General features: G+C 65.5%; 120 protein-coding genes and 2 pseudogenes (2 of these 122 only partly in view). 75 read left to right on the forward strand and 47 right to left on the reverse strand.

The features are described from left to right. Both IM738_RS07515 and IM738_RS07520 read left to right on the forward strand, forming a co-directional pair. A protein-coding gene (locus IM738_RS07515) for an ABC transporter ATP-binding protein (RefSeq protein WP_236965254.1) crosses the window boundary here: on the forward strand, positions 1-25 show its final stretch. It extends 677 nt beyond the left edge of the window; the window shows 25 of its 702 coding nt (coding positions 678-702); the start codon falls outside the window, past its left edge; the stop codon is at positions 23-25. Positions 26-321: 296 nt separating this feature from the next. Continuing rightward, positions 322-873: a hypothetical protein gene (locus tag IM738_RS07520; protein ID WP_236965255.1), complete on the forward strand. Its 552-nt coding sequence runs from the start codon at positions 322-324 to the stop codon at positions 871-873. Between the two features lie 167 nt (positions 874-1,040). On the opposite strand, the gene IM738_RS07525 is transcribed toward IM738_RS07520, so the two are convergent. Together IM738_RS07525 and IM738_RS07530 are read right to left on the reverse strand one after the other, a co-directional pair. Further along, the gene (locus tag IM738_RS07525; RefSeq protein WP_236965256.1) at positions 1,041-1,232 is read right to left on the reverse strand and encodes a hypothetical protein; all 192 of its coding nucleotides are present in this window, start codon (positions 1,230-1,232) and stop codon (positions 1,041-1,043) included. A 6-nt stretch (positions 1,233-1,238) separates the two neighbouring features. Beyond that, complete coding sequence (locus tag IM738_RS07530) at positions 1,239-1,982, reverse strand: sulfite exporter TauE/SafE family protein (RefSeq protein ID WP_236965257.1); 744 nt, start codon at positions 1,980-1,982, stop codon at positions 1,239-1,241. An 83-nt stretch (positions 1,983-2,065) separates the two neighbouring features. Between IM738_RS07530 and IM738_RS07535 the strand changes: the two genes are divergently transcribed. The 22 genes from IM738_RS07535 to modC all read left to right on the forward strand — a co-directional run bounded on the left by IM738_RS07535 (position 2,066) and on the right by modC (position 18,535). Beyond that, positions 2,066-3,001, forward strand: a complete 936-nt coding sequence (locus IM738_RS07535; RefSeq protein ID WP_236965258.1) for a LysR family transcriptional regulator — start codon at positions 2,066-2,068, stop codon at positions 2,999-3,001. Positions 3,002-3,602: 601 nt separating this feature from the next. Continuing rightward, complete coding sequence (nifB, locus tag IM738_RS07540; RefSeq protein ID WP_442908515.1) at positions 3,603-5,174, forward strand: nitrogenase cofactor biosynthesis protein NifB; 1,572 nt, start codon at positions 3,603-3,605, stop codon at positions 5,172-5,174. 40 nt (positions 5,175-5,214) lie between these two features. After that, the gene (locus tag IM738_RS07545) at positions 5,215-5,409 is read left to right on the forward strand and encodes a 4Fe-4S binding protein (protein WP_177138544.1); all 195 of its coding nucleotides are present in this window, start codon (positions 5,215-5,217) and stop codon (positions 5,407-5,409) included. 181 nt (positions 5,410-5,590) lie between these two features. Beyond that, the gene (locus IM738_RS07550) at positions 5,591-6,001 is read left to right on the forward strand and encodes a HesB/IscA family protein (RefSeq protein ID WP_236965260.1); all 411 of its coding nucleotides are present in this window, start codon (positions 5,591-5,593) and stop codon (positions 5,999-6,001) included. Positions 6,002-6,010: 9 nt separating this feature from the next. Further along, positions 6,011-6,595: a hypothetical protein gene (locus IM738_RS07555; protein ID WP_236965261.1), complete on the forward strand. Its 585-nt coding sequence runs from the start codon at positions 6,011-6,013 to the stop codon at positions 6,593-6,595. Further along, complete coding sequence (locus tag IM738_RS07560; protein WP_236965262.1) at positions 6,592-7,428, forward strand: 4Fe4S-binding leucine-rich repeat protein; 837 nt, start codon at positions 6,592-6,594, stop codon at positions 7,426-7,428. The genes IM738_RS07555 and IM738_RS07560 overlap by 4 nt, the downstream gene beginning before the upstream one ends. Beyond that, positions 7,421-7,783, forward strand: coding sequence for a nitrogen fixation protein NifZ (locus IM738_RS07565; protein WP_236965263.1), 363 nt, complete (start codon positions 7,421-7,423; stop codon positions 7,781-7,783). Before IM738_RS07560 ends, IM738_RS07565 begins: the two co-directional genes overlap by 8 nt. Continuing rightward, the gene (locus IM738_RS07570; protein ID WP_236965264.1) at positions 7,780-8,061 is read left to right on the forward strand and encodes a nitrogen fixation protein NifZ; all 282 of its coding nucleotides are present in this window, start codon (positions 7,780-7,782) and stop codon (positions 8,059-8,061) included. Before IM738_RS07565 ends, IM738_RS07570 begins: the two co-directional genes overlap by 4 nt. Next, positions 8,058-8,402, forward strand: coding sequence for a DUF3024 domain-containing protein (locus IM738_RS07575; protein WP_236965265.1), 345 nt, complete (start codon positions 8,058-8,060; stop codon positions 8,400-8,402). Before IM738_RS07570 ends, IM738_RS07575 begins: the two co-directional genes overlap by 4 nt. A 106-nt stretch (positions 8,403-8,508) precedes the next feature. After that, the gene (locus IM738_RS07580; protein WP_236965266.1) at positions 8,509-9,660 is read left to right on the forward strand and encodes a cysteine desulfurase family protein; all 1,152 of its coding nucleotides are present in this window, start codon (positions 8,509-8,511) and stop codon (positions 9,658-9,660) included. A gap of 29 nt (positions 9,661-9,689) precedes the next feature. Beyond that, positions 9,690-9,914, forward strand: a complete 225-nt coding sequence (gene nifT, locus IM738_RS07585) for a putative nitrogen fixation protein NifT (protein WP_236965267.1) — start codon at positions 9,690-9,692, stop codon at positions 9,912-9,914. Between the two features lie 5 nt (positions 9,915-9,919). Beyond that, positions 9,920-10,180 (forward strand): hypothetical protein, encoded by a 261-nt coding sequence (locus IM738_RS07590; RefSeq protein WP_236965268.1) that lies wholly within the window; start codon positions 9,920-9,922, stop codon positions 10,178-10,180. Positions 10,181-10,183: 3 nt separating this feature from the next. Further along, on the forward strand, positions 10,184-11,347 hold the full coding sequence (locus IM738_RS07595; protein ID WP_236965269.1) for a DegT/DnrJ/EryC1/StrS family aminotransferase: 1,164 nt from the start codon (positions 10,184-10,186) through the stop codon (positions 11,345-11,347). Between the two features lie 9 nt (positions 11,348-11,356). Beyond that, positions 11,357-12,193 carry an SIR2 family NAD-dependent protein deacylase gene (locus tag IM738_RS07600; RefSeq protein WP_236965270.1) on the forward strand — a complete coding sequence of 279 codons (837 nt, stop codon included), beginning with the start codon at positions 11,357-11,359 and terminating at the stop codon, positions 12,191-12,193. Between the two features lie 43 nt (positions 12,194-12,236). After that, positions 12,237-12,533 carry a 2Fe-2S iron-sulfur cluster-binding protein gene (locus IM738_RS07605; RefSeq protein ID WP_236965271.1) on the forward strand — a complete coding sequence of 99 codons (297 nt, stop codon included), beginning with the start codon at positions 12,237-12,239 and terminating at the stop codon, positions 12,531-12,533. A gap of 19 nt (positions 12,534-12,552) precedes the next feature. After that, positions 12,553-14,157 carry a flavin monoamine oxidase family protein gene (locus IM738_RS07610; protein WP_236965272.1) on the forward strand — a complete coding sequence of 535 codons (1,605 nt, stop codon included), beginning with the start codon at positions 12,553-12,555 and terminating at the stop codon, positions 14,155-14,157. A 7-nt stretch (positions 14,158-14,164) separates the two neighbouring features. Next, positions 14,165-14,539 (forward strand): hypothetical protein, encoded by a 375-nt coding sequence (locus IM738_RS07615; protein WP_236965273.1) that lies wholly within the window; start codon positions 14,165-14,167, stop codon positions 14,537-14,539. Positions 14,540-15,336: 797 nt separating this feature from the next. Then, positions 15,337-15,621, forward strand: a complete 285-nt coding sequence (locus tag IM738_RS07620; protein WP_236965274.1) for a TOBE domain-containing protein — start codon at positions 15,337-15,339, stop codon at positions 15,619-15,621. A gap of 19 nt (positions 15,622-15,640) precedes the next feature. After that, positions 15,641-15,976 carry a NifB/NifX family molybdenum-iron cluster-binding protein gene (locus tag IM738_RS07625; protein ID WP_236965275.1) on the forward strand — a complete coding sequence of 112 codons (336 nt, stop codon included), beginning with the start codon at positions 15,641-15,643 and terminating at the stop codon, positions 15,974-15,976. Between the two features lie 25 nt (positions 15,977-16,001). Next, positions 16,002-16,760 carry a molybdate ABC transporter substrate-binding protein gene (gene modA / locus IM738_RS07630; protein ID WP_236965276.1) on the forward strand — a complete coding sequence of 253 codons (759 nt, stop codon included), beginning with the start codon at positions 16,002-16,004 and terminating at the stop codon, positions 16,758-16,760. Between the two features lie 33 nt (positions 16,761-16,793). Continuing rightward, on the forward strand, positions 16,794-17,465 hold the full coding sequence (gene modB / locus IM738_RS07635; protein ID WP_236965277.1) for a molybdate ABC transporter permease subunit: 672 nt from the start codon (positions 16,794-16,796) through the stop codon (positions 17,463-17,465). Continuing rightward, a complete protein-coding gene (modC, locus tag IM738_RS07640) occupies positions 17,462-18,535 on the forward strand; it encodes a molybdenum ABC transporter ATP-binding protein (protein WP_236965278.1) in 1,074 nt (357 codons plus the stop codon). The genes modB and modC overlap by 4 nt, the downstream gene beginning before the upstream one ends. Before the next feature lie 30 nt (positions 18,536-18,565). On the opposite strand, the gene IM738_RS07645 is transcribed toward modC, so the two are convergent. The 8 genes from IM738_RS07645 to IM738_RS07680 form a co-directional block, all read right to left on the reverse strand. After that, entirely contained in the window at positions 18,566-19,141 is a 576-nt protein-coding gene (locus tag IM738_RS07645) for a hypothetical protein (RefSeq protein ID WP_236965279.1), read from the reverse strand. A gap of 85 nt (positions 19,142-19,226) precedes the next feature. Beyond that, the gene (locus tag IM738_RS07650; RefSeq protein ID WP_236965280.1) at positions 19,227-20,036 is read right to left on the reverse strand and encodes a hypothetical protein; all 810 of its coding nucleotides are present in this window, start codon (positions 20,034-20,036) and stop codon (positions 19,227-19,229) included. 197 nt (positions 20,037-20,233) lie between these two features. Next, positions 20,234-20,764 (reverse strand): Abi-alpha family protein, encoded by a 531-nt coding sequence (locus IM738_RS07655; protein WP_236965281.1) that lies wholly within the window; start codon positions 20,762-20,764, stop codon positions 20,234-20,236. A 255-nt stretch (positions 20,765-21,019) separates the two neighbouring features. Next, on the reverse strand, positions 21,020-22,009 hold the full coding sequence (locus IM738_RS07660) for an IS5 family transposase (protein WP_236961435.1): 990 nt from the start codon (positions 22,007-22,009) through the stop codon (positions 21,020-21,022). 354 nt (positions 22,010-22,363) lie between these two features. Then, positions 22,364-22,675 carry a hypothetical protein gene (locus IM738_RS07665; RefSeq protein WP_236965282.1) on the reverse strand — a complete coding sequence of 104 codons (312 nt, stop codon included), beginning with the start codon at positions 22,673-22,675 and terminating at the stop codon, positions 22,364-22,366. 496 nt (positions 22,676-23,171) lie between these two features. After that, entirely contained in the window at positions 23,172-23,612 is a 441-nt protein-coding gene (locus IM738_RS07670; protein WP_236965283.1) for a hypothetical protein, read from the reverse strand. 34 nt (positions 23,613-23,646) lie between these two features. Continuing rightward, positions 23,647-23,844: a glutathione S-transferase C-terminal domain-containing protein gene (locus IM738_RS07675; protein ID WP_236965284.1), complete on the reverse strand. Its 198-nt coding sequence runs from the start codon at positions 23,842-23,844 to the stop codon at positions 23,647-23,649. After that, positions 23,841-24,374: a glutathione S-transferase N-terminal domain-containing protein gene (locus IM738_RS07680; protein WP_236965285.1), complete on the reverse strand. Its 534-nt coding sequence runs from the start codon at positions 24,372-24,374 to the stop codon at positions 23,841-23,843. Before IM738_RS07680 ends, IM738_RS07675 begins: the two co-directional genes overlap by 4 nt. 160 nt (positions 24,375-24,534) lie before the next feature. On the opposite strand from IM738_RS07680, the gene IM738_RS07685 reads away from it, so the two are divergent. The 4 genes from IM738_RS07685 (at position 24,535) to IM738_RS07700 (ending at position 27,639) form a co-directional block, all read left to right on the forward strand. Continuing rightward, entirely contained in the window at positions 24,535-26,073 is a 1,539-nt protein-coding gene (locus tag IM738_RS07685) for a DUF2779 domain-containing protein (protein ID WP_236965286.1), read from the forward strand. After that, positions 26,070-26,774, forward strand: coding sequence for a YecA/YgfB family protein (locus IM738_RS07690; protein WP_236965287.1), 705 nt, complete (start codon positions 26,070-26,072; stop codon positions 26,772-26,774). Before IM738_RS07685 ends, IM738_RS07690 begins: the two co-directional genes overlap by 4 nt. Before the next feature lie 145 nt (positions 26,775-26,919). Continuing rightward, entirely contained in the window at positions 26,920-27,282 is a 363-nt protein-coding gene (locus IM738_RS07695; protein ID WP_236965288.1) for a hypothetical protein, read from the forward strand. Between the two features lie 57 nt (positions 27,283-27,339). After that, the gene (locus tag IM738_RS07700; protein WP_236965289.1) at positions 27,340-27,639 is read left to right on the forward strand and encodes an HAD family hydrolase; all 300 of its coding nucleotides are present in this window, start codon (positions 27,340-27,342) and stop codon (positions 27,637-27,639) included. A 175-nt stretch (positions 27,640-27,814) separates the two neighbouring features. Here the strand turns inward: IM738_RS07700 and IM738_RS07705 are convergent, their stop codons facing one another. Continuing rightward, positions 27,815-28,753 (reverse strand): class I SAM-dependent methyltransferase, encoded by a 939-nt coding sequence (locus IM738_RS07705; protein WP_236965290.1) that lies wholly within the window; start codon positions 28,751-28,753, stop codon positions 27,815-27,817. A gap of 87 nt (positions 28,754-28,840) precedes the next feature. Between IM738_RS07705 and IM738_RS07710 the strand changes: the two genes are divergently transcribed. Next, positions 28,841-29,791, forward strand: a complete 951-nt coding sequence (locus IM738_RS07710) for a LysR family transcriptional regulator (RefSeq protein WP_442908494.1) — start codon at positions 28,841-28,843, stop codon at positions 29,789-29,791. An 86-nt stretch (positions 29,792-29,877) separates the two neighbouring features. On the opposite strand, the gene IM738_RS07715 is transcribed toward IM738_RS07710, so the two are convergent. The 3 genes from IM738_RS07715 to IM738_RS07725 are packed head-to-tail and all read right to left on the reverse strand — an operon-like array spanning position 29,878 to position 31,940. Continuing rightward, on the reverse strand, positions 29,878-30,909 hold the full coding sequence (locus tag IM738_RS07715) for an isocitrate/isopropylmalate dehydrogenase family protein (RefSeq protein ID WP_236965292.1): 1,032 nt from the start codon (positions 30,907-30,909) through the stop codon (positions 29,878-29,880). A 47-nt stretch (positions 30,910-30,956) separates the two neighbouring features. Continuing rightward, on the reverse strand, positions 30,957-31,070 hold the full coding sequence (locus IM738_RS07720) for a PhnA domain-containing protein (protein WP_442908495.1): 114 nt from the start codon (positions 31,068-31,070) through the stop codon (positions 30,957-30,959). Positions 31,071-31,085: 15 nt separating this feature from the next. After that, complete coding sequence (locus tag IM738_RS07725; protein WP_236965293.1) at positions 31,086-31,940, reverse strand: fused MFS/spermidine synthase; 855 nt, start codon at positions 31,938-31,940, stop codon at positions 31,086-31,088. Positions 31,941-32,084: 144 nt separating this feature from the next. On the opposite strand from IM738_RS07725, the gene IM738_RS07730 reads away from it, so the two are divergent. Both IM738_RS07730 and IM738_RS07735 read left to right on the forward strand, forming a co-directional pair. Then, positions 32,085-32,435 carry a hypothetical protein gene (locus IM738_RS07730; RefSeq protein WP_236965294.1) on the forward strand — a complete coding sequence of 117 codons (351 nt, stop codon included), beginning with the start codon at positions 32,085-32,087 and terminating at the stop codon, positions 32,433-32,435. A 47-nt stretch (positions 32,436-32,482) separates the two neighbouring features. Next, positions 32,483-32,689 (forward strand): CopG family transcriptional regulator, encoded by a 207-nt coding sequence (locus IM738_RS07735; RefSeq protein WP_236965295.1) that lies wholly within the window; start codon positions 32,483-32,485, stop codon positions 32,687-32,689. Positions 32,690-32,709: 20 nt separating this feature from the next. Here the strand turns inward: IM738_RS07735 and IM738_RS07740 are convergent, their stop codons facing one another. Next, positions 32,710-33,576, reverse strand: a complete 867-nt coding sequence (locus IM738_RS07740) for a LysR family transcriptional regulator (RefSeq protein WP_236965296.1) — start codon at positions 33,574-33,576, stop codon at positions 32,710-32,712. A gap of 97 nt (positions 33,577-33,673) precedes the next feature. Between IM738_RS07740 and IM738_RS07745 the strand changes: the two genes are divergently transcribed. From IM738_RS07745 to IM738_RS07760, 4 genes and pseudogenes are all read left to right on the forward strand, one after another. After that, positions 33,674-34,597: a DMT family transporter gene (locus tag IM738_RS07745; RefSeq protein WP_236965297.1), complete on the forward strand. Its 924-nt coding sequence runs from the start codon at positions 33,674-33,676 to the stop codon at positions 34,595-34,597. Positions 34,598-34,694: 97 nt separating this feature from the next. Further along, positions 34,695-34,865, forward strand: a pseudogene (locus tag IM738_RS07750) (SEC-C metal-binding domain-containing protein); the annotation flags it as partial. A 159-nt stretch (positions 34,866-35,024) separates the two neighbouring features. Continuing rightward, positions 35,025-35,930 carry a restriction endonuclease gene (locus IM738_RS07755; protein ID WP_236965298.1) on the forward strand — a complete coding sequence of 302 codons (906 nt, stop codon included), beginning with the start codon at positions 35,025-35,027 and terminating at the stop codon, positions 35,928-35,930. 136 nt (positions 35,931-36,066) lie between these two features. Continuing rightward, the gene (locus tag IM738_RS07760) at positions 36,067-36,954 is read left to right on the forward strand and encodes a hypothetical protein (RefSeq protein ID WP_236965299.1); all 888 of its coding nucleotides are present in this window, start codon (positions 36,067-36,069) and stop codon (positions 36,952-36,954) included. Positions 36,955-37,080: 126 nt separating this feature from the next. On the opposite strand, the gene IM738_RS07765 is transcribed toward IM738_RS07760, so the two are convergent. The 9 genes from IM738_RS07765 to IM738_RS07805 are packed head-to-tail and all read right to left on the reverse strand — an operon-like array spanning position 37,081 to position 42,677. Continuing rightward, positions 37,081-37,815, reverse strand: a complete 735-nt coding sequence (locus IM738_RS07765) for a YkgJ family cysteine cluster protein (protein WP_236965300.1) — start codon at positions 37,813-37,815, stop codon at positions 37,081-37,083. A 20-nt stretch (positions 37,816-37,835) separates the two neighbouring features. Further along, positions 37,836-38,273, reverse strand: a complete 438-nt coding sequence (locus IM738_RS07770) for an Ohr family peroxiredoxin (RefSeq protein WP_236965301.1) — start codon at positions 38,271-38,273, stop codon at positions 37,836-37,838. 1 nt (position 38,274) lies between these two features. Continuing rightward, positions 38,275-38,523, reverse strand: coding sequence for an FmdB family zinc ribbon protein (locus tag IM738_RS07775; protein WP_236965302.1), 249 nt, complete (start codon positions 38,521-38,523; stop codon positions 38,275-38,277). Further along, complete coding sequence (locus tag IM738_RS07780; RefSeq protein ID WP_236965303.1) at positions 38,510-38,959, reverse strand: ArsC/Spx/MgsR family protein; 450 nt, start codon at positions 38,957-38,959, stop codon at positions 38,510-38,512. The genes IM738_RS07775 and IM738_RS07780 overlap by 14 nt, the downstream gene beginning before the upstream one ends. Continuing rightward, positions 38,956-39,783 (reverse strand): ankyrin repeat domain-containing protein, encoded by an 828-nt coding sequence (locus IM738_RS07785; protein ID WP_236965304.1) that lies wholly within the window; start codon positions 39,781-39,783, stop codon positions 38,956-38,958. Before IM738_RS07785 ends, IM738_RS07780 begins: the two co-directional genes overlap by 4 nt. Next, complete coding sequence (gene draG, locus IM738_RS07790; protein WP_236965305.1) at positions 39,780-40,739, reverse strand: ADP-ribosyl-[dinitrogen reductase] hydrolase; 960 nt, start codon at positions 40,737-40,739, stop codon at positions 39,780-39,782. Before draG ends, IM738_RS07785 begins: the two co-directional genes overlap by 4 nt. Further along, a complete protein-coding gene (locus tag IM738_RS07795) occupies positions 40,732-41,580 on the reverse strand; it encodes an NAD(+)--dinitrogen-reductase ADP-D-ribosyltransferase (RefSeq protein WP_236965306.1) in 849 nt (282 codons plus the stop codon). Before IM738_RS07795 ends, draG begins: the two co-directional genes overlap by 8 nt. 21 nt (positions 41,581-41,601) lie before the next feature. Next, complete coding sequence (locus IM738_RS07800; protein WP_236965307.1) at positions 41,602-42,210, reverse strand: hypothetical protein; 609 nt, start codon at positions 42,208-42,210, stop codon at positions 41,602-41,604. Further along, positions 42,207-42,677 carry a group II truncated hemoglobin gene (locus tag IM738_RS07805; RefSeq protein ID WP_236965308.1) on the reverse strand — a complete coding sequence of 157 codons (471 nt, stop codon included), beginning with the start codon at positions 42,675-42,677 and terminating at the stop codon, positions 42,207-42,209. Before IM738_RS07805 ends, IM738_RS07800 begins: the two co-directional genes overlap by 4 nt. A gap of 379 nt (positions 42,678-43,056) precedes the next feature. Here IM738_RS07805 and nifH point away from each other — a divergent pair, with 379 nt between their 5' ends. The 11 genes from nifH to nifX all read left to right on the forward strand — a co-directional run bounded on the left by nifH (position 43,057) and on the right by nifX (position 53,112). Continuing rightward, the gene (nifH, locus tag IM738_RS07810; protein WP_236965309.1) at positions 43,057-43,953 is read left to right on the forward strand and encodes a nitrogenase iron protein; all 897 of its coding nucleotides are present in this window, start codon (positions 43,057-43,059) and stop codon (positions 43,951-43,953) included. Between the two features lie 85 nt (positions 43,954-44,038). Then, positions 44,039-45,502 carry a nitrogenase molybdenum-iron protein alpha chain gene (gene nifD / locus IM738_RS07815; protein ID WP_177138453.1) on the forward strand — a complete coding sequence of 488 codons (1,464 nt, stop codon included), beginning with the start codon at positions 44,039-44,041 and terminating at the stop codon, positions 45,500-45,502. A 69-nt stretch (positions 45,503-45,571) separates the two neighbouring features. Further along, a complete protein-coding gene (nifK, locus tag IM738_RS07820) occupies positions 45,572-47,131 on the forward strand; it encodes a nitrogenase molybdenum-iron protein subunit beta (protein ID WP_236965310.1) in 1,560 nt (519 codons plus the stop codon). Between the two features lie 149 nt (positions 47,132-47,280). After that, entirely contained in the window at positions 47,281-47,628 is a 348-nt protein-coding gene (locus tag IM738_RS07825; RefSeq protein WP_236965311.1) for a 2Fe-2S iron-sulfur cluster-binding protein, read from the forward strand. Positions 47,629-47,630: 2 nt separating this feature from the next. Then, positions 47,631-48,005 carry a hypothetical protein gene (locus IM738_RS07830; RefSeq protein WP_236965312.1) on the forward strand — a complete coding sequence of 125 codons (375 nt, stop codon included), beginning with the start codon at positions 47,631-47,633 and terminating at the stop codon, positions 48,003-48,005. 198 nt (positions 48,006-48,203) lie between these two features. Continuing rightward, positions 48,204-48,689, forward strand: coding sequence for a hypothetical protein (locus tag IM738_RS07835; RefSeq protein ID WP_236965313.1), 486 nt, complete (start codon positions 48,204-48,206; stop codon positions 48,687-48,689). A gap of 98 nt (positions 48,690-48,787) precedes the next feature. Continuing rightward, complete coding sequence (locus IM738_RS07840) at positions 48,788-49,132, forward strand: hypothetical protein (protein WP_236965314.1); 345 nt, start codon at positions 48,788-48,790, stop codon at positions 49,130-49,132. A 15-nt stretch (positions 49,133-49,147) separates the two neighbouring features. Continuing rightward, positions 49,148-49,627: a ferritin-like domain-containing protein gene (locus IM738_RS07845; protein WP_236965315.1), complete on the forward strand. Its 480-nt coding sequence runs from the start codon at positions 49,148-49,150 to the stop codon at positions 49,625-49,627. A 144-nt stretch (positions 49,628-49,771) separates the two neighbouring features. Next, on the forward strand, positions 49,772-51,265 hold the full coding sequence (nifE, locus tag IM738_RS07850) for a nitrogenase iron-molybdenum cofactor biosynthesis protein NifE (protein WP_236965316.1): 1,494 nt from the start codon (positions 49,772-49,774) through the stop codon (positions 51,263-51,265). A 21-nt stretch (positions 51,266-51,286) separates the two neighbouring features. Then, positions 51,287-52,687, forward strand: coding sequence for a nitrogenase iron-molybdenum cofactor biosynthesis protein NifN (gene nifN, locus IM738_RS07855; RefSeq protein ID WP_236965317.1), 1,401 nt, complete (start codon positions 51,287-51,289; stop codon positions 52,685-52,687). A 14-nt stretch (positions 52,688-52,701) separates the two neighbouring features. Then, positions 52,702-53,112: a nitrogen fixation protein NifX gene (gene nifX, locus IM738_RS07860; RefSeq protein ID WP_236965318.1), complete on the forward strand. Its 411-nt coding sequence runs from the start codon at positions 52,702-52,704 to the stop codon at positions 53,110-53,112. An 11-nt stretch (positions 53,113-53,123) separates the two neighbouring features. Here nifX and IM738_RS07865 read toward each other — a convergent pair whose 3' ends face one another. Then, positions 53,124-54,335, reverse strand: coding sequence for an IS110 family transposase (locus IM738_RS07865; RefSeq protein WP_236961226.1), 1,212 nt, complete (start codon positions 54,333-54,335; stop codon positions 53,124-53,126). A 419-nt stretch (positions 54,336-54,754) separates the two neighbouring features. On the opposite strand from IM738_RS07865, the gene IM738_RS07870 reads away from it, so the two are divergent. The 4 genes from IM738_RS07870 to IM738_RS07885 are packed head-to-tail and all read left to right on the forward strand — an operon-like array spanning position 54,755 to position 56,193. Continuing rightward, positions 54,755-55,243 carry a NifX-associated nitrogen fixation protein gene (locus tag IM738_RS07870; RefSeq protein ID WP_236965319.1) on the forward strand — a complete coding sequence of 163 codons (489 nt, stop codon included), beginning with the start codon at positions 54,755-54,757 and terminating at the stop codon, positions 55,241-55,243. A gap of 2 nt (positions 55,244-55,245) precedes the next feature. Then, positions 55,246-55,449, forward strand: coding sequence for a CCE_0567 family metalloprotein (locus IM738_RS07875; protein ID WP_236965320.1), 204 nt, complete (start codon positions 55,246-55,248; stop codon positions 55,447-55,449). An 11-nt stretch (positions 55,450-55,460) separates the two neighbouring features. Then, positions 55,461-55,772: a ferredoxin III, nif-specific gene (gene fdxB, locus IM738_RS07880; RefSeq protein WP_236965321.1), complete on the forward strand. Its 312-nt coding sequence runs from the start codon at positions 55,461-55,463 to the stop codon at positions 55,770-55,772. Positions 55,773-55,782: 10 nt separating this feature from the next. Then, positions 55,783-56,193 (forward strand): nitrogen fixation protein NifQ, encoded by a 411-nt coding sequence (locus IM738_RS07885; protein ID WP_236965322.1) that lies wholly within the window; start codon positions 55,783-55,785, stop codon positions 56,191-56,193. 354 nt (positions 56,194-56,547) lie between these two features. On the opposite strand, the gene IM738_RS07890 is transcribed toward IM738_RS07885, so the two are convergent. The 6 genes and pseudogenes from IM738_RS07890 to IM738_RS07915 form a co-directional block, all read right to left on the reverse strand. Then, positions 56,548-56,775: a hypothetical protein gene (locus IM738_RS07890; RefSeq protein ID WP_236965323.1), complete on the reverse strand. Its 228-nt coding sequence runs from the start codon at positions 56,773-56,775 to the stop codon at positions 56,548-56,550. A 21-nt stretch (positions 56,776-56,796) separates the two neighbouring features. After that, positions 56,797-57,678, reverse strand: a pseudogene (gene tnpC, locus IM738_RS07895) (IS66 family transposase); the annotation flags it as partial. A gap of 59 nt (positions 57,679-57,737) precedes the next feature. Beyond that, complete coding sequence (tnpA, locus tag IM738_RS07900) at positions 57,738-58,076, reverse strand: IS66-like element accessory protein TnpA (RefSeq protein WP_236965324.1); 339 nt, start codon at positions 58,074-58,076, stop codon at positions 57,738-57,740. 89 nt (positions 58,077-58,165) lie between these two features. Beyond that, complete coding sequence (locus IM738_RS07905) at positions 58,166-58,864, reverse strand: DUF6988 family protein (RefSeq protein ID WP_236965325.1); 699 nt, start codon at positions 58,862-58,864, stop codon at positions 58,166-58,168. A gap of 87 nt (positions 58,865-58,951) precedes the next feature. Continuing rightward, a complete protein-coding gene (locus IM738_RS07910; RefSeq protein WP_236965326.1) occupies positions 58,952-64,027 on the reverse strand; it encodes a hypothetical protein in 5,076 nt (1,691 codons plus the stop codon). A gap of 566 nt (positions 64,028-64,593) precedes the next feature. Further along, the gene (locus IM738_RS07915) at positions 64,594-65,328 is read right to left on the reverse strand and encodes an IclR family transcriptional regulator (RefSeq protein WP_236965327.1); all 735 of its coding nucleotides are present in this window, start codon (positions 65,326-65,328) and stop codon (positions 64,594-64,596) included. A 284-nt stretch (positions 65,329-65,612) separates the two neighbouring features. Between IM738_RS07915 and IM738_RS07920 the strand changes: the two genes are divergently transcribed. From IM738_RS07920 to IM738_RS07980, 13 genes are all read left to right on the forward strand, one after another. Next, complete coding sequence (locus tag IM738_RS07920) at positions 65,613-67,184, forward strand: acetolactate synthase large subunit (RefSeq protein WP_236965328.1); 1,572 nt, start codon at positions 65,613-65,615, stop codon at positions 67,182-67,184. 70 nt (positions 67,185-67,254) lie between these two features. Continuing rightward, complete coding sequence (locus IM738_RS07925; RefSeq protein WP_236965329.1) at positions 67,255-68,049, forward strand: SDR family NAD(P)-dependent oxidoreductase; 795 nt, start codon at positions 67,255-67,257, stop codon at positions 68,047-68,049. Between the two features lie 23 nt (positions 68,050-68,072). Beyond that, complete coding sequence (locus IM738_RS07930; RefSeq protein ID WP_236965330.1) at positions 68,073-69,110, forward strand: WD40/YVTN/BNR-like repeat-containing protein; 1,038 nt, start codon at positions 68,073-68,075, stop codon at positions 69,108-69,110. An 11-nt stretch (positions 69,111-69,121) separates the two neighbouring features. Further along, a complete protein-coding gene (locus IM738_RS07935) occupies positions 69,122-69,604 on the forward strand; it encodes a VOC family protein (RefSeq protein WP_236965331.1) in 483 nt (160 codons plus the stop codon). Positions 69,605-69,631: 27 nt separating this feature from the next. After that, positions 69,632-70,234, forward strand: a complete 603-nt coding sequence (locus IM738_RS07940) for an amino acid synthesis family protein (protein ID WP_236965332.1) — start codon at positions 69,632-69,634, stop codon at positions 70,232-70,234. 8 nt (positions 70,235-70,242) lie between these two features. Continuing rightward, a complete protein-coding gene (locus IM738_RS07945) occupies positions 70,243-71,112 on the forward strand; it encodes an alpha/beta fold hydrolase (protein WP_236965333.1) in 870 nt (289 codons plus the stop codon). Between the two features lie 4 nt (positions 71,113-71,116). Further along, a complete protein-coding gene (locus IM738_RS07950; protein WP_236965334.1) occupies positions 71,117-71,413 on the forward strand; it encodes an NIPSNAP family protein in 297 nt (98 codons plus the stop codon). 158 nt (positions 71,414-71,571) lie between these two features. Then, on the forward strand, positions 71,572-73,248 hold the full coding sequence (locus tag IM738_RS07955) for a bifunctional 3-(3-hydroxy-phenyl)propionate/3-hydroxycinnamic acid hydroxylase (RefSeq protein WP_236965335.1): 1,677 nt from the start codon (positions 71,572-71,574) through the stop codon (positions 73,246-73,248). A gap of 40 nt (positions 73,249-73,288) precedes the next feature. Continuing rightward, entirely contained in the window at positions 73,289-74,263 is a 975-nt protein-coding gene (locus IM738_RS07960) for a Bug family tripartite tricarboxylate transporter substrate binding protein (RefSeq protein WP_236965336.1), read from the forward strand. 26 nt (positions 74,264-74,289) lie between these two features. Further along, positions 74,290-75,717 (forward strand): NAD-dependent succinate-semialdehyde dehydrogenase, encoded by a 1,428-nt coding sequence (locus tag IM738_RS07965; protein ID WP_236965337.1) that lies wholly within the window; start codon positions 74,290-74,292, stop codon positions 75,715-75,717. Between the two features lie 28 nt (positions 75,718-75,745). Continuing rightward, a complete protein-coding gene (locus tag IM738_RS07970; protein ID WP_236965338.1) occupies positions 75,746-77,194 on the forward strand; it encodes an NAD-dependent succinate-semialdehyde dehydrogenase in 1,449 nt (482 codons plus the stop codon). A gap of 70 nt (positions 77,195-77,264) precedes the next feature. Then, positions 77,265-78,725 (forward strand): aldehyde dehydrogenase family protein, encoded by a 1,461-nt coding sequence (locus IM738_RS07975; protein WP_236965339.1) that lies wholly within the window; start codon positions 77,265-77,267, stop codon positions 78,723-78,725. A gap of 134 nt (positions 78,726-78,859) precedes the next feature. Next, complete coding sequence (locus IM738_RS07980) at positions 78,860-79,858, forward strand: helix-turn-helix domain-containing protein (RefSeq protein WP_236965340.1); 999 nt, start codon at positions 78,860-78,862, stop codon at positions 79,856-79,858. Here the strand turns inward: IM738_RS07980 and IM738_RS07985 are convergent. Beyond that, the gene (locus tag IM738_RS07985) at positions 79,845-80,519 is read right to left on the reverse strand and encodes a TorF family putative porin (protein ID WP_236965341.1); all 675 of its coding nucleotides are present in this window, start codon (positions 80,517-80,519) and stop codon (positions 79,845-79,847) included. The genes IM738_RS07980 and IM738_RS07985 overlap by 14 nt on opposite strands. Positions 80,520-80,797: 278 nt before the next feature. On the opposite strand from IM738_RS07985, the gene IM738_RS07990 reads away from it, so the two are divergent. After that, complete coding sequence (locus IM738_RS07990) at positions 80,798-82,459, forward strand: methyl-accepting chemotaxis protein (RefSeq protein WP_236965342.1); 1,662 nt, start codon at positions 80,798-80,800, stop codon at positions 82,457-82,459. A 37-nt stretch (positions 82,460-82,496) separates the two neighbouring features. Here IM738_RS07990 and IM738_RS07995 read toward each other — a convergent pair whose 3' ends face one another. Next, positions 82,497-83,618 (reverse strand): ABC transporter substrate-binding protein, encoded by a 1,122-nt coding sequence (locus IM738_RS07995; protein ID WP_236965343.1) that lies wholly within the window; start codon positions 83,616-83,618, stop codon positions 82,497-82,499. A gap of 376 nt (positions 83,619-83,994) precedes the next feature. On the opposite strand from IM738_RS07995, the gene IM738_RS08000 reads away from it, so the two are divergent. The 7 genes from IM738_RS08000 (at position 83,995) to IM738_RS08030 (ending at position 91,395) form a co-directional block, all read left to right on the forward strand. After that, a complete protein-coding gene (locus tag IM738_RS08000; protein WP_236965344.1) occupies positions 83,995-85,467 on the forward strand; it encodes an APC family permease in 1,473 nt (490 codons plus the stop codon). Positions 85,468-85,689: 222 nt separating this feature from the next. Continuing rightward, positions 85,690-87,021: a glutamine synthetase family protein gene (locus tag IM738_RS08005; RefSeq protein ID WP_236965345.1), complete on the forward strand. Its 1,332-nt coding sequence runs from the start codon at positions 85,690-85,692 to the stop codon at positions 87,019-87,021. A 7-nt stretch (positions 87,022-87,028) separates the two neighbouring features. After that, complete coding sequence (locus IM738_RS08010; protein ID WP_236965346.1) at positions 87,029-87,775, forward strand: type 1 glutamine amidotransferase; 747 nt, start codon at positions 87,029-87,031, stop codon at positions 87,773-87,775. A gap of 11 nt (positions 87,776-87,786) precedes the next feature. Next, a complete protein-coding gene (locus IM738_RS08015) occupies positions 87,787-89,052 on the forward strand; it encodes a cytochrome P450 (RefSeq protein WP_236965347.1) in 1,266 nt (421 codons plus the stop codon). 7 nt (positions 89,053-89,059) lie between these two features. After that, positions 89,060-90,310, forward strand: a complete 1,251-nt coding sequence (locus IM738_RS08020; protein WP_236965348.1) for an NAD(P)/FAD-dependent oxidoreductase — start codon at positions 89,060-89,062, stop codon at positions 90,308-90,310. Beyond that, positions 90,307-90,627, forward strand: coding sequence for a 2Fe-2S iron-sulfur cluster-binding protein (locus tag IM738_RS08025; protein ID WP_236965349.1), 321 nt, complete (start codon positions 90,307-90,309; stop codon positions 90,625-90,627). Before IM738_RS08020 ends, IM738_RS08025 begins: the two co-directional genes overlap by 4 nt. A gap of 63 nt (positions 90,628-90,690) precedes the next feature. Then, positions 90,691-91,395 (forward strand): helix-turn-helix transcriptional regulator, encoded by a 705-nt coding sequence (locus IM738_RS08030; protein WP_236965350.1) that lies wholly within the window; start codon positions 90,691-90,693, stop codon positions 91,393-91,395. A 24-nt stretch (positions 91,396-91,419) separates the two neighbouring features. Here the strand turns inward: IM738_RS08030 and IM738_RS08035 are convergent, their stop codons facing one another. The 3 genes from IM738_RS08035 to IM738_RS08045 form a co-directional block, all read right to left on the reverse strand. Continuing rightward, positions 91,420-92,055, reverse strand: coding sequence for a nitroreductase family protein (locus IM738_RS08035; RefSeq protein ID WP_236965351.1), 636 nt, complete (start codon positions 92,053-92,055; stop codon positions 91,420-91,422). A gap of 7 nt (positions 92,056-92,062) precedes the next feature. Further along, positions 92,063-92,608, reverse strand: coding sequence for a cytochrome b (locus IM738_RS08040; protein WP_236965352.1), 546 nt, complete (start codon positions 92,606-92,608; stop codon positions 92,063-92,065). A 62-nt stretch (positions 92,609-92,670) separates the two neighbouring features. After that, positions 92,671-94,122 carry an aldehyde dehydrogenase family protein gene (locus IM738_RS08045; RefSeq protein WP_236965353.1) on the reverse strand — a complete coding sequence of 484 codons (1,452 nt, stop codon included), beginning with the start codon at positions 94,120-94,122 and terminating at the stop codon, positions 92,671-92,673. Between the two features lie 257 nt (positions 94,123-94,379). Here IM738_RS08045 and IM738_RS08050 point away from each other — a divergent pair, with 257 nt between their 5' ends. Both IM738_RS08050 and IM738_RS08055 read left to right on the forward strand, forming a co-directional pair. After that, positions 94,380-95,357 carry a helix-turn-helix domain-containing protein gene (locus tag IM738_RS08050; protein WP_236965354.1) on the forward strand — a complete coding sequence of 326 codons (978 nt, stop codon included), beginning with the start codon at positions 94,380-94,382 and terminating at the stop codon, positions 95,355-95,357. Positions 95,358-95,622: 265 nt separating this feature from the next. Beyond that, a complete protein-coding gene (locus tag IM738_RS08055; protein WP_236965355.1) occupies positions 95,623-96,993 on the forward strand; it encodes an aspartate aminotransferase family protein in 1,371 nt (456 codons plus the stop codon). 42 nt (positions 96,994-97,035) lie between these two features. Here IM738_RS08055 and IM738_RS08060 read toward each other — a convergent pair whose 3' ends face one another. Genes IM738_RS08060 through IM738_RS08095 form a run of 8 tightly spaced genes read right to left on the reverse strand, consistent with a single transcriptional unit; the run spans position 97,036 to position 105,449 of the window. Beyond that, a complete protein-coding gene (locus IM738_RS08060; protein WP_236965356.1) occupies positions 97,036-98,184 on the reverse strand; it encodes an ABC transporter substrate-binding protein in 1,149 nt (382 codons plus the stop codon). Continuing rightward, on the reverse strand, positions 98,181-99,134 hold the full coding sequence (locus IM738_RS08065; protein WP_236965357.1) for a branched-chain amino acid ABC transporter permease: 954 nt from the start codon (positions 99,132-99,134) through the stop codon (positions 98,181-98,183). The genes IM738_RS08060 and IM738_RS08065 overlap by 4 nt, the downstream gene beginning before the upstream one ends. Then, positions 99,131-99,997 (reverse strand): branched-chain amino acid ABC transporter permease, encoded by an 867-nt coding sequence (locus IM738_RS08070; RefSeq protein WP_236965358.1) that lies wholly within the window; start codon positions 99,995-99,997, stop codon positions 99,131-99,133. Before IM738_RS08070 ends, IM738_RS08065 begins: the two co-directional genes overlap by 4 nt. 1 nt (position 99,998) lies before the next feature. Next, positions 99,999-100,697: an ABC transporter ATP-binding protein gene (locus IM738_RS08075; protein WP_236965359.1), complete on the reverse strand. Its 699-nt coding sequence runs from the start codon at positions 100,695-100,697 to the stop codon at positions 99,999-100,001. Continuing rightward, positions 100,684-101,409: an ABC transporter ATP-binding protein gene (locus IM738_RS08080; RefSeq protein WP_236965360.1), complete on the reverse strand. Its 726-nt coding sequence runs from the start codon at positions 101,407-101,409 to the stop codon at positions 100,684-100,686. Before IM738_RS08080 ends, IM738_RS08075 begins: the two co-directional genes overlap by 14 nt. A gap of 10 nt (positions 101,410-101,419) precedes the next feature. Further along, positions 101,420-102,706: an ABC transporter substrate-binding protein gene (locus IM738_RS08085; protein WP_236965361.1), complete on the reverse strand. Its 1,287-nt coding sequence runs from the start codon at positions 102,704-102,706 to the stop codon at positions 101,420-101,422. Between the two features lie 38 nt (positions 102,707-102,744). Continuing rightward, entirely contained in the window at positions 102,745-103,809 is a 1,065-nt protein-coding gene (locus IM738_RS08090; RefSeq protein ID WP_236965362.1) for a CobW family GTP-binding protein, read from the reverse strand. Next, complete coding sequence (locus tag IM738_RS08095; RefSeq protein ID WP_236965363.1) at positions 103,806-105,449, reverse strand: amidohydrolase; 1,644 nt, start codon at positions 105,447-105,449, stop codon at positions 103,806-103,808. Before IM738_RS08095 ends, IM738_RS08090 begins: the two co-directional genes overlap by 4 nt. Before the next feature lie 95 nt (positions 105,450-105,544). Here IM738_RS08095 and IM738_RS08100 point away from each other — a divergent pair, with 95 nt between their 5' ends. After that, the gene (locus IM738_RS08100) at positions 105,545-106,678 is read left to right on the forward strand and encodes a helix-turn-helix transcriptional regulator (protein WP_236965364.1); all 1,134 of its coding nucleotides are present in this window, start codon (positions 105,545-105,547) and stop codon (positions 106,676-106,678) included. 2 nt (positions 106,679-106,680) lie between these two features. On the opposite strand, the gene IM738_RS08105 is transcribed toward IM738_RS08100, so the two are convergent. The 3 genes from IM738_RS08105 to IM738_RS08115 form a co-directional block, all read right to left on the reverse strand. Next, the gene (locus IM738_RS08105) at positions 106,681-107,622 is read right to left on the reverse strand and encodes a SphA family protein (RefSeq protein ID WP_236965365.1); all 942 of its coding nucleotides are present in this window, start codon (positions 107,620-107,622) and stop codon (positions 106,681-106,683) included. 401 nt (positions 107,623-108,023) lie between these two features. Continuing rightward, a complete protein-coding gene (locus tag IM738_RS08110) occupies positions 108,024-108,962 on the reverse strand; it encodes an NAD(P)H-dependent flavin oxidoreductase (RefSeq protein WP_236965366.1) in 939 nt (312 codons plus the stop codon). Between the two features lie 8 nt (positions 108,963-108,970). Continuing rightward, positions 108,971-109,504 carry an NAD(P)H-dependent flavin oxidoreductase gene (locus IM738_RS08115; protein WP_236965367.1) on the reverse strand — a complete coding sequence of 178 codons (534 nt, stop codon included), beginning with the start codon at positions 109,502-109,504 and terminating at the stop codon, positions 108,971-108,973. Here IM738_RS08115 and IM738_RS08120 point away from each other — a divergent pair. Continuing rightward, on the forward strand, positions 109,487-109,863 hold the 5' portion of the coding sequence (locus IM738_RS08120) for an IS5 family transposase (RefSeq protein ID WP_236965368.1). 577 nt of this gene lie beyond the right edge of the window; the window shows 377 of its 954 coding nt (coding positions 1-377); it begins with the start codon at positions 109,487-109,489; its stop codon lies off the right edge, out of view. The two genes, IM738_RS08115 and IM738_RS08120, sit on opposite strands and share 18 nt — an antisense overlap.

The following is a 109,863-nucleotide window of genomic DNA, read 5'->3' on the forward strand; positions in this document are numbered from 1 at the left end:
GATACTGGAAGCAGCGTACTTCTAGCGGAAGGGGGCGACGTCGTTTGCGTCGCTGTGTGCTGAGCGCGCCGGCTGGCGCCGCTCAGTCACCAACGCCACGCGCCGGGCGTTGGCGCCGCGCCCCAGCAGCGGCGGGCCGAAGCGCAGGCTCAGCGCTCTGGCTGTTGTGTTCGGTGTCGCACGGAAATCTCTGCTCATCAGGCAGACACTCTGCCCGTTGCTTCGAGGGCCGCAGCCCCGACCCGGATTCGATTGCCCAGCGCAACACGCTGAATCCGCGTCACTCCAATGGCCCTTGGTTTTACTTGCAGAGAGATTTTCATGAACAAGCTCACCACCCTCAAGGCCGCTCTCCTGGCCGCCAGCCTGCTGTCGCTTCCGGCGGCCTACGCTGCCAACCTGAGCAAGGCCGACTACCAGGCCGGCAAGACCCGCATCAGCGCGGACTACAAGGCAGACAAGGCGGCGTGTGACACGAAGACGTCCAACGCCAAAGACATCTGCATGGAAGAGGCCAAGGCCAAAGAGAAGGTCGCGCTCGCCGAGCTGGAGCACAGCTACACCGGCAAGGCCGCCGACCGCACCAAGATGCTGGAAGCCAAGGCCGAATCGACCTACGCCGTGGCCAAGGAGCGCTGCGACGACCTGGCCGGCAACGCCAAAGACGTGTGTGTGAAAGAGGCCAAGGCCGCTGAGGTCAAAGCCATGGCCGACGCCAAGATGGGCAAAGAAATCGCCGAGGCCAGGAAAGACGCGTCCACCGACAAGATGGCCGCCGACTACAAGGTGGCCGCTGAGAAGTGCGACGCCATGGCGGGCGACGCCAAGAGCGCTTGCATCGCTGCGGCCAAAACGAAGTTTGGCCAAAACTGAGTTGAGTTGAGTTGATGTGAGGAAGAACCGGCCGGCCGCACCAGCGCCGCGCCGGTCTCTTCGTTCGGCTTCAATGCCATCACGACCAGCTGGCGGTTCTTCGCGGTGTAGAGCACCTGGCGGAAGTGCTCGTTGCGAATGGCGATGGCTTCGATGATGGGCGCGGCTCAGGTCAGCCTGGGCAAGTCACTTGCCGCAAGCAGCGCAACACGAGCCTCGTCGAGTACCTCGACAAGCTCGTTTGCAACGAACTGCCGACACTCGATTTCGAGCAAGCCTTCGCTTTGAAGCACATGCGCCAGTCTGTAAGCCCGCTCCAACAAAGCAGCGGCAGCCAACAAGTCCTTTGGGTTCTTCATGACACGTCAAAGCGCCTGGATCAGGTTGGCCGCGCCCAAGGCGACAAAGATCACAAAAAGCGCCTTCTGGAAGGCGGGGCCCGCAAGGCGGCCTCGCAGCACCTCACCGAGCTTGAGCCCGCCAAAGGCGCCGATCAATGCCCCGCCCAATGCAATGGCAAGGTCGGCCGACCCCGACTCGAAAGGGGCCGACATTTGCACCCTCACCGCCAGAGACAGTGTGGCGACGGTGAATGACAGGCCCAGCGCTTGCACCATCTCATCCTTGCTCAGCCGCAGCGTCTGCAAATAGGGAACCCAGGGCAACACGAAGACGGCCGTGAGCGCCGTGACCAACCCGGTGGCCGTGCCTGCCAGCACGCTGAGCCATTGGCTGGAGCGCGACAGATCGGGCAGATGAGGGCGCCACAGACCCCAGAGGCCATAGGCCATGAGAATTCCGCCCAACCAGGCCTTGGCCCATGGCAATTGGACGGCTCCCCCCAGGCCTGGCGCGCTGACCGTCACGATGGCCATCGCCAACCAGCCAGGCCACATCCGGGATGCCAGCGAGCGCAGGTGAGGGCCACAGCATTGCGCCACGTTGGTCGCCAGCGAAGGGATGACCAGCAGCGCGGCCGCTTGCACCGGCTGCATCCACAGCCCCAGCAAGCTCATGGCCACCGTGGGCAGGCCCATGCCGGTGACGCCCTTCACGCCGCCCGCGAGAACGAAGACAACGACCACCATCGAGAGCTGCAATGTGTCCATGCCCCATGGTGTCTGCGCAGCGCAGGTGCTGTCCATCGGATTGCTGCGAACGTGTCCTTCGCAGATTCCGTAGGATGAAGCCCATGAGCACCACCCCCAAGCGCCGCACCTCCGACTACCGCATCGATCCGTTCGATCTGCACCTCTTCGCCGCCGTGATGGCGCATGGAACCATCACTGCCGCGGCTTCAGCGGTGAACCTCTCGCTCGCCGCGGCCAGTGCACGCCTCAAGCATCTTGAAGACGCGACCGGTTCGCGCCTGCTGGAGCGCTCCAAGTCGGGCGCGGTGCCCACCGACGCGGGGCGCGCGCTGATGCGCCACGCCAACCGTGTGCTTGCTGAACTCGAATCGCTGCATGTCGAGATGGCGAGCTTTGGCCATGGATTGCGCGGTACGGTTCGACTGCTTTGCAACACGGCCGCCATGTCCGAGACCCTTCCGCGCACGATCGGACAATTCTTGGTGAAGACCCCTGACCTTGATGTGGACGTGCAAGAGCTGCCGAGCGAGGCGGTCATTGACGCATTGCGCCGTGGCACCGCTGACCTGGGCATCGTCGCGGACTACGTCGACACCTCCGGGCTGCTGGTGCAGCCTTGGGTTGATGACCGATTGGTGGCGCTGTTGCCTGCGCGCTGGCCCCTGGGCCGCCGCCGCTCAATGGCCTATGGCGAGTTGCTGGAGCACCCCTTTGTTGGCTTGGCTCGGGACAGCGGACTCAGCCGCTTTCTGGCGGCCCAGGCCAGCCGCAGCGGCCGCGTCCCGCGCCATCGGGTGCGCCTGGGCGGCTTTGACGCTGTCGCAGAGCTTGTGGTTGCGGGCGTGGGGGCGGCGGTCATGCCCGAGAGCGCTGCCGTGCGCTTTGGCAAGGCAGGCGCCCGCATCGTCGCACTTTCAGATGCCTGGTCTCGCAGAAAGCTGCTCGTTTGCATGACAACAGCGGGCAGCGAGCTGCCAAGCGTTTGCGCGCTCGCCGATGCGCTGCTGGGCGCGCGATCGAAGGTGTTCAGTCAATGAACTGGGGACGCTTTGTCAGAGACGGGAGAACGCCAGCGTCCGGAGGCGTTTGCAGTCAGCGACCAGACTTGAGCCGATGAACGGATCGCTGCAGAGCAGCCCTCCTGCATGGCTGCTTGAGGCTGGCAGCAGCCAGCCAGGTCTCGCAGACCAATGACAGCGGCCGCCGGAACCTGCCATTGGTCATCCTGCGGGGCGACCTACCGCTGCACCCCATACAGCCAGCATTCGAGACTTCGCGTGCGACCAGGCCCAAACGACTGCTTGATGCCGGGCAGCAAGAGTACTCCCGCAGCCAGCGACCGGCTCCAAACGCTGCATTCCGGCCATCCACGCTGCCGATACCCTCAGCCGCGCTGAGTAGACCCCCATCCTCCCACCCATTTCCCGCTTTGTCGCAACCCCGACGGCCCCCGACAAAACCACCCCCGTTGTCCCATTCCCGACAACCGACAGAACCACCAAGCCATTGATCTGAAACGTTTTTTTTCGATGGCACGAAATTCGCTGAAGACCTGCCCAAGCGGCCGTTGTTGGTTGCACGAAAGGGGTCTTCATGTCGACAGCATTGAGCAGTGGTGGCAGTGCAGCGGCGGGCGCCATGCCCGCCAGGACGTATGTGTCCATCGGACAGATCAAACCCTTGGGCGCCGCGCCCGAGCTGCCTTCCACCGGTGGTGGCTGTGGCACCTCCGGCGGTGAGGGCAAGGCCAGTTGCGGCACGTCCGATGGCCCGGACGACATGCCCCAGGAAGTCTGGGACAAGGTCAAGAACCACCCCTGCTATTCCGAAGAAGCCCACCACCACTACGCGCGCATGCACGTGGCCGTGGCGCCGGCCTGCAACATCCAGTGCAACTACTGCAACCGCAAATACGACTGCAGCAACGAGTCGCGCCCCGGTGTGGTGTCGCAAAAGCTCACGCCCGAACAGGCGGTGAAGAAGGTGGTGGCCGTGGCCAGCGAGATCCCGCAGATGACGGTGCTCGGTGTCGCCGGCCCGGGCGATGCGCTGGCCAACCCGGCCAAGACCTTCGACACCTTCCGCATGCTGCAGGAGCAGGCGCCCGACATCAAGCTCTGCCTGTCCACCAACGGCCTGGCGCTGCCGGACCAGGTGGACGAGATCTGCAAATACAACGTCGACCACGTGACCATCACCATCAACATGGTGGACCCGGCCGTGGGCGAAAAGATCTACCCCTGGATCTTCTGGAACCACAAGCGCGTGACCGGCTACGAGGCCGCCAAGATCCTGCACGAGCGCCAGATGCTCGGCCTGGAGATGCTCACCGCGCGCGGCGTGCTCACCAAGATCAACTCGGTGCTGATCCCCGGCATCAACGACGAGCACCTGATCGAGGTGAACCGCGAGGTGAAGAAGCGCGGCGCCTTCCTGCACAACATCATGCCGCTGATCTCCGAAGCCGAACACGGCACGGTGTTCGGCCTCACCGGCCAGCGCGGCCCGACCGCTTCGGAGTTGAAGGCTGTGCAGGACGCCTGCATGGGCGGCGCCAACCTCATGCGCCACTGCCGCCAGTGCCGTGCCGACGCGGTGGGCCTGCTTGGCGAAGACCGCTCGGAAGAGTTCACGCTCGACAAGCTGGAGCAGATGGAAGTGGTCTACGACCTGGACAAGCGCAAGAGCTACCAGGACAAGGTCGAGGTCGAGCGCCAGGCGCAACAGGCCGCCAAACACGAAGCCCTGGCCGCAGCCAGCGCCATCGATGTGGATCAAGACCTGAAGGTGCTGGTCGCGGTCGCCACCAAAGGCGGCGGCCGGGTCAACGAGCACTTCGGCCACGTCACCGAATTCCAGGTGTTTGAAGTCTCGGCCGCGCAGGCCCTGTTCGTCGGACACCGCCGCGTCGACCTGTATTGCCAGGGCGGCCACGGCGACGACGAGCAGCTGCCTTCGGTGGTCAACGCCATCAACGACTGCCACGCCGTGCTGGTCGCCAAGATCGGCGCCTGCCCGCGCGACGAGCTGCTGGCCGCCGGTGTCGAGCCGGTCGACCAGTACGTCGGCGAGTTCATCGAAAAGGCCGCGCTCGAGTGGTTCAACGGCTACCGCGGCCGCATTGCCAGCGGCGCCATCACGCACCAGCCGCGCGGTGACGCGCAGATCCGCCAGGGTGCCTTCACCGGCGGCCTCGCCGAAGCCGCCTGACCCTCATTTCCCCACGACGTTCCATAGAAGGAGAGCCACCATGCCCATGAAGATCATCGCTTCCACCTGCACCGCCTGCTCGGCCTGCGAACCCGAATGCCCGAACGTCGCGATCCGCGAAAAAGGCGGCACCTACGTCATCGACCCCAAGAAGTGCACCGACTGCGAAGGCCACTACGACGAGCCGCAGTGCGTCGCCGTGTGCCCGGTTGACGGCTGCATCGTAAAAATCTGAAGCACCCCCGCGCCGCGCCCAAGGGCGCGTCACCCCCTCAAGGGGGCAACACCAGCGGCCCGGCAAAGCCGGTTCCGCGGTGTTCTGAAGGGGGCTTTGCTGCGCTCGCCCTAGGGCGTGCGGTCTGTGCTTGAGACCTCCCGAGTTATTTGCATTCATCCCGTACATCGAGACCACCACCATGCTGCCCAACATCGTCCTCAAGCCCGCCGCCGTCAAGTTCATCTCGCGTATCGTGCGCTTCTCTGGCTTGCCGGCCGGTGCGGGTTTTCGTCTGGCGGTGTCGCCCGGCGGTTGCTCGGGCTACAGCTCGGAATTCAGCGCCGAGGCCACGCCCGGCCCGGGTGAGCAGGTGCTGGAGATCGAAGGCCTGCGCCTGTTCCTCGGCGCCGAGAGCCGCCTGATGCTCGAAGGCGTGATTGTCGATTTCGCCGACACGCCGACCCAGTCGGGCCTTACGTTCACCAACCCCAACCAGGCCGCTTGCGGCTGCAGCAGCGCATCGAGTGAGAGCCCGGCGCCGATGGTGGGGGTGACCAAGATCGAGATCGGCGCCATCGGGCGCGGCCGCCCGGCCACGCTGGCCTCCTGAGCGCAGGCCATGAACGCCGCCGTCGTCAACCTGGGGCTGGACGACGCGCTCGACGCGTTCGGCGCCGGTGCGATCGGCGGCGCGGTCAGCCCTGAGGTCGATGCACTGATCAAGGAAGCGGGCCTCAAGCGCGACCAGCCTGAGGAGGCCCTGGCACTGCTGGAAAAGGCGAGGGCGCTGGCGCCCAGCCACCCCGGGCCGCTGATCGCGCTCTACCGGTTTCATTTCTATGGCCATGCGCTGGACAAGGCCCGCGCGGTCGGTGAAGACGCGCTGGCGATTGCGCGCAGCGCGCTCGGCCCCAGCTTCGGCGACGCGCCGCCCGACGACGATGCCCTGCGCCACGACCCGGCTGTGCGCTTCTACCTGTTCACGCTCAAGGGCCTGGCCTACCTGAGCCTGCGCCTGGGCGACTTCGACGAAGCGCGTCTGATGCTGGCCGCGCTGCGCCAGCTCGACCCGAAAGACCACCTCGGTGGAGCCTTGCTCTTGCATGTGCTCGCACGCCGAGAAGCCGCCAACACCCCCGACGCGGTGGACCCGCTGAGCGCCTACCCGGTGCGCGGCTGGAGCGGAAACGGGGCCAAGTTATGAGCGCCCAAGACACCTCGCTCGCCGAGTTCAGGGGCACCCGCGCGCCCGCTGGCGACATCGAGGCCTCGCACTGGCAGGGCGGCCCGGTGGACTGCAGCGCCTGCGAATACCAGGCCCTGCGCGATCTGCCAGCCGAACAAGGCTGCGAACCGGGCCACGCCTGCATGCAGGACGTGTACGCGCGCCGCATCGACCGTTTTTTCCGCTGGCACCCGGAACAGGGCGACCGCCAGCTCGGCCATGCGTACTTCGAGGTGCGCGCCATCGCCGCGCGCCACGCCAACGTGTTCCGCCTGGCCTCGCTGATGGACGACCCGGACGAAACCGTGCGCCTGCAGATCGCGCTGCGCCTGCCGCAGCAGCTGCTCGGCCGCATGGCGCACGACCCGCACCGCGAGGTCCGCATCCGCGTCGCCCAGCGCCTGGAAACCGCCGAACTCGCCGCCATGCGCAACGACACCGACTACGGCGTGCGCGAGTGGGTGGCGCGGCGCCTGCCGCTGGCGCTGTTGCCCACCATGGCGCGCGACCCCGACCGCGCCGTGCGCCTGATCGTGGCGCAGCGCCTGGAGATGCCGGCGCTGCTGATCCTGCTCAGCGACAAGTCGCCCGAGGTGCGCCGCACCGTCGCCGAGCGACTGCCCGCGCCGCTGCTGCCGCGCCTGATGGCCGACACCGACTGGCGGGTGCGCTGGGAAGTGGCGCAGCGCGCCGACCCGGACCTGCTCGGCCCGCTGCGCGAGGACGACGACCCATTGGTGCGCCAGAGCGTGCTCGAACGCCAGGACCCGCGCCAGGCCCTTTCACTCGTACCGGGAGCGCCCCATGGCTGACATCAACCGCGACGACGCCGAGATCGAACTCGCCTTTCCACCGCGCTTCCAGTACGGCGAACGCGTGATCGCGCGCTCCGTGGTGCGCAACGACGGCACCTACAACGGCAAGGACATCGGCGAGGTGCTGGTGAACAAGGGCGAGATCGGCTACGTCATCAACATCAACACCTTCCTGCAGCAGTTCTACATCTACGCGGTCGACTTCGTCGACTCCGGCCACCGCGTCGGCATGCGCGCCAAAGAACTCTGCACCCTGGACAACCTGCCCGACGAGGTGCTGGCGCAACTCGGCGACAAAGCCTCCAGCATCACGACGCTCGGTCAACCCCAACCTGAAAAGGAAGCCCCATGAACGGCATTGAACCCCGCGAACCCGTCTACGCCTGGGGCCAGCGCGTGATCGCGCTGGACGACCTGGTCAACGACGGCAGCCACCCCGAACGCGGACCCGACGCCTTGCTGGCCGCGCGCGGCACGGTGGGCGAGATCGTCAACATCGGCCACGCTCAGGAACTCAACGAGCCGGTCTACCTGGTGCAGTTCCCCGGCTGCGTGGTCGGCTGCATGGAAATCGAACTCGTGCCCGCACCCGCCGGCCTCTTGCCTGAGACCGAAGACGAGGTTGCATGAACGCTGTCCCCGAAGCGCGCAACCTGCCGCGTGACCTGACGCTGCACCGCCTGGAGCGGGCACTGAAGGAACGCGTGCGCTACCGCTTCGTGCAACCCACCGTGTGGATCGACGAGCAGGGCTACCGGGTCGAGAGCCCGTGCTGCTCGCGCAACGTGGACCCGAGCGGCGGCACCATCGCCATCGCCTTGCTGAAGCCGCCCATGGGCGAGCACCCCTGCTGGACGCTGTGCGCCCGCGACCACACACAGCAGGCCTGGGTGGTGAAGGAGCGGGCCGACCAGATCGAACCCTTACTGGACTTGCTGTGTTTGGACAGCGAGAGGCAGTTCTGGCCATGAAGAACCTGACACCCCCCGCAGCGCTTCGCGCTACCCCCCAGGGGGCGGCACTGGCCGTCCGGCAAAGTCGGCCCGGCGGTGCCCTGGGTTGGAGGAGAAGCTCGCCATGATCTACCTGGACCACAACGCGACCACCCCACCCGCGCCGGAGGTGCTGGATGCCATGGGGCCGGTGTTTGTCACCGCCTGGGCCAACGCTTCGTCGCAGCACGGTCCGGGGCAGGACGCCAAGCGCGTGCTCGGCGCGGCGCGGGCCACGGCGGCCAAGGCGCTGGGCTGCAAGACCAGCGAACTCATCTTCACCAGCGGCGCCACCGAGGCCAACCACATGGCCTTGACCGGCCTGCTGGCGACGGCCCGGGCGCAGGGCCGCCAGCGCCTGCTGATCGGCGCGGTCGAACACTCGGCCCTTCTGCGCCTGGCGCGCTCGCTGGCCGAGCAGGGCGTGCCCGTGGACGTCATGCCAGTGTCGCCCGACGGCCGCATCGACCTCACCGCCGCTGCGGCCCTGATGGGCCCGGATCTGGCCCTGGTCTCGCTGATGGCGGCCAACAACGAAACCGGTGCGTTGATGCCGGTGACGGAAGTCGCCGCGATGGCCCACGCGGCCGGCGCCGCCATGCACGTGGACGCGACGCAGTGGATCGGCAAGCTGCCGTTTGCTTTTTCCGAATACCCGGCCGACGCGGTTTCGCTCTCGGCCCACAAATTCCACGGTCCCAAGGGTGCGGGCGCCTTGTTGCTGCGCCAGGGCCGGGCCCTCGTGCCGCCAGTGCCGGGCAGCCAGGAGCGCGGCCGCCGCGGCGGCACTGAGAACCTGCCGGCCATCGTTGGTTTGGCCGCGGCGCTGGAGCGTCTGGGCGATCTGGCGGTGCAGTCAGAACGGGCCGAACAGGTGGCCAGCCTGCGCGACGCGCTCGAGCGCGGCCTGGCCGAACTGCCCGGCCTGCACGTGTGGTGCCAGGGCGTGCCGCGCCTGCCGGGCACCAGCTACCTGCGCTTTGGCATGGTCGACGCTGACGTGGTGCTGCAGCGCCTCTCGCGCCTGAACGTGGCGGCGTCCAGCGGCGCGGCCTGCTCGTCGGGCGGCAGCGAACCCTCGCACGTGTTGACCGCCATGGGCGTTCCGCGCGACGAGGCGCTGTGCGCCATCCGCTTTTCACTCGGCGATGAAACCCAAAGCGAAGACATCGCCCTGTTGCTCAACAGCCTGCCCGCCTTGCTGGAACCCTTGCTCAGCGTTGCCGCCGAGTCCTGAATTTTTGTGTTTGCCCACTGGAGCCGATGATGAAAGTGATGATCCGCCGCGATGCCAAAGGTGTGCTGAGCGCCTATGTGCCGAAGAAAGACCTGGAGGAGCCCATCGTCGACATGGTGAATCCCGGCATGTGGGGTGGTCTGGTCACGCTGGCCAACGGTTGGCAACTGGACCTGCCGGTCATGCCCGAAGGCACGAGCCTGCCCATCACCGTCGAAGCGCGCCGCCTGGCGTCTTCGGTTTCCGAGGACTGAACACCATGTCCATCAGCACCGAACACCTGCGCGCCGCCGGCGAACTCGTGGGCGCTGCCGCCACCCTGCGCGACGCGGCCTCGATCTGGCGTTCCCAGCACCCCGAGATGAAGGTGGTGCTGGTCGATGCGATGGACATGCGCGACGAAAAACCCGCGCTGCTGCTGGGCGCACGCAAGGTCTACCTCGCCACCTCCAACGGCCACTGCTGGAGCGTGACCGATGCGCCCGAAGAAGCCGATGCGCTCATCCTCACTCAGGAATAAAAAATGGAAATCGATGCCATCTCCCTCTACGAGCCCGAGTGCGGCGAGCGCGAGATCCAGCTCGTCACCGCGGTGCTGGAATCGGCCCGCTGGGGCGATGGCCCCATGCTGGAATCGTTCGAGCGCGCTTTCGCGGGCTGGGCCGGGCGGCGCCATGCGGTCGCGGTGGGCAGCGGCACCCTGGGCACCTGGATCGCCCTGCGCGCCTACGGCATCGGGCCGGGTGACGAGGTGGTCTGCAGCAGCCACTCGTGGCACCAGGTGGCGCAGGCCATCACGCTCGCGGGCGCCACGCCGGTGTTCGCCGACATCAACTACTGGACCGGCTGCCTGAGCCCCGAGGAGGCCGCGCTCAAGATCACGCCGCAGACCCGCGCCATCCTGGCCGGCAACACCAACGGCCACCCGGCCGACTGGGACCCACTGCGTGCGCTCACGAAAGCGCACGGCATCCACCTGATCGAAGACAGCACCGAAGCCCTGGGCTCGCGCTACAAGGGCCAGACCGTGGGCAGCTTCGGCGACGTGTCGGTGTTCGACTTTTCGCAGCCCTCGGCCCTGTGCACCGGCGAGGGCGGCATGCTGGTCACCGACGACGACGTGCTGGTGCACGAACTGCGCTATCTGCGCCAGCGCCGCGTGAGCGACCGGCATTCGGTCTCGGTCGGTTCGCGTGTGCCACTGCAGGCCGGCATGAGCGAGATGACCGCCGCGCTCGGCCTGGCCCAGCTCGCCAGCCTGGACGACCGGCTGATGGAGCGCAAGCAGGTCGAGCTCTGGTACCACGAGCAGATGCAGAGCTTCGAGGGCGTGAAGCCGCCTTACCTGGCCGAGAACGTCGACGAGGTGCACTGGATGCTGTACGTGGTGCACCTGGGCAAACGCTTCACCGCCAGCGCCCGCGCGCAGATGGTGGACGACATGGCCTCCAGCGGCATCGAGACCGCCGCCTACAGCCACCCGCTGCACCAGCAGTTCCATTACATGAACGCGGCCGAGTCCATCGGCCAGCAGCGCGGCCTGCTGCGCGACACCGACCGCATCGGCGACCGCGCCCTGGCCCTGCCGCTGCACACCCAGATGGACGCGGTGCAGGTGCAGTACATCGTCACGACGCTCAAGGACACCGCCACCAATGTCGGCGCCGGCGCTGCCATTTACCTCTAAGGAAACACCATGACCGACCTGATCCAAGACATCGCCAGCCGCCTCGACGCCGGCAGCGTCATCCCTTACCTGGGCCCGGACATGTTGTCGCTGTGTGAACCCGGCAAGGTGCCGGCCACGCCGCTGGACCTGGCGACCTTCATGACGGCCAAGGTCAGCGTGCCGCACAAGGTGCGCAGCCGCCTCACGCAGGCAGCACAGTTCATCGAGAACTTCAAGCACCGCAAGTCCGTCGTGCACCTGATGAACGAGGCCTTTGCCAGCTCGCCCGAGCCTTCGGCGCTGCAGCTGGCCCTGGCGGGCAGCAACGCCGGCCTCTGGGTCGACACCTGGTACGACGACACCATGCTGAACGCGCTGACCCGCGTGCGCGGCGACAGCGGCTGGAACCAGGTGCAAGGCCTGTCGCAGTCCGAACATTTCGGCCACTGGACCGGCGCCTACGACGCCCAGGGCCAGGCGCTCGAAGCCCTGCCCGTGGCGCCAACGCACTACAAGCCCTGGGGCGGTCACAGCCCGGCCGGCAACTACCTCGTGTCCGACAGCGACTACGTCGAGGTGCTGACCGAGATCGACATCCAGACCCCCATCCCCGCGGCCGTGCAGGCCTGGCGCAGCGGCCGCCATTTCCTGTTCCTCGGCTGCCGCTTCGACGACCAGCTCACGCGCTGTTTTGCCCGCCAGATCATGAAGCGCTCCAGCGACCAACACTGGGCCGTGCTGCCCAACGAGCCGACCCGCATGGAAGCGCGTTTTCTGGAAGAGCAGGGCATCACCCGCATCAACATGCCGCTGGCCGATTTTTCGGCGGCCTTCATTGATGCACTCCAACCCGCGCTCGCCTGACCTTTTTGCTTCCCTTTTCCCAACCAGCCATGAGGCCACAACCATGACCACGATCACCGTCCTTCCTTCCGGCAAGTCCTACGAAGTCGCCGCCGGCACCACCCTGCTCAAAGCCTTGCTCGGCGTGGGCGAGCCGGTCATGAGCAAATGCGGCGGCAACGCCAAGTGCGAGGCTTGCCACGTCTTCGTCACCAGCGGCCGCAAGAGCCTGTCGCGCATCCAGCCGCTCGAAAACGAAAAACTCGACGGCATGGTCGGCATCGGATCGGCCTCGCGCCTGGCTTGCCAGGCCGTGCTCGGCGAAGACCCGATCACCGTCGAACTCCTGATGACAAGCTGAGCCCCGGGGCGCATCCGCCATGGCCGCCTTGCTCCATCTGCCGACCCACCAAGTGGCCGACGTCGTGGTGGTTGGCGCGGGCCTGTGTGGCCTGGCGCTCACCCGCAGCCTGGTCGCACGCGGCCTGAGCGTGACCCTGCTCGAAGCGCGGGATCGCATCGGCGGCCGGGTGCTGACCTGCGCCGATGCGCAGACCGGCCAGGCGCTTGACCTGGGCGCCACCTGGACCTGGCCCGAGACCGAGCCGCGCATCAGCGCGCTGCTCGGCGAGCTGGGCCTGGCCACGCTGGCACAACACGACCCGGGCGACGCGCTCTGGCTCACCGACCCGAACCGCCAGCCCGAACGGCGGCAGGAAGAGGGCGGCGTGCACGCGGGTGCCAGGCGCATCCAGGGCGGCGCGGCCCGGCTCGTGGACGCGCTGGCCGCCGGTCTGCCTGAAGGCTGTCTGCGGCTGGGCCAACCGGTGCGCGTGCTGCGCGACCGTGGCTCGTACATCGAGCTTATGCTGGAAGCTGGCGCGCCGCTGCGCGCGCGCCAGGTGGTGCTCGCCCTGCCGCCGCGCCTGGTGCATGACCGCGTTCTGTTCGATCCACCCCTGCCGGCGACGGTCTGGGATGCGATGGAAAGCACCGCCACCTGGATGGCCACCCACGCCAAAGCCTTGATCGCTTTTGACCACGCTTTCTGGCGCGAAGCCGGGCACTCGGGCAACGCCTTCGTGCGCCACGCGCAGGCCGTGCTCGGCGAGGTGTTCGACGCCTGCGACGAAACCAACGGCGCGGCGCTGGGCGGCTTCGTGGCGCTGAACCCGGCGCAGCGCGAACACTTCCAGCGCGGCCTGCCACTGCTCATCGACAGCCAGCTCGCCCAGCTCTACGGCCAGGCCGCGCAGAGCGGCCGGCTGCAACTGCAGGACTGGGCCCTGGAGCCCTGGACCTGCAGCGACACCGACCGCGCCACCCCGCCCGAACCGCCGTTGGCCAGCCCGCTGCTGCGCCAACCGCTGTGGAGCGGCCGGGTGCTTCTGGGTGGCAGCGAAACGGCGGCCCATGGCGCCGGGCACATGGAAGGCGCGCTCGAAGCGGCCGACCGCATCGCCCACGCGCTGCTGCGCCAGAAAGCGCCCACCGCCACCACCCAAGAGACTGTGGCGCTGGACCGCGAATCGGCGCTGCAAGCCTTTGCCGAGGGCGTGGCCGCCCGCGCCGCCGCCGCACCCGACCAGTACCGCCGCCACCTCACGCGCCTGCTCTCCAGCCAGCAACACGATCTGCTCACGCAGCGCGCCTTGCTCGCGACGGTGGACCGCGTCTACAGCGAAAGCCTGGCGCAGATCGACGCGCTGTTGCCGGCGCTCGACGCCGCCGAGGCTGCGGTCGCGCAAGGGCAGCACGCGCTCACGCCCCAGCTGCTGGCACCGTTCGCGGGCTGGAACAAGGGCTTGCTGCAGGCCGCGCTGGCCTTCAACGCCAGCTCGTGCGCCTTGTCGAACTTTGCGCAGGACCAGGTGCCCGACGCCGAGACACAACGCGCCATCACGCTCGACCTGGCCGCCGCCTGGCGCGAGTTCGCCATCGAGCTCAACGCCCGGTTGCTGCAGGCCCAACCGGTGACCGCTTGAAAGACCCATGAACCAACACCCCATGCTGCTCAGCGCCTTGTTGGGCCTGATCCAGAACGCCTGCGAATCGGTGCTGATCCTGGTCGAACAGCTGCCGCGAGAAGAGTTGATGCGTTCGCGCCTCACGCGCGCCGAGGTGCAGCGCCAGCTCGCCACCCTGGCCGCCAGCGTGGCGCAGATCGAGCCGGAGCAACGCGCCACCATGCACGAGCTCGACTGGTCGGGCTGGGCACTGATGCGGGTGCAACTCGCTGGCCCGCCCGGCGAGACCCTGGACGAAGCCCTGTGGTTCGCCAGTCAGTCGCTGGTGCCCGCGACGCTGCTGTGGTTAAGGGTGTACCGGCAGAGTCAACCCGATCTGTTTCGCATGAGTCTGGCTTGAGGGCGCTGGCGCTTTTCAGCTCTCTCCGGGTGAGCAGTCGGTCTCTCTCGTGGCACCTCGGGTGCCAAGGCGTGTGCGCTCAGGCCGCAGCGCTTGAGTGAAGCGGCCGGCGCTGCGCACCGACTGCCCTGCGATGCTCGCGGCCGTGGCCCGTCGCCAAACTCGCTGCGTTCGCTGGCGCTCTCTCCGCTCAGACATGGCGACGATTCAGATGACGAAGCGCGCTGCGCGCGCGGCCACAACCCCTGCGCTTCTCGGCGCCTCACATGGCGCGCTGCGGCCTGAGCGCACACGCCTCGGCAGGACCGGCGTGGGTTCTCTATCAGTTGAGAGTCAAGTCATTTCATGCTGCGGCAGGCGCTGTCCGGTGGGGGCGACTTTCCGGGGTGGCTGTGTCCGCCCGTCTGGGGCCGGGCGCGCCAGTGCGCGCTTCGCTGACTGACTTGCGGCCACTGTCTGAGCAGAGAGAGCGCAGCGAACGGCGCGAGTTTGGCCGCACCGGCCCCAGATGGGTGGGCGCAGCGAAGTCGGCGCAGCCGACCACCCGGATGAGCCCCCGCCGGGCAGCGCCTGCCGCAGCACGCGAGGTGCCACGAGCGAGATCTGCGCCCACCCAAAAAGAGCACAGAAAAAGAGACCAGCGTTCCCTTCCGCAAGCTGGCCCACGTATTGCAAACCAGGTCAACAAGCCACGTAAGCGTGGACGTTGTGTAGCAAAGCACACAACGCTGTCCTTGGACCCGTCCGTTGTGTCGTGACCAATACAGAGCCGGTCCCCTTGTTCACAGGAACTCCTCATGTCCCCGTCCGAGTTGAACGCCACCAGCCAGCCCCTGATGGGCAAGCTGCTGATCGACACCGCCATGGGCAGCTTCCTCGGCGACAAGCGCATCCGCCTGCTCGAAGCCATCGCCCAGCACGGCACCGTCAATGCCGAGGTCACGCTGGACCTGCCGGGCGGCCACCACGTGCTGACCGCCGTGGTCACCGACCAGAGCGTCGAGCGCCTCGGTCTCGCCGTGGGCCAGCCGGTGACCGCGATCTTCAAGGCCTCCAGCGTCTTCCTCGTTTCCACCGACTGAACAACACCAAGGACCTTTCATGAAAGTCGCCATCGCCACCCACAAGGACTGGAGCCAGGTCAGCGGCCACGCCGGCCAGGCCCGCGAGTGGCTGCTGTTCAAAGAGCAGCTGCCGCACCACTTCGAGGATCACGGCCCGCACCCGCTGCACGGTGTGGACCTGCTGATCTCGGGCAGCGCGGGCGACGGCTTTCTGCGCCACATGGCGGGCTGGGGCGCGCAGGTGCTGCTGACCGGCGAGACCGATCCGCGCGCTGCGCTGCAGAAGGTGCTGGCCGGCGAGGCGCTGCCCGACACGCGCTTCGACGTCACCACCGCGCTGTGCAAGGTGCGCGACCTGTTTTCCCGGCATTGAATTTTTCATCCTCTGGAGCGCTTCCATGATCCTCAAGCCCCTTGTCTCTTCGCTGCTCGCCGGCCTGTTGCTCGTTGTCTCAACGGCCCGCGCCGACGAGATCTCGGTCGCCGTGGCCGCCAACTTCACCGCGCCCTTCAACAAGATCGCCGCCGAGTTCGAAAAGGAAACCGGCCACAAGGTGGTGTCGTCGTTCGGCTCCACCGGCAAGTTCTACGCACAGATCAAGAACGGCGCGCCGTTTGAAATATTGCTCGCGGCCGACGACGAAACACCGGCGAAGCTGATCAAGGAAGGCGCCGGGGTGGCCGGCAGCCAGGTCGGCTACGCCATCGGCAAGCTGGTGCTCTGGTCGGCCCAACCCGCGGTGGTGGACGCCCAGGGCGAGGTGCTGAAGCGCGGCGGCTTCGACCACATCGCGCTCACCAACCCCAAGCTCGCGCCCTACGGCGCGGCCGCCGTGGAGACGATGAAGAAGCTGGGCGTGCACGACAAGTTGTCGCCCAAGTTCGTGACCGCCGAAACCACCGTCCAGGCTTACCAGTTCATCAGCAGCGGCAACAGCCTGCTGGGTTTCGTGGCGCTGTCGCAGGTGCTCAAGGACGGCCAGATCCAGGGCTCGGCCTGGGTGGTTCCGGCGAACCTCTACACCCCCATCCGGCAAGACGCGGTGCTGCTGAACCCGGGCAACGGCAAGGTCAGTGCGTCCGCGCTGCTCAAGTACCTGCAAGGCGCCAAGGCGCAGGCGGTGATCCGGAGCTTCGGCTACGAGATGCCGCTGTGAGGCGGGGCGGCTGACGCTCACCGGCTGGATCACATGCTGTCGAATCACGACCTCGCCGCCGTGTGGCTCACGGTCCAGCTCGCGGGCCTCACCACCGTGCTGCTGCTCGCGCTGGGCACGCCGGTGGCCTGGTGGCTGGCGCGCACGCCCTCGCGGCTGAAGGGCCTGGTGGGTTCGGTGGTCACGCTGCCGCTGGTGTTGCCGCCTGCTGTGCTCGGCTTCTACCTGCTGGTGCTCATGGGCCCCGAGGGGCCGGTGGGCCGGCTCACTCAATCGCTGGGCTTGGGCCTGCTGCCGTTCACCTTTGCCGGGCTGGTGGTGGCCTCGTGTCTGTATTCCATGCCCTTCGTGATCCAGCCCCTGCAGCAGGCCTTCGTCGCCATCGGCCGCGCGCCCATGGAGGCGGCGGCCACGTTGCGCGCCTCGCCACTGGACGCGTTTTTCACCGTGGCGCTGCCGCTCGCGCGGCCGGGGTTCATCACCGCCGCTGTGCTCGGCTTCGCTCACACGGTCGGCGAGTTCGGTGTGGTGCTGATGATCGGCGGCAACATCCCGGGCAAGACACAGGTGCTGTCGATGGCGATCTACAACCACGTGGAGGCGATGGAGTATCACAACGCGCACTGGTTGGCCGGCGGCATGCTGGCTTTTTCTCTCGCCGTGCTGCTGTTGCTCAACAGCCGTGGCTGGAACCGTTCGCCATGAGCCTTGATATCCGTTTCCGGCAGGACTTCCCCGGCTTCACGCTCCACGTGGACCTGCAACTGCCCGGCCGCGGGGTGACCGCGCTGTTCGGCCCCTCGGGCTGCGGCAAGTCCACGCTGCTGCGCTGCATCGCCGGACTCAACGCCGCGCCCGGCGGCCGTTGCGTGGTGAATGGCGAGGTCTGGCAGGACGGCCTACACAGCCTGCCCACGCACCGGCGCCCGCTGGGCTACGTGTTCCAGGAGCCGCAGCTGTTTGCGCACCTGAGCGTGAGCGCGAACCTGATGTACGGCCGCCAGCGCACCGCGGGCACAACCCAGCAAGTGGAATGGAGCAGGGTCATCGAACTGCTGGGCATCGGCCACCTGCTGGAGCGCCGCACCGCCGGGCTATCGGGCGGCGAACGCCAGCGCATCGCCATCGCGCGCGCCCTGCTCACCAGCCCACGCCTGCTGCTGATGGACGAGCCGCTGGCCGCGCTGGACCTGGCGCGCAAGAACGAGTTCATGCCCTACCTGGAGCGCCTGCACCGCGAGCTGGACGTGCCGGTGATCTACGTGAGCCACGCGCCCGACGAGGTGGCGCGGCTGGCCGACCACATCGTGGCCATGGAAGCGGGCAGGGCGCTGGCCTCGGGCCCGCTGGCCGAGGTGTTGTCGCGCGTCGATCTGCCGATCCGCCTGGGCGAAGACGCGGGCGTGGTGCTGGAGGGCGTGGTGGTCGAGCGAGATGCGGCCTGGAGCCTGGCCCGGGTGGCGTTCCCGGGCGGCTGCCTCTGGGTGCGCGACGGCGGGCAAGCGAAGGGTGCCACGGTGCGCATCCGCATCCTGGCGCGCGACGTGAGCCTGGCGCTCTCGCCCGCGACCGACACGAGCCTGCTCAACAGCCTGCCGGTGGTGGTCGACCAACTGGCCGACGACAGCCACCCCGCGCTGGCCCTGTGCCGTTTGCAGGTGGGGACATCGTCCTCGCTGCTCGCGCGGTTAACGCGGCGCTCGGCTGCCGCGTTGGGGCTGGCGCAGGGTCAGCAGGTGTGGGCGCAAATCAAGGCCGTCGCTTTGATCGGGTAGAACTGAGCGCCGCGAAGGTGGGGTTCGGCGTCACTTCGGTCGCTTGGAAGAGCGACTGCGATCACTGATGACTGTTTCAACTTCAGCGGCGCTCCGCAAAATGTCTGCAATGTTGTCTGTCACTTCTCCGTTGAAACGATTCTTGCCCCACTCAAGTAGCTCATTCACGGTAGCCACAGCGGCGTTGCGCCACACGCTGTTCCCGAGTGTCTCGTCGTACCCCTTCCTTCCGGATTTCGGTGGACTTCCGATTGGAAAGAAGTACTCGTGTACGTCAACGGAGTAGCGCAGGCTGACGCTGAATGAACCGAAGTACTCGCAAGCGCGGCCATGCACATCAGAAGGAAAAGCCAAATCAGCTGCTGTGGCGAGCTCCTTGATGTTGTGTTGGAAGCCCTTCACCTCGCTATAGGCCTCAGCTAGGGAAAGATGCTCTCTCGCCACGATGCACTGTGCTTTCAGCATGCACTCGCAAGCCATGAGCAGATCAACAAAGCTCTTCACGCGAGATGACTTGCGTGGCTGGTCTTCCCAGTGAGCTTGGAATCTGTGGCAGAGGTCCAGCGCGTCTAAGAAATAGTGTTGCGCCAGTGTGTTGTGACTCATCGAGAGAGAGGGACTACGGATTTTGGTGACGGTAACAGCAATCAGCAGCGAAGCACGCCTTAGGCGACTGGACTGGACTGTATCGCTATGTGAATCTTATCAATGCTCTGCTTAATTCTCTAAGCTGCAGCTCTAAAAGTTGTAGTTCTTTGAGTCTCTGATCGCCTGGCAAATATCCGTACTTGTATTTCTTTAAATGTGCACACTTTCCTCTTGCATCTACAAGGCCATCTACTAAGGTCTCGAATGCAGCATCATTTTTAGAGCTGCTTGTAGCTATTGAATAAAATACTTGTTTTAGAGTGTTGGAGCCTTTAAGCTGATTTTTGGCGGGCACTCTTGAATTGTTTTCGATAAACTCCGCTTCTAGAATCTTGAACCTTGTCAAGAACTTGTCAATTAAATCTGTTTTTTGCTCCGCTTCATTGAATAGCTTTAACAAAACCGGATTGTATCTTTGCAGTTCGAAATCATTCAGTATGCTAGGGTTAAATGTCTGTTTTTCAAGAACTGTTTGTAAAGAGATCTGCAAAATTTGATGAGTTAATTCCCCGATTTCTTCTTTTTCCTGCTCGGTCTCGGGAATTCTTTCGCAATACAGCAGTGCCCAGCTAATCTGAAAATCTCCGAACTCAAAAGCCATTGTTTGGCTAAATTCATACGCGATTTTATGAGCCATTGTCGTACCTTCTTTTATATCAAATGGTATCGATACTGCAACAGTTCCTGATGTCGATATGGTCTTTTCGAGTTTATTGTTTGGTCTTATCTCGATGAATCCCTGAATCTTCTTTGAGGAATCTGAGTTTCCTTTTTGTAAATCAATACTGTACCTCACCACTTTATCAAACTGTAGTAATTTGGTTGTGAAGCTATATTGCCATTCATATCTCATGTGTTTTATTGTGCATAAGGTTTAGGTGGTGCGACCCCAGCGAAGTACAGCGACGTATTGGGGTCGGGTATTGCCTTTTGCTCAACAGAATAAAATGGATCACGAAAAGGCAAGCCGTGACCTCCAATCTTATGCTCTTCCCAATGGGGTTCAAATCATCTGGCTCTTGCCGTTGATGGAAGCCCATGTACAACCTGTTAGGCTCTAAATGGGCGACAAGCTTCTACGAATGCTTTTCCGGCAACCGTTGGATTAACTCGACCATAGCTTTCGCCTCCGCCCCAAGTCATGCCAGGACGCAAACAACCTAGACGGACAAGATTGCTAAGCGAAATTACAACATCTTCGGTTGGAAGACGCAGTTCTTGTTCCTTCTCCATCTTGATACGGGCGTGTAGGGGTAAATCTGCGGTGATTATGCCGTGGTGTTGGCTATCTTCAAATGGCAAGGAATACAGCACATCAAGAATACGCGCGTCTAATGGATTTAGTTGTTCGAGAATCGCTACGTATGCGCGACGAACTTCGCTGCCGAAATTGGCATTGGCAGCATTAACGAGTAAGGCAGCCCATCGATCTTGAAGATCGTCATCTTCTTCCAAGCTGGCGCCCTGCATAATGGGAATGAGGAGTTTCAGCGGAACTGGTCGCGTTGGAACTGGTAGCCCCACAAGTTTAAGAAAATCTTGTGATCGCTGCATCATCCGGATTTGGCGCTCCCAGCGCATGTATCTTAGGCGATCCTCAAAGATGCCTATTCCTTGCTCCAGAGGACCAGATACAAATTTTGCAATAAACCCTCCTGCCTCACGTGCTGCATCTATAGCCTTCCCTGTTGACTTCGCTAGGGAAGGTCTGCACAACACCCGCTACGGCGCGAGGTGATGCATGCAATTTCAAATGATGGCGATTTCAGGCTCACGAGGGCGCTTTGTTGGCCGATTTCGCCCTGATTCGTGGCCGTTGGCCGCATTCGGACGCACTCATCCTCGGGTCTCCTTCAAAAGCGTTCGGCGCACCATCCAGATGTTGGACAACGCAAACAGGGTGTGCAGCTGCGCCGTGTTCTTGGCCAATCCCCGGTAGCGCACCTTCACATATCCGAACTGGCGCTTGATCACCCGGAACGGGTGTTCGACCTTGGCTCGGATGCGCGCCTTGGTTTTCTCCAGCGCTTCCATGATCGAGCCCATGGGCGTTTCCTTGTCCAGCGCCTTGCGATGGCTGGGCATCATGGCCACGTACCAGTGGACCTCGGGATGGTCCTTGATCACCTCATCGCGCTTGTGAACGCCCCGGTAGCCAGAGTCGGCAAAGACATCGGTTTCGTCGCCGTGCAGCAGTTCGCTGGCCTGGGTGATGTCGTGCGCGTTGGCCGCTGTGGCCTTGACGGTGTGCACCAGGCCCGATTCGGCATCGACCCCAATATGCGCTTTCATCCCGAAGTGCCACTGGTTGCCCTTCTTGGTCTGATGCATCTCGGGGTCGCGTTCGCCGCTGTTGTTCTTGGTCGAGCTGGGGGCGGCAATGAGCGTGGCGTCGACGACCGTACCGCTCTTGAGCAGCAGGCCTTTGTCGGCCAGGGTGGCGTTGACCGTGGCAAGCAATTGCAGGCTCAAGTTGTGTTGTTCGAGCAGATGGCGAAAGCGCAGGATGGTGCTCTCGTCAGGCAAGTTCTCCTCACCCTGGTCCAGCCCCGCAAACTCTCGAAACATGGGCGTGTCGTACAGCGCCTCCTCCATCGCCGGGTCGGACAGGTTGAACCACTGCTGCAGGAAGTGAATGCGAAGCATGGTTCGCACGGCAAACGGCGGACGACCACCCTTGGCGCCAGGCGTTGGTGCATGCTGTGCAATCAGCGACACCAGCTCGGTCCACGGCACTACCAGGTTCATCTCGTCGAGGAACTCGCGCTTGCGCGTTCTCTTGGTCTTGCGCTCGAATCCGCTCTCGCCCAGGCTCATTTGCTTCATGACGTCACTGTCTCACATCGGCCCACGGCGCCGCGGTTTTGCAGACCTTCCCTAGTTCCTGGACAGCCTTGGCTTCTTCTTCCATAGATAACTTTCATTCGTAACGGAGTCAGCGTGGGGATAGCAATCCTTGTAGTTTGCACTCTTCTTTGAAAAATCAATCACGTGTAAGGTCGATCTGCTCTTGGATGCGTAATCTTTCTCGGGCCTGTTCTAACAGAACCTTCAGGTCGAAATCTTTCTCCTTCATCTTTACTTGCTGTTCCAAACTATGGACCTCATCTCTGCACTCTCCAAGAATCCGCTCATGTCGTTCATTTTGATTTTGACTTCCCATTTTTAGCTCCGTTTTTATTAACGCTCAATGGCCTTGCCGATATCTACGAGCTTCTTCCCATTTTTCTTGGCTAGGTTGTATATTTCAGTAATGAGTGTGTCGACCTCATTGAGAAATTTATCCCTCTCTTTTTTCGAGGTGGCGCTACGAGCAGAATTGATTCGGTTAGTAATTATTCTCTTCTTTCCGAGTAAGCTGTAATCACTGACGCTCCAATAGATTTCCCAATACCCATATTTTCCAGAATACTTGCTCCAGATGTCTGAGATGTTCGTACCATTTTCGAGTAGACGATTCATTTCCTTGAGCTCATGCTGTGGAATAGCCATTTTTTACTCCCTTTCCGATGTTGAGTGAGTGGATAAACTTGTTGCGGCCTATTATCAATAACGGCACAGGAGCATGGGTGCGATTTGCAGGATGCGGCTTCTTTTGATAATAATTCATGTCTTTTCAACATCGTGCTGTGCGATGCTGCATACATAGCCCGCATTGACAAGACCAAGAAAAACCTCGGCCAGCCGCTCGGAATGTACCCCGCCTTTTGGACTATGTGTGCAAATGTATTCGCGATGAAATCCATGGCGTACCCACGAGAATGTCCAAGTAAAGGCGAGCTGGCCAACCTCAGCACACCACTGTGTCGAAGCCGGCCACCGTGGCGGCGCGGTGTTTCAGGTGCCCTGGCCATGCGCCGCGTCCACCGCGCAGGCCATCAACTCCAGCGTGCGCGCAGCCACCTGCAAGTCATCGCAGTGGCATTGATCGGGTGAGTGATTGCGGCGCGGGACTCGCAGGTGGCCGAGGCCCAGCCCACTGCTGTGATCAACCGCCCGCCACCAAACCAAACGCCTCACGCAGCAACAGCAATTCCGCCATGTTGCCGCCGCGCAGTTCGCTCAGGGCCTTGAAGTTGCCGCCCATGGCGGCGATGGCGGGCTTGGGGGCGTCCGGGGTGGTGAAGCGCAGCAGGTGCACGCGCACGTGGCCCTCGGGGGTTTGGAACCAGGGCTGGAAGGCGGTCACTTCTTCGATGTCTTCGGGGTTCAGGTCGCTGCCTTGCAGCACGGCGGCGATCAGGGCCGCGCTGGAGATGGTTGCGGGCTGTGGCTCGGGCGGGCTGCTCAGGGCTTGTGCGCCTTCGGGCAGGGCTTGAGGCCAGAGCATGCCGTGCGCCCAGCGCGGGAACACCAGAGCGTGGCTGTAGTCGTCAAAGTGGCAGAGGATGACGCGGTGGTGGCGTTGGATGTCGGCGAGGGTGGTCATGGTGGGGTGGGGTGTGTGACAGCAAAAAGCAACTTCAGCGGTAGCCTTCTTCGCGCAGCACCTGGTGCACCACCGGGCGTGCGCGCAAGCGTTCGAACAGGGCCTGGCAGCGCGGCGGCCGGGGGATGTCGGTCTTGCTGGCCCAGAAGAACACGTAGAACAGCGCCGCGTCGGCGATCGTGAAGTCGGCGCCCATGGCGTAACCGGTCTCGGGCAGACGGATCTCGATCACGTCGAAAGCCTCCCGCACGATGGCCCGGCCGCGCTCGGTGATCGCGCTGGTCCACCGGGCCTTGTCGGTCGGGTCCAGCGGATCCGGCGCCGGGCCGCCCCAAGCCGGATCAGCCCCCTTGGGGGCAGCGACCCGCGCGGCGGTGAAGCGTGGGGGCCGAGACTTTCTGGCAAGTACACGTCGGTGGTGAAGATGCGCGTGAAACCCTGGCCGTGCACCGTGTTCACCGCATAGTCCAGCAGGTCCAGCGTGCGCGCGGCCAGAAACGGGTCGTCGCTCAGCAGGCGCTTGCGCGGGTGGCGCCGCGCCAGCCAGTAGGCGATGGACTGGAAGCTGGTGAGGGCGCTCCCGTCGTCGAGCACCAGGGTCGGGATCGTGCCCTTGGGGTTGATCGCGAGGTAGGCGGGTTTTTGGTGGTCGCCCGCCGGCAGGTTGACGATGTTCACCTCGAAGGGCAGCTCCAGTTCTTCGAGCAGGATGTGGATGCCGGTCGTGCAGGAGCCGGGGGTCATGTGGAACTTGAGCGTCATGACCCAGACAGTCTGCAAGACCCGCGCCATGCGTCCTGCCTTGCACGCCCCTTGCTAATTGACAGGCATCCACCGTTGCGAAGGCCTGCCGCGCGCTCGTGCCTGTGGCCTTTGTGCCGGTTCCCGTCCGGTCCTGTGTCGGCTTTGTCTGATAGCGCCCATGGTTTTTGCTCCGCCCCTCAACACCGACGACCTGCGCCGCTGGCGCAGTTGCGAGCGCCGCTTCTGGCTGGCGCGCCGCCAGCTGGAGCGCGGCCTGGCGGCGCCCGCGCCAGCGCCCACCCCAGAGGCCGCGGAGCTGGCGCCCGCCACGGGCCTGGACGTGGCCCTGCACGCCTCGTTCCCGCACGCCGACACGGTGGCCGCGCCGCAAAGCCCGGCGCAGTGGCTGCAGGCCGTGCGCCACACCCTGAACTGCCTCGACAGTGACGCCGAGCCGCCCGAGGGCTGGGCCATCCTCGGCGCCTGCCTGACCAGCGAAGACCGCGCCCAGGTGCGCATCGACGTGTTGACCGCGGGTGAACATGGCCTGCGCCTGTTCAAGCTGCGCTACGCCACCGTGGGCGACGACACCGACGTGGACGATGTCGCGCTCTGGACCCACGTGGCCGCGCGCTGCGGCTTCGCGGTGCAGAGCGTGGGCCTGCTGCTGGTGGACACCGACTTCGTCTACCCCGGCCACGACTGTTACGCCGGCCTGTTCCGCGAGGTGGACCTGGGCCCTGTGCTCGGCTCGCGCCCGGTGGCCGACTGGCTGCACGCCATGCGCCAGTGCGAGCGCGGCGCCGAACCCGTGGCCACCCCCGGGCCGCATTGCCATGAGGGCAGCGGCTGCGAGTTCGCGGCGAACTGCAAGGCCTGTGTTGTGCCGGCCGTGGCCGAGCCTGCGGAAACCAGCCTCGACATCCTGGGGCGCGAAGCCGCGGCCGAATGGCGCGCAGCCGGCCACCACAGCGTGATGAGCCTGCGCCCCGAAGACATCGCGCCGCCGCGCCAGCGCCGCGCCGTGCGCGCGGTGCAGCAGGGCGCGCCGCTGCTGGAGCCCGAGGTGGCCGCGCTGGCGCGGGCCTGGCCCTACCCGCGCCACTGCCTGCGCTTCGACACCATCGGTCTGGCCGTGCCGATCTGGCCCGGCACCCGGCCCTACCAGACGCTGCCGTTCCAGTGGAGCTGCGCGGTTCAGGCGGCCGACGGCGCGTGGAGCGACCACCACTTTCTGGCCGAGGGGCAGAGCGGTGACCCGCGCCGCGCCTTTGCGCTGTCGTTGCTGCGGGTGCTGGGCGAGCAGGGCTCGGTGCTGGCCTACAACGCCGGTTTCGAGCGCAACCGCATCCGCGAGCTCGCGCAGTGGTTCGACGACCTCGCGCCCGCGCTCGACGCACTGCTGCCCCGCATCGTCGATCTGTTCCAGATCGCGCGCAGCCACTATTACCACCCGGTCATAGCCGGCTCGTGGTCGTTCCGCTCCATGGCGCGCGCCGTGGCCCCCGAGCTGGAAGTGGACATCGTGCTCGACCCCGCGCTGGGCGCGGGCGCCGGGCGCTCGGCACAGGCGGTGTTTGCGCTGATGCAGAAGCCCGGGCAAAACGCCGTCGTGCGCGAGGCCTGCCGGGCCGCGCTGCACGCCCATGGCCAGCGCGAGACAGCCGTGCTGCGCCAACTGCTGGCCTTGTTTGAACAAGCGGGAACCGCACCATGAACACCGTTGCCACCGAATGGCTGCCGCTGAGCGCCGACGACTTTGCCGCGCTGGAGACCTGGCTCAGTGCGCGACGCAAGAGCTTCCCCGAGACACCCGATTGGGAGTTCTGCGAAGGCTTCCTGGCGGCCCTGGTCTGCTGCCGCCGCGCCATCGAGCCCAGCGAATACTGGCCCCGGCTGTTGGGCCTGGCGGCCGACGCCGTGCCCGCCGATGTGACGGCCCTGTGGGCGCGGCGCTGGGCGTTGGTGGAGCAGGCGCTCGACACCCGGGTGAGCGCGCTCGACGACCCCGCCGCCTACCAGCCCGAGCTGGGCGAGAGCGACGGCTCGTTTGCCCAGCGCTGGGCGCAAGGCTTCATGGCCGCCGTGGCCGCCTGGCCCGAAGAATGGGCCGGCCCGCGCAACGCCCAGGCGCAGCAGTGGCGCGAGGCCGCGCTCAAGCTCTTGCGCGCGCTCACGCTGCCCGACACCGGCGCGCCCACGCTCCACGCCTACGAAGACCAGCAAGGCCCACCGAGCGTGAGCGCGGCGCGTTTGAAGGCCGTGGGCGCCGCGATCTGGGCGGTCTACAACCTGCGCGAAACCTGGCAGCGCCTGGGCCCGCGCGTCGAGACGGTAAAACACGCTGAGGCCGTGCCGGGCCGCAACGACCCGTGCCACTGCGGGAGCGGGAAGAAGTTCAAGAAGTGCTGCGGTTGAGGGCGGCACTCTGCCTTTCCCATCGCCGCGAAGTGAGTTCTCTTCCAAGTAGACTGCCAAACGGTTTGACGGCCTGACTGGCAGGCCAGTGTGGCTTCGAGAGCATGGTCCGGTGTTTTGCGGACTTAAATCAAAGTAATACGCTATGACGAAACTTTTAGTTCTCATGCTGCTGATAGAGCAAGGCACGTTTGTTGCCGGCATCGAAACAGCCGAGGGGCTTCGGTCACAGAGCTTCACGAACAGCCCAAAGGGAGTAGAGGGCTTTTTCGCATTCGCTGAGCCAATCGTCACGGCGGGCAGCGACAGATACTTTCCATGTTTAGTGCCAGTGGGAGAGGGTGAGTGGGGAGCTATTTGGGAGGCACTCGATGCAGAAAAAATTGTCAATGCGGTGGTGCCGCAGTCTGCGCTTGACCTGCATGGCATCGGGGCGCGACCTGACATCAAGTCAGCTGCAAACGCGTGCGTGAATTTCTTGAAAATTTATGGGCAAAAGAGCTTTTAGCTGGCCGTTCATATGGGATGGCTGCGCCTCCCCCCACAAAACCGGCGTCAAGAATCAATGTCCCAGCAAGTGATCTTTGTGGATATTGACGACACCATGGTGCGGTCTGTGGGCGTCAAGCGCATCCCAATGCCCGCAGTGATTGCGCAAGTGCGACGGCTCAAGGCAGAAGGTGCAACGTTGTACCTGTGGAGCTCCGGCGGCGCCGAATTCTGCAAGGCTACGGCAGTCGAGCTCGATATTGCTGAGAGCTTTGATGGCTTCTTACCCAAGCCAACTGTGTACATTGACGATCAGCCCGTGCATGAGTGGCGGTTTTGCAAGCACCTGTACCCGTCACAAGCCGAGAACGTCTAACCAGCTCGGCTAGGCATGAGCTGCGCTTGACGGCGGCCACCGCCATGCCGCTTTGAACCAAGGCAAGAAGGCCCACGGTGCTGGGGCTTTGGTAGGCGTTGTGCGGTAGCGGCGTCCGTCGCGGCGCAGTGCCTGCTCGGGCTCTCAGTGCCTGGACATCCGGTTCGGGTATGGATCAGGCAGACATCCGCGCCAGAGGAGGGGGCGCAACGCGGGCGTGTGCGATGTGCGCGGCAGCAGCTGATCGCAGGCCGTTCAGGCCAGAAACATCGTATCGAGCGACTGCTTGATCGCCGTTCAAGTCTTCAAGGAGCAACAAACCTGCCGCTTGCAGCTGCTCCCTGACCTCGGCCGGATCGAAGCCCGACAAAAACGCCTCACCGGCGGAAGACACCTCCGACTTCAGCTTGCTGAACGCATCTGCCACGAGGGCGCCGGGCTTGAGGGCGGCTTGGTCAACGTAGTTGAACACCAGTTCGCTGCCCTCTGGTGCGGATGAGGCGATCGCCGCAAGGGCAGAGAGGTTCGCCTCCCGGGTCAGGTACATGGTCACGCCGAGCCATGAAAAGAATGTCAATCGACTGCGCTGGAATGAAGAGCGAGCCAGGGCCGAGCCCAAGGTCTCTGCCGAAAGGTCAGCGGCGATGAATTCAACGGATGCCGACGCATCGACGCCGCATGCCGACAAGCGTTGTCGTTTCATCTCTTGCGTCGCGGGATGGTCGATCTCGTAGACGTTCAGTTCGGCGGCCCAGATGGGTCTCCGATACGCAAAGCTGTCGAAGCCAGCGCCGATGATCACGTACTGCGTGGCGCCCCGTTCGACAGCGGCCTTCAGCGCGTCCTCCGAATAGCGAGCCCGGGTGATCACATCGGCGTAGGCGGCATTCGAGCGCAACGACTGGGCGAGGATGTCGGCAGGGTTCGCCGCTTCGGCTCGCGCGGTCGGCGGCATGCTGCTGAGAACGCGCTGGAACAGCGCTGTTCGAACGGTATCTGGAACCAGTCGATCACCCCAATGGTCTTCAAGCAGAGGAGCAGGGTCGTGGCGCGAATGCAGTGCGCGCATCAGTGACGTGGCGAGGGCTGTGCGGCTGGCGTCGATTGGGTTCAATGCGGTCTCCGGGATTCAGGGGTGCGCAGTGTCCAACCCCGGGATCATTCTGTACAGTGCATTGTTCTGAACGAATACCTGTACAAAATGAACTCGTTGGATCTCAACCTCCTGGCTGCGCTGGATGCCCTGTTGACGACGGGCAGCGTTGCCGCAGCAGCGCAACGCATGCACCTGAGCGCTCCGGCGATGAGCCACAAGCTGGCCCGAATCCGCGATGCGCTGGACGATCCCATCCTTGTTCGTGCAGGCCAAAAGTTGATTCCAACACCTCGCGCGGAGGAGATGCGCGCGCCGTTGCGGCGCTTGATCGGCGAAGCGGCCGCGCTGATGCAACCCGGTGGAGGGCTGGACCTGACTCGGGTGCAGCGTGAATTTATCGTCCGAGCACCTGAAGGGATGGGTATCGTCTACGGGGCCGCACTGCTTGCGGAAATCCAGCGAGAAATGCCGCTCGCAACGTTGCGTTTCATTCCTGAAAGCGACAGCGACGCGATGGCCTTGCGGGAAGGCCGCATTGATCTCGATGTCGGCATCGTTCGGGACGCCGGTCCCGAGGTGAAGACCGCGCCGCTGTACGAGCAGCGCATCGTGGGCGTCGCGAAGGCCGGGCATCGTTTGTTGGCCGCCCGTTTGACGCCGAAGCGGTTTTCTGCCGAGCAGCATGTGAGCATCGCCCAGCGAGGGCGGAACAAGGAAGCGGTAGATGCATTGCTTGCTGATATTGGCTGTGCAAGACGCATCGTGTTGACCGTGCCGAGCGCCTACGGTGCGCTGATCGCCGCCGCGCGTTCATCTTTGATCGCCTGCGTGCCCGAGCCCTTGGCGCGCACGGTGGCCAGCGGACTGGGGCTGGAGATATTCAAGCTGCCCGTGGCCATTCCCGTTGAGCAGGTGGTTCAGGCTTGGCATCCTCGCGTTGATGCCGAGCCGGCCAGTCAGTGCCTGCGTCGCTGCGTGGCTTCGTTGTCGGGGAGTGCAACGTTTGGGCCGCTTGGGCGACGCGCTGTGGCTGGACACAACGCGCTTATTTCGTAGCCACCCACTGTTCGTCCTTGGGGCCGAGAGCAGTCAAACAACCAAGCGACGGCTCGGCATGTGGACAGGCTTTTACCCCGTCATGTTCAGCCGTTCGCGATGCGGCTGACCAACGCCTGGGTGAATGCCGCTGTGCTTGCCTTGCCGCCCAGGTCGCCCGTCCGCACCTTGTCGATGTTCAGCGTGGCATCGAGCGCCTGGCGCAGGTGGGTGGCCTTTTCCGTGAGCTTGACGTGGTCCAGCATCATCGCGGCGGCCAGCAGCAGGGCAGTGGGGTTGGCGATTCCCTTACCTGCGATGTCCGGCGCTGAACCGTGGACCGCTTCGAAGATGGCAGCGTCGGCACCGATGTTGGCGCCCGGCGCCATGCCGAGCCCGCCCACCAGGCCGGCCACCAGATCCGACAGGATGTCGCCGAAGAGGTTGGTGGTGACCAGCATGTCGAACTGCCAAGGGTTGAGCACCAGCTTCATCGCGCAGGCATCGATGATGACGGTGTCGAGTTCGAACTGGCCCTTGTACTTGCGCTCGTACAACTCAAGGCCGGTCTCCAGAAAGATGCCCGTGAGCGCTTTCATGATGTTGGCCTTGTGCACGATCGTGACCTTCTTGCGGCCGGTGGCGACGGCGTGTTCAAAGGCGTACTCCAGCAACCGGCGGCTGCCTGCGCGGGTGTTGATGCCGGTGGCCATGGCCACGGCATGCGGGTCGTCATCGATCTGCACGAAATGCTCGTGTCCGATGTACAGGCCTTCCAGGTTTTCGCGCACCACGACGAGGTCGATCTTGTCGAAGCGACCGCCGGGAATGATGGTCAGGGCAGGGCGCAGGTTGGCATACAGCTTGAATTCTTCGCGCAGCCGAACGTTGGACGAGCGATAGCCTCCGCCCGAGGGCGTTTCCAGCGGGCCCTTGAGCGCCAGGCGCGTGCGTCGGATGCTGTCCAGGGTGGCCTGTGGCAGGGGGTCTCCGGCCTGCTTGACACCTTCGAGACCGGCGATCTGTCGGTCCCAGTCGAAAGGGGCCTTGAGCGCATCCAGGGCCGCCAGCGTGGCGTCGACGATCTCCGGGCCAATGCCGTCGCCGGGGATCAGGGTGGCAGGAATCAATGTGGTCATGGTGGCGGTCCTCGATAGAGAGTTGCAGGAAGAAAGAGGCAGGTGGCTCAGGCCTTGCGCACGAACCCGGACTTGGGTTGCATGGCCCCGATGCCATCGACCTGGCAGTCTATGTCGTGGTCGCCTTCAATGCGGCGGATGTGGCGGGCTTTCGTGCCCACCCTTCGAGGGGGTGATCAACTGAACGTCCGCAAACTTCTGGCTTCCCGCAACACGGTGTGTACGTCGGTCTCAATGCCGGCCCAGGCCTGTTCGGACATGCCCGCCGGACACCGCAGGCGGTTGGGCATGCGCGCGTTGATGGCCACATCCTTTCGGGCAAACACCACGCTGTTGCCACACTCCCGGGTCGCCACGGCCAGTGACTCGCCGTCGAAACTCAGGGCGATGCGTTCCAGGTAGGCACCGAAGTGCAGATCAAGTTCGTGCAGGTTGCAGACCATGACGCCACCCGTGGTGAGCAGCCGGGCGCACAGGCCGTAAAAGTTCTGGGTGCCCAGCGATGGCGCCATGCTCTCGGCATCGAAGCCATCGACCATGATGATGTCGTGGCTCGCATCGTCCATGGCGGCGACGAAGTCCGCGCCATCGGCGTGCACCACCCGGAAACGATCCTGATCTGGCGGCACCTCAAACTGGTCTCGCAGCGCAATGACCCGTGGGTCGATTTCCACCACCGTGACGTCGGTGCCGGGAAAGTGTCGGTGGCAAAACTTGGGCAGCGATCCCCCACCCAGCCCGATCATCAGCATGTTGCGCGGTTGAGGCGCAAACACCATGAACCCCATCATCAGGCGCGTGTAGTCCAACACCAGGCGGTCGGGTTGGCGCGGGTCCATCGCGCTTTGCACATCGGTCATGCCGAAGCTGAGCGTTTGCTCAAACCGCTTGTGCCGAATGCGCACGTCCCGCACGTTCAGGCCCGCATCGATGAGAGCGGTTTGCAGTGCCGATCCAAAATTGAAGCTCATGCCGTTTTGCTGGTTGTGGTCGTGTTCTCGCGCATGGCGATGAACGATCCATGTGTTCATTACACATCTTTGATGTGACTATAGTGCGCTTTTGATTTAAATAACATTATCATGTGATGCTCATGTTTTCCAACGTGCACCTTGCAACGCGCCTCGTCGCGCACGCCTGCACGTCCGCACCGTGTGTGAAAAGAGGTTGATCGCATGTCACTGTCCGCCCTGGAACGAAGCGTGCGCGCCACGCGCCCCCGCTGTGTCCGCGTCAACCTGCGTCTCTGGTACGCGCTGAAGGCCGCGAACCTCATTGAGCAGCGTGAGGTTGCACCCAGCGCCACGGCGCTCGCCGGTGTGCTGTTTCCCCACTTTGGCGAGGCGCTGCTGGTGCTGGACCCCGATCTCGATGGGCATGCGTTCGAGATCGAACAACCCGCCAAAGGGCCTGCTCCGGCGCCAGTTCAAAGGCGCATCGCGGCGCCACCGCCGGCCGCTTCGTCCGCGCCGAAAGACGCCCACACCGGGGCGGCGTTCGACCGTCGCTGGATGGGGCGTTACTGAGCGCAGGCCCCGGACGCATGCACATGCAATTTACATAGAATGCGCACATGGAGCTCAAAACTGCCCGCCTGACGGTCCTCATCGACCCCGCCAAAAAGAAGGCCTTTGAAGGCCTTTGCGCGAGCCAAGACGTGACGCCGTCACAGGTGGTGCGCCGTCTGATCCGCGATTACCTCGCCGCCCACGGCGAAGGCTTCATTCCCAGCGGCTCCGCTCCACAAGTCGCCGAAGAAGACAGCGAAACACCTGTGTGATCGGCAGGAACGGGGCGACCTCACCCTCGCCGCAGTTCATCAACCACATGGTCGTGAAGCGCCTGCGCCGCGGCATCCTTGCGCGCGGACGATGAGATCACGGCCGCGACCTGCAGCCGGCTCAGCGGCGGCAACCCGTGTCGGGCGTCCAGCTGCACCAGCTCGGGTGGGCATGAGCTGCGTTTGACGGCGGCCACCGCCAACCCGCTTTGCACCACGGCCAGCAGGCCCACGGTGCTGGGGCTTTGGTAGGCGATGCGGTAGCGGCGCCCGGCGCGGCGCAAGGCCTGCTCGGGCATCTTGCGCGCCATCGAACCCGGCTCGAACACCGCCAGCGGCAGCGGGGCCCGTTGCCACACCGGGCTGCTGGCCAGGCCCACCCAGACATACGCCTCATCGAACAGGCGGGTGCCTCGCGAAGGCCGATCCTGCGTCACCAGGGCCACATCCAGATCGCCGGATGTCAGCGCCGGGATCAGCACCGTGGACTGGGCGCAGACCATCTCCACTTCGACCTCGGGGTGCGTCTGCGCAAAGCGCCGCAGCGCCGGCCCCAGGTGGGCCGCAGCGTAGTCCTCGGGAAACCCGAAACGCACATGGCCCGTCACGGGCACGGTCGCCAGCGCGGACTGCGCCGCCGCATGCGCCAACAGCACCTCGCGCGCCTTCGGTAGCAGCCGCTCGCCAGCGGGTGTGAGCGCAAAGCGCCGCGCATCGCGCAGCAACAGCGGCACCGCCGCCGCTTGCTCCAGCTTCTTGATCTGCATGCTCAGCGCCGCTGGCGAGCGGTGCACCACACGGCAGGCCGCCGACAGCGAACCACCGTCGACCGCGGCGACGAAAGCACGCAGCCAGTCCAGCTGCAGGTCACGGGAACGGTTGGTCATATCGGGTTGGCTGCAACAGAGATGGTTTCGTTTATCGAATGGATCACACAAGAATATCGCGCTTTGCGAACTTCAGGAATCCGCCGACAGTGCTGCCATGACAGACACACAACGCTCTTCCGGTGCTGGGTTCATGGTGGCCGGTGGCCTGCTGATGGGAACGCTCGGGCTGTTTCTTGAGCAGGCCGGCCAGCACCCACTGACCGCGGTGTTCTTCCGCTGCCTCTTTGGCGGCGCGGCATTGCTGGCCTATGCGCTGGCGACCGGCAGGCTCAAGGAGCTTCGCCCGACACGCCAAGGCATGGCCGTGGCAACGCTGACGGGCAGCCTGATGGTGGTGATGTGGGCCAGTTTTTTTGCCGCCATCCAGTGGACCTCGATCGCGTTGGCGACGGTGACGTTTCACTTGCAGCCCTTGTGGTTGCTGCTGGCCGGAACCTGGCTGTTCGGCGAGCGGCTGGGCCTCGCGCGGGCGCTGGGCGTCTTCGGCGCCTTTGCGGGGTTGACGATGGCCACCGGGCTGCTTCACACCGGCCTGCCGGCAGGGCAGCCGCTGTTCGCCTGGGGCCTGGCCTTGGCTGTGATGGGGTCGGTGTGCTATGCGGCCGTGTCGCTGCTGGCCCAGCGGCAGCGCGCGCTCAGCTCCCTGGGTTTGACGTTCTGGCAGTGCGCCACCGGCACGCTGCTGCTGGCCTGGTGGCCCGCCTGGCACGGCCTGCCCGCCCAGTGGGGCGGTTGGCCTGCCGCCACCTGGGGCTGGCTCGTGGGTCTGGGCGTGCTGCACACAGGCTTGGCCTATGCGCTGATCTATGCCGGCATGCAGCGGCTGGAGGTCGGGCGGATTGCGCTGCTGCAGTTCGTCTACCCCATTGCCGCGATCACGCTCGATGTGGCGATCTATGGCCGGGCGCTGGATGGCACGCAGTGGGCGGGCGTGTTGCTGATGGGCGCGGCGCTGTGGTGGGCCGGCCGAACCGATGCGGTTCGCCCGCTGGCTGCCCGTGGTGTGCAAAGCGGCTGAAGCGACGGCACCCGTTCTTGATCTCGACGGTGTGGATGTGACGGGCGGCCCATGAGGTCCAGGCGCAGCAGTGGCGCGAGGCCGCGCTGAAGCTGTTGCACGTTTGAAGGCGGTGGGCGATGCGATCTGGGCGGTCTACAACCTGCGTGAAACCTGGAAGAGCCTGGGACCGCGCGTGGAGACGGCGAAACACGCTGCGGCTGCGCCGTGCCGCAACGATGCTTGCCTTTGTGGGAGTGGGAAGAAATTCAAGAAGTGCTGGGGTTGAGCACGGGAGGGATTTCAGGCAGCCTCGGCCAGGAGCTGGCATTCAGAGGCGGACCGCTTTCCGGTTACCCAGCGAGCCAATTGCAGACCAGTATCAAGCGTCTGAAGTGGTCGCCATAGAATCCTCCTACTACAAGGCAACTAGGGTGGAGATACGGCTATGGCGATCCCGGACTTTCAGTCATTAATGCTTCCTGTGCTCAAGGAGTCTGCCGCCGGCGAGGTGCGAATTTCTGATGTCGTCGCTGTACTGGGGGGCAAGCTGGCTTTGACTGAGGCTGAGTTATCAGAGCTCCTGCCCTCGGGCAAACAGACTACGTTTGCCAACCGCGTGAACTGGGCCAAGAGCTATCTGGGCAAGGCCGGCCTGATCAAGCTCACTAAGCGCGCGTACTTCGAGATTAGTGAACGAGGCCGGGCCGTGCTGGCCAACCCGCCGCAGACGATCAATATCAAATTCCTCGAGTCCTTTCCCGAGTTCAAGGCATTCCGAGAGACGGCGGCTGAGAGTCCTACCACTCCGCAATCGCAGCCTACCAACTTCAAGGAGCTGGCGCCCGATGAGGTGATCAGGTCCGCAAGTGATGAGCTTCAGCAATCACTCAGTGCCGAGCTGCTCGCAAAGATCCTCTCCTCACCCCCAGACTTCTTTGAGCGCCTCGTCGTTCAGCTCCTAATCGCCATGGGCTACGGTGGGTCAGCCATTGAAGCCGGTAAAGCCCTGGGTAAGAGCGGCGACGGTGGCGTTGACGGCGTTATTGATCAGGATGCGTTGGGACTGGATCGGATCTACGTCCAGGCAAAGCGCTACACGGATAACAAGGTGTCGTCAGGCGAGATCCGGGACTTCTTCGGATCGCTGGATCGGTTCAAAGCAAACAAGGGTCTTTTCGTCACGACGTCTACGTTCTCACAGGCAGCTAAAGAAACGGCCGACATGCTGAGCAAGCGCATCGTGTTGATCGATGGGCTACTTCTCACCCGGCTGATGATCCGATTTGACATAGGCTGTCGGGTCGAAGAGGTTGTCTATATTAAAAAACTCGACGAGGACTTCTTCGACTGACGATTTGCCGGCGCCCACCGAGCGAGCATCGCAGCTCGGTCAGGAGTTTTCAGTCCTGATCGCTCGGAACTGGATAGTCTGCGGCACAAAATGGGCTCAAGGCAGAATTCGATCCTGCTCGGTACACCGACCTCGCATGCCGTCCACAGCTTTCCCTTCTTTAGTTCGGCTGCAAGGCCTCGACCGCTCAGACCGTGTTCAGACCTACGCTCAAGTCGCCGAGACTGTGCTGCGCGTCCAAACAGCCCTTGAGACACGAGGCTTTAAGTGCCGACCTAACAGCGCACTTGGCTCGTTGTTTCGGAAGGCCCAAGTACTGAACGAGCAGTGGGAAGCCCAAACCAACGGACAAGACATCCTGACTTTGATGCAGGCTGATGAAGCTGTTCGCATCGCGCAGGCCGTCGAAGCAGTGCTTCACGAACCCGAAGCCGAAGAGGCGATTCGACGCATCACCAAGAGCGACATGCACTTGTCTACGCGGCAGCCATCGCAGGGGAAAGACGCGCTATGGGAACTCGACCTCCATCTGTTTCTGAAAAACCGCAAAGTGCCCGTGAGGATCCACGAGCCGGACCTCGTTGTGAAACTTTCTGACTTCCTTGGTGATTACGGCGTGGCCTGTAAGAAGGTCTACTCTGAGGACAGTGTCGAAAAGCAGCTTCAGAAAGGATGTCGGCAACTGCGTGCGACGGGGGTACCTGGTGTCGTTGCATTCAATCTGGACGACATCACGCCGCAACGCTCCATCTTGGCTAAACCCACGCGTCTGGCGACGAATGACTCGCTCCATGGGCTGAATATCGCGTTCATAGAACGGCATCGAATCGTGCTGCAAGAGGCGGTAGTGTCAGGTGCCTGCGACGCGATCTTGCTGGCGACAGCGGTGCAGGCAGACATCGAAGGAATGTCTCCGCGCTTCAATCGGGTCACCGAGTTCACGCTATGGACTGTCAATGAAGCAGGAGCCGCAACCCGCATGCGAATCGCAGCGCTGCGTCGCCTTATCGACGGCACCCTATAGAGACCGGGGTCGGGAGATGAAACCCGATAGATAAGATCGCCTGGATGCGGCAAGCTGACGTCGCAAGAGGTTGGCGGTGGTCTGCAGCCAACCAGATCCACCCGGTCGGTCACCCGCGCAATCCACTCACCGCCGTATCTCGTCAAACCCCGCCGCCATGGCCTCGCGCTCGTCCCAATCCACCGCCGCCTCCGCCAGCGGATCAGCGCCCTGCAACCAGGCGGCTTGCGCATCCGGCGCGTCCAGCGCCAGCACCAGGGCGTGGTTCAGTTCGTAGGCGCCCCAGGCCAGACCCTGCTGGCGCAGGGCGGCCTGCAAGGCCGACTGCAGCAGCATGCGCACCATCCGGTGCGGCCCGGAAAACGGCACCTCGCTCACGCGCCCGGCCGCGGCGTCCACGCAGGCGCGCCGGTCGTGCGAGGCGTGGCCCCGGCAGGCCAGCGGTCGCGCGCGGTGGATCAGGCACACGCCCTTGACCACGAAGGCGCAGCGCCGGTGCATGGTCACGCGCGCCGTTTCGTCCTGCCCCCGGGTGGCGGCGTCGGTTTCGCGCACAGCGGTGATGAGGTGAATGCCGTGGCTGGCCAGCGTGGGCGCGGTGGCGCGCAGGTAGTTGGCCAGCACAAACACCTCGGGCGCGAGCGCGGTGACGCGCAGCGTGCAGCAGCTGGCGCAGCCTTTGCCGCAGGCCACGGGCGGCTGGCCCTCGCACTGGATCGCCACGTTGCCGTCGAAGCTGTCCCAGGCCTGCAGCAGCGCGGCCTCGGGGCCGGCGGTGGCGAGCGTGTGTTCAAAGGCGCCGCGCTGCTGGCGGAAGAGGGCTTCGGCGCCGTGCTCGTCGGGGGTGGTCTGTTCTGGCATGGGCGAAACCTCTCAAGCGGTCATGCGGTCACCGGCGTGTCCAGCACCGCCTTGAGGTTGAGGCTCATGTTGGTCTTGGTCGCGTCGGCGTAGGGGCAGATGCCCTTGGCGCGTTCCATCAGGCTGTCGGCCGTGACCTGGTCCAGCGGGCCGGCCAGCGTGGCCGTGAGGCTGAGCGCCATGCGGTAGGCGCCTTCGAAGTTCACGTACATCGACAGCGTGGCCTCGACGTAGCAGCCGCGCAGCGGCAGCTTGTCGGCCTTGGCGATGTGGCGGATGGAGTGTTCGAAACAGGCCGCGAAGGCGGCCGCGAACAGCATCTCGGGGTTCGGGCCTTCGCCGCTGCCGCCCATCTCTTTGGGCACGGCGAGCTTGAGCTTGAAGCTGCCGTCTTCGCTCTGCACCTGACCACCGCGACCACCCTGGGTCAGCATGGTTGTTTTGTAGACGAGGTCCATGTCAAACGCTCTTTCCTTTGAGCAGCCGCGCCTTTTCGGACGGGCTGTAGTTGTTGAAGTGGCCCTGTGCCGCAGCGAGCCGGCGGTTGGACATGCGGATGGCTTCGATCTTGCCGGCCGGGGCGATGCGCGAGACGCACTTCTCCAGCTCGGTGCTCGCGCAGTGCGGGCAGGTGGGCACCGTGCTGGAACGCACCAGCAGCTCGAACTCGGCCTGGCAGGCTTTGCAGTGGTAGTCAAACATGGGCATGTTGGCCTCCGGTGGGGGTGGAACAAGACTTGGTGGGCGAGGCGCAGCCTTCCAGCGAGCTCGGGCGCTGCGCCGAGGGCACGAGGCCGATCCAGGCCGTGACCGCCGCGGTGTCGAAACCGACATGGCGGCTGCCGTCGGCGGCGTTCAGCATCAGCGGGCGGCGGATCAGCAATGGCTCGGAAATCAGCAGAGCGAGGGCGGCCTCGGCGTTCAGCGCCTCGGGCACCACCTCGCCGCTCTTGATGCGCGGGGCGGCGCGGTTGAACCACTCGGGCACGGACAGCGGTGCGAGAAACGCGAGCAGGGCCTCGGGTGTCCAGTGGGCGGTCAGCAGGTTGCGCCGCTCCAGCGTGTGGCCGGCGGCCTGGAGCACCGCGCGCTGGCGCGCGTTGCCGCCGCAGCCGGGCTTTTCAAAGAAGGTGATGTGGCTCATGTGGGGCTTTCGCTGGGGGCGGGTTGGCGCGCGGGGCGCAGCAGGCGCAGGCATTCCAGGCTGGCGGCCATGTCGAGCGCGCTGAAATCGTCTTGCGTGCGCAGGCTGGCGTCGGCGCCGAGCGCAAGCAGCTGGCGCAGCACGGCGGCCTTGCCGCTGCTGGAGGCGTACATCAGCGCGGTGGCGCCGGTGGTGTTGGTCTGGTCGATGGGCACGCCTGCGCGCACCAGGCGCTGAATGCCCGAGAGATCGCCGTGCACGCAGGCCAGCCAGAGCGCGTTGTTGCCGTCGCGGTTGACCGCGTTGAGCGTGACGCCCTGTTGAAGCAGGGCGCTCACGGTGGCGGCGTCGCCGCGCCAGGCCGCGAGCATCAGGGGCGTGTTGCCGTGGGGGCCGCGCGCATCGGGATCGTCGAAGCCTTCGGCGCGCAGCCAGTCCGACAGCGCTTGCGCGGGTGGTTTGCGTGGCGGTGCGGGCGGAGGCGGTGGGGGCGCTGCAGGGGCTGGTGCGTTCTGCGCCGCGACCCATGCCGCCTGGCCACCGATGAGGTCGCGGACCTCGGTGAAACCGAAGTCGGCAAACATCTGAGCCCACGTCTGGCTGGCGTTGCCGTGGTGGCAGTAGATCAACACGGGGCGGGTGCGGGCGGTGCGCAGCAACAGGGTGTCCTGGTTGTCGCTGCAGAGCCGCACGGCACCGGGCCAGCCGTCGCGCTCATGGCTGGCGGCATCGCGCGCGTCGAGCAGCAGGGCGTTGGGGTGGGCCGCGCACCAGGGGCCGAGCTCGGCCACGGTGAGACGGCGGAAGACGCGTTGGCCTTTCATGGGCGGGGCTCCGGGCAGGGGGGGGTGCTGGCGATGTGTGCGTCCGTCGGGCCACGCGAGAGCGCGAGCAGGCCGCTGCACTGGTCGGTGATGTCCCTCACGGTCTGCGGCTTCAGGCGCTGCAGCCAGCGCCGGGGCAGGGCGGCCGCGCCGCAGCGCGCACCTGCCAGCATGCCGATCAGGGCGCCGGTGGTGTCGGCGTCGTCGCCCTGGTTCACGGTGGCGATCAGTGCTTCTTCGAAGTCGTTGTGCCGGGTGTAGAAGTGCAACACGGTCTGCACCGTGTCCACCACATAGGCCGTGGCGTGGCCGCGGTACGGTGCAAAGTTGAAGGCCGGGTGCTGCTCGATCCAGCGGTGAATCCAGAGCAGGCTGTCCACCTGGCTGGCGCCATCGATGAGCTGGCGCACAAGGTGGCCAAACCCCAGCGTGGCGGCGTCGGACAGCGGGTGGTGGTGCGTCAGCCGCGCCTGCGCGATGGACAGGCGCTCGAAGGCGGCGTCGTTGCCCAGCGTGGCCAGGGCGACGGGCAGGTTGCGCATCAGCGCGCCGTTGCCGCCGTCGCCTGCGTTGTACGGGCCGGAGAGACTGTGTTCGTGGAGGTAACGCAAGATGCCGCGCCGGCAGGTGTTGCCGATGTCCACCGGCTTGGCCTGGAACCACTTCACGAAGGCCTGGCCGATGGCGTGCACCAGTGCGTCGTCGCCCAGGGCGTGGGCCTGCTGGGCCTGCGGGCCGCCTCGCAGCAGGGCCTCACCGAGAGCCAGGCACATGGTGGTGTCGTCGGTGACCTGGCCGCGCGCGAGCTTGAGCCAGCCGCCGCCCACGATGTCGCGGTGCACGCCGTATTGCAGGGCGATCTCACGCGGGCGCATGAACTCCACCGTGGCGCCCAGCGCATCGCCGATGGCGAGACCCAGGTAGGCGCCGAGCACCTTGTCGAAGCGATCATTCATAACGCGCCACCACGTCGTAGTCGCCACCGAGGGCGATCACCTCCTGCTCGCCCTGCAGCACATGGCCCGGCAGCAGGCCGGGGAACACCAGCAGTTTGCTGCGCGGCACCAGCAGCTCGAACACCCAGTCGCCAAAACAAGAGGCGTCTTCGGGGCTGAGGCTGAAGGACACCACGTTGTTGAGCCGCACGCGGCACTGGCGCCCGCGCAGGGAACCGCTCAGCAGCTGCTCTTCCACCCGGTTGCTGCCGCGCCAGAGCCGCAGGTGGCGGCCCTGCATCTGAGGCGCTGGCAGCGGGAAACGGGCCAGCGCCCACTGGCAGAACTCGTACAGCAGGTCGAGCTGCTGGTGGATGTTGTTGCTGTGGTGGCGGCTGCTGGCTTTTTCTTCGAGGTAGGTGATCCAGGCCGGTGAAGGGAAGCGCGCCAGCGGCGCCTTGTGGAAGGTGGGCACGAGGCCGAAACGGCTTTCCACCCAGCCCTTGAGCACCGCACCGGCTGCGCCGTTGGCGTCCATGCCCCAGCCCTGCAGCAGGCGGCGCCAGCTGCCGCGCCAGCGCCGCTGCTCGGCCGTGCCCAGGCCGTCGAGTTCGTGCCGTTCCGGCGGGCGCAGGCCGAAGGCGATGGACAGGTGGTGCACAAAGACCTCGCGCGCTTCGGTCAGGTCGTTGCAGCGGTCCAGCAGCGCGAAGAGACCCGGCTGGGTCTCTCGCGTGCCGGCGATGTGCAGTTCGGGCGCACGCTGGTTGAAGCCCGCGCTGGCCAGCCAGGCCGTGGGCACCCCCACCAGGTTGGTGCTGGTCCAGCGTGGGGGCTGGTCAAGGCCTTCATCGCTCGCCACGGCCGGCTCAAGAGGAACAGATCAGACGGGGCGGTTTTCGTTCGGATTCCGCACGGGTCCCATCAGGGTCAAACCTTCGGCGTAGGTGATGGTGTCGAAAGTGACGTCGAACTTCAGCGCGGCGTCGGCGATGGCGTCGAGCTTGCCTGCGGTGTCCTTCTTCTTCAGGTCGTTCTTTTCCAGGTAGAACAGGTCGAGCAGCTCGTTGTAGACCGTGGCTTCGTCGATGGGCAGCACATAGAACATCGCGCCCTTGTACGGCACCTGGTACTTCTTCGAGAGGTCGATGTTGTTGCAGAACAGGAAGTACTTGCCGCCCGCGCTCAGCGTGTCGCCCAGCACCTCGGCCACGTCCTTCAGGTACTCGAAGCTCAGCAGGTAGCCGGCGAAGAACGAGAGGGTTCTTTCGCCCACGGCGCCCACCGCCATGGTCTGGCCGCAGAGCAACTCGGGCGGGCGGGCCTCGTCGGCCAGCTTGGGCGCGAAGCGCAGCGCGAGCTCACCGCGAAAGCCGACCCGGCCGTACTTGTTGGTGCTGCCCTTGAGCAAGGGGTTGAGCAGACGGCCCTCGCTGTCCAGGCGGGCAAACGCCGTGTCGTCGATCTCTTGGGTGGCCAGGGTGGCGGTCATGGAGCTTCCTTCGGGTTGGTGGCAGGGTTGATGGCAGGTTGTGCCGGGGGATTGGGGGTGTTGCGCATCCAGTCGGCGGTCTTGAAGAAGGCCGCCATCAGCACGCTGTGCAGGTCCGGGGGCACGCCGGTCTGCTGCATGGCCGCGGCCATGCAGGCGAGCCAGGCATCGCGCTGGGGCACGCCGATGGGAAAGGCCGCGTGGCGCATGCGCAGGCGCGGGTGGCCGCGCTGCGCCGTGTAGTCCTTGGGGCCGCCCAGCCACTCGGCCAGGTACAGCCGCAGCACGGCTTTCGTGTGGCCGAGGTCAGGCTCGTGCATGGCGCGGATGCCGGTGGCATCGGGCCGGCTGTCCATCTGGCTGTAGAAGGCGTTGACCAGGCGGTCCACCGCCGCCTGGCCACCGATCGCCTCGAAGTGCGAGGGCGGTGCCAACTGTGTGGTGGTGGGCGCGAGGGGCAGGTTCATGCCTCTCCAACAGCAATCAACGTACCAGGCGCATTTGCCGCGCGGCGGCCACCAAACGCGACACAAAGCCGCCGAAGCGACCCGTTGACGCGATGGGTGTGCGACGGATTTCGCCGTTTTGTCGGGAACAGGACAAAGCCCGGACGGGGCCCATCGCGAGCCTCAAAAAGTGCACTTTTCCCTCTGTAGAGGCCCTGTTTCAAGAGCGACAAAACAGGGGCCAAAACACATGGCACGGAAGCTGCAGAGAGGAGGCTGCGCGGACACCAGTCCGGCCGACGTGAACCTAGAGCAATAAGACCAACAGGCACGGAAGGCTGACCCAAAGTCGCGGCAACGCTTGCTTAGGTTCTTTAACTTTCCTGAATGGAGTACTGCAATGGCCAAACTTCGGCAAATCGCCTTTTACGGTAAAGGCGGCATCGGTAAATCGACCACTTCCCAGAACACCCTGGCTGCTCTGTCCGACCTCGGCCAGAAAATCCTGATCGTCGGCTGCGACCCCAAGGCCGACTCGACCCGCCTGATCCTGCACGCCAAGGCCCAGGACACCATCCTCTCGCTGGCCGCTGAAGCCGGTTCGGTGGAGGACCTGGAGCTCGAAGACGTGATGAAGATCGGCTACAAGGACATCCGCTGCGTCGAGTCCGGTGGCCCTGAGCCAGGCGTCGGCTGCGCTGGCCGCGGCGTGATCACCTCGATCAACTTCCTGGAAGAAAACGGCGCCTACGATGGCGTGGACTACGTGTCCTACGACGTGCTGGGTGACGTGGTGTGCGGCGGCTTCGCCATGCCCATCCGCGAAAACAAGGCGCAGGAAATCTACATCGTGATGTCGGGCGAGATGATGGCCATGTACGCGGCCAACAACATCTCCAAGGGCATCCTGAAGTACGCCAACTCGGGTGGTGTGCGCCTGGGTGGCCTGGTCTGCAACGAGCGCCAGACCGACAAGGAACTGGAACTGGCCGAAGCCCTCGCCGGCATGCTGGGCAGCAAGCTGATCCACTTCGTGCCGCGCGACAACATCGTGCAACACGCCGAGCTGCGCCGCATGACCGTGATCGAGTACGCCCCTGACTCCAAGCAGGCCGCCGAGTACCGCACCCTGGCTTCGAAGATCCACAACAACGCCGGCAACGGCACCATCCCCACCCCCATCACGATGGACCAGCTGGAAGACATGCTGATGGAGTTCGGGATCATGCAAGCGGTCGACGAGTCCGAAGTCGGCAAGGCCGCTGCGGCCGCTGCCGCCCTGGCCGCCGCAGCCTAAATGGCCACAAGTCCGATCCGCCTGGCGTGTGCCGGCGGGTCGGTCTTGACTCTCAAGCAAAACCAAACATCCATTGGAGTTACCCATGACTGCCACAGTTGAAGACCGCAAGGCCACGAACAAAGCCTTGATCGATGAAGTGCTGAAGGCCTATCCCGAAAAGATGGCCAAGCGCAGGGCGAAGCACCTGGGCTCGTTCGAAGAAGGCAAGCCGGACTGCGGCGTCAAGTCCAACATCAAGTCCCTGCCGGGCGTCATGACCATCCGCGGTTGTGCCTACGCCGGTTCCAAGGGCGTGGTGTGGGGCCCCATCAAGGACATGATCCACATCAGCCACGGTCCTGTGGGTTGTGGCCAGTACTCCTGGGCCGCCCGCCGCAACTACTACATCGGCACCACCGGCATCGACACCTTTGTCACGATGCAGTTCACCAGCGATTTCCAGGAAAAGGACATCGTGTTCGGTGGTGACAAGAAACTGGACAAGATCATCGACGAGATCCAGGAGCTGTTCCCCCTCAACAAGGGCATCTCGATCCAGTCGGAGTGCCCGATCGGCCTGATTGGAGACGACATCGAAGCCGTCTCCAAGAAGAAGAGCAAAGAGTACGAAGGCAAGACCATCGTGCCCGTGCGCTGCGAAGGTTTCCGTGGCGTGAGCCAGTCGCTCGGCCACCACCTGGCCAACGACGCGATCCGCGACTGGGTGTTCGACCGCACCGACCCGAACAAGCGCCCCGAGTTCGTCTCCACGCCCTACGACGTGGCCATCATTGGCGACTACAACATCGGTGGCGACGCCTGGTCCAGCCGCATCCTGCTCGAAGAAATGGGTCTGCGCGTGATCTCCCAGTGGTCCGGCGACGGCACCATCGCCGAGATCGAGAACACGCCCAAGGCCAAGCTCAACGTGCTGCACTGCTACCGCTCGATGAACTACATCAGCCGCCACATGGAAGAGAAGTACGGCATTCCATGGGTGGAATACAACTTCTTCGGCCCGACCATGATCGAGAAGAGCCTGCGTGAGATCGCCAGCCACTTCGACGACAGCATCAAGGCCAAGGCCGAAGAGGTCATCGCCAAGTACAAGCCGCTGATGCAGGCCGTGATCGACAAGTTCAAGCCGCGTCTGCAGGGCAAGAAGGTCATGTTGTTCGTGGGCGGTCTGCGTCCGCGCCACGTGATCGGCGCCTACGAAGACCTGGGCATGGACGTGGTCGGCACCGGCTACGAATTCGGCCACGGCGACGACTACCAGCGCACCACGCACTACGTCAAAGACGGCACGCTGATCTATGACGACGTGACCGGCTACGAGTTCGAGAAGTTCGTCGAGCAGGTGCAGCCCGACCTGGTCGGCTCGGGCATCAAGGAAAAGTACGTGTTCCAGAAGATGGGCGTGCCGTTCCGCCAGATGCACAGCTGGGACTACTCCGGCCCCTACCACGGCTACGACGGCTTCGCCATCTTCGCCCGCGACATGGACATGGCGATCAGCTCTCCGATCTGGGGTCTCACAAAAGCCCCCTGGAAAAAAGCAGCCTAAAGACCGTGGGCGGCCTGGCTTGTGCCGGTCGCCCGCTCCTTGAATTCTCAACATCCTCTGGAGAGCACCATGCCCCAATCAGCCGACAAGATCCTCGACCACGAACTGCTGTTCCGTGAGCCCGAGTACCAGGACATCTTCCGCACCAAGAAAGCGGAATTCGAGTTCAACCACAGCGACGACACCGTCAAGCAGATCGTCGAGTGGACCAAGACCGAAGACTACAAGCAGAAGAACTTCGCCCGCGATTCGCTGTCGGTGAACCCGGCCAAGGCCTGCCAGCCGCTGGGCGCCGTGTACGTCGCCAACGGCTTCCAGAAGACGCTGAGCTTCGTGCACGGCAGCCAGGGCTGCGTGGCCTACTACCGCTCGCACTTCAGCCGCCACTTCAAGGAACCCACGTCCTGCGTGAGCTCTTCGATGACGGAAGACGCGGCGGTGTTCGGTGGCCTGAACAACATGGTCGACGGCCTGGCCAACGCCTACAGCCTGTACAAGCCCGACATGATCGCGGTGTCCACCACCTGCATGGCCGAAGTGATCGGTGACGACGTGGACGCCTTCATCAAGACCAGCAAGCAAAAAGGCAGCGTGCCCGACGAGTTCGACGTGCCGTTCGCCCACACCCCGGCCTTCGTCGGCAGCCACATCACCGGCTACGACAACGCGCTGCTGGGCATCCTGCGCCACTTCTGGGACGGCAAGGCCAAGACCACCGAACCCCTGGTGCGCGTGCCCAACGACAGCATCAACTTCATCGGTGGCTTCGACGGTTACGTCGTCGGCAACATGAAGGAAATCCGCCGCATCTTCGATCTTTTTGGTGTGCAGGTGAACATCATCTGCGACCCGTCCGGCAACTGGAACACGCCCACCGACGGCGAGTTCCGCATGTACGCCGGTGGCACCTCGAAAGAAGAAGTGGTTGCAGCCCTGCACGCCAAGGCAACAATAGTGTTCCAGGAATTCTGCTGCGAGAAGACCAGCAAGTTCATCGCCGAACACGGCCAGGAAGTGATCACGCTGAACGCCCCCATCGGTGTGGCAGGCACAGACCAGTTCCTGATGGAAATCTCGCGCCTGACCGGCAAACCGATCCCGGCCGAGCTGGAAAAGGAACGCGGCGAACTGGTGGACGCCATGGCCGACAGCCAGGCCCACCTGCACGGCAAGCGCTACGCCCTCTACGGCGACCCGGACCAGATGCTTGGTTACGCCCAGTTCCTGCTGGAACTCGGTGCCGAACCCTCGCACGTGCTGGCCACCAACGGCACCGAAACCTGGGCCAAGAAGGTGCAGGAGCTGTTCGACTCGTCGCCTTACGGCGCCGGCTGCAAGGTCTACCCCAAGCGCGACCTGTGGCACCTGCGTTCGCTGCTGTTCACGGAACCGGTCGACTTCCTGATCGGCAACACCTACGGCAAGTACCTGGAGCGCGACACCAAGACCCCGCTGGTGCGCATGGTGTTCCCGATCTTCGATCGCCACCACTACCACCGTTTCCCCACCTGGGGTTACGACGGCGGCATGCGCGTGCTGGTCACCCTGCTCGACGAATTCTTTGAGGCCCTGGATGCGAACACGATTGTTCCGGGCAAGACGGACTACAGCTACGACATCATTCGGTGAATGAGTCCCCCCGCGCCGCCTTCGGCGTCACCCCCCAGGGGGCGCCGCTGGCGGCCGGGCGAAGCCCGTTCCGCGGCGGCCTGGGTGAGCTTCCCTTCGCTTGTCTGGTGCTGTCTCGGTCGGCGTTTTTATCTTTCTAGAGGTGCCCTATGGCCAACGTGACATTCAGTTCTCCGCGCATGAAGAAGGACCTCACGGTCTATGCCATCGCGGGTGACACCAAGACCTTGCTCTCTGTGGCGAAAGCCAACAACATTCCGCTGGATTTCGAGTGCGAGAACGGTGAATGCGGCTCCTGCCAGTTGCAGGTGACCGTGCTGTCGGGCAACACGCCGCACGGCGTGGCGCTGACCGAAAAAGAGAAGACCGTGTTGAAGCTGGCCGGCAAGATCACGGCGCAGCAGATCGCCGACGCCGAGACCAAGGACCTGCCGCCGCCGTGGCGCCTGGCCTGCCAGTTCATCGTGCGCAACGAAGACATCGTCGTGAAGTTCTGACCATGAACACGCCCGCCACCCCCACAACACCGGCGCCCGATGGATCGGGCAGCACGGCCCTTGAGGCGGTCTACATCAAGACCACGCAGGACGGCCGCAAGGTCGAGGTGATCGACGGCTGGGTGTGTCTTGGTGGTGTGCGCGAGGCCGACAACCTGATCGCCATGGACGAGCACCCGAACCGCCAGGCGATTGCCAAGACGGTGCCAGGTGCCACCCATGTGGCGGGTCGCCTGCCCCTGACCCTGCCTGAGGCGGCCGTGGCTCAGGGCGCTTTGTCGATTGCCCAGCGGCAGTTCGATGCCAGCCCGGCTGGCATCACGCAGCGCTTGCGAAAAGCCGTCTGGGCGAAAACGGCCTCCGAGGGTGTTGAGTGAGACCGCTGTGCGTTCGATGCCACAAACTCCGTTCGGGCTGAGCTTGTCGAAGCCTTGCGCGGTACCGGCACGAAGAACCCTTCGACAAGCTCAGGGCGAACGGCATCGGGGCCCACGGCGCTCGGGACGAACAGACCCCGTTGAAAACGGGGCGCACACGAAGCTGGCCCTGATCCCCCACAGCCCACGGAGAAGACCATGATCTATGTGGTGGAAATGCCCGAACAAGCCGCCCCGCGCGCCTGGTTCGCCTACGACGAGGCCGACTTCGCCCGCAAGGTCGAGGCTGGCGATCCGCTGCAGCCCTGGGAAATTTTTGACACGCTGAGCGCGCGCGAACTGCTCAGCGACATCGGCCACGAATCGGTGGACGCGACCGCGCGCGAGCGCTACCCGGCCATCTGTGCGCTCGGCGACAGCCACGGCTGGGACGCGGCCCTGTACCGCGCCGACCACCTGCTCGGCAGCGGCGTGCTGAGCGCCGAGCCGGTGAGCGAGGCCGCGGCGTTCGAAGCCGCGCTGGCCGCACGCGGCGGGCTCACCTGCGTCTACCGCGGCGACCGCGACGCCATCGGCGCGTTTGAAGGCGCCGACCCGCGCATTGCCGGCAAAAACCACTGGCACGCGCGGCGCGCGCTGTACGAACAGCTGGTGGCGCTGGAAGTGCTGGCCGACGACAACTGACTGACGCGTGGCCGTGAAGCCGGGGTGCACCGAAACCACCTTCTCCATCTTGTTGCCAGACCCCTGGTTTTCTCCTTGCACACACCATGATCGCCCGCATGCAATACCTGATCCTGCAGAACAGCGGCGAGGTCATGGCGCGCCTGCTCGCTGAACTGCAGGGCGAGGACGAGCTGTTCGCCAGCGCCAACACCCTGGCCTGTGTGGAGATGCATCTGCTGCGCATGGCGCAGACGCTGGCGCACTGGCCGGAGCCGCTGCGCCTGCGCCTGGTTCAGCTCGACTGGCACGGCTGGGCCCGCCTGCAGGACCTGCTGGAGAGCGACGGCCAGCCACGGCGCGAAGAAGTCTGGTACGGCATCCACGCCCTGGTGCCGGCCACCCTGGAACTGATCGCCCAGCTGCGCCACAAAGAGCCGGTCTGGTTTGAATTGGGTTTTTGACCGAAGGAACACATCATGGAATCCGTAGAAGAATTTCTGGCCCACACCATCCAGCTGGAGAACGAAGCCGCGCTGCGCTTCGGCCAGCTCGCCGACGCCATGCGCACGGCCGGCAACACCGAGGTGGCCCAGCTGTTCCGCCAGCTGGCCGACTACTCGCTGCTGCACCTGGGCGACGCGCGCGAGCGCGCCGGTTACCGCAACCTGCCCACGCTGGCCGAGGCCGACTACCAGTGGCCCGACATCGAAAGCCCCGAGGCCGCCGCCATCTGGGCCGCCGACCCCTTCATCGGCATCGAGCAGGCCTTGCAGGTGGCACTCGACGCCGAGAGCGCCGGCCTGGCGTTTTACGACAACGTGCTGCAGACCACGACCGACCACGAGATCAAGGTGCTGGCGAAAGAGTTTGTGGAAGAGGAAGCGCAGCACGTGGCCGAACTCGAGCGCTGGATTGCCTTGCACCGCACGGGTGAGAAGCTGCCGCTGGGTCGGTAGGAACCACTGTCGCAAAGCGCCCGCGACATTCCCTTCAAACCCGCCATTGCGCTGAGCAAAACGACCTGAAAAGGGTGAAAAAGGCCTGGCACCCAACTTGCAAAGAGGCTCACAACCCACCCTCTGCACCGTCTGGAGTCCGCCATGTCTGTATCGCTCAAGGCCAAGATCGCTGAAGTGTTCGAGGAGCCCGGCTGCGACATCAACCAGGGCAAGAGCGAGAAGGAACGCAAGAAGGGCTGCACCAAGCAGCTCTCGCCCGGCGCCGCGGCCGGTGGCTGCGCCTTCGACGGCGCCAAGATCGCGCTGCAGCCGGTGGTCGACGTGGCCCACCTCGTGCACGGCCCCATCGCCTGCGAAGGCAACTCCTGGGACAACCGGCACAGCGCCTCGTCGGGCTCCACCATCTACCGCAGCGGCTTCACCACCGACATCAACGAGCTCGACGTGATCTACGGCGGTGAAAAGCGGCTGTTCAAGTCCATCCGCGAAATCATTGAAAAGTACGACCCGCCCGCGGTCTTCGTCTACCAGACCTGCGTGACCGCGCTGACCGGTGACGACATCGAAGCCGTGTGCAAGCGCGCCGCCGAGAAGTTCGGCAAGCCGGTGATCCCGGTCAACGCGCCCGGCTTCGCCGGCCCCAAGAACCTGGGCAACAAGCTCGGCGCCGAGGCCATCCTCGACTACGTCATCGGCACCGTCGAGCCGGAGTTCACCACGCCCTACGACATCAACATCATCGGCGAGTACAACCTGGTGGGCGAGCTGTGGCAGGTCAAGCCGCTGCTCGACGCGCTGGGCATCCGCATCCTCTCGTGCATCTCGGGCGACGGCCGCTACAAACAGATCGCCAGCGCCCACCGCGCCAAGGTCAACATGATGGTGTGCTCCAAGTCGATGATCAACATCGCGACCAAGATGGAGCAGCGCTACGGCATCCCGTATTTCGAAGGTTCGTTCTACGGCATCAGCGACATGAGCGAGACCCTGCGCCAGATCGCCAGCCTGCTGGTGAAGCAGGGCGCCGATGCCGAACTCATCGAACGCACCGAGCGCCTGATCGAGGTGGAAGAAGCGCGAGCCTACAAGCGCATCGCCGAATACAAGCAGCGCCTGCAAGGCAAGCGCGTGCTGCTGATCACGGGCGGTGTGAAGTCCTGGTCGGTGGTGGCGGCGCTGCAGGAAGGCGGCATGGAGATCGTCGGCACCAGCGTCAAGAAGAGCACCAAGGAAGACAAGGAAAAGATCAAGGAGATCATGGGGGAGGGTGCCGACGCCCACATGATCGACGACATGACGCCGCGCGAGATGTACGCGATGCTCAAGGAAGCGCGCGCCGACATCATGCTCAGCGGTGGCCGCTCGCAGTTCGTGGCGCTCAAGGCGCGCATGCCCTGGCTCGACATCAACCAGGAACGCCACCACCCCTACGGCGGCTACGAGGGCATGGTCGAGCTGGTGCACGAAATTCACCGCGCGATCTTCAACCCGGTGTGGCAGCAGGTGCGCATCCCCGCGCCCTGGGGTGACGACGGCGAGAGCCTGGGCGCCGTGACGCCGACCGTCACGACCGATCACCTGAGCGGCATCGCGGCCAAGGCCATGGGCCTGGAGCCCGAAGAAATCCCCGCCTGACGCAACCCACAGGAAACCACCATGGCCCGCGTCGTCGAATCCAAAAAAGCCTGCACCGTCAACCCGCTCAAGATGAGCCAGCCGCTGGGCGCGAGCTTTGCGTTCCTGGGGCTGGACGCCTGCATGCCGGTGATGCACGGGTCACAGGGTTGCACCTCGTTCGGTCTGGTGCTGCTGGTGCGCCACTTCAAGGAAGCGATCCCGCTGCAGACCACGGCCATGAACGAGGTCACCGCCATCCTCGGCGGCTACGAGAACATCGAGGCGGCGCTGCTCAACATCCGCAAGCGCGCCGCGCCCAAAGTGATCGCGATCTGCTCCACCGGCCTCACCGAGACCAAGGGCGACGACGTCGACGGTTACCTGGTCACCGCGCGCCAGCGCCACCCCGAGCTGGCCGACACCGAAATCATTTACGTGTCCACGCCCGACTACGTGGGCGCGTTTGAAGACGGCTTCAAACACGCCATCACCGCCATCGTGAAATCGCAGGTCAAGCCGCTGCCGGTGGTGGCACACCAGGTCACGCTGCTGCCCGGCAGCCACCTCACGCCGAGCGACATCGACGAGCTGCGCGAGATCATCCAGGCCTTTGGCCTGAATCCCATCGTGTTGCCCGACATCTCGGGCTCGCTCGACGGCCACATCGCGACCGACTGGCGCGGCACCACCCTGGGTGGCACGACGCTGGAGCAGATCCGAAGCGCTGGCGCCTCGGCCTTCACGCTGGGCATCGGCGAGCAGACGCGCGAAGGCGCCGAGGCGCTGGAGACCATCGCCGGCACGCCGCTGGAGATCTTCGAGCGCCTGACCGGTCTGGCCTGCAACGACCGTTTCCTGCAGCGCCTCTCGTTGCTTTCGGGCAAGCCCGTGCCGGCCAAGTACCGGCGCCAGCGCAGCCAGCTGCTCGACGCCATGCTCGACGGCCATTTCTACACCGGTGGCATGAAGGTCGCCATCGCTGCCGAGCCCGACCTGATGCTGGCCCTGGGCGGCTTGCTGCACGAGATGGGGGCCGAGCTGACCTGCTGCATCAGCACCACGCAGTCCAAGGCCCATGCGCTGCTGCCGGCCGATCAGGTGCTGCTCGGTGACCTCGAAGACCTGGAGATCGCGGGCAAGGACTGCGACCTGCTGGTCACACATTCGCACGGCCGCCAGGCCGCCGAACGCTTGAACAAGCCGCTGCTGCGCGTGGGCTTTCCGGTGTTTGACCGCGTCGGCAACGCGCACAAGGTGAGCGTGGGCTACCGCGGCAGCATGAACCTGATCTTTGAAATCGCCAACCTGATGATCGAACGCATCGCCCACCACCACGCGGGCGACTGGCCGATCACGCCTGAAGCGCAGTTGGCAACCAAGCGCTTGGACCAACGCAACGACCCCCTCCCATCAACCCCACTGGCCGCGGCCAGCGCCTGACCCAGGAGTCCACCATGAAAATCGCCTTCGCCACCCAGGACAAGGAGCGCGTGGACGCGCACTTCGGCTGGGCCAAGAGCATTGTTGTCTACGAGATCGGGGCCGCTGGCCACCAGTTTGTCGAGAGCTTCGAGTTCGGCGACAAGCTCGAAGAAGACGGCGACGAGGACAAGCTCGCCCCAAAGCTCGAAGCCATCAAGGACTGCGCGATCCTCTACGTGGCCGCCATCGGCGGCTCGGGCGCGGCGCGTGTCGTGGCCATGAAAATCCACCCGATCAAGGTGCCGCAACCCGAAAACATCGCAGAGATCCTGGACAAGCTGCAGATCGTGCTGCAAGGCACGCCACCGCCCTGGCTGCGCAAGGCCATGGCCAAGGACAGCGAACGCGCATTCGATTTTGAAGACGACGAGGTCACCCCATGAGACACCCTGTGTCAACCCCCCGCCATTTTGAGCATGGTTTGAAGCCCGCCGTGGACGGCGGGGTCGTAAGGTTTGCGGTCGATCCAGGCGCGCCAGATGACACGCAACCAGGCGCGGCTGAGGATGCGGATGGCGTGAGGGTGGTCGCAGCCTCGGCCACGCGCGTTCGCATAGACGTCGGCGGCCCATGCGCTGGCATGGCGGGAGTTGTCGGCCAAGGTGGTCAGGGCACGGCGCAGCCGGTGATTGCAGGCCCAGCGGAAGGTCACGGCCTTGTGCTTGCCCGAGGCGTAGGTGACCGGTGCGACGCCGGCCTCGGCGGCCAGGTGTTCGTCGGAGTCGAAGCGCTCACGCACGCTGCCCAGCTCGGCCAGAATCTGTGCGGCACAGATGCGCCCGGCGCGCGGGAAGCTCATGAGGATGCGGCCATCGTCGCTGGCGCCCACCTGGTGCTCGATGCGGCCCGACAGCAGCCGGATTTGATCGACCAGTGTGCTCAGGGTGCGCGCCAGACTGCAGACGAGTTCGCCCTTGGCGTCCATCTCCAGCTCGCCCAAGCCAACGGCTGGGGCCTGCCTGAGCCGTTGCAGCAATTCCTCGGCGCTGCGCCGGCCGCAGTAGGCGTGCTGGGAGCAGAAGGCGGCCATGCGCTTGGGGCCAAGCCGGCTGGCCACCTCTGGCGTCGGGTAGCGCTGGATGAAGGCCAGCGCGATGGGCGAGTCCACATCGGCGAAGATCTCGGCGGCACCGGCCCAGTACGACTCCAGCAGGGCGCGCAGTTGGTTGGCCAGTTGCACGCGGGTGGCCACCAGGTCATCACGGCCGCGCACCAAGGCACGCAACGCGCGGATCTCGTCGGACTGCGCGGCCAGCGGTTTGAAGCGGTGGCCGTCGGTGCGCAGCAGGTCGGCCAGCAAGTAGGCGTCAGAGGCGTCGGACTTGCCGCCGTGGCTGCGGTAGCGCGGCCGGCTGGCCTTGACGGCGTTGGGGTGGATGGGCACGACTTCGAAGCCGGCCTCCACCAAGGCGTCGACCAGCAGCCCGGAGGGACGCTCGATGGCGATGCGCAGCACGTGCAAGGCGCGCAGCTGGCGCAAGAGTTCACGCAAGCCGTCGGCATCGTGCGCGACCTCCCACTGCTTGCAAACGGCGCCGCGCTCGTCGATGACGCACACGGCGTGGGTTTGGCTGGCCCAATCCAGCCCGGCGAAGATGGAATTCATAGACAAACTCCTGCAAGTTGCGGTATGACTGGCCGTGCCGGAAGCCCACGCGGGACGCTCACTGATCGGCGCTCACACCCTGAGGTCAGTGCGGCGCAACACCCTGTAGCCCGTCTGGGTCTTCCGGCACCTTGCAGGCTGCGGGTCTCATGCGGGCCGTCGTACGGCGAGCGCCGCAGGCAGTCACTGCAAGGGCACGGAAGTCAATTCGAACGATCCGCCTGGACACGGCAACACGTCAAACACGGGTTGCCCACCGCGGCGCTCGGTCGGTTCGTCGCAAGCGCCGACCAACCGCCACCGTGGACAACCCTGCACCGCCTTTCATCCAACGGGGAAGAGAGGGTAGTCCAGTGAGCGCCGCGCCGGGCCGTTCCCAAGCAAGCTCGCACCGCAGCCCGCAGGGCGAAGGTACTTCAATGAACGCCACCGCCACCCCCGAACTCGCGCCCGAAAGCGACGAAGCTTTTCTCACCACGCCTTTCGTGCAGCAGCTGATCAAGCAGATGCGCGCGCAGGACACGCACGGCAGCTGGGATGGCAAGACCGACCTGCAGTTGCTCAAGCCCTTCATCCACACCGTGGAAGAGCGCCGCGCCTTGCCCATCCTGGGCGACCCGGACCCCGAGACCCTGTGGCACCTGGAGATCTTCTACAACGCGATCGCGGTCGCGATCGAACGCGAGACCGGCCAGATGGTCTCGCCCATGATGAAGATGAGCCACGAAGGTTTTGGCCGCATGGTGCTGATCGCCGGCCGCTTGGTGGTGGTCAACAAGCAGCTGCGCGACGTGCACCGCTTCGGTTTTTCTTCGCTGGCCAAGTTGTCCGACGCCGGCAGCAAGTTCCTCACCGAAGCCGTCGCGATGATCCGCGAATTTCCCGCCGTGGCGCAATACGGAGCATGACCATGAGCACCGAAGCAGACGAACTCAAGGCGCGCCTGAAGAAGGCCAACGCCCAGGCCACGCAGGCCAAGATGGACTTGCACGACCTGTCGGAAGACCTGCCCACGGGCTGGGAAAACATCCTCTCGGTGGCCCAACGCGCCCACGACACGCACGCCCTGCTGATGGACCTGCGCAAGGCGGTGGCCGCGGCCACGCCGACTTGAAGGAGAACGGCATGAGCGAACATTTCAGCGTCACCTTGCCCAGCGGCGCCACCTGGACGCCGACCTTCGTGACCTCGCTCGACGAGGACAAATGCATCGGCTGCGGCCGCTGCTTCAAGGTCTGCCCGCGCGGCGTGCTCGAACTCGTGGGCCTGACCGACGAAGGCGAGCGCATCTCGGTGAACCTCGACGACGATGACGACGACGAGGAATACGAAAAGAAGGTCATGACCATCGCGCACCAGGAGCTGTGCATCGGCTGCACCGCCTGCTCGAAGATCTGCCCGAAGAAGTGCTACATGCACGCCGCGGCGGACGTCTGAGGGGGTCGCCATGCTGGTGCCTGTCGAACCCCATCTGGACTGGGCTGCGCTTGAGGGGCGCATGAGCTCGCGCAAGGACGAAGTCGACGACCTGATGACGTTGCTGATGGAACACGCGGACCCTTCAACCGGACCCGAAGCCGAACGTCACCACATCGCCTGGCTGATCGCCTGCGCCAGCCTCGGGGACGCTCATCTGTGGCAAGACATGGGACTGCCCTCGCGCGACGCGTTGAGCTGGCTCATCAGGCGATGGTTTCCGGCGCTGGCGGCGTGCAATGTCGATGACATGAAGTGGAAGAAGTTTCTGTATCGACAACTGTGCGTGAAAGAAGAGATCCTGATCTGCAAGTCGCCCACCTGCGCAGACTGCAGCGATCAGACCCTGTGTTTCGGAGATGAGGACACTGCTGAGCAGTGAATGCGCCACACCGGGGGACGGCAAGAACCGTTACGGGACGGCCGGAAACAAAAAAGCCCCGGAACACTTGGGTGTTCCGGGGCTTTCAGGGTGTCTTGCGAGATGGGGGTTGCACTTTGATGTTGGCCTGAAACGAGGGTTCACTGGCACCAAGATATATGCCCGTTCCAGGCTGGTTGCTGCCGCTCAGACATGAGCAGCCAACGGCCGTGTTCGACCAAAGCAGCCATTAGTCTCCGGTTGATCCGTAGGTCATTGCAGGGGAATGTCGAGCCTGCCCAGCTGTCATCTGATTCGGCCCAGGCTCACGAGAAACGTAAGCGCGCGGTGAACCCATCTTGACGCGCCTGATAGTCAGTCGTTTGCAGCATTGACCTCGTCGGTAATGCTGCCGGCGTCGTAGTGAGCTGCGATGGCCCTGTCCAGACGCTTGAGCAGAGCGGGCAGTGTTTCGCCGTCCCGGCGAACAAGCATCGCGAGTGCGTTGCTGCCATCGGCTGCGCTGGCGACGCAGTCGAATGGCGCGAGGGCCCCGAGCGTTACCTCTCCGCCATCGGTAATCAGTTCTTCAATGTGCTTCATGTCCGCACATTGTGTGCCGTGTCAGGCTGGCTGCCAGCGGTGCGGCAGCAACTCGCCGATCTGGCTGGCGCGCTGTATGGGCAGGCGTGCCATCACATCGCGCAGGTAGGCGTAGGGGTCGTGCCCGTTCATGCGGGCCGACTGGATCAGGCTCATCACGGCTGCTGCCCGCTGGCCCGAGCGCAGGCTTCCGGCAAACAGCCAGTTGTTGCGGCCAATGGCAATCGGCCGGATCTGGTTCTCGATCCAGTTGTTGTCCACGGGCAATTGCCCATTCCCCACGAACTGGGTCAACGCTTCCCAACGCCGCAGGCTGTAGTCCAGCGCCTTGGCGCTCGCTGAACCCTCGGGCACCTTCTGGCGTTGCAGCACCATCCACTGGTGCAAGGCATCGAGCAGCGGCTTTGTCTGTTGTTGCCGGATGGCTTGGCGCTGTTCAGCGCCGAGCTCTTTGACCTCACGCTCGATCTCGTAGACCTGCGCGAACTGCTGCAGTGCGAACTGGGCGATCTGGCTCTGGTTCGCTGTGTGCAGATCGAAGAACTTGCGCCGTGCGTGAGCCAGGCAGCCGACCTCGGTCACGCCACTGGCGATCAAGGCTTTGTAGCCGCTGAAGTCGTCACAGGTCAGGCTGCCTCTCCAGTCACCCAGGAAGCGCCGGGCGTGTTCCCCCGAGCGTGATTCGCAGAAGTCGTAGACGACCACCTTGGTGTTCTCGAAGGCGCCCGTGGCGTAGGCCCAGAGGTAGGCCCGGTGCGTCTTGCCGTTACCGGGCTTGAGCATGGCCACCGGCGTCTCGTCGGCATGCAGCACGCGGTGCTGCAGCAGCTCAGCCTTCATGGCATCCACCAGCGGCAGCAACTGCACGCCACAGGAGACCGACACCACACGGGCCAGCGCCGTCTCGGTGCCAGCTCGCATGTCCAGCGGCTCGGTGGCCAGCCACAGGTTATCAACCCGGATCACTTGAGCAGCTCTCGCATCCACAGGGCGCACTGCTCGGCCGCCGCCAGGGGCCAGGTCACTGAGACGCTGGTGGCGCCACGGCGCAGCTCGATTCGGATGTCCGGCACAGGTGGGTGCGCCGCCGGCGGCAGCGGCACCGGAACGAATGCGGGCGCCTGCAGTGACGGCAGCGGGACACCAGTTTGGCGGCGCCACTTGTGCACGACGTTGGCATTGATGCCGTGGGACAGAGCAATGCTGGCCACCGATGCATCTGGCTCGGCGCACTGAGCGAGGATCTGCTGCTTGAGCTCGGCGCCGTACCGCCGGCGGGTCTTCTTCTTGGCTTCATTCATGGTGTCCACCTAAATCGCTTGGTGGACACCATCGTTGCCGCTTAGGCGAATCCCTTCAAGGGTGGGATGACCGCGCGCTTACCGAGAAACTAGTCCCCTGTTGGGCCTCGACCTGTGGGGGCCATCGGACAGCAATCAGTGAACTGCTCATACAAGTGAGTTACCTTGTCCATCCTCCGCTGTGACCCCATGAGCATGGCAAGCGTCCGGTAGGCCATGTGCATAAGCCCATTGGAAAAGCGAACTAGCGTCAGTGCCATCTCCGCTGGAAATCCATCACGAACGCGACGCAAAGGGTGAATGCCACTGTGCACGTAGGAATTCAGGGCGTGCCGTGAATATTGATCAAATTCAGCCAGATGCGCTGTCAACCCAACAGGTGCTACTTTTAATACCTTGGCGAGCATTTCGCCAGCACCGGGAAGGTTTTTGGCGGCTAGCTCAGCCTCTGGAGTCAGGTTCCGACCAAGCTTTTCGATCTGCGCGGGAGTCGCTACAAAATAAAGCCACGAAGCCCGAAGCAAGGCCTCGTATTGCAAGCGGAGAACGCCAGATCCTGAACTCGGAGCGTGTATGAAAAACGCAGCCCTTACGACGCTGGCATGCTCAATACACAGTTGGCATGCGCTTGCTGCCAACTGATTTTGCTCTGAGTCGATAGCGAGGACCACACCTGTTGATGGAAAGCAACTCAGTATGGCTTCTTCAAAAGCATCCGATCTTTCAGCAAGCACGAGTAAGGGATCTTCTTGATGAGAATCTGGGAGAGTAGAAGGCAAGTTCGTCAAGGTGCGGTTGCTGAATTGAGATTGGCATCGTTGGAGATCAACTCCACGGGATTGGGGGTCGTGGTGAAGGCAAGGCTGCAGTAGGTGCTATGCCTTTCGCTCTGCCCTCTCAGTCGGGCTTGCCGCTAAATAGTCTCTTAGCTGGAAGGCTAGCGAAGATCCGGCGTCGACAAGGCGATCAAGTATGTCGAGAGCTGCCCTGCGCAGGGTGACGTCTCGAATGAGTGTTTCCCGGTGTTCATGGACGGCTACTCGGCAGACGGTTTCCGCATCCCAAATGCAGTTGCCGTCATCGAAGAGATCGGCAGGCACTCGGTCGAGTGCATCACGCAACAGAGGGAGAGAGGCTGGCACCGACTGTGCCCTTCCCACCCCGGCCATTAGCCTTAGTAGATTCTCCAGAGCGGGAAGGCTGTCGCCCGCAGCAGCGAGGCAGTTGGCAATGTAGTTGGGGCGAGCATGAAGCAACACCAGATCGCTCCAGGTTTTAGGCCATGGCATCGAGCAGAAAAGCAAAGTCCGAAGTACCTTGTCGAAACGACTGAAGGTCCGCCGCGATCTAGTCCTCAGTGACTCATCGGGAAGTACCTTCGCTGCAGCCCGGTCCCACACTCGCCAGAAGGCGTCGGCATTCGCAAACTCCTGCTTCATGCATGCACCAAGCGTTGACTCCAACACTCTCTCGCTCAATTCGGGTGCGTACTCCAGACAAAAATCAAGGAGCTCAAACGGCGGAGATTGTTCCGTCGTTTGTTCAAGGAGTTCTGCTGCAAGCAATTCTCCAGCTTCCCAGCGTGCTTCGTAGTCGACGTGGTCAGGATCGTTGCGCGGCACCTGAGGTTTTCCCTCTTGGTCTGCCATGAGCCGGATAAGTGCGGTAAGTGCCTGAATTCTCCATGTATCAGGGGTCTCGCCGCGAGCTGCGTCCAATGCAATCGTCCACTCCTTGACTGCAGCCAAGCTTTTGGGCATGGCGCGAGCGGGTGGCTTCATCTCGCTCAATGCTGAAAGTACTGCTTTGACCGTGGTTGGTCGCGCGTCATCAACTATGTCCCGGCTACGCCGCCGGGGTCGCTTGTTTGTGGTGTCGAGCGCCTCGGCGTACTGTGACAGAGCAGATGTCAACAAGTCAGCGAGAACAGGTTGCTTTAGTCTCAACACCTCGGCGATTGTGTTGGCGGCGGCACGTCGTACCTTCCAGACAGGCTCCGTGACGATGTTGGCCAAGCCCTCTGCCATCTTTGAGAGCTTCGGGTCGACACTGGCAAGCAGTATCAACGTTCGAGCTCGAAGCTCTCCTGTCGTGGACCCACGGAGAACCCAGGCATCCTTGTCTTCTTGACGCGCGGCGACTTCAAGCAAGTACGTCCTGGCCCACTGCAGAGCCTCCGATGAGTCGCTGGGCCATCGCTGGATCAGGGCACAGGCAAGTTCGTCTTCCAGCCCCATAAGCATGACACTGTCCTCACCTTGGAACTCGGGACGGAGTTGGAGGAATTCGTTGTAAGGCTCCTCAGGTGACTCAAAGCTTTCGGCCCTGATTGGGTCAACGGTCGATGTTCGGTCTGTGATCGCCCCTGCCCAAAGCCGCACCGCGGCAAGACGATTCATGAGTTGCATGCGAGCCTCGGCTTGTTCGCCGATTTGCTTCAGCTCGGGTTCAAGGTTGGCAACCTCCAGCGGCACTAGGTTTCCGTCTCCTACAGGCTTTCCGAGCTTGAGCCCGCGGGCATCCATGCGCTTTAGTGCCATCCGCCAACCTTCAGGTGCCTCTGTTTCTGTGGCTACATCAGCTACATGCTTATCCAGGATTGCAAACATGGCGTCGCGTAGGTCTGGGCGATTGAATTGCACCTGAAGTGCCAGGTCTTCCAGGTGGTGCCTCCTGTGTGGAAGCCGGTTACTCGCAACGCGCTCGTTCTGCCGCTCACTGTCCAAGCCGTCGTGCCCACCGTGAATAGCGAGGGAGTGGGGCTCTTGCACGCTCCGCGCAATGTCGGCAGCAAAGAAAGCCGGACATTTGAAGACGGAGAGCAACTTCTCTGTCACCAGGTTCGGATGCGCGACCAATACCCCGACCACGAGGGCTGTCGTGAAGGTTGACTCGCCAACTTCCAGGATCACTTCAAGCACCTGAGACGTTGTTTCGGGCTGAGACATCGCCTCGATCAGCAGGCGCTCCTCTAGTGCCATGAGGGCGCAGTTCAGTATGTAGCTGGTGACGGAATGACCACGATAGGCAGTCCAAAGGCGCCAGTCGTGGATGTGAGGGCGGCCATTGGGGCTGACTTCTGGCGGTAAGACCACCACTTCGTTTGGCTGTGCCTTTGCAAAAACGTCGGCAGCGTGATTGCACAGATCGACAACAAACCGCAGGCTCTTCGGGAAAGAATAAAGAAGGAGGGCACGAAACGGACCCTGCAGAACCGATGGTGGGAAGAATTCGTGAGCTGCCCGCTCACTGAGCCCGAAAGCGGCCTCCCAACCTAGCGTTCTAAAGCGGCGCGTGGCTCTCGACTCGGTCACGATGTAGAGGGCCCAGAACACCTCACGTACCGTGTCTGGTGTGAAGTAGCTCGGTTCCCTGCAGTGCTTGACGTTGATAAGGTAAGCCAGGCGTTCCTCCGCAGAGAAGTCTCGCCTGTCCGATTCGTGCGCCAAGCGTTTCAGGAGCGCTTCGATGAACGCTATGAACCGATTTGGGTCTGCCCCGCAGCAAGTGCACAGGAGCGCATAGAAGCTCCGACCAATAGATTTCTCCCGATACCAGGTATCGGTATCGCGCAGGCAGTAGTGTTCGGCAATGCTGAACACGCCGCGTACCCTTTGTGATGGTCGGCGCCAACCCTCGTTGTGTGCGATGGCATCCTCGCAAAACTGGACGACCCATGAGTGGCTCTCTGGCGGGAGTGTAGGAAAGGCCTCTGCGACCAACTCGACCATCACGTCCCATGCTTTGCCCGCGGGGGCTGCCATACCAATGCGAGCGATGATCTCGTGGTTCGCTGGGTCGTCTGCGAGATGTGAGTAGTCGATGGGCGACGGCCCTTTGCAAGCAACCCGCAGCAAGTGACTAAGTCGCTTCAAGAGGCTCGCGTTGTCAAACGCCACGTTGCAGGCAAGTTTTGCAATCAAGTCCTCAACTTGATCGGAGCGCAGCAGACCGATAGCAACCTCATCTCGCCACAACTGAGGAAGTACTGAGTCTTGCCTGAGCGCAGCTTCTAGTAGTGCGTAGGCATCCGAATCTCCTTCCGCAGACCGCTGCGCCGTCCATGCACGCAAGGCGCGCCGCATGCCGGCGTGCGAACGCAGCTTTGCAAAGAGGACTACCCAATCGCGTTCTGCCGATCGAACCTCCCGCTCGACCCGAAAGAAGAGCGACCAATCCTCCAGAATGTCATGCGCCGGGGCCACTCGGTCGGCGGTGTCTCTTGCCAACACAGCGTCATGTAGAAGAGACTCCACCGCTTCTGCGTCGGCAGGGGCTTCAACGAACTGGGCGAAGCGCTCGGTGCGTTGGTAGCAAATTTGGTCAAATGCGGCTTTCCTTCGAGCTGCCATCCCCTGAGGAAAACCCTTGCTGGGAGCAATGCGCGCTGTCCACAGCATCCGCCGCAAGTCGTTACCCGATACCGAGGGAAGCGCGATACCGCCAGCAGTGAAGTCGAAGGCAAGCCGCAGATAGTAGGGTGCGCGCAGCACCTCGCGAACACCAGCATCCTTAGCGACAGCTTCCTCCAGTGAGCTGCCAGCTACAGCTGCGACGATCTCCGAGTCTTCGAGCTGCGGAATGTCGACAACCTGGCTGGAGAACCTGGCGAGAAAGTTTGTGTAGAGGTTATTGAGTGCATAGGAGCGCGTCGTGATGCACAGCTTCGCCCCCTTGTTCTGCCGGACCAGCGCCAGCAACTCCTCTAGTGCCCCCGGGTTTCGCGCTTCGAGTGCCTTTTCGAGCGAGTCGATGACAACAGTGGGTGTGCCGCTCCGCAGGAGGCTCTCTATGGTGAGCATCGGGTCGGGCATGCCGGCAAGTGACCGCACCGTCGCCAAACTCGGTTCATCAAGCTCATCGGCCCGGAAGAACAACAACGGGCCGGACTCGCTCATGAGAGGCGCCAGGACCGCCATGACAGCAGACTTGCCAGCACCCGGTCCTCCAGTGAGTATGGCGACTTGTCGCTCCTCCAAGCCTGCCAGCACACGGGCGACACAATCGCCGCGGGGGATGTGAATGCCGTTGGGCAGTATGGTGGAGATGAGCGAAAACTGAACGCGGGAGCTTTCGCTTAAGCGAACTGCAATGCTGCCAAGGCCTCGCTGAAGGCTCAGACGGCTAACCGCCTCTTGTAGACCAGCCTTCGCCGTAGAGGCCCACGTGGCCGGGGTGACAGTGCCTACGGCAATGCCTTGCTCAAAGACGTATGAGAACAAGCTATCCCACACAAGTTCGCCGGAGTCACCTGGTTGACCCGAATTCAAGAGAGCTTGAACGAGGCTAAGTTCTTGCGAGGAGTCGGTGCCGAGGTCATGAATGTCGACACGAAGACGTCGTAGGAGTTGAAAGACAAACTCCTCGGTGTACTTGTCTACAAGGGTGTTCTTCGAGACCTCCTTGAAGGCCTCCCATACGTTTGTATGCTTGCGGTCAAGGAGCTTCGGCGTCTTGAGCTTCAGGAGAAAATCGGCCAGATCAACAGAAGCGCGGGATAGCTCGCACAGTCGCTTGGCAGCTTGATTGGCAGCACTGGCAGGGGCAATCGTGGCGAGAACCAGAACATCGCATGAACGATCGAACGGACTACCTTCGAGACCAAGGAAGTCCCGCCAAGCACCTTGCAACCCGTCGACAAAGTCCTCATTGCTGACTGTTGCGTTGAGCCCGCGTTTGCACTGAATCAGCTGAAGGTGGTTTCCGTTGCTGCTGCGCACCTTGCAGTAAATGTCATCTGTGTGTGCACCAGCGTAGCGAGCTTCGAACCGAAGCTCTTCGACTTGGCAGCCATGTAGGCTAAAAGCCGTTGGCAACCCGGTGAGCATATTGGCCAGGTAGAGCGCCCCTACGCGGGACTGAAACACCCCTCCGCCACCTCCGGTAGCGATCGTGCTCGTGACTATGGTTCCCTTTAACGGGTCGCTCTTTGCCTTTTCCTCGTTGGTCATAGGTAACTCTATTCCGCCGAGATGTGGCGCCTCCCTAGAACGAGCATAAGGGATTGCGAAAACGCTCTTCAGCCCGTCACTGATGCGTACTACTTCTTTGCACCGCTAGGGTCCATCATGGCTGCAAGGAATGCGTCTCGAACAGACATGACCCGGCGAGCCCGTTCAAAACTGAACCACGGATCGCCATTCCGAGTGACTGCTGTGTAGCAGGCAGCGTAATTTCGTTCTGCGACTGCCACCGACCACAACCGCTGCATTGTCGACATCGAGGTGTATCGGCGATACGTCGAATCCTTTATTGAACCGGTGTCTTGGTACGCGCGGAGCGTGATCAGGTGGCCGCCGCCTACAACCACGCCACTCATCTGGCGGAGCGACGGGCCATGATGACGGCGTGGGCTGCGCGCCTGGATAGATTGCGCAGAGGGGCCGATGTGATTGCGTTGAAAACGCGTGCAGCCTGAATTCGGGATTCTGAAAAACATCGAAAACAATGCGATGAGGAGTATGGAAAGTCCGTCTGCAGCCCCCATCAAAAAGCGCTGCTTGCTGCTGACGGTTTCTCAGTTGCTGGGCTGCTCTACTGCAATCCGAGCCGTGATGGCCGATGCTGCATCGGTGATCAGATTCACCAGATAGTCCTGCGTGAAAGCGCTGAAGCGTTCGTTGGTGCCGACCAGCGTGACCGCACCCAGGATCCGTGATTTCTCGTCGAAGATGGGCGCTGCCAGGCCCGTCTTCCCCGGATCCAGTTCGCCCGCGCTCACGCAATAGCCTTGTTTCCGGATGGTGAGCATGGTCCTGGAAAATTCCTTCCAGGTCGGCCCCAGCCGCAGCAGGTCCGGCTCTGCGGCATTGGTCTCGTAGACGCGTTTGAGCTGCCTGGGCAGCAGGTACGCCAGGATCACCTTGGACGTGGCGCTGCGGAACAGGGCCATGGGACGACCACGGCCAAAGTTCAGGGCTTCGGTTTCGCTGCCGTGCTTCTGCAGGATGTTGATCACGGTGGAGCTGTACAGCTCGCTGATGAGCGCATGCATGCCGGTTTGCGCGACCAGCTCGTCGACCAGATCGCGGCTGCACGTGATCAACGGGTCGTATTCGGTCATGTGGCGGTCGAGTTCGATCACCCGTGGACCCACCGCATAGCCCCTGGGCAGCCGAACCAGGAGGCCCACGTCGCTGAGTTCCCGCACGTACCGATAGGCACTGGCCTGGGCATAGCCCAGTTGCGAGCAGATGGTGTCGACATCGATCACGGGCTGCCCGGGCTTGAACAGATTCAGGATGTCGAGCATGCGTCGGAGGCTGTTCATGTTGGCTGGTCTGGGGCTGCATGGGCACGACGTGGAAGGCATCGTGCAACAGCGGATGGAACAAAGGTGGGTTGGTCGGGTGGGGCAAAGGGTACCCGAGCCGTGCCGGGATTTTCGCGCAAAGCGGGTCAACGAGTGCCCTTCCTGTGGTGGTCTGTCTGTCCTGCGCGTATACATGATTTCATCTAAACGATAAATAAGCATGATTTAGACACTTGATTATTGTCAACATTTGCATATTTACAGCTATTTGATAAAGTAGCAACATGACAAATGACAAAGACATGACCGGTGCAGATGCACTACTTGCCGCCCTCGCCGACGAAGGCGTCGTCGTTTGCTTCGCAAACCCCGGCACCACGGAGCTGGATCTGGTGCGTTCGCTGGAGCGCGAAAGCCGGATGCGCTGCGTGGTCGGTTTGCAGGAGAACGTCTGCACCGGCGGCGCCGATGGCTACGGCCGCATGACCGGCCGGCCCGCCGCGACTTTGCTGCACTTGGGCCCGGGCTTTGCCAACGGCATCGCCAACCTGCACAACGCCCGGCGCGCACACACACCGATCGTCAACATCATTGGCGACCACACCAGCTGGCACCTGCCCTTTGATGCGCCGCTGACCTCCGACATCGAATCCCTGGCGCGCCCGGTGTCGGGCTGGGTGCATCGCATCGCCGCTGTGGAGCAGAGCGATGCCGCAGGCCGCGAAGCGGTGAAGCAGAGCCACGACCGCGGTGGTCAGGGTGTCACCCTGATCTTTCCCGCCGACCATCAAGCCCACACGGGTGGCGAGCAGGTCGCCCTCGCGCAGCTGGCGGTGCATGCCACCGACAGCGCCCCGGCAGCCTTCGATCCGGCCGCCGCCGTGCAGCGGTTGAAGGCCGCGAACAAGATCGTCTTCCTGCTGGGGGGCGGGGGCGAGCAGAGTGGCCTGGGGGTGCGGGCTCAAAGGGCTGTGCAGCGCCTCTGCGCCGCCCTGGGCGCCACGGCCTACGCCGAGACCTTCCCGTCGCGCTCGGAGCGGGGTCAGGGCCTGCCGGCATTCGACCGTTTGCCGTATTTCCCGGAGCCGGCCCGCGAAGTGCTGGACCCAGCCGATCTGGTGGTGCTGGTGGGCGCCTTGCCGCCCGTGACCTACTTCGGCTACGAGGGCCATCCCAGTCTGTTGGTGGGTCCCGAGCGTCTGCTGACGCTGGCGGAGGTTGGCGACGACGCTGCCACGCGCCTGGAGGTGGTGGCCGAGCTGCTGGGCGCCGCGGATGTCGCGCTGCCCCCGGCGGTGTTGAGCCCACCGGATGAAGGGCCGCTGACGCCGGCGCGCATCGCGCTGGCCCTGGCCCATCAGCTGCCCGACCGGGCCATCGTCTCGGTGGAGGGCGGCACCTGTGGCTATCCGTTCTACGCGGTGTCGTCGGCCGCCCGGCCACACACCACGCTCACCAACACCGGTGGAGCCATTGGCCAGGGCCTGCCCGTGGCCATGGGCGCGGCCATCGCCTGCCCGGACCGCAAGGTGGTGGCGCTGCTGTCGGACGGCAGCACGCAATACACGATCCAGACCCTGTGGTCGCTGGCTCACGAAGAGCTGGACGTGGTGGTGCTGATCGCCGCCAACCACCAGTACGCGATCTTGCGCAACGAGTTGCGCCGCGGCGGCGCAACGCTGGGCACTCGCGCAGAACAGATCACCAGCCTCGACAAACCCCGCATCGACTGGGTGACCCTGGCCCAGTCCTACGGCGTGGCCGGTGGGCGCGCCAACACCAGCAGCGAACTCACGGTCTTGTTGCAGCAAGCGTTTTCGAAGCGCGGCCCGATGCTGATCGAGATGGCGTTGTAGCGCGCCGATCACTTGAAGAACACGAGGCCGGCGAGACGCCGACCTTCCCCAAACCCCTGAAGGAGACGTTGTGGATCTGAATCTCAAAGGCAAGGTCGCTGTGGTGACCGGTGGCAGTCTTGGCATTGGCCGGGCAGTGACGGAAGCGCTGGCTCGCGAGGGCGTTCGCGTGGCCATCGTGGCCCGCAGCAAAGGCCCGCTGGAAGAAGCGGCTCGCGACATCGCTGCCGCCACCGGCATCGAGATCCTGGCCGCCCCGGCCGACGTCAGCAAGACCGATCAGGTGCAGGCCATGATGGACAGGGTGGCCAGCCACTTCGGCCGCATCGACATCCTGGTCAACGGTGCCGCGCACCCGGGCGGCCTGGTGCGCTCGGAGATCGAGAACGCCGACCCCGAAGGTCTTCTGGAAGACATCAACATCAAGGTGGTCGGCTACATGCGCTGCGCCAAAGCGGCGGCCGCCCACATGAAGAAGAACGGCTTCGGCCGGATCATCAACATCGGCGGCCTCACGGGCCGTGGCAGCAAGCAGCTCTCGGGCATGCGCAACGTGGCGATCTGCCACCTGACCAAGACGCTCTCTGATCAGCTGGGTCCCTCGGGCATCACGGTCAACGTCGTGCACCCCGGTGTCGTCGAGACCCCGCACATCCACGAGCTCTATGCCAAGGAAGCCAAGCTGCAAGGCCTGACGGCCGAGCAGGTGGAAGCCAACTACGCCAAGGTCACGCCGATCCGCCGCGTGCTGCAACCCAACGAGATCGCCGACACGATCCTCTTCCTGGCCTCCGAGCGCGCAGGTGCCATCACCGGCGAATCCATCGCGGTGGATGGCGGCATCACGCGCGGCATCTTCATCTGACACCGACACACAGGAACTGCAACATGAACGGAACCATTCTGGTGGGCACGGCTGGCCAGGGCATCCTGCGCAGCGTGGACGACGGCGCCACCTGGCACCGTCTGGGTTTGAAAGAGGCGATTGAATTTGATGGCGTGGTGCGCAGCCTGGCGGTGGACCCCTCCGACCCCTCGCGCGTGCTGGCAGGGGCTGACGCCGGCCTGTGCATCAGCCTGAACGGTGGCGCGCACTTCAAGCGGGTCGATTCCCCGATGAACCAGGAGACGGTCTGGGCCATCGCGTTCGACCCGAGCAATCCCAAGATGGTCTACGCCGGCACCGGCGCGCCGTCGCGGGCCCGCATGTACCGCTCGAAGGATGGCGGCCTGTCGTGGGAACAGCTGGGCATCGAGCTGCCCGAGTTCTGCCAGGGCGTGAACCGCCCACGCATCCTGACGGTCTGCGTCAATCCGGTGCGCAGCGGGGAGGTGTGGTTCGGGGTGGAAGAGGGCGGCGCCTGGCGCAGTCCCGACTGCGGCGACACCTGGGAGCGTGTCGACACGCCCACCAGCGGCATCGGCAATTCCGACATCCACGCCATCGCGGTGCTGCCGCCGGTGGACGGCCAGCCGCAGAAGAACCTGGTGCTGACGGTGAACTCGGTCTACACCAGCACCGACGATGGACAGACCTGGTCGGGCAAGGCCTCGAAGGAGCGCTTCGACGGCATGTACTACACGCGCACCGTGCAGGTGGTCGACGCCGCCGGCAGCACCCTGCTGCTGGCCATCGGCGACGGCACGCCCGGCACGCGCACGCGCATCTACCGCTCGGAAGACCGCGGCGAGAGCTGGGCGCCCACGCTGCTGCACACGGCGCCGAACTCGACGGTCTGGGCCTTCGGCGCCCACGCGTCCGACCCTTCGCTGCTGTTCGCCGGCACCAAGTACGGCCACCTGCTGCGCTCCATGGACGGCGGCAAGAGCTGGTTCAAGGAGTGGCGCGATTTCAGCGAGATCACCTCGGTCGCCTGGACGCCCTTCGTGGCGCCGGTGAAGGCCCACCCGCAATCCATCAACTGAAGGGCGCGGTCATGAGCATGGCATCGATCAACGTCAAGCCGCGCATCCTGCGCACCCACCTCGCGCTCTACGTCAAGGACCCCGAAGCCAGCGCCCGCTGGTACCAGGACATCCTGGACATGGAGGTCACCGCGCGCGAACCGCGCTGGGTCTTCCTGTCGTTCGGCAAGAAGCACCACGACATCGCCCTGATCAAGGCCGACCCGGCCATGCTGCGCGCCCTGCAGATCGGCGAGATCAACATGCAGCACTACGGGCTGGAGATCGACGGCGGCCTGGACGACCTGCGCCGCCTGTACGGCATGTTGCTGGCCAAGAACGTACCCGTGGTCAAGACCACCGATCACAAGGTGGGCTACGGCCTGTACTTCACCGACCCCGACGGCCACCGCTTCGAGTTCTTCCTCGAAACCGTGCACGACGACGAAGAAGGCAAGCGGGTGCTGGGCCACTACAACGCGCCCAGCGACCCGTTCGACCTGCAGCCCCTCTGATCCATTCCCTCACCAGAAGACACCATCATGAAGTCCCCCAATTTCGGCATCTTTCACATCCGCAAGTGGTTCCTGCAGGTGGAGGACAGCCTGTCTGGCGAGACCGGCGCGCCCGCGGACGGTGAGCCGCTGCGCAAGATCGTCATCGCGGCCTGCATCCACAACCCCTGCGCCGGTCGCTACGAGCAGGACCTGAGCGCCTGGATCGAAGGCTCTCCCGAGCTGGGCCGTGAATTCGGCCGCCGCATCCAGGAAGCCGCTGGCAACCAGAAGATCGAAAGCTACGGCAAGGCCATCCTGGTCGGCATCGACGGCGAGTACGAGCACGGCAACGCGCTGCTCACCAACCCGGCGGCCGATCCCATCCGCGTGGCCCTCGGCGGCGGCAAGTCCTGGGTGCCCTCCACCGGCAAGCGCGGCGTGCCCGGCACGGTGCTCGACATCCCGCTGGCCCACAAGGACGCGCTCTACGTGCGCTCGCACTACGACTCGGTGAGCGTCAGCTTCAACGACGCCCCCAACCGCGACGAGGTGCTGGTGTGCTGGGCCTTCGCCACGCGCGGCCGCCTCAACGCGCGCCTGGGCGGCCTCAAGGCCGCCGACGTCAAGGGCCTGGACGGTCTGGTCTGAGCACCACCATGGAACGACGCGACCACACCGTGACCCGCGCCGGGCTGCGCTTCCATGTGACGGAGTGGGGGGCGCCGACGGCCCGCCCGGTCGTGATGCTGCACGGCATCCGCGGCTACGCCGAGACCTTCGCGGGCATCGCGGCGGCTTTGCAGCCCGATGGACGGGTCATCGCCTTCGACCAGCGCGGACGCGGCACATCGGACTGGGACCCGCAGCACCACTACTACACCGACACCTACGTGGACGATCTGGCGGCCGTGGTGGATGCGCTGGGCCTGGACCGGTTTGATCTGCTGGGCCATTCGATGGGTGGCATCAACGCCATCGTCTACGCCGCACGTTTTCCCGAGCGGGTGAACCGCCTGCTGGTGGAAGACGCGGGTCCGGGCGCCTTCGAGGCCAGCCCGGGCGCGATCCGCATCCGCCGCGAACTCGCCACCACACCCGGCCACTTCGCCACCTGGGACGAGGCCCGCGCCTTCATGCGCGCGCTGCGCCCCAGTGTCACGGAAGAAGCCCGGGAGCAGCGCCTGCAGAGCATGTTGCGCCCGGCCGATGGCGGTGGCTTCACCTGGCAATACGACCACGTGGGCATCGCCGCCACCCGCCTGAACCCCGACCCGGCCCGGGTGGTGGACCTGCGGCCGCATGTGGCGGCGCTGGCCTGCGACACCCTGGTGGTGCGGGGCGGCAACTCGGACTACCTGCAGCCCGAAATGGTCGACGACATGCAGCGCCTGAACCCCCGCATCCGCAGCACCGTGGTGCCCGATGCCGGCCACTACATCCACGACGACCAGCCTGCGCTGTTCCACCAGCTGGTGCGCGACTTCTTTGTGCCAAAGGCCGGCCATGCGGCTCAACCGACCCACTGACACCATGCTCCACGAACTCAGAACCTACACCCTGGTGCCCGGCGGCGTGCGCGAGTACCTGCGCCTCTACAACGAGGCTGGCCGCGAGGTGCAGACCGAGCTGCTCGGCCGCCTGGTCACGCTCATGCAGCCCGAGAGCGGCGACCTCAACCAGCTGATCTACATCTGGGCCTTTGACGACTTTGAAGACCGACGCCAGCGCCGCGCCCGGTTGATGGCCGACGACCGCTTCACCGCTTTCCGCAAGACGGTTCGCCACCTGCTTGTGCGACAGGAAAGCCAGTTGTTGATACCTGCTTGAGATGAGCCACCCCCGCAGCGCTTCGCGCTACCCCCAAGGGGGCGGCACTGGCCGTCCGGCAAAGCCGGCCCGGCGGTGCCCTGGGCTGCACCGCGTCATGCACAGGTGTGGTGCTCCGGAGCCATGGAAACCGACAACCCCTATTGAGAGACAAAGCCATGAAGCCCACCATTGACACCGAAGTGCTGGTCGTCGGCGCCGGCCCTGTCGGCGTGTCCATCGCCAACCTGCTCGGGCACTACGGCGTGAAGACGCTCATGGTGGACCGCAGCCCCCAGGTGCTGGACTTCCCGCGCGCCGTGGGCCTGGACGACGAGGCCCTGCGCACCTTCCAGGCGGTTGGTCTGGCCGAGGCCATGTTGCAGGACATGATCCAGAACGTGCCCATGCGCATGTACACGGCGGACAAGCGCTGCTTTGCCGAGATCCTGCCCAGCACACGGGAGTTCGGCTGGTTCCGTCGCAACCTGTTCTCGCAACCCCTGGGCGAGGTGACGCTGCGCAAGGGCCTGGAGCGCTACCCGCATGTCACCACGCAACTTGGCGTGGCGCTGCAGTCCATCGAGCAGGACGCCGAAGGTGTGACGGCGGTCCTGCAGGCCGAGGGCGGCGGCACCACCACCGTGCGTGCGCAGTACCTGGTGGGCGCCGACGGTGCACGCAGCACGGTGCGCGAAGGCGTGCTGAAGATTCCGTATGAAGGTCAGACGCACCCCAACAAGTGGGTGGTCATCGAGTGCGATCAGGACCCGCTGGACGCGCCCTACACGGCCCTGCACTGCGAGCCGCGCCGCCCCTATGTCTGCCTGCGCCTGCCGTACGGGCTGCGGCGCTGGGAGTTCATGCTGTTCCCGGGTGAAGACGGCGAGTTGATGCTTGCACCCGACAAGGTGCAGGAACTGCTGCGCAACCACGTGGCCGACCCCGAGCGCCTGAACGTGATCCGGGCCCGGGTGTACACGCACAACTCGCGGGTCGCGAAGTCCTTCGTGGCGGGTCGCATCTGCATCGCCGGCGATGCCGCCCACATCACGCCGCCCTGGATCGGGCAGGGGCTCAACGCCGGCCTGCGCGACGCGTTCAACCTGTCGTGGAAGCTGGCCTGGATCGTCCAGGGCCGCATGAAGCCCGAGCTGCTCCAGAGCTACCACGACGAGCGCCACGCGCACACCAAGGCCATGATCGACTTGGCCGACCTGTTCGGTGCGGTGCTGTCGCAGCGCAACCGCTTTGTGGCCTGGATGCGCGACCGGTTCTTCCTCTCGATCCGCAACGTGCCCAAGTTCCGCGACTACGTGCTGCAGATGAAGTTCAAGCCCATGCCCCGGTTCTCGACCGGGGTGGTGCTCAACAGCGGCAACGCCCCCCAGGACGAGCTGGTGGGGCGCATGTTCATCCAGCCCAATGTGGCGCGCCTGACGGGCCGCTGCGAGAAGCTCGATGATGTGATCGGCGGGCAGTTCGCGCTGCTCTCCTGGCGCTGCGACCCCCTGGCCCAGGCACCCGCCGCGCTCATGAGCCAGCTCCAGGCCCTCGGTGGTGTCCGCCTGGTGGGCGTGCGCGCCCGCAGCGGGGCGAGCGAGCCGGGCATGTCGGCGGCCGGCCCTGGGGTGGACGTCATCCAGGACATGGAAAACGACCTGCAGCTGTGGTTCCAGAAAAAGAACGTGGACTGGGTCCTGTTGCGGCCAGACCGTTTCGTGGCCGCCGCCGGCCTGGCCCAGGACGCGCCCGCACAGCTCCGGAAGTTCTGCGACGCCGTGCTGCCCACCACCGCACCCGCCATGCGCCAAGCGCCTGCCCCTGCGACCGCCGACGCACCGATGGCGGTGTGAGTTGCCACCACTCAATCAACCAACCAAAAGGACGATCCCCATGAACTCCCTCCAATCGTGTGTGCTGGGCAGTGTGATGCTGGCGGTGACCATGGGTGCGGCCCATGCTCAGTCATGGTCTGCCACCACGGTGCGCATCGTCGTGCCCTATCCGGCCGGGACGGAGCCCGACGTGCTGGCCCGCGACATCGGCATCGCCCTGTCCAAGCAGACCGGCAAGACCTTTGTGGTCGACAACAAGCCCGGCGCCAACTCGATCATCGGCACCGATGCGGTGGCCAAGGCCGAACCCGATGGCGCCACGCTGCTCATGGTCGACCGCCTGGCCCTGGTGACCAACCCCATGCTGTATTCGAAGCTGCCGTACAAGTGGGAAGAGGCCGTCAAACCCGTGACCGATCTGGCCCGCGTGAACCTGATGATCGGCGTGCGTTCGGGGCTGCCCGTCAAGACCTTCACCGAGCTGGTGGCCTACGGCAAGGCCCACCCGGGCAAGCTCAATGCGGGCACCGGCGGCAACGGCCATGTGACGCACATCGGCATGGAGATGCTGTCCAAGGCGCACGGCTACACCCAGACCTACGTGCCCTACAAGGGCATCGGTCCGGCCATCACCGGCCTGTCCGCCGGTGAGGTGGACGTGGTGATCGCGGGCGGCGTCGCGCTGGCGGCGCAGGCCAAGTCCGAGCGCGTGCGCCTGCTCGCCATCGGCGACGAGCAGCGCGCGGGCTTCGCTCCCGAGGTGCCCACCATCACCGAAGCCGGCGGCAAGGCAGGTTCGATTCCGTCCACCGTGTTCGCGCTGTTCGCGCCGGGCAAGGTGCCCGACGCCGTGATCACCCAGATCAACCAGGCCGTGGTCCAGGCCGTGGCCGGTTCGCCGATGAAGACCAACTACGCCGCCCGCGGCCTGGAGGTCGGCACGTCGAAGCCGGCCGACACCCTGGCCTCCATGAAGCAGGAAGCGGTCAAGTACGAGCAGGTCATCCGCGAAGCGGGCATCAAGATCGAGTGACCACGTTGCCGCCAACGAAAGACCCCATGTACCCCACGCTCACCCTCTACATCGACGGCCAGTTCATCGAGGCCGGCACCCGGCAGACGCTGACGGTGAACGACCCCGCGACGCTGGAGCGCCTGGGCGATCTGCCCTGCGCCACGGCGCAGGACCTGGACGCGGCCCTGGCGGCGGCCGAACGGGCCTTCGTGCAGTGGCGGCATGCCTCGCCGATGGACCGCTCGGCCGTGCTGCGCAAGACCGCCGAGCTGCTGCGCACCCGTGTCGAGGCCATCGCGCACGGCATCACGCGGGACAACGGCAAGCCCCTGGCCGATGCCCGGGCCGAGGTGCTGAACAGCGCGGAACACGTCGAGTGGCACGCCGAAGAATGCCGCCGCATCTACGGCCGGGTGGTGCCCTCGCGCGACCCGCGCGTGCGCCAGCTGGTGATCCGCGAGCCGGTGGGCGTGTGCGTCGCCTTCAGCCCCTGGAATTTCCCGCTCAGCCAGGCCATCAAGAAAGTGTCCGCCGCCATCGGCGCGGGCTGCACCCTGATCCTGAAAGGGCCGGAAGAGTCGCCCAGCGCCATCGTCGAGATGGCGCGCGCCTTCCACGACGCCGGTCTGCCGCCGGGGGTGTTCAACGTGGTGTTCGGCCAGCCTGCGGAGATCTCGAAGCACCTGATCGAATCGTCCGTGGTGCGGCAGGTGTCGTTCACCGGCTCGGTGCCCGTGGGCAAGCAGCTGGCGGCGCTGGCCGGCCAGCACATGAAGCGCGTCTGCATGGAGCTGGGTGGTCATTCGCCGGTGCTGGTGTTCGACGACGCCGACGTGGACGCCGCGGCCACGCTGCTGGCGCGCATGAAGACGCGCAACGCCGGGCAGGTGTGTGTCTCGCCCTCGCGGGTGTTCGTGCAGGCCGGTGTGCACGACCGTTTTGTGGCGCGCTTCGTGGACGCCATTCAGTCCATCCAGGTCGGCAACGGCCTGGAGCCCAGCTCGCAGATGGGGCCGCTGATCCACGACCGCCGGCTGCAGGCGGTGCGTGATCTGGTGGACGACGCCACGCGCGCCGGCGGACGGGTGCTGACCGGTGGCGCGCGCCTGGGGGACGGCGGCCATTTCTTTTCGCCCACCGTCATCGCCGACGTGCCCGCCCACGCGCGGATCATGAGCGAGGAGCCTTTTGGCCCGGTGGCGTCGGTGCTGAAGTTCGACAGCACCGAGCTGGCGCTGCGGCTGGCCAACAGCGTGCCCTACGGCCTGGCGTCCTACGTGTTCACCGAGTCGCACAAGACCGCCACCCAGGTCATGAACGGGCTGGAGGTGGGCATGGTCAACATCAACCATTCCGGCATGGCGCACCCCGAGCTGCCCTTTGGCGGCGTCAAGGACAGCGGCATCGGCAGCGAAGGCGGCACCGAGACCTTCGACGGCTTCCTCGTGACCAAGATGGTCACGCAGATCTGAGATTCCTTTCCTGTTTACCGGTTTTCACATGCTTCAACTCAAAGATCCTTCCCTGCTGCCTGGCCAGTGTCTCGTCGGCGGCCAGTGGGTGTCGGGCACGGCGTTCATCGAAGTCACCAACCCCGCCACCGGCGCCGTGATCGCCAAGGTGCCGCGCCTGGGCTCCGCTGAAACCCGCCAGGCCATCGAGGCCGCCAACCGCGCCTGGCCGGCCTGGCGTGCGCGCACCGCCAAGGAGCGCTCGGCCGTCCTCGCCCAGTGGTACGCGCTGATCATGGCGAACCAGGACGACCTGGCGCTGATCATGACCAGCGAACAGGGCAAACCGCTGGCCGAGGCGCGCGGTGAAATCGCCTACGCGGCGTCCTTCATCCAGTGGTTCTCGGAAGAAGCCAAGCGCGTGTACGGCGACACCATTCCCGCGCCGGTGGCCTCGCAACGCATCGTGGTCACCAAGGAGCCCATCGGGGTCTGCGCCGCCATCACGCCCTGGAACTTCCCGGCCGCGATGATCACGCGCAAGGCCGGCCCGGCGCTGGCCGCGGGCTGCACCATGGTGGTCAAACCCGCGAGCCAGACGCCGCTGACGGCGCTGGCCCTGGCTGTGCTGGCCGAGCGGGCCGGTGTGCCCGCGGGCGTGTTGTCGGTGGTCACCGGTTCGGCGCGCGACGTGGGCGACGAACTGGCCGACAACCCGCTGGTGCGCAAGCTCTCGTTCACCGGCTCCACCGAGGTCGGCCGTTCGCTGATGGCGCGCACCGCCGCGACGGTGAAGAAGGTGTCGATGGAACTGGGGGGCAACGCGCCCTTCATCGTGTTCGAGGACGCCGATCTCGACGCCGCGGTCGAAGGCGCCATCGTGTCCAAGTACCGCAACGCCGGGCAGACCTGCGTGTGTGCCAACCGCCTGTACGTGCACAGCAAGGTGTACGAGGCCTTCGCCTCCAAACTGGCCGTGGCGGTGGCGCAGCTCACGGTGGGCGAGGGCACCGGGTCCGACGTGCGCATCGGCCCGCTGATCGATCACAAGGCGGTGCAGAAGGTCGAGCAGCACATCGCGGACGCGGTGTCCAAGGGCGCGAAGGTGCTCACGGGCGGACAGCGCCACGCCCTGGGGCAGAGCTTCTTTCAACCCACGATCCTGAGCCACGTCACGCAGGACATGCTGGTCGCCCGCGAAGAGACCTTCGGCCCGCTGGCGCCGCTGTTCCGTTTCGAGACCGAAGACGAGGTGGTGGCCATGGCCAACGACACCGAGTTCGGCCTGGCCAGCTATTTCTATGCGCGCGACCTCGGCCGCGTCTGGCGCGTGGCCGAGCGCCTGGAGTACGGCATGGTGGGCGTGAACACCGGCCTGATCTCCAACGAGGTGGCGCCCTTTGGTGGCGTCAAGCAGTCGGGCATCGGCCGCGAAGGTTCGCACCTCGGCATGGACGACTACCTGGTGGTCAAGTACATCAACATGGCCGGCATTTGAGAGGCTGAGCCAAGGCGACGGCCGCTGAAGCGGTCGCGCCATCGACCCACACAACAACAGGAGACATCCCATGAACGCCAACACCTCCCTCGAACTGAACAACCTCATCCACGGCGAGCACCGGCCGGCCCGATCCGGCGCCACCTTCGAGAAGCTGGCCCCCGCGACCGGCCGGCCTTGTGCAAGGGTCAGCGCCTCGGGCGCCGACGACGTGAACGATGCCGTGGCGGCGGCGAAGCAGGCGCTGCGAGGCCCCTGGGCGGAGCTGCCCGCCAGCGAGCGGGGCCGTTGCCTGGCGCGCCTGGCCGACCTGCTCGAAGCGAACGCCGAGGCCTTCGTGACCACGCTGGCCACCGAACAGGGCAGGCCCCATTTCGACATGCGCGTGATGGACCTGCCCATGTCGGTCGACACCCTGCGCTACTTCGCCGGCTGGGCCGACAAGCTCGAAGGGCGCACCGTGCCCACCGCCGGGTTCATGGGGCGGCAGATGCTGCACTACACGCGCCTGGAGCCCGTGGGCGTGGCGGCGCTGATCGTGCCCTGGAACGCGCCCTTGATGATCGCGATCTGGAAGCTCGCCCCGGCGCTGGCCGCGGGCTGCACGGTGGTGATCAAGACCTCCGAGGACGCGCCGGTGGCCGTGGGCCAGCTGGGCGCACTCGTCGCCGAAGCGGGCTTTCCGCCCGGCGTGGTCAACATCGTGCACGGCATGGGGCCCGAAGCGGGTGCCGCGCTGACCGCCCACCCCGACGTGAGCAAGATCAGCTTCACCGGCAGCACCGGTGTGGGCCGCATCATCGCCCAGCAGGCGGCGGCCTCGTTCAAGCGCGTCACGCTGGAGCTCGGTGGCAAGGCCGCGCAGATCCTGTTGCAGGACGCGAACCTGGACGAAGCGATTCCCGGCGTGGCCATGGGCCTGTTCGTGAACCAGGGCCAGACCTGCGCGGCCGGCTCGCGCATCCTGGTGCACCGCTCGCTCGTGCCGCAGGTGGAGCAGGCGCTGGCGGCCGCCGCGGCCTCGGTGAAGCTCGGTGGGCCGGATGTGGAAGGCGCGCAGATGGGCGCGCTGATCAGCGCGCGCCACCGGGCGCGGGTGCAAGCCAGCATCGGCACGGCGCTGGCCGAAGGCGCCCGGCGCCTGTGCGGCGACGAGGGCGACACACCCGCGAACGGCTTCTTCATGCGGCCGACGGTGTTCACCGACGTGACCCCCGGCATGCAGATCGCGCAGGAGGAAATTTTCGGCCCGGTCGGGGCGATCATCCCGTTCGACACGGAGGCCGAGGCCATCGCCCTGGCCAACGACAGCCGCTACGGCCTCTCGGCCAGCGTCTGGACGCGCGACGTGTCCGCCGCGCACCGCGTGGCCGCGCAGCTGGAGGTGGGCGCGGTGGCCATCAACTGCTGGAGCCCGCTGGACGCGCGCCTGCCCTGGGGCGGCACCAAGGACAGCGGTGTCGGCAGAGACCTTTCGCGCAAGGCGCTCGACGCCTACCTCGAAGAAAAAGTGGTGTCGCTGGCGCTGTAGCCCCCTCGACGGGGTGAGCCGGCAGCGCGTCCTGTGGCGCGCTGCTGGCGTGGTTTGTGGACAGCCAGGCGGTCGCACCGCTTTGGGGGCCACCCCGGTGTGCCCGCCGCCCAGCGTTTTTCCGGAGACGTCTCATGAATGTCGAAGTGCGTTCGTTCAACGACGTGCACCAGCACGCGCGTGCCATCCCGGGTTGGTCTCAGCACTACGACCAGCTCTCGCCGGGCTCGCTCCACAGCAGCCTGCGCCAGGTGTCCACCCACACCTTCCAGATGTTCCATGAGGTGCTGAACCGGCAGGTGGTGCAGCGGGGGCATTGCCCCGGTCAGCGCCTGTGCCTGGCGGTGTCGGACATGTCGCTGGAAGCCGCCAGCGCGAGGCGCGCCCAGCCGCCTTTGTCGCGCGTGGTGCTGCTGCGCAACAGCGAGGAGTTCACGCTGCACGCGCCACAAGGCCTGAGCCTGGTGGCGGCCAATGTGGACTTTGAGCGCTTCATCGAGATGGCCGAGCTGCATCTCTCGCCCCGTCAGACCGCCCTGGCCAGGGGCGCGGCGGGCCTGGCGGTGACCGAAGCGGCGGCCGCGCGACTCAAGGACACCCTGTACCTGATCCTCCGGCAATCCAGCCTGCAGCCCGCCACCAACGCACCGACCGAGACCCTGGACAAGGTGATGGACGAGATGCTGCTCAACGCTTTCCTCGACCTGTTTGCCGCGGTCGGGGACCCGGACACCCAGACGCGTTGCGGTTCGTCGGTGAGCAGCTACATGGTCAGGCGCAGCCGCGAACTGGTGGAGGGCAACGTCTGCAGCCCCCTGAGCATCCTGGAGCTCTGTGCACAGCTTCGGGTCAGCCGCCGCACGCTGCAGGCCAGCTTCCAGAGCGTGGCGGGCATCGGCCCGCTGGAGTACCTGCGCAACCTGCGGCTCAATGCCGTTCGCCGCCGCCTGGGCACGACGGCGGCGCATGAGTTGCCGGTGGGTGACGCGGCGGCCGAGATGGGGTTTTTCCACCTCAGCCATTTCGCGCGCCACTACCGCGAGCTGTTTGGCGAGCTGCCATCCGACACCCTGCGCGCGGATGGCCGGCCCACGGTGGCGCATTCAGGCCACCGCTCGCTCAGAAGGTCTTGATCAGGCCGACCACCAGGCGGGTCTTGCCCGCCGGGCCGGTCTTGGCGGTCTCGGCGCCGCTGATGCGGCCGGAGGCCATCAGGCCCGAGCCCAGGTCGTAGACCAGACCCAGGTGGGCGTCTTTCGCGCTGTCCATGTTGTGGCGGTTGCGAAAGGCCACGCCGGCCTCCAGGGTCAGCTTCTCGCTCAGCGGCTGCGCCAGCGAAAGCGCCAGGCGGGCCGTCTTGTTGCCATTGCCAAAGCCGTGGCCGTACTGGGCCGAGAAGATGCCGTGGCCCAGTCGCACATACCACTCGTTGGCGTTCCAGGTGTTGTCCTTCGGGTACACGAAGCGGATGGCGCCCACGTCGTAGCGCCAGCCCTGACCGAATTCGCCACGGTAGCCGCCGTAGAGGTCGATCTCCAGGTCGGCCTTGCCCTGTGCGCCGAACTGGCCGGTGGAGTTCCAGTTGCCGACATACAGGCCGTTGCCGAAGTCGACGTCGGCGCCGCCTTGCAGGGCAGGGCGCGCGTTCTTGGGCGTGCGCACGTCCTGGTCGATCCCGTTGTACTTGTACAGGGAGGTCAAGCCGACGTTGAACGACACACCTGCGGCCGCCGCAGGTGCGCTGGCGGCCGCCAGCGCGAGCGCAACGGCCAAGGGGTGGATGATTTTTTTCATGGTGTCTCTCTCTTTCGATGGGCGTGGGAAAGCAATGCGTGTGATGGAGGTGAAGCCTCTGCCGGCCAGGACGGATCGGCGCGAGGTGGCGTGAATGCTATGGAGCCTCCCGGTGATCAGTTAGCCCGAAACGGCAGCAGTGCCTCATGACAACCGTTGCCGTTTTGGGCTCCTGCTTTGCCGGGTCCGCCGGTACGCTCGGCACCCATGCAGAGGCAGCACCCGTCTGTCTGTCCGGTGAGCGCCGCGCACCGCACCACACCACAGGAGGGCCCGTGATGGGTTGGTTCAGACAAGATCGCGCACCCGGAGAGCGGCCTTCCGCACCCGACACCACGGACCTGCTTCAGGCGCGGCAGGCAGACGCCATGCTCGGGTGCGGATTGCAGGTCTCCGAGCAGCTGGAGCACGCGGCGCAACGCTGTCTCCACAGCATGCACATCGCGATTCTTGAGGTGAGCGGCCGGGCTGGCGTGTTCGATCAGACCCTCAGCGGTTCGCTCGAACGGATGCACAGCAGCAAGGCGCTGGCGAACGGTGTGCAGCGCACGCTGGTGGCGGAGACACAGGGCGTGTCCGAGCGGTTGCAACGGGGAAGTGCCGAAGCGTCGGATGCACTGAAGACCACGGACCGCGCCGTTCAGGAGGTGCTGGACGCGATCAGCCGCATTGCCCGCGAGATCAACATGCTCGCCATCAACGCGGCCATCGAAGCGGCACGGGCGGGCGAGACGGGGCGGGGGTTCGCCGTCGTGGCCAACGAAATTCGCCGCCTGGCGGCGGACGCGCTGAAATGCGCCAGGCAGGCCACCGAGAAAATGGACCTGAGCGCCGTGCAGCAGAGCTTCCACCAGGTCGGTGTCGAGAGCGAGACCCAGCTGGCGCAGCTGTCGGGTCGCATCGGAGAGAGCCTGGCGACCATGAACGGTCTGCTGGACGACATTTCGTCCGATTTCGATCATCTGCGCTCGGCCAACCGGGTGATCGCCGAGACGGTTCCGGAACTCGCGCGGCGGACACAGACCGCGCAGCAGCGCGTGGCCGACTCGACCGCGCTCCTGGTCGAACTGCAGGAGCCTCTGCACCAGGACCCGCCCCGGCAACCACCGGCCCTGGCCGATGTCTTGCAGCGTCGCCACCTGTCGCTGAGGGACGATGAAGACCTGCTGGAGGTGGTGCTTCGGCGAGGCCACTTGAGGGTGGCGGTCGACCCTTCCTTTGTGGGCCTGTCCTTTCGCCTGCGGCCCGGTGAACCCCTGCAGGGCCTGGACGTGGCCTATGCGAGTGCCTTCGCGGAGTGGCTGGGGGTGGGCATCGAATTCGTCGAGCAGACCTGGGACCAGTGCCTGGGGCTGACCCACCACGGCCGGACGTGGGACGAGCCGCCGGTCGACGTGGTGTGGAGCGCCTTGCCTCCCATGGATGACCTCAGGGGGCTCGTGTACTCACGGCCGTACACGCAACATCCCCTCGTGCTGGCCCGCCGCAAGGGCGATGTGACGGTGACCGGTCTGCCCGACCTGGCGGGCAAGATCCTCGGTTGCGGCTACGACCTCGGCGCGATGCAGGCGCTGGAGGCCGCGGGCGTTCGCTGGGAAACCAACCGCCACCGACCCGGTGGCCGGATCGCCCTGGGCAATCTGGTGTCCTACCCGGACCCGAAGCTGATTTACGACGCGCTCGTCAACGGCAAGGTGGACGCCTTCTTTGCCGAACGGCCCATCTTTCACTGGGCGGCGACCCATCCCGCCAGCCCATGGTCCCACCGCATCGATGTCGTTCCCAATGGACTGGTGTCGGAAGCGCTGGTGTACGTCGCCGGTGTGAAGGATGCGCCCGGCACCGCGTCATTGCTGGGCCGGATCAACGGGTTCATCGCCGGTTTCGAGCCGACAGAGCCTCGCAGAACGATCGAACGCGTCTGGCAGGGGCAGGCCTGAACGGACGCCGAAGGCCCATCCGTTCAGGCGCTGGCGGTCAGTAGCGCAGGCGGCCACCAAAGGTGACGATGCCGATGTCCAGGAAGTCCAGCCCGACGTGGTCGGTGCTGGAGAACGTGGCCTTGAGTCCGCCGAGGTCGAACGGACCGCGCTGCTCCAGCGTGTTGCGCAGGCCCGCTGCCGTCACCGGGCGGGGCGTCTGCCGCAGGGCCTCCACCAGCAGCCGTGCGGCCAGGAAGCCTTCCAGCGACAGGGTGCTCAGCCGGGTGTCCTTGGGCGCGTACTGCTTCATCTGGGTCTGGTAGTCGCGCACGGCGGGCAGGGAGCCGCCGAACGGGTTGGGCACGACCTGGGTCACCGTCATGCCCCGCGAGGCCGCTTCGCCGGCGTGGTCGAACAGCCGTCCCGATTCGTTGTAGGAGGCGCCGTACAGCGGCGTGAAGAGGCCTTTCGCGCGGAGCGTCTTGAGCAGTTTCGCGGTCTCCTCCACCGGCAGCATGGTCACGATGGCCTCGGCACGCATCTGTGCGATCTGTTCGAAAGGCTTGTCCAGCTGGCCGCTGTTGCCGGCCACCGCCGCGCGACCGACCACCTCGATCGAGGGTGCCCGCGCGGCAGACTGTTCGAAGTACTTCACCTCGCCCATGGTGGCGGGGTCGTCCCGGTGGATCAGGGCCACCTTGCGAAGACCGATGGTGCGCAGCTGCTGGGCGAGCTTCTCGTACTCGCTGTTTTCGCCCTGGGTCAGGTGAAAGACGTGCGACCGCGTCGGGGAGCGCAGCTGCACGGCCGCGGGCGAGGTGCCCAGCAGGGGAACGCCGACCCGTCCGAAGATGTTGGCGTCCAGGGTGGCTGCGAAGGTCTCGGGCCCGATCAGGTACAGGAAGGCCACCGGGTTCAGGGTGGCCGCCGCCTGTTCGATCTGTTTCAGGGCATGCGCCGGGTCGGCGGCGTCGTCCAGCGAGACCAGGCGGACGGTGTCACCCCGGATGCCCCCGGTGGCGTTGACGTGCTCCAGATGGGCCTGCATGCCCGCGCGCAGCTCGCTGGTGTAGTGCGCCAGCTCACCCTTCTGCGGCGCCACCTGCACCACCACCAGCTCGGCGGAGATGGCGCCCCGGGTCATCAGGGCGCCGGCCAGCAGGCACAGGGTCAGCATCAGGCGGGTGTGGCTCCCAGCTGATCTGCAGGAGGGCAAAGGATTCGGGTCGTGGCGCAACGTTGTTCTCCAATCTGCACACAAGCCGCCAGGGGCGGAGACCGAAGGCAGCCGGGTGCCGCCTCGACGCGTCCTCCCCGCAAGGAGTCGCTCTTGTGCAGGGCATGTTAGGTGCTGCCCGGTGCCGCCCATAGCCCAAATCGGCATGTCGGGTTGCGGGGCAGGGTGCCGCTTCTGGGGGCTGAAAAGTTGCCGATCCGGGATAACCGTTGCGCCTGTGATGCCCCCAGACTTGCAGTATTCGCGGAGGTTCCGCGATCCCCCATGTGCCGGCGCGGGGCTTTGGTATCGGCAGCAGACAGACAGTGAAAACCACATGGCAGACAACCATCCGTCAGAGCAGGAAACCCCTGCATACCCACCACACGGCGGGCCCCACCAGCTTCGCAAGAACTCGCTGGGTCTCGTCTCGGTGACGTTCATGGTCATCTCGGCGGCCGCGCCGCTCACCGGGGTCGCCGGGGCCGTGCCCATCGCGTTCCTGCTCGGCAACGGCACGGGTGTCCCCGCGACCTTCCTGTTCATGACCCTGATCATGCTGGCCTTCTCCGTCGGCTACGTGGCGATGTCCCGCCATGTGCGCAACGCCGGGGCCTTCTACGCCTACGCGGCCCGAGGCCTGGGCGGCTGCTGGGGCGGCGCCACCGCGATGGTGGCCCTGGTGGCCTACAACGCCCTGCAGTTCGGGCTCATCGGTCTCCTGGGCGGCGTCTCCGCGGGCGTGTTCGGCGGCTTCGGCCTGGACATGCCCTGGTGGGTCTACAGCCTGGTGGCCGTGCTCCTGGTCGGCATCCTGGGCTACCGGCAGGTGGATCTGTCGGCCAAGGTGCTGGTGCTGCTGGTGCTGCTGGAGTACCTGATCGTGCTGCTGGTGGACTTCGCCATCCTGGGCACGGGGGGCGCGAGCGGCCTGTCGCTGAACCTGTTCGACATGTCGGCCATCACCTCGGGCTCGTTCACGGTGGCGGTGCTGTTCTGCCTGGGGTCGTTCATGGGCTTCGAGGCCACCACCATCTACGCCGAAGAGGCGCGCGACCCGGACGTCACGATCCCGCGCGCCACCTACCTGTCGGTGCTGCTGATCGGCCTGTTCTTCGTGTTCACCACCTGGCTGATGATCGCCGGCGTCGGTGCGGCCGAACTGATCCCGACACTCCAGGGCCTGCAGGACCCCACCACCTTCTTCTTCGAGCTGGCCGGCCGTTATGTCGGCGGTCCGGTGCCGGCCATTGCCGGGGTGCTGCTGGTGTCCAGCCTGTTCGCGGCGCTGTCGGCCTTCCACAACTACATCGCGCGCTACAGCTACGTCGCCGGCCGGGAAGGCCTGCTGCCCGCGGCCTTCGGCAGGACCCACGCCACGCACCAGAGCCCGCACGTCGGCTCGGTGGCCCAGACCATCGGTGCGCTGATCGTGCTGGCCGTGTTCGCCGGCCTGGGCCTCGACCCGGTGCTCAACATGTTCACCTGGATCTCGCAGATCGGTGTGCTGGGCGTGCTGGGCATGATGTCGGTCACGTCGCTGGCGGTGGTGGCCTTCTTCCGCCGGCACGCAGAGGCCTCGCTGCTGGTCTCCTGGGTGATGCCGGTGATGTCCGGTCTGATCATGGCCGCGCTGTTTGTCTACATCTTCCTCAACTTCGGGGATCTCACGGGGATGCAGGGGGGCAGCCTCGGCATCGTCCTGCCTTCGCTGATCCCGCTGGCCGCCGTGGTGGGCTGGCTGCTGGCCAGCCGCCTGCGGACCGCCCATCCGAAAGCGTTCGCCAGCATGGGTGCCAGCCGCACCTGAAGCGCTGGCCCGGCGGGGGGTCGCCCGCGCATCCAAGGTTCCAGGGGGAGAGATCCCCCTGGCTTTTTTTTGTCCGCGCCCCATCGGCCGATGCCGCCTCATCTCAACAGACGATGGTGGTTTTGTCCCGGTCTTCCTACATTGGATTGCCTAGCACGGCATCGAGAAAAACGCATTGATCGATGTCATGGCCCCTTCCATTCACACCCACTGAACAAGACCATGAGACAAGACAGCGCGGACCGATTTCTCACCATTGCCGTCGTCGACACCAACGGCCTGCTGCGGGGCCAGAAGGTGGCCGCCAGCGAGCTGCCGGGCATCCTGGCCAGCGGCATGGGCATGTCGCCGGCGCAGCTGGCGCTCGACCCCACCGACGTGTTCCTGAGCATGCCCGGCGTCACCGACGGCACGGGCGACTTCCACGACAGCGCCCTGATCGTGGACACCGGCAGCCGCCGTGCGATTCCCTGGGAAGCGCCGTCCGACCAGGGGCTGTACCTGGCCGAGTTCTCGGGCGACGCGCAGGCCTTCTGCCCGCGCAGCGTGTTGCGCAAGGTGCTCGACCGCGCCGCGGCCATGGACGTCTTCCCCAAGCTCGGCTACGAGCTGGAGTTCACGCTGTTCAACGAGACGGCCGAGACCCTGCAGGCCAAGCAATACGACCAGCTGCGCACGGCCACCGCCCACGCCAGCCACGACCTGGTGATCTACCAGGCCGCGCAGTCGGAGTTCTACAACGGCGTGGCCGATTTCTGCGAGCCGCTGGGCATCCAGCTGGCCAAGATGCACGAGGAGATCGGTGGCGGCTTCATGGAGGCCTGCATCGCCGCCAACACGGCCATGGCCGCGGCCGACCAGGCCGTGCTGCTGAAGAATTTCCTGCGCGTGTTCGCCATGCGCCGGGGCCAGACCATTTCCTTCATGCCGCGCTGGTCCGAAGAGGCCGACAGCCAGTCCAGCCACATTCATATCTCGCTGCTGGACGGCAAGGGCAAGCCATGGTTCTGGGACGCGGAGGCCGAGCACCAAATGTCTCGGCGCTTCCGCCATTTCATCGCCGGCGTGCAGCGCTACCTGCCCGAGTTCATGCTGGTCTTCGCGCCCACGGTGAACAGCTGGCGCCGTTTCGCCGAAGGCACCTTCGCGCCGCCGGCCTTCACCTGGGGCATCGAGAACCGCACCACCTGCCTGCGCGTGGTGGGGCACAGCCCGTCGTCGATCCGGGTGGAGAACCGCCTGCCGTGCGCCGACGCCAACCACTACCTGACGGCGGCTGCCAGCATTGCAGCGGGCCTGGCCGGGATCGAACAGGAGTTGGAGCCCAGCGCTGCCACCGTGGGCAACGGCTACCTGCCCGACGCGCGCCACGGGCCGCCGCTGCACAAGAACATGCCGGCCGCGATCGCGGCGCTGCGTGGGTCGGCCTGCGCGAAGGACTGGCTGGGCGAACGCTTTGTCGAGACCTTCAGCGCCACCCGCGAGGCGCAGTGCAAGTCCTTCGCCGGCAAGTCGCTGATCGACGAACGCCGCCGCTTCTTTGAACTCGGGTGAGGTCAGCATGCTCATTGGCATCCTCGAATGCGGCCAGACCAGTCCCGACTGGATCGAAGAACACGGTGAGATGGCCGCACCGTTCCCGCCCTTCCTGCGCAGCGCCGACGCCGCGCTCGACTTCAAGGTCTACAAGGCGCACCGGCACGAGCTGCCGGCCACGGCCACCGAATGCGACGCCTGGCTGGTCACCGGCAGCCCAGCCAGCGTGCACGAGCGCCTGCCCTGGCAGCCCGCGCTGGCGCGGTTTCTGGTCGAAGCGGCGCAGCAGCGGCCGGTGGTGGGCATCTGCTTTGGCCACCAGCTGCTGCACGACGCGCTGGGCGGCGTGGTGCAGCGTTCCGGCAAGGGCTGGGGCGTGGGTGTGCAGGACTACCCGCTGCAGAGCGTGCCCGACTGGTCGCCGCCCGGTGCGCTGGACGGCGACCGCTTCCACCTGATCGCGCTGCACCAGGACCAGGTGACCACGGCCGCCCCGGGCACCCGAGTGCTGGCGGGCAACGCCTTCTGCCCAGTGGGCATCACCACCATCGGCGAGAACGTGCTGACCATCCAGGCCCACCCAGAAATGACCACCCGCCTGGCACGGGACATCTACGAGTCGCAGCGGACCGAGCAGGGCGATGCGATCACCGACGCCGCCGTGCAGAGCCTGCAGACCCGCATCGACAGCCGCCCCGCGGCGCACTGGGTGCTGGCCTTCGTGCGCCACCGCCTGGCCCGCCTCTCGGCCACCACCCCATCCGCCCACTGAAGGGAACGCCCATGACTTCGCTCACCCTCAACCGACCAACCACCCGTGTCGACCTCACCGATGCCGGCGTCTGGCACCAGGCCGTGCCCGCAGACGAGTTCACGCGCCTGCGCCGCGAATCGCCCGTGGCCTGGAACGAACGCACCGACGGCCAGAAGGGCTTCTGGGCCGTGACGCGCTACGACGACATCGTCACCGTCTCGGGCAACACCGCGGTCTACTCGTCGCGCAACGGCGTGATCAGCCTGGACGACTTCGACGACGCGCAGAACGACGCACGCCGCACCCTGCTGGAAATGGACGCGCCCCAGCACTCCAAGATGCGCATGATCACCGTGCCCGGCTTCATGCCGCGGGCGGTGGCGGCGCTGGAGGCTTCGGTGCGTTGCACCGCCGCGCGCCTGCTGGACGAGGTGCTGCAGTCGCCGCAGGTGGATGTGGTGGAGGTGCTGGCCAAGCAGCTGCCCATCGTCACGCTGTGCCGTGTGCTGGGCATTCCGGAAGATCGCCGCGACGACATGATCCGCTGGAGCGACCAGCTGATCGGTTCCGACGACCCGGAGTTCGTCGACCCGGCCGTGGCCGCGGTGCCGGAGGCCGAGCGGCGCATGCTGCCCTTCGGCCACCCGGCCTCGTTGCAGGCCTTCGAACTGGGCCTGCAGCTGGCGCAGGAGCGCCGCCACCAGGGCACGGACGACATCGTCACCCGGCTCGCGCTGGGCAGCTTTGACGGCCGGCCGCTGACCGACGGAGAGTTCTGCAACTACTTCCTGATGCTGGTGGTGGCCGGGAACGAGACCACGCGCCATTCCATCTCCCACGGCATCAAGGCCTTCTGCGACTTCCCCGACCAGTGGGCGCGTTTTCGCGCGGGTGGTGTCGATGCGCGGGTCGCCGCCGACGAGATCTTCCGCTGGGCCAGTCCGGTGCACTTTGTGCGCCGCATCGCCACCGCCGACACGGAGCTGGCCGGTGCGCAGATCGCCCGCGGCGACAAGGTCGCCATGTACTACGCCTCGGGCAACCGGGACGAGGCGCACTTCGATGCGCCGCACAGCTTCCGCATTCACCGCACGCCCAACCACCACATGGCCTTTGGCCGCGGCGGGCCACACTTCTGCCTGGGCACGCACGTGGCCAAGCTGCAGGTGAGTGTGCTGCTGGAAGAGATGGCGAAGCGGGTGGCCTCCATGTCGCTCACCGGCACCGCCGACCGCCTGCGCAGCAACCACGTGCACGGCATCAAGCGGCTGCCGGTCGCGTTCACCCCCGCCTGAGGTGGCCATGCGCACACCCCATGCCGTCATCCTCGGCGCCGGGCACGCCGCGGCGCAGCTGGCCACCGGCCTGCGCCAGCAGGGCTGGCAGGGCGACATCACCCTGGTGGGCGAAGAGCCCGTGCTGCCTTACCAGCGACCGCCGCTGTCCAAGGCCTACCTGGCCGGGCAGATGAGCGCCGAACAGATGCTGATCCGCAACGCCGCGGCCTACGAGAAGGCGGGTGTGGCCCTGCGCCTGGGTGTGCGGGCCCAGCGCATCGACCGGGCGCAGCAGCAGGTGCACCTGAGCACCGGCGAGGTGCTGGACTACAGCGCGCTGGCGCTCACGCTGGGGGCGCGCGTTCGCGAGCTGCCGGTGCCCGGTGCCGGTCTGCCTGGCGTCTTCTACCTGCGCACCCTCGCCGATCTGGACCGCATCAAGGCCCACGCTGCCGCGGGCAGATGCCGGCGCGCGGTGATGGTGGGCGGCGGCTACATCGGCCTCGAAACCGCCGCCGGTCTGCGCCAGCTGGGCCTGTCGGTGACCCTGCTCGAAGCCATGCCACGGCTGCTGCAGCGCGTGACCAGCGCCGAGGTCTCTGCCTTCTACCAGCGCGTGCACACCGAAGAGGGGGTGGACATCCGCTGCGGCAAGAGCGTGCAGCGCATCCTCGGCGAAACCGCGGTCACCGCGGTGCGGTGCGAGGACGGCGAGAGCTTCCCGGCCGACCTGGTGATCGTCGGCATCGGCGTGTTGCCCAACCTGGAACTGGCCGCCGCGGCGGGGCTGGACACCGGGAACGGCATCCGCGTCAACGCGTTCGCCCAGACCAGCGATCCGCTCATCGTCGCGGCCGGCGACTGCACCGAGTTCTTCAGCGAAGCCCATGGCCGCTCCATGCGGCTGGAGTCGGTGCCCCACGCCATGGCCCAGGCCAGCTGCGCCGCAGCCACGCTGTGCGGCAAACGCGTGCCTTACCAGGCCCAGCCCTGGTTCTGGTCCGACCAGTACGACCTCAAGCTGCAGATGGCCGGCCTGTCGCAGGGCTTTGAGCAGGCCGTGGTCCGTGGCGACAGCCGCCAGGGCCGAAGCTTTTCGGTGTTCTACCTGTCGGGCGGTCGCCTGCGGGCCGTGGACTGCGTCAACCGGCCCAGGGACTTCCTGCTCGGCAAGAAACTGATCGCGGCCGCCGCCGAGATTCCACCCGGCGCCCTGGCCGACGACTCGTCGGACCTGGCCCGCTGGCTCACCACCCTTCAACCCACCACACCATGATCACCATCACCTTCATCGACCACCTGCGGCAGGCCACCACCGTGCAGGCCGCACCCGGCAGCTCCCTCATGCAGGCGGCCGTGGACAACCACATCACCGGCATCGTCGGTGAATGCGGGGGCTTCTGCTCCTGCGCCACCTGCGTGTGCCAGGTCGAGGCGGCCTGGGTGGACCGGCTGCCGCCGCCCGAGGCCATGGAAAGCGCGATGCTGGAATCGGCCGCGGCCGACCACCCGAACAGCCGTTTGTGTTGTCAAATCTCGTTGAGTGCGGACCTGGACGGCCTGACGGTGCACTTGCCCGAGAGCCAGTTCTGACGCAGCGGCCGGCACCGCCGGGCCCTGCAGGTCTGGTGGTGCGGTGAACACGGAGCAAGCTGGGTGAGCACCAACACGGATGTCTCGGACGATTTCAAGCGGGCCCTGTTCGCCCTGGTCCACCGGCTGATGCCGGTGGACGGCATCCGCTTTTTCATCTACGTGCCCTGGGCGCAGCTGCAGCAGGACAGCGCCTCGCACGCGCAGCTGGACACCATGCTGCGCCAGTACGCCGAGACCTGGTGGGAGGTGGACCCGATGCACCCCTCGCGCTTCGAGGACCGGGACACGGTGGTGGTGTCCAACTCGATGCTGATGTCCGACGACGAGTGGCGCCAGAGCACGATCTACACCGGCTTCTACCAGCCCAGCGGCTACTTCCACGATTGCGACGTGTTCTTCCGGCAGCAGGGCCGCATCGTGGCGGTGCTCTCGATGGTGCGGCGCGATCCGGCGCAACCGTTCAGCCCGGCCGAGGTGGCCAGCCTCAACCAGATCCAGCCCTTTGTGGAATACAGCCTGGGCGCGATCCACGTGGCCAGCCGTGTCATCAGCCGCACCAGCCTCTCGGCCCGCTTTCACCTGACGGCGCGCGAGCTGGACGTGGTGGAGATCGCCGTCACCGGCATCAGCAACAAGGCGCTGTGCCGGCACCTGGGCATCTCGCTGCCCACGCTGCGCAGCCACGTGCAGAACATCTACGCCAAGGTGGGGGTGCGCTCCAGCTCGGAGCTGATCGCTAAGCTGGCGCCGATCCAGTTCAGCTGAGCCCGGGCCCCTTGCCCCGGGGCCTCAGACGAAGGACAGCACCTCGGCAACCGGGCGGCGCGGCTTGCGAGGCCAGTTGCCCGGCGCGGGCCGGCCGATCGCCACCAGCATCACCGGCAGTTCGGTCGCTTCGATACCGAACTCGGCGCTGACGGCCACAGCATCGAAGCCGCCCATGGGGGCGCTGGCCAGGCCCAGGGCCTGCGCCGCTGTCATCAGGTTCATGGCCGCCAGCGAGGCCGAGCGGATGGCCTCGTCGCGCTGCTTCACCGGCCGCTCGTGCATGCCGCGGTGGGTGTCGCTGGCCCAGGCCTCCAGATCCTCCGGCCCCATGTGGCCGGCGTCGACCAGGGGCTGGAGGTTGTCGCGGATGCGCTCGTGGCCGTTGAGGGTGCCAATGACGATGACCGTCACGGCGGCGTTGATCACCTGCTGCTGACCATAGGCCAGCTGGCACAGCTTCTCTTTGCCTGTGGCTGACTTGACCGCGATGAAGCGCCAGTTCTGCAGGTGGTAGGCGCTGGGCGCCTCGCAGGCGTGGGCGATGAGGTCGGCGACCAGGTCGTCGTCGATCTCGAACGCCGGGTTGAAGTGGCTGGTGGAGACGCGCGCGCGGATCAGTTCGAGCGCTTCGGTGCAGGTGTCGAGTTGGAGGGACATGGTGATCTCACAGCATCCGCTTCAGGACATCGTTGTCGGGGTTGCTGTCGAAGTAGCGGTGCTTGATCACCCCGACCAGGTGCAGCACGACCACCGCGAGCAGGGTGTAGGCCAGGCTGCCGTGCAGCCAGTCGGCGGCTTCGAAGGCGGTCTCGCTCTTCGGGAACAGCTCGGGCACATGGATGCCGAAGAAGGTGATGCCATCGCTGTACTCGAAGGTGCTCGACAGGGTGTAGCCGGTGATGGGGATCATCACGATGAGCGCGTAGATGGCCCAGTGGGCGAAGTGCGCCAGCTTGCGGTCGAAGGCGGGCAGGGTCGCTGGCAGCTCGGGCGGCACGTAGCGCAGCCGGTTGCTCAGGCGGATGAAGATGAAGAGGAAGGCCAGCAGACCGAAGGACTTGTGCCACCAGTACAGCTGGCCGAGGAGTTCTGCGCGGTTCTCGTCAAAAGGCGTCATGTACCAGCCGCCAAAGATCTGGCCGAGAATGAGGATGGCCATCAGCCAGTGGAGCACGCGCATGCTCGCCGGGTACTTGTCGTGATTGTTCATGTTCGGTTCTCCTGCAGTCGGTGGTGGGGTGGTAGGTGGGTTGGGTGGTGAGGGAAATCGGGTCAGGGCAGCAGCACGGTGATGACTTTTTCTTCGGTGTAGGCCAGCGCGCCGGGCAGGCCACCTTCGCGGCCGATGCCGCTGGTCTTCAGGCCGCCCCAGGGCAGGTTGGCGTCGAGCGGGCTCCAGCAGTTCACCCCGACGGCACCCACGCGGATCGCACCGGCGACCTTGTGGGCACGTTCCAGGTTGCTGGTCCACACCGTGGCCGCGAGGCCGTAGGCCGAGTCGTTGGCGAGCGCAATGGCTTCCTCTTCGGTCTCGAACTCGATGACCGTGCCCACCGGTCCGAAGATCTCCTCGCGGGCGATGGTCATCTGGTTGCTGGCCTTGCCGAAAATGGTGGGGCGGACGAACCAGCCCTTGGCCGAGTCCGAGACGCCGCCGGCCAGCAGCTCGGCGCCTTCGTCGATGCCGAGCTGGATGTAGCGGTTCACCCGTTCGTACTGGGCCTGCTTGGCGACGGGTCCCATCTGCACACCCTCCTGTGAGGGGTCGCCCACGGCCACCGACTTCGCGGCCTGCGCCAGCGCCGCCGAGAATTTGCCGGCGATGCCCTTCTGCACCAGGATGCGCGAGCCCGCGGCGCAGACCTGCCCCTGGTTGATGAACAGCCCCATCGCACAGCCGCGCACGGCGTCGTCGAAGCGGGCGTCGTCGAACACGATCTGCGGGCTCTTGCCCCCCAGCTCCAGCGTCACCCGCTTGAACAGCGGTGCGGCGATGCGCTGGATCGCCGCGCCCGCCTCGGGGCTGCCGGTGAAGCTGATCTTGGCCACCTGCGGGTGCTCGCACAGCGCGCGGCCCACCACATGGCCCAGGCCCATCACGACGTTGACCACACCGTCGGGGAAGCCCGCTTCCTGGCACAGGGCGGCCAGGTGCAGGGCCGATTGGGGCGTCTCTTCCGAAGGCTTGATCACCACCGTGCAACCCGCCGCCAGCAGCGCCGCCAGCTTCCAGGTGGTGATCATCAGGGGCGAGTTCCACGGCACGATGGCCGCGACCACGCCCACCGGTTCGCGCACCGTGTACGACAGCGTGCGCACCCCCATGTAGCCCCCGGTGGGGATGGTCCGTCCTTCCAGCTGGTTGGCCCAGCCCGCGGCCGCGCGCAAGTGGGCCACGGCATTGGGCACGTCCATCATGCGCGGCTCCATGCGCGAGCGGCCGATGGCGCGGGCGTCCATGTCGGCCAGGATCTCCAGATCGCGCTCGACCAGGGCGGCCAGGTTGTTCAGCAGCGCCGCGCGGTGGGTGCCGTTGAGCTTGCTCCAGGCCCCGCCGTACAGCTGTGCGTGGGCCGCGGCAACGGCGCGCCCCACGTCGTCCGCGGTGCCGCTGGCGGCGGTGGCATACACCTCCTCGTCCACAGGGTTGATCAGGTTCAGCCGCGCGCCGTCGGCGGATTCGGTGTGTGCGCCTTCGATGAAGTGTTTGAGGTGCTGGGTCATCTTGAAAAGTTGGTGGGTGGGATGAAGCCGGTGCCCGGCGGTCTGGTGTGGCCCCCGAACGAGCGCCGAGTGTCGGCGCGGCGTCCGCTGCGCCTTTAGCCCAAATCAGCAAGTCGTCACGGTTTGCACGCGCGCCTTCGGGTTAGCACGGGTACCTGCCCACAAGGGGCCAGGGGCACACTTCTTGCGGCGAACAGGGATCACTTCGTCACGGGCCGCCAGATGCCCGCATTCGGTACACGCTGACCCGGGGTCTCATGAACACCAGAACAGATCGCTTCAACGACGTGCATCTGCACGCCACCTCGGTGCATGGCTGGGGGCAGACCTACAGCCAGATCTCGGCCGGCGCGGCGCAATGCGCGTTGTCCCAGTTCTCCACCGCGCGGATTCATGCGTTCCGCGAGTGCATCAACCAGCGCGTGGTCCAGCAGGGTGAGGCGCCCCGCGGCCAGATCTGTTTCGCGGTACCGCTGGCCGTGCCCGGTGCGGCGCGGGTGCAGGGCCGCGCGGCGGACGACAACAGCATCTTCGTGCTGCAGGGCGGCGACGAGTTCATGTTCCACATGCCCATGCACATGGACATGCTGTCGATCACCTTCGAACGCGACGCCTTCGAGCGCGCGATGTCGGGTGCGCCCTGGCCCACCGGCATCGATGCGCTGCTGAAGCAGCCTGTGGTGCAGGTGCCCGGCCACCGCCTCGTGGAGAGCCGGAAGCGACTGATGGCCTTGTTCAACGCCGTGATCGCGGCTCCCGAGCAGGTGTCCACCCCCGAGGCGGAGCAGCAGGTCGAACAGGCGATGCTGGGCGAGCTGATGCGCCTGATCTCGGACCCCGCGTGCGACCGGACCCAGCGCCACGGCAGCTCGTCGCGCAGCTTCATCGTGGAGAAGTGCCACCGCATGACGGTGTCGGACGCCGCGAACGCACCCAGCGTGGTGGACCTGTGCGCGCGGCTGAAGGTCAGCCGTCGCACGGTACAGAACAGCTTCCAGAGCGTGACCGAAACCAACCCGGTGAACTACATCCGCAGCGTGCGCCTCAACGGCGTCCGTCGTGAACTCATGTCCACCCGGGCACACCAGCTGTCGATCGGGGACGCGGCCGCGAAGTGGGGGTTCTTCCACCTGAGCCACTTCGCTTCGGAGTACCAGGAGCTTTTCATGGAGCTGCCCTCGCAGACGCAGCGCGCCGACAGCGCGCACCCGGCACGGCAGGCCGTCGCCGCCTGACACCGGCTGGCGCTGCGCGCCAGCCCGGTCCTTCGTGCGCATGAAGGCAAGCCATCAAAGCTTGCCGATTCGGGCTAACCCCACGCGGGCGCCCAGAAACAGAATCACCCACACCAAAGAAGTGCGCCGGAGCCCGCTGCCCCGGGCTGCGGTGCATCTGCACAGCGTCCAGGTTCACTCGCATGCCGCGCCACTTTGTCCTCATCGATGTTCCCTGCCCATGGCAGCGGGACGTCGCCGACCACTGTTCCTCCAAGGTGCATTTATGAACGAAACAGAGCTGGAATCCCTGAGCTTTCCCGACGCCCCCAAGATGGTGTCCGCCACCTTTCCCGGACCCAAGGCGCTGGAGGCCTTGGCCTTGTCCGCACGCACGGAATCGATGGCGCGCGGCGGTGGCCGCATGCCGGTTGTCATGGACCGCGCGTTCGGCGTCACCATCAAAGACCCCGATGGCAACACCTTCATCGACCTGTCCGCGGGCGTGGGCGTCAGCAGCGTGGGCCGTTGCCACCCGAAGGTGGTTGAGGCCATCCGCCAGCAGTCCGAGGTGCTGATGCACGCCATGGAGGTCAACAGCACCAAACGCACCGAGCTGGCGGCCAAGATCTCCGAAATCATGCCCGAGGGCCTGCGCGGCGACTGCATCACCTTCTTTGCACAGAGCGGCAGCGACGCACTCGAAGCGGCGGTGAAATTCGCCAAGCGCGTCACCGGCCGGCACCAGATCATTGCCTTCCATGGCGGCTACCACGGGGTGTGGAATGCCTCGAACGCGCTGACCACCGGCACGGCCTACCGCAAGGGCTACGGTCCGTTCATGGGCGGTGTGATCCATGCGCCATACCCCTACGCCTACCGCTTCCCCTTCGACACCACCCACAAGAGCGCCGAGCAGATCGCTGGCGAGTACGTCGACTACCTGCTCAACACGCCGTACACCGCGGCCGACGATGTGGCGGCCGTGATCGTGGAGCCGGTGCAAGGGGAGGGTGGATACGTGCCGCCGTCGCCCGAGTTCCTGCAGCTGCTGCGCAAGGCCTGCGACAAGAGCGGTGCGCTGCTGATCGTGGACGAGGTCCAGTCGGGGGCGGGACGCACCGGCAAGATGTGGGCGGTGGAGCACTCCGGCGTGAAGCCCGACATGCTGACCTTCGGCAAGGGCATGGGCGGCGACGTGCCGATGGCCGGCCTGGTGATGCGCTCCGATCTCGCGGCCAAGATTCCCGACGGCTCGGTGCCCAACACCTTCGCCGCCAACTCGCTGTCGGCCGCGGTGTCGCTGACCAACATCGGCCTGCTGCAGGACCCCGAGCTGGACCTGATCAACCGCGCCCACCAGCTGGGTCAGGAAGCGCAGGAATACATCCGCGGTTTCAACAGCCCCTACGTCGGCGAGGTGCGCGGCCGCGGCCTGATGATCGGTATCGAACTGGTCGAAGACAAGGTCACCAAAGAACCCCTGACCGGGGAGAAGCTCGGCAAGCTGATGAATCACGTGCTGAGCCACGGCGTGCTGATGGTGCCCTGCGGCCGCTACACCAACGTGATGCGCGTGATGCCATCGCTCACCATTCCTCGCAAGCTGCTGTTCAAGGCACTGGACGTGTTCGGCGAAGGTCTCAAGACCCTCTGATACCGCCACCGCCGGCCTGGCGGTTGTGCGGTGGATCCGCGTTCACTCGCGGATCCACTGGGCATGTGCGATGCGCCACTTGCCCGCCTCCAGCTTCATGGGCAGGGCGCTGCGGTTGAGCTGGTGGCGGCCGTCGGCGCCGACCTTGAAGGGCTGGTCCATCATGCCGCTGCGCCAGAGTGCCATGGTCGCCAGGGCCTGCGACACGCTGGCCCGTGTGATGGGGCCGCGGATGCCCGTCAGGGTGTGCACCAGGGCCTGCGCCGCGAGATAGCCGCCCTGCGAGAGCGAGCTCGGTTCGATCTGGCGGGCGATCAGCAGGCGCCGCCAGCCCATGATCTGCAGCGAGCCGCTGGACCAGGGGTCGAATTCGGCCATCGCGTACAGGCCGTCGCCCGCGCCCGAGAGGGCCTGAGCGGCCTGCATGGTGTAGGCCGGCGTGAGCATCACGATGGGCACTTTGGGCATCGCCGGCCGACTGGCCAGCACCCATTCGATGGCGGGGCCACCGGGGCCGGTGTAGATCACCGCCTGGCATTGGCGCGCCGTCACCCGCTGCACCAGCGGTGGCAGGGGTTCGCCCAGTTGGTACATGTCCAGCGAAGGTGCGGGCGCCTTGGTGCGCTGGGTCCAGTTGCGCACCACCTTTTCAAAGGCCTCGGTCATGCCCGGCAGGGCGGGCGAGACCACGCACAGGCGCTCGTGACGCAGCACCTGGTGCGCAAAGCTGAGGGCCGTGGCAGTGGCCACATAGGGACCGGCGTTCAGGGGCGCGATGTGGGTCGAGGCAAAACACGCGGGATCGCCGCCGACGCCCGGCAGGCTGAACAGACCGGCCTGGGCGTAGCGCTCGTGGTTCACGCCGCATTCCAGTGCGCTGGAACTCCCGGCCAGCGCCACCGTGCGCGGGTCCTTGATCAGTTCGGTGGCGGCCAGTTGCGCCTGCTGCGGCCGCATCTGGTCGTCGATCACCCGGTATTCGATGCGCCGCCCCTGGATGCCACCGGTGGCGTTGATGGCGTCGAAGTACAGGCGGGCTGCCTGCACGCTGGCGTCCGAGGCGCCCTGGCCGGTGAGGCTGCTGACCGCGCCCACCACGATGGGCGGCGGGCCGTTGCCTTGCGCGCAGACGTGGGCGGCCGAGGCCGCCAGCGCGGTGGCCAGAGGGAGGAAGCGGGCGGAGCGTTTCATGGAATGGCCTTGCGTAGAGGGGTCCAGAGGCGCAGCCCCAGCAGGCCACGGGGTGCGTACAGGCTGACCCCCACCGCCACGGCACCCATCGCGATCAGGTACCAGCCGCCCGAGATGCCGAGCGAGGTGGCCAGCAATTCACGCAGCGCGAACCAGATCAGCACGCCGATCACCGGGCCACCGATGGTGCCGATGCCGCCGATGAGCGTGGCGAACAGCATCATCACCACCCAGTTGATGTCGAAGGCCGAAGCGGGCACGAGGAACATGCCGCCCATGAAGTACACCGCGCCCGCCAGCGCGCTCACGCCGCCGGAGATGACGAAGGCCACCAGGCGCACGCGCTGCACGTCGATGCCCACGCTGCGCGCGGCCACCTCGTTGTCGCGCACGGCGGTCATGGCCAGGCCCAGGCGCGAGCGCATCAGCTGCTGCATGCCGGCCACCGACACGATGCCCAGCGCGCAGGCGAGCCAGAAACTCATCTGGCCGAAGAACTCGATGTCGTCCAGCGCCGACATGTCCAGCGTCAGGCCCGCGTTGCCGCCGAGCGCCGAGGTCTTGGACACCAGCAGCGCCACCACCTCGGCCACCACCCAGATGCCGATGGCGAAGTAGGCGTCGCGCAGGCGGAACAGGGCGGGTGCGATCAGCGCCGCGCACAGCGCGCCAGCCAGGCCGCTCAGCGGCAGCAGCCAGTAGGGCGAGATGCCGGTGCGCTGCGCCAGGTCGAACAGCGCGTAGGCCCCGACGCCGATGAAGAGCTGGTGGCCCAGCGACATCAGGCCGCCGTAGCCGGCCAGCAGGTTCCACATTTGCGCCATGCAGATGGCCAGCAGCACCTCGCTGGCCAGGCGCATCAGGCCCGCGTCCAGCCATTGCGGCGCCAGCCAGGCAGCCAGGGCGCAAGGCAGCGTCCAGGCCAGGGGAAGCAACGAGGCGGTTTTCATGCGCGGTCTCCGGCCAGGCCCTTGGGGCGCACCATCAAGGTGATCAGGAACAGCAGGTGCGCATACAAAGAGCCCGAGTTGGAGTCGAAACGCTGGCCGAACAGCTGGGCCACGCCCAGCACCAGGCCCCCGGCGATGGCGCCCCAGAACGAGCCCAGGCCGCCAATGATCACCACCTCGAAGGCCACCAGCATGCGCTCCACCCCCGAGAACGGCGTGAACAGCGTGCGCTGCGCGAGCAGGTAACCCGCTCCCATGGCGAAGGCCGCGGCCAGCCCCATGACCTGGCAGAACACGCGCTCGGGCTTGACGCCCATGAGCCGCACCACGTCCGGGAAGTCGGCCGTGGCGCGCACCGTGCGGCCGAACTCGGTGTGCCGCAGCACCCACTGCAGGCTGGCGAACAGGGCCAGCGCCAGCAGCAGCATCAGCACCGGGTACACGCCCACCGAGATGCCGAACAGGTCCATGCTCGCGCTGCCCAGCGCACCGGCGTCCACCGCGCGCGAGTCGGCGCCGAACAGCTCGACCATGCCGTTGCGCAGCAGCACCGAGAGGCCGAAGGTCAGCACCAGCGGTGTCAACACATTGCCCGAGCGCACCGCTCGGTTGAGCAGCGTGGCCTGCAGCAGCCAGCCGAAGGCGTAGCCGATCAGCACCACCGGGATGAGCATGGCCCACACCGGCACGGCGCCGAACCAGCCCACCAGAAAGAAGCCGGCGTAGGCGCCGAGCACGATGAATTCGCCGTGGGCCAGGTTCACCACCCGCATCACGCCGAACACCAGCGCCAGGCCCAGGCCGAAGAGCGCGTACAGACCGCCGAGCAGCAGGCCGTTGATCAAGGTCGATAGCCAGTCCAAGTCATTCCCCAAAATAGGCCGCAGTCACCTGCGAAAGTTCGATGGCCTGGCTGGCGCCCTGCAGCGTGACCTGACCCTTGAGCAGGCAGGTGACCTGGTCGGAGACCGCGCAGGCGCGCGCCACGTCCTGCTCCACCAGCACGATGGACAGGTCGGCGCCGCGGATGCGCTCGAAGGTGCGGTAGATCTCCTGCACGATCAGTGGCGCCAGGCCCAGCGAGAGTTCGTCGCAGATCAGCAGGCGCGGGTTGCTCAGCAGCGCTCGGCCGATGGCCACCATCTGCTGCTGCCCGCCCGAGAGCTGCATGGCGTTGCGCTGGCGCAGGTCCTTGAGCGCCGGGAACACGTCGTACACGGCGTCCAGCGTCCAGACGCCACGCCGGCGGGTCAGCGTGCCCATCTGCAGGTTTTCTTGCACCGTGAGCGAAGGGAACAGCATGCGGCCCTCGGGCACCATGGCGATGCCGCGGCGCGCCAGGGCTTCGGCGGGCAGGCCGGTCACATCGTCGCCGTCGAAGCGGAGGCGGCCCGAGCGCGGCGGGTGCAGGCCGGTGAGCGCGCGCAGCAGCGTGGTCTTGCCCGCGCCGTTGGCGCCGATGAGGGCCAGCACCTCACCTGCGGACAGCGACAGGCCCACGCGCGAGATGGCCTGGAAGTCGCCGTAGAAAACGTCCAGCTCCTGAATGTCAAGCAGCGGCATTGGCGGGCACCCCCATGTAGATTTCGCGCACGATGGCGCTGTCCATGACCTCGGCGGGGGTGTCCTCCAGCAGCTTGCGACCGAAGTGCAGCACCATGATGCGGTCGGCCACCGCGCGCAGCGCGTGCGCGATGTGTTCGATCCAGATCACCGCGTAGCGTTGTTTGAGCTCGTGCACCAGTTCCACCATCTGCTGCACCTCGCGCTCGGTCAGGCCGCCGGCCACCTCGTCGAGCAGCAGCAGGCGCGGCCCCGAGGCCACAGCCTTGGCCATCTCCAGGCGCTTTCGGTCCAGCAGGGGCAGTGCGCCGGCGGTCTTGTGCGCCATGGCTTCCAGCCCGCAGCGGCGCAGCGCCTCGCTGGCGGCCTGGGCCGCCGCCTCGCCGCGCAGGCCACCGGCAAAGCTGGCCGCCGCGAGGGCGTTGTCGAACACGCTCAGGTTGCCAAAGGGCTGCGGCACCTGGAAGGCGCGCGCCACGCCCAGGCGCGCGCGCTGGTGGGCGGGCAGCCCCGACAGGGCCTTGCCGTCGAGCGCGATGTGGCCCGCGTCGGCCGCCACGGTGCCGGTGAGCAGGTGGAACAGCGAGCTCTTGCCGGCCCCGTTGGGACCGATCACGCCCAGGCACTGACCGACCGGCAGATCGATGTCGATGCGGTCGGCCACCACCACCTGGCCGTAGGCCTTGCACAGGCCCCTGACTTCCAGACTCATGGGGTGGGCCTCACTTGATCTGCGAGAGCAGTTCGAGCTTGCCGCCCAGCGGAATGGCCGGCGCCAGCGCGTTGTTCACCACCACCAGCTCGTAGGGGTGTTTCGACCCTGCGGCCGTGCGCTTCCATTGCCCACCCGCCAGCGCCGTCCTGGCCACGCTCTTGATCGGGCTGTTCTTGAAGTCCACCTTGCCGACCACCGTGTCCAGGGTCATGTTCTGGATCGCGTCGCGCACCGCCTTGCGGTCGAACGGATCGCCCGCGGTCTTGAGCGCGTGCAGGCCCACCTCCCACATCGCGTGCACATAGCCCAGCGGCTGCGTCCACTGGTTGCCGGTGGACTTCTCCCACTCGGCGGCCAGCTCGGCGGCGCTCTGCTGGGTCAGCGAAGAGCGGTAGGGGAAGGCCGGTGTCCACCAGACCTCGGTGGACATGCCGTTGCCCGCCGCGCCCAGGCCTTTGAGTGCGCTGGGGAACAGGAAGGCCGCGGCCACGGTGCAGACCTCGGGCTTGTAGCCCTGCTGCTGCGCCTGCTTCCAGAAGGTGGCGAAGTGGCTCTCGTACATGAAGCCCGAGACGATGTCGGCGTTGGCCTTCTTGAAGCTCGCGATGGGGTTGCTGAAATCGTCGGTGGCGACCTTGAAGAAGCCGCCGGTGGACTCTGTGTAGCCGGCCTTGCGCAGCGCGGGCGGCATGCCCGCCAGCGGGTCGGCGAAGGCGGCGCCGGGCGGGTTGTCGATGTAGAGCGTGCCGACCGACTTGCCGGTCTTGACGCTGTCCCAGAGCGCGGTGAAGGTTTTCACCACGTCGTCCGCACCCCAGAAGAAATGGAACGAGAACGGGAAGCCCTTGCTGATCTTGCCGTTGCGCGCGAACAGGAAGGCCTGCCAGGGCGACATGGTGCTGATCATGGGCACGCCGTGCACGTCGCAGAGCTGGCCGGCGGGTGTGGAGGCATCGCCGTCTTCCACCAGCATCAGGTCGACCTTCTCGCGCAGCACCAGCTCGCTGGCCACCTGCACCGAGCGGTTGGGGTCGGACTGGTTGTCGCGCAGCACGATCTCCACCGGCACGCGCTGGCCACCCACCTCCAGGCCGTTCTTGAGCAGCTCGCGCACCTTGGCCAGGTGCCACTGGTCGGCCACGCCGAACGGCGCCCTGGGTCCAGAGAGGGCGGTGATGTAGCCGATGCGCAGCGTCTTCTGCTGCGCGATGGCAAAGCCGGGCAGGGCGCCAGCGGCGGTGAGCGCGACCGAGGTCTTCAGGAAGTCGCGGCGCGGGGCGGGGTGGTGGTTCATGGTGCTTGCTCCGGGAAAAGGAATCGAAACGGGGACGGTCAGGTCGGTGAGGGCACGGCGCGGGCGCCGGTGAACTTGTGCAGCGTGTTTTCAATCACCTGCTGCTCCATGCCTTGGGTGATGAACACCAGCCGCGAGCGGCGGTCGGCGTCGGGCCAGGCCGCAAGGGACACCGGGGGATGGACCAGGTGCTGCGCGGCATGCACCACGAGCGGTCGCACGGGGCTTTCGGCGATGTGGATCAGGCCTTTGAAGCGCAGCAGGCGCTCGCCGCGCATGGCCGTCAGCAGGCCGAGCCAGTGCCGGAAGGCCTCGTCTTCGAAGGGTTCGTCCACGGTCAGGCAGAGGGTCTGGATGTCGCTGGCATGGGGAGGGTGCGCCCGCTGGAACAGCGAGCTGGTGATGGCCTTGGTCGCGCTGAACAGCCAGGTGGCTGCGCCCGCCGCGGGGGTGTTTGTCAGGTGCTGAGCGAGAAAGGGGTTGTCGAGGTTTTCCAGGTAGAGCAGGTGCTCGGAGCGCAGCGCGCCGTGGTCCACCCGGTGCAGGGGTGCGCTGGGGTTGATGCGCCCCAGGCGCTGCTCCAGCTGTTCCCGTGCCACCGCTTGCACCAGGTCGCACTTGCTCAGCAGCAGCGCGTCGGCCACGGCCACCTGACGCCGGGCCTCCTCGTGCTGGTCGAGGGTGGCAAAGCCGTTGAAGGTATCGACCACCGTGACCACGCCCGCCAGCCGGAAGTCGCGGGCGAGCGCCGGATGGGTCGTCAGCGTGTGCATCACCGGCAGGGGGTCGGCCAGCCCGGTGGTCTCCACCACCACTCGCTCGAAGCTCAGTTCCTTGCGTTGCCGGCGAGACAGCAGGTCTGTCAGGGTCAGCGTCAGGTCCTCGCGCACCGAACAGCACAGGCAGCCGCTCTTGAGCAGGCGCACATGGGGCGCGACGTGCTGCACCAGCAGGTGGTCCAGCCCGGTCTCGCCCAGCTCGTTGATGATCACGGCGGTGTGGCGCCACTCGTCGCGCTGCATCAATTGCTGCAGCAGCGTGGTCTTGCCGCTGCCCAGAAAACCGGTGATGACCGTCACCGGCGTGCGCGGGTCGGTGGTCATGCGCCAGTCTCGTGTACGCAGCGGCCTTCGAACCACGTCTGGAGCACCCGTGTCTGGCCGAGCTCGGCAGGGTCGATGTCGAAGACCCGGCGGTCCAGCACCGCCAGGTCGGCGGATTTCCCGGCCTGGATGGAGCCAGCCCGGTCCGCCAGGCCGGTGGCCTGGGCGGCGTTGATGGTGTAAGCGCGCAGCGCGTCCTGCACGCCGATGGCCTGCTCGGGCACCAGTGCGCCCTCCAGTCGGCCCGACGGGTCGCGCCGCGTGACCATGCCCTGCATCGCCGGCCAGGGATTGGGGTCGGGCACCACAGGCCAGTCCGAGCCGCCGGCGATGAGCGCGCCCGCGTCGAGCAGCGAGCGGATCGGCGCCATGCGGTCGACGACGGGCTGCGCCACCGTGGTGCGGATCGCCTCGATGATCACGCTCGGGAACCACAGCGGGGGCGAGAGGTCGGCCACGACGTTGAGCTCGGCAAAGCGCGGGATCTCGGCCGGGTCGATGAAGGTCGCGTGCGCGATGTGGTGTTGCAGCCCAGGGCCGTTGAAGCTGCGCAGCACATCGATGGCGTCCAGCGCCGCGCGCGTGGAGGCGTCGCCGGTGCAGTGGATCTTGACCCGGATGTTCTTCTGCTCGCAGTCGGACAGCACGCGGGCCAGCTGCGGCACGGTCAGTGTGGTCCCGCCCCGGAAGCAGCAGCCGTGCACCGCATCGGCCAGGTAGGGCTCCAGCATGGCGGCGGTGCGCGAGGTGGGCACGCCGTCGAGGAAGATCTTGCCCGCGTCGGGCAGGAAGTGCCGGGTCCGAAAATCGTCGCGCAGGGCTTGCAGTTCGTCCGGCATTTCGCCGGGCGCCAGCGGGGCTTCCGTCATGGGCAGGGACCCCATGACCCAGGCGCTCAGGCGGCCTTCGTCGTCCAGGGTCTTGAGGGCGCGCATCACCGCGCGTGTCGTCAGGGCCTCCTGCATGCCGGTGACGCCGACGGCGTTCAGGCGTTTGACGGCGTGCGCTGCGGCCTCGACGTCCAGTTGTGGCGCCGCGTCGAGCGCGCGCGCCACCGCGATCTCCACCAGGCTGCAGGCGGCCTCCAGCAACAGGCCGGTGGCCTCCCCGGTGGCCGGATCGCGCACGATGCTGCCGTTGGTGGGGTTCGGGGTGTCGCCGTCGATGCCTGCGGCAGCCAGGGCCGCGCTGCTCACGAAGCGGTTGTGGTGGGAGTCGTCCCGCAGCATCACCGGGCGTCCGCCCGCGGCCTCGTCCAGGCGCAGCCGGGCGTTGCGATCGATCTGGCCGATCAGCGCCGAACCCCAGATGCCGCCCACGATCCATTCGCCAGGCGCCTTGCCAGCGGCGGTCTCGCGAACCGCGTCCAGCACCTGATCCAGGCTGAAGACGGGTGGCACGAACATCTCATAGAGTTCCGCGCGGCCGGCCCAGACAAAGTGGTTGTGCACGTCCAGAAGACCCGGGGTGACCATCTCTCCGGGCAGGCGCACGAGTGGCGCGTCCGGCAGGGCCTGGCGGGCGTCCTCCATGGAACCCACCGCCACGATGCGCCCGTCTCGGACCGCAATGGCCTCGGCCCACGGGCGGTTTTCGTCCATGGTGCAAATCAGGGGGTGGTGCAGGATGATGTCTGGCATGGCGATTGCTGAGAGGTTCGGGTTGATAAAAATGAAGCGCATGGCAGGGAATCCACCCTTGCAGTGCGTCGGTTGCTCGTTAATCTCTGCGCACCATGTCGATCACCCCACCCGCCTTCTTGAGAAAACCCGACGAGCTGATGCTGGATGTGTACGCCGGTGCCGCGCAGCCGGCGCGCTGGGTGCGGTCGATGGACGGTCTGTGCAGCCTCACCGGTGCGCATTCGGCCGTGGTGCAGGCCTTCCGTTTCGAGGGAGGACAGGCGCAGGTGCTGTGGTCCGCGCAGGACTCGCGGACTCGGGCGGTCACCTCGGTGCAGTCGCCCGAACTCAACACCGGTGACAACCCGCGCCTGGAGCAGCGCCGCGTGCTGCGCGGGCTGGACCGCGTGGCCTGCGACGAGCTGCTGTTCGACCCCGACGACGAGGCCCGCCCCCGGCTGCAGCAGCGGCTGGCCACGCTGGGCCTGGGCCGTTTCATCGGCACCCTGCAGGACGTGGGCCGGGGCGTGTACCTGGGCCTGGCCCTGCACCGCGCGGTGCATGACAACAGCGACTTTTCTGCCGAGCACATCAACCGGCTGGCCGACCTGGCACCGCACATCGGGCAGGCATTTCTGCTGACCGATCAGCTGCGGGCGTCCATGGAGCGTGACGAGCGCCTGCGCGACCTGCTGGACACCCTGTGTTTCGGCGTCGTGCTGTGCAGCGAAAACGGCCGCGTGCAGTGGGTGAACCGGCAGGCCACGGCCCTGCTGACGCCCGGCGCGGCCCTGTGCCTGCAGGGAGACCATCTGTATGGACGCATCGCCCAGGACACCCAGTCGTTGCTGGCGGCACTGTCGGCGGCCATGCGCGCGGGACCGCAGCGGGTGGGCTATCTGCGGCTGGGCCAAGGCGCACAGGCCTTGCATGTGGCCATCCGGCCCGGCGACGACCCGGCCTCGCTGATGCTGGTGCTGTCTTCCGCTGCGGTGGCGCTGGAAATGCCCGCCGGCGCCCTGGAGAACCTCTTCGGACTCACCCCCACGGAGGCTCGCCTGCTGGGTGCGATCGCGACCGGCAGCACCGTGGAAGCGTACGCACAACAGCGTGGCGTCTCGGTGGGCACCGCCAGGGTGCAGCTCAAGCAGATCCAGTCCAAGACAGGACAACACCGCCAGTCCGACCTGGTGAGGCTGGTGCTGTCGTCTGCAGCGGCCCATCTGACGGTCCCTCGCCAGGTCTGAGATCAGAACGACCACCCGGCGCGCACGGCGACCTGAGTGCCCTGGGTGCGGTTGCGGGCGCCGAACTCCTTGTAGACGTGTGCCCAGAACACCGGCCAGTCTGAACCGAGGTCGAAGAAGCTGATGGCCGGGCCCAGCGCCATCACGCGGGAGCGGTTGCCGTCCTGGAAGCGGGCACCATTGACCTTGTCGTCGCTGAGCTGCTGGTTCAGGTAGCCACCGACGCCGAGGGTCCAGGGACCCACGTGCTGACCGACGGCGAACTCGTGCTGGTACTCGACGCCCGAACGGTACTGCGTGTCCTTGTTCTTGCCGTGGACGTTCAACTGGATGTTGGACGACACTTCCAGCCCGGTGGGGCCGATCCAGGTGAAGGACACGGCGGGTGATGCGGTCCAGTGGTTGGAGCCCGAATTGATCAGGCGGTCGGCCTTGTACGAGCCGGTGGGCAGCTGCAGTTCAAGCCGGCCGTTGACGAACAGGCCGGGCGAGGGCGTCCACTTCACCACCACCGGGGCGACGGTGATGTCGCCCACGGCGGCGTTGGTGCCCTTCAGGGGCAGCGGCCCGACCGGTGTGGGAATCGTGAGCCGGTTGCTCATGTCCAGGTAGGGCACCACGGCCATGAAGCCGTAGGTTCCACCGAGCAGCGGAACGTCGGTGGTCTTGACGATGGCCAGCGATGCGCTTTGGACCTTGAGCTTGATGCCGACCGGGGACCGGCCCCCCCGGGTGTCGCGAAGTTGGCTGGCGCTGTAGCTGGCGCCGCGCAGGCCGACGGTGGCGGCGAGCGACGACGGGGGCAGGGTGCCCGCGCCGAATTCAAAGATGCCGATGGGCGTGATGGGGGCGCCGTTTTCGACGCTGTGGGCGGTGGAGGCCACGCACGCAAGGGCGATGGCCATCAGGGGATGGGTGAGGTGGATGGCGGGTTTGCGGTGCATGGGCTGGCCTCTGGGTGGTCTGTGTGGGGCGGACTGGAATCCGCAGACCAGAGGTTAGGCAGCGCAGGGGCACGGGGCACCTACCAAACGGGATAGGTGGCGACTGGGGTTTGTATGGGGTCGACGAAGCTGCGGCGGGACCCGCCTTGCAATTCAGGGGAGGACTTTGCTTGAGCGTTCCTGAACAGCGCCTCGGATTCAGCCAAGGCGGGCGCCTGCTGGCCCATGGAAGCCGCCACCGCGGCCGACTGTTCAACCCGCGCAGCGTTGTGTTGGGTGGTCCGGTCCAGTTGGGTGACCGAAGTACCCACGCCGTTGATGCTGTTGCAACTGGCTGGCTTGGTTTTCCGCGCAGGGGGAAGGTCTTGATGGCCTTGCGCGATCTGGTGTGCTGAGTTTGATCAACCTGCAGCCACAAACTCCGCCCGCAAGGTCTCGACCAACGCTGCAACCGAAGGAATCGACGTCACGCCAGACACCGCGTGGCCCGCGCTCCACAGGTCTTGCCAGCGCTGGATGACCGCGGTATCGGCGCCACCCCCGAACTTGGTCCTCGCCTCGGCCACCGTCACGGTCTCGTCCAGCTCGGCCGGATTCAGGCCCACGCGCTCGATCGAGGGCTTCAGGAAGTTGGCCGGCAAGCCGGTGAAAGCGCGGGTGACCAAGATGTCGTCGAGCGAGGTCTCCGTGAGCATCTGTTTGTAGGCCTGTGCACCCAGGCTCTCGCCCGTGGCCACAAAGCGCGTGCCGAAGGAGCCCAGGTCGCAGCCCAGCACCGTGGCGGCCTTCAGTGCCACGCCATCCGACATGCCGCCAGCCAAAACAATGGGACCATCGAAGATCGCCCGCACCGCGCGCACGAAAGCAAACGGATTGGCCCACCCGGTGTGACCTCCCGCGCCCGCCGTCAGCAACACCAGGCCGTCGGCGCCGGCTTCGATGGCGCGTTCGGCATGGTGCACCGAAGCCACGTCGGCCAACACCAGGCAACCGCCATCGTGCAAGGCCGGGATCACGGCGGCGGGGGAACCCACGCTGGTGATGACGACTTCGGTGCGGTGCTGAACGATCAGCTTCGCTTCTGCCATCACACGCACCGGATCGCGCCGCATGATGAGATTGGGGCAGAAAGGCGCACGCCGGGGGTTGTCGGAAGCGGCACGACTCAGGCGCCCCAGCCAGTCACCGAACTCGTCCAGCGACGCGCAGTTGGCGGTCGGAAAGGCGCCCACCACACCGGCTTCGCAGGCGGCGGACACGAGTTCGTAGCCCGACACGCGCAGCATGGGTGCGGCAATGGCGGGAATGGTGAGGCGGTCCAGAAAAGGCAGTTTGTTCATCATTGATTTCAGCTTGCGTGTGCTTGAAAGGCGTTTCGTGCCTCTTCGATCAGGTTCGAGACAATGGTCGACATCGGCTCGATGCGCTTTGCAAAAGCAATGGCGGGCCCGAGCGACAACATGCCCTGGTTCCAGTCGCCGGTGGCGTAGCAGCCATCGCGCACCGTGGTGCCTTTGATGAGGTCACCGAAGGCGGCGTGGTCCAGCACTCCCGAGCGTTCGAGCGCTTCGATCTTGTGTGCGGTGTCGTTGCGCAGCACGCGCCAGGTTTTGCCGAGCGACTGCAACACCCGCACCGTGGCGTGTTCATCGCAGGTCAGCAGATGCGCCTTGTAGTCGTGGTGCGCACCGATCTCTTCGCACACCAGAAGGCGCGAACCCATCAGCACACCGTCCAGCCCCTGAACCAGCGCGGCGGCGATTTGCCGACCGTGGCCGATGCCGCCGCCGAGCACCAGCGGAACGCGGAACTGGCCCACGGCCAACGCCCCCATCAACATGGATGGCAGTTCGTTGACGCCGGGGTGACCCCCTTCCTCCATGCCGATCAATGCGACGGATTCGAGCCCTACCGCAAGCCGACCAAGCGCGATGTGTTCCTGGCGACGATGGAACAGATCGTGCCCTGGCAGGCGCTGTGCTCTGTCATCGAACCTCACTACCCCAAAGCCGGCAACGGGCGCCCACCGATCGGGCTCGAACGCATGCTGCGGATGTACTTCGTTCAGCACTGGTTCAACCTGGCCGATGAGGCCTGCGAAGAGGCCCTGCTCGACAGCACGGCGCTGCGGCGCTTTGTGGGCATCGATCTTGGGCGGGAGCGCGTGCCTGACGGGACCACCCTGCTGAAGTTTCGCCGCCTGCTGGAGCAGCACAAACTGGGCGAGGCCCTGTTTGCCAA

This window comes from Hydrogenophaga sp. SL48 (genome assembly GCF_021729865.1).
Classification (GTDB): Bacteria; Pseudomonadota; Gammaproteobacteria; order Burkholderiales; family Burkholderiaceae_C; genus Hydrogenophaga.

Bases quoted from the DNA above. Each gene is read 5' to 3' on its own strand.
- IM738_RS07520 (WP_236965255.1), top strand. From the start codon at position 322: ATGAACAAGCTCACCACCCTCAAGGCCGCTCTCCTGGCCGCCAGCCTG.
- IM738_RS07525 (WP_236965256.1), bottom strand. From the start codon at position 1,232: ATGAAGAACCCAAAGGACTTGTTGGCTGCCGCTGCTTTGTTGGAGCGG.
- IM738_RS07530 (WP_236965257.1), bottom strand. From the start codon at position 1,982: ATGGACACATTGCAGCTCTCGATGGTGGTCGTTGTCTTCGTTCTCGCG.
- IM738_RS07535 (WP_236965258.1), top strand. From the start codon at position 2,066: ATGAGCACCACCCCCAAGCGCCGCACCTCCGACTACCGCATCGATCCG.
- nifB (WP_442908515.1), top strand. From the start codon at position 3,603: ATGCCCGCCAGGACGTATGTGTCCATCGGACAGATCAAACCCTTGGGC.
- IM738_RS07545 (WP_177138544.1), top strand. From the start codon at position 5,215: ATGCCCATGAAGATCATCGCTTCCACCTGCACCGCCTGCTCGGCCTGC.
- IM738_RS07550 (WP_236965260.1), top strand. From the start codon at position 5,591: ATGCTGCCCAACATCGTCCTCAAGCCCGCCGCCGTCAAGTTCATCTCG.
- IM738_RS07555 (WP_236965261.1), top strand. From the start codon at position 6,011: ATGAACGCCGCCGTCGTCAACCTGGGGCTGGACGACGCGCTCGACGCG.
- IM738_RS07560 (WP_236965262.1), top strand. From the start codon at position 6,592: ATGAGCGCCCAAGACACCTCGCTCGCCGAGTTCAGGGGCACCCGCGCG.
- IM738_RS07565 (WP_236965263.1), top strand. From the start codon at position 7,421: ATGGCTGACATCAACCGCGACGACGCCGAGATCGAACTCGCCTTTCCA.
- IM738_RS07570 (WP_236965264.1), top strand. From the start codon at position 7,780: ATGAACGGCATTGAACCCCGCGAACCCGTCTACGCCTGGGGCCAGCGC.
- IM738_RS07575 (WP_236965265.1), top strand. From the start codon at position 8,058: ATGAACGCTGTCCCCGAAGCGCGCAACCTGCCGCGTGACCTGACGCTG.
- IM738_RS07580 (WP_236965266.1), top strand. From the start codon at position 8,509: ATGATCTACCTGGACCACAACGCGACCACCCCACCCGCGCCGGAGGTG.
- nifT (WP_236965267.1), top strand. From the start codon at position 9,690: ATGAAAGTGATGATCCGCCGCGATGCCAAAGGTGTGCTGAGCGCCTAT.
- IM738_RS07590 (WP_236965268.1), top strand. From the start codon at position 9,920: ATGTCCATCAGCACCGAACACCTGCGCGCCGCCGGCGAACTCGTGGGC.
- IM738_RS07595 (WP_236965269.1), top strand. From the start codon at position 10,184: ATGGAAATCGATGCCATCTCCCTCTACGAGCCCGAGTGCGGCGAGCGC.
- IM738_RS07600 (WP_236965270.1), top strand. From the start codon at position 11,357: ATGACCGACCTGATCCAAGACATCGCCAGCCGCCTCGACGCCGGCAGC.
- IM738_RS07605 (WP_236965271.1), top strand. From the start codon at position 12,237: ATGACCACGATCACCGTCCTTCCTTCCGGCAAGTCCTACGAAGTCGCC.
- IM738_RS07610 (WP_236965272.1), top strand. From the start codon at position 12,553: ATGGCCGCCTTGCTCCATCTGCCGACCCACCAAGTGGCCGACGTCGTG.
- IM738_RS07615 (WP_236965273.1), top strand. From the start codon at position 14,165: ATGAACCAACACCCCATGCTGCTCAGCGCCTTGTTGGGCCTGATCCAG.
- IM738_RS07620 (WP_236965274.1), top strand. From the start codon at position 15,337: ATGTCCCCGTCCGAGTTGAACGCCACCAGCCAGCCCCTGATGGGCAAG.
- IM738_RS07625 (WP_236965275.1), top strand. From the start codon at position 15,641: ATGAAAGTCGCCATCGCCACCCACAAGGACTGGAGCCAGGTCAGCGGC.
- modA (WP_236965276.1), top strand. From the start codon at position 16,002: ATGATCCTCAAGCCCCTTGTCTCTTCGCTGCTCGCCGGCCTGTTGCTC.
- modB (WP_236965277.1), top strand. From the start codon at position 16,794: ATGCTGTCGAATCACGACCTCGCCGCCGTGTGGCTCACGGTCCAGCTC.
- modC (WP_236965278.1), top strand. From the start codon at position 17,462: ATGAGCCTTGATATCCGTTTCCGGCAGGACTTCCCCGGCTTCACGCTC.
- IM738_RS07645 (WP_236965279.1), bottom strand. From the start codon at position 19,141: ATGAGTCACAACACACTGGCGCAACACTATTTCTTAGACGCGCTGGAC.
- IM738_RS07650 (WP_236965280.1), bottom strand. From the start codon at position 20,036: ATGAGATATGAATGGCAATATAGCTTCACAACCAAATTACTACAGTTT.
- IM738_RS07655 (WP_236965281.1), bottom strand. From the start codon at position 20,764: ATGCGCTGGGAGCGCCAAATCCGGATGATGCAGCGATCACAAGATTTT.
- IM738_RS07660 (WP_236961435.1), bottom strand. From the start codon at position 22,009: ATGAAGCAAATGAGCCTGGGCGAGAGCGGATTCGAGCGCAAGACCAAG.
- IM738_RS07665 (WP_236965282.1), bottom strand. From the start codon at position 22,675: ATGGCTATTCCACAGCATGAGCTCAAGGAAATGAATCGTCTACTCGAA.
- IM738_RS07670 (WP_236965283.1), bottom strand. From the start codon at position 23,612: ATGACCACCCTCGCCGACATCCAACGCCACCACCGCGTCATCCTCTGC.
- IM738_RS07680 (WP_236965285.1), bottom strand. From the start codon at position 24,374: ATGACGCTCAAGTTCCACATGACCCCCGGCTCCTGCACGACCGGCATC.
- IM738_RS07685 (WP_236965286.1), top strand. From the start codon at position 24,535: ATGGTTTTTGCTCCGCCCCTCAACACCGACGACCTGCGCCGCTGGCGC.
- IM738_RS07690 (WP_236965287.1), top strand. From the start codon at position 26,070: ATGAACACCGTTGCCACCGAATGGCTGCCGCTGAGCGCCGACGACTTT.
- IM738_RS07695 (WP_236965288.1), top strand. From the start codon at position 26,920: ATGACGAAACTTTTAGTTCTCATGCTGCTGATAGAGCAAGGCACGTTT.
- IM738_RS07700 (WP_236965289.1), top strand. From the start codon at position 27,340: ATGTCCCAGCAAGTGATCTTTGTGGATATTGACGACACCATGGTGCGG.
- IM738_RS07710 (WP_442908494.1), top strand. From the start codon at position 28,841: ATGAACTCGTTGGATCTCAACCTCCTGGCTGCGCTGGATGCCCTGTTG.
- IM738_RS07715 (WP_236965292.1), bottom strand. From the start codon at position 30,909: ATGACCACATTGATTCCTGCCACCCTGATCCCCGGCGACGGCATTGGC.
- IM738_RS07725 (WP_236965293.1), bottom strand. From the start codon at position 31,940: ATGAACACATGGATCGTTCATCGCCATGCGCGAGAACACGACCACAAC.
- IM738_RS07730 (WP_236965294.1), top strand. From the start codon at position 32,085: ATGTCACTGTCCGCCCTGGAACGAAGCGTGCGCGCCACGCGCCCCCGC.
- IM738_RS07735 (WP_236965295.1), top strand. From the start codon at position 32,483: ATGGAGCTCAAAACTGCCCGCCTGACGGTCCTCATCGACCCCGCCAAA.
- IM738_RS07740 (WP_236965296.1), bottom strand. From the start codon at position 33,576: ATGACCAACCGTTCCCGTGACCTGCAGCTGGACTGGCTGCGTGCTTTC.
- IM738_RS07745 (WP_236965297.1), top strand. From the start codon at position 33,674: ATGACAGACACACAACGCTCTTCCGGTGCTGGGTTCATGGTGGCCGGT.
- IM738_RS07755 (WP_236965298.1), top strand. From the start codon at position 35,025: ATGGCGATCCCGGACTTTCAGTCATTAATGCTTCCTGTGCTCAAGGAG.
- IM738_RS07760 (WP_236965299.1), top strand. From the start codon at position 36,067: ATGCCGTCCACAGCTTTCCCTTCTTTAGTTCGGCTGCAAGGCCTCGAC.
- IM738_RS07765 (WP_236965300.1), bottom strand. From the start codon at position 37,815: ATGCCAGAACAGACCACCCCCGACGAGCACGGCGCCGAAGCCCTCTTC.
- IM738_RS07770 (WP_236965301.1), bottom strand. From the start codon at position 38,273: ATGGACCTCGTCTACAAAACAACCATGCTGACCCAGGGTGGTCGCGGT.
- IM738_RS07775 (WP_236965302.1), bottom strand. From the start codon at position 38,523: ATGCCCATGTTTGACTACCACTGCAAAGCCTGCCAGGCCGAGTTCGAG.
- IM738_RS07780 (WP_236965303.1), bottom strand. From the start codon at position 38,959: ATGAGCCACATCACCTTCTTTGAAAAGCCCGGCTGCGGCGGCAACGCG.
- IM738_RS07785 (WP_236965304.1), bottom strand. From the start codon at position 39,783: ATGAAAGGCCAACGCGTCTTCCGCCGTCTCACCGTGGCCGAGCTCGGC.
- draG (WP_236965305.1), bottom strand. From the start codon at position 40,739: ATGAATGATCGCTTCGACAAGGTGCTCGGCGCCTACCTGGGTCTCGCC.
- IM738_RS07800 (WP_236965307.1), bottom strand. From the start codon at position 42,210: ATGACCGCCACCCTGGCCACCCAAGAGATCGACGACACGGCGTTTGCC.
- IM738_RS07805 (WP_236965308.1), bottom strand. From the start codon at position 42,677: ATGAACCTGCCCCTCGCGCCCACCACCACACAGTTGGCACCGCCCTCG.
- nifH (WP_236965309.1), top strand. From the start codon at position 43,057: ATGGCCAAACTTCGGCAAATCGCCTTTTACGGTAAAGGCGGCATCGGT.
- nifD (WP_177138453.1), top strand. From the start codon at position 44,039: ATGACTGCCACAGTTGAAGACCGCAAGGCCACGAACAAAGCCTTGATC.
- nifK (WP_236965310.1), top strand. From the start codon at position 45,572: ATGCCCCAATCAGCCGACAAGATCCTCGACCACGAACTGCTGTTCCGT.
- IM738_RS07825 (WP_236965311.1), top strand. From the start codon at position 47,281: ATGGCCAACGTGACATTCAGTTCTCCGCGCATGAAGAAGGACCTCACG.
- IM738_RS07830 (WP_236965312.1), top strand. From the start codon at position 47,631: ATGAACACGCCCGCCACCCCCACAACACCGGCGCCCGATGGATCGGGC.
- IM738_RS07835 (WP_236965313.1), top strand. From the start codon at position 48,204: ATGATCTATGTGGTGGAAATGCCCGAACAAGCCGCCCCGCGCGCCTGG.
- IM738_RS07840 (WP_236965314.1), top strand. From the start codon at position 48,788: ATGCAATACCTGATCCTGCAGAACAGCGGCGAGGTCATGGCGCGCCTG.
- IM738_RS07845 (WP_236965315.1), top strand. From the start codon at position 49,148: ATGGAATCCGTAGAAGAATTTCTGGCCCACACCATCCAGCTGGAGAAC.
- nifE (WP_236965316.1), top strand. From the start codon at position 49,772: ATGTCTGTATCGCTCAAGGCCAAGATCGCTGAAGTGTTCGAGGAGCCC.
- nifN (WP_236965317.1), top strand. From the start codon at position 51,287: ATGGCCCGCGTCGTCGAATCCAAAAAAGCCTGCACCGTCAACCCGCTC.
- nifX (WP_236965318.1), top strand. From the start codon at position 52,702: ATGAAAATCGCCTTCGCCACCCAGGACAAGGAGCGCGTGGACGCGCAC.
- IM738_RS07865 (WP_236961226.1), bottom strand. From the start codon at position 54,335: ATGAATTCCATCTTCGCCGGGCTGGATTGGGCCAGCCAAACCCACGCC.
- IM738_RS07870 (WP_236965319.1), top strand. From the start codon at position 54,755: ATGAACGCCACCGCCACCCCCGAACTCGCGCCCGAAAGCGACGAAGCT.
- IM738_RS07875 (WP_236965320.1), top strand. From the start codon at position 55,246: ATGAGCACCGAAGCAGACGAACTCAAGGCGCGCCTGAAGAAGGCCAAC.
- fdxB (WP_236965321.1), top strand. From the start codon at position 55,461: ATGAGCGAACATTTCAGCGTCACCTTGCCCAGCGGCGCCACCTGGACG.
- IM738_RS07885 (WP_236965322.1), top strand. From the start codon at position 55,783: ATGCTGGTGCCTGTCGAACCCCATCTGGACTGGGCTGCGCTTGAGGGG.
- IM738_RS07890 (WP_236965323.1), bottom strand. From the start codon at position 56,775: ATGAAGCACATTGAAGAACTGATTACCGATGGCGGAGAGGTAACGCTC.
- tnpA (WP_236965324.1), bottom strand. From the start codon at position 58,076: ATGAATGAAGCCAAGAAGAAGACCCGCCGGCGGTACGGCGCCGAGCTC.
- IM738_RS07910 (WP_236965326.1), bottom strand. From the start codon at position 64,027: ATGACCAACGAGGAAAAGGCAAAGAGCGACCCGTTAAAGGGAACCATA.
- IM738_RS07915 (WP_236965327.1), bottom strand. From the start codon at position 65,328: ATGCTCGACATCCTGAATCTGTTCAAGCCCGGGCAGCCCGTGATCGAT.
- IM738_RS07920 (WP_236965328.1), top strand. From the start codon at position 65,613: ATGACAAATGACAAAGACATGACCGGTGCAGATGCACTACTTGCCGCC.
- IM738_RS07930 (WP_236965330.1), top strand. From the start codon at position 68,073: ATGAACGGAACCATTCTGGTGGGCACGGCTGGCCAGGGCATCCTGCGC.
- IM738_RS07935 (WP_236965331.1), top strand. From the start codon at position 69,122: ATGAGCATGGCATCGATCAACGTCAAGCCGCGCATCCTGCGCACCCAC.
- IM738_RS07940 (WP_236965332.1), top strand. From the start codon at position 69,632: ATGAAGTCCCCCAATTTCGGCATCTTTCACATCCGCAAGTGGTTCCTG.
- IM738_RS07945 (WP_236965333.1), top strand. From the start codon at position 70,243: ATGGAACGACGCGACCACACCGTGACCCGCGCCGGGCTGCGCTTCCAT.
- IM738_RS07950 (WP_236965334.1), top strand. From the start codon at position 71,117: ATGCTCCACGAACTCAGAACCTACACCCTGGTGCCCGGCGGCGTGCGC.
- IM738_RS07955 (WP_236965335.1), top strand. From the start codon at position 71,572: ATGAAGCCCACCATTGACACCGAAGTGCTGGTCGTCGGCGCCGGCCCT.
- IM738_RS07960 (WP_236965336.1), top strand. From the start codon at position 73,289: ATGAACTCCCTCCAATCGTGTGTGCTGGGCAGTGTGATGCTGGCGGTG.
- IM738_RS07965 (WP_236965337.1), top strand. From the start codon at position 74,290: ATGTACCCCACGCTCACCCTCTACATCGACGGCCAGTTCATCGAGGCC.
- IM738_RS07970 (WP_236965338.1), top strand. From the start codon at position 75,746: ATGCTTCAACTCAAAGATCCTTCCCTGCTGCCTGGCCAGTGTCTCGTC.
- IM738_RS07975 (WP_236965339.1), top strand. From the start codon at position 77,265: ATGAACGCCAACACCTCCCTCGAACTGAACAACCTCATCCACGGCGAG.
- IM738_RS07980 (WP_236965340.1), top strand. From the start codon at position 78,860: ATGAATGTCGAAGTGCGTTCGTTCAACGACGTGCACCAGCACGCGCGT.
- IM738_RS07985 (WP_236965341.1), bottom strand. From the start codon at position 80,519: ATGAAAAAAATCATCCACCCCTTGGCCGTTGCGCTCGCGCTGGCGGCC.
- IM738_RS07990 (WP_236965342.1), top strand. From the start codon at position 80,798: ATGGGTTGGTTCAGACAAGATCGCGCACCCGGAGAGCGGCCTTCCGCA.
- IM738_RS07995 (WP_236965343.1), bottom strand. From the start codon at position 83,618: ATGCTGACCCTGTGCCTGCTGGCCGGCGCCCTGATGACCCGGGGCGCC.
- IM738_RS08000 (WP_236965344.1), top strand. From the start codon at position 83,995: ATGGCAGACAACCATCCGTCAGAGCAGGAAACCCCTGCATACCCACCA.
- IM738_RS08005 (WP_236965345.1), top strand. From the start codon at position 85,690: ATGAGACAAGACAGCGCGGACCGATTTCTCACCATTGCCGTCGTCGAC.
- IM738_RS08010 (WP_236965346.1), top strand. From the start codon at position 87,029: ATGCTCATTGGCATCCTCGAATGCGGCCAGACCAGTCCCGACTGGATC.
- IM738_RS08015 (WP_236965347.1), top strand. From the start codon at position 87,787: ATGACTTCGCTCACCCTCAACCGACCAACCACCCGTGTCGACCTCACC.
- IM738_RS08020 (WP_236965348.1), top strand. From the start codon at position 89,060: ATGCGCACACCCCATGCCGTCATCCTCGGCGCCGGGCACGCCGCGGCG.
- IM738_RS08025 (WP_236965349.1), top strand. From the start codon at position 90,307: ATGATCACCATCACCTTCATCGACCACCTGCGGCAGGCCACCACCGTG.
- IM738_RS08035 (WP_236965351.1), bottom strand. From the start codon at position 92,055: ATGTCCCTCCAACTCGACACCTGCACCGAAGCGCTCGAACTGATCCGC.
- IM738_RS08040 (WP_236965352.1), bottom strand. From the start codon at position 92,608: ATGAACAATCACGACAAGTACCCGGCGAGCATGCGCGTGCTCCACTGG.
- IM738_RS08045 (WP_236965353.1), bottom strand. From the start codon at position 94,122: ATGACCCAGCACCTCAAACACTTCATCGAAGGCGCACACACCGAATCC.
- IM738_RS08050 (WP_236965354.1), top strand. From the start codon at position 94,380: ATGAACACCAGAACAGATCGCTTCAACGACGTGCATCTGCACGCCACC.
- IM738_RS08055 (WP_236965355.1), top strand. From the start codon at position 95,623: ATGAACGAAACAGAGCTGGAATCCCTGAGCTTTCCCGACGCCCCCAAG.
- IM738_RS08060 (WP_236965356.1), bottom strand. From the start codon at position 98,184: ATGAAACGCTCCGCCCGCTTCCTCCCTCTGGCCACCGCGCTGGCGGCC.
- IM738_RS08065 (WP_236965357.1), bottom strand. From the start codon at position 99,134: ATGAAAACCGCCTCGTTGCTTCCCCTGGCCTGGACGCTGCCTTGCGCC.
- IM738_RS08075 (WP_236965359.1), bottom strand. From the start codon at position 100,697: ATGCCGCTGCTTGACATTCAGGAGCTGGACGTTTTCTACGGCGACTTC.
- IM738_RS08080 (WP_236965360.1), bottom strand. From the start codon at position 101,409: ATGAGTCTGGAAGTCAGGGGCCTGTGCAAGGCCTACGGCCAGGTGGTG.
- IM738_RS08085 (WP_236965361.1), bottom strand. From the start codon at position 102,706: ATGAACCACCACCCCGCCCCGCGCCGCGACTTCCTGAAGACCTCGGTC.
- IM738_RS08090 (WP_236965362.1), bottom strand. From the start codon at position 103,809: ATGACCACCGACCCGCGCACGCCGGTGACGGTCATCACCGGTTTTCTG.
- IM738_RS08095 (WP_236965363.1), bottom strand. From the start codon at position 105,449: ATGCCAGACATCATCCTGCACCACCCCCTGATTTGCACCATGGACGAA.
- IM738_RS08100 (WP_236965364.1), top strand. From the start codon at position 105,545: ATGTCGATCACCCCACCCGCCTTCTTGAGAAAACCCGACGAGCTGATG.
- IM738_RS08105 (WP_236965365.1), bottom strand. From the start codon at position 107,622: ATGCACCGCAAACCCGCCATCCACCTCACCCATCCCCTGATGGCCATC.
- IM738_RS08110 (WP_236965366.1), bottom strand. From the start codon at position 108,962: ATGAACAAACTGCCTTTTCTGGACCGCCTCACCATTCCCGCCATTGCC.
- IM738_RS08115 (WP_236965367.1), bottom strand. From the start codon at position 109,504: ATGGAGGAAGGGGGTCACCCCGGCGTCAACGAACTGCCATCCATGTTG.